The following is a 111,740-nucleotide window of genomic DNA, read 5'->3' as shown; positions in this document are numbered from 1 at the left end:
AAGGTGAAGGCCGTGGCCAGGAAGGTAATGGCAGCACCCGCCACGCAGGCGATCACGAAGGGCTGCCATTCGCGCGACAGCCGGTCGAACTCCAGCATCACGCCTGCAATGACGGGAATGAACAGCAGCATCATGTTCTGCAGCAGCACGCCGGCGGCCTTCTCCAGCGACTCGGGCAGGCGACCGTGCAGCAGCAGCGCCGCCAGCAGCAGCAGCGTGCCCATGAGCGCTCCCGGAAGCGGCAGCCCCGTGAGCTGGACGATGGCCTCTCCCAGCAACTGGAAGGCGAACAAGGCGGTGATGGCGTACAACATGAAAACCTGAATCCCTGGAGCAGATGGCAAGAGCGGAGAGCAGAGGGCGGCGGCAAGAGAGCGGGCTGCCCGTTTCCCAGACAGGGCAGTGCCCCGGCACCTGTGGGACGCCACCGCAAAGCGTGCCATCATCGCCCACATCGCGAAAAAAGGTGCGGACACCGATTGCGCGGCGTCCCGGCCAACGCTATGTTGGGACCCATGCCTTGGGCAGTGCCGGGGCATGAGACTTTGAATAGCGAAGGAGTAGCGATGGCCGAAACCACATATCACGCACCCGTGTACGAGCCGACGGTGGATGAACTCGAAGTGCTCAAGAAGCTGGAAATGGGCGAGCCCGTGTCGCTGGAAAGCGCGGCGCGCGAGCATCTGTCCAAGAGGCTGCGCGAGCGTGGACTGGTCGAAGTGGACAGCAGCCATCAATGGCACATCACGGCGGCGGGCCGTGCCCAGATCCGCCGCTCCGATGCCTGAGGCGCGGCGCGGCAGGTGACCTCGGTTTCAAGGGTTTTCCCTTGGATTCAGGGGCTGCCTGATTTGCAGGCAGCCTAGCTTGCGGCCAGTGAATGCAAGCACTTGGACGCCTCGTTCACTTGCTGTTCACTGAATATCCACAGGGTTGTTCAAGGGTTCTGTGGAGAAAAAAAGCCACCCCAGGGTGGCTTTTTTCATGGGCATCACCAGGCTTTTGCAGCGGGCGCACCGGGCTGGTGCCCGCGCCGGAAATTGGCTGCATGGCGATGGTGCAGATACCGGTTTTCAGAGGGAAGGTGCCGGATTTCGCGCACTGGGCAAGGCTTGGGGGCAGGCCGCGGTGGGGGCGATTCGAGGCGGGCTGGACATGCGCCTGATTGCAGTCCGTTTCCGCCTTGGCGGTGGCTTGATGCCAAAGTTGTACACAGGTTGGGTGGTGTGCGGGTGAAAGCGCGCAGGGGCTATCCCGCCCAAGGCATGAGGACGCAGGATCTGGTCAGGCTGGAGTCCTTGAATTGCAGTGCAGCCGCTGAAAAGGGCTGGTGCAGGAAGGAGGGGTGTGCGGACACTGTGAAGACAGCGGCCGGAAAAGAAATAGCCGAAAAAGCAGCGGACTGCTTTTTCGGCTACGTAATCTCTGGTGCCCGGGGCCGGAATCGAACCGGCACGCCTTGCGGCGGGGGATTTTGAGTCCCCTGCGTCTACCAATTTCACCACCCGGGCTACTTAGCGCAGGGGCGAATTATGGCACAGTGTGAGGCTATGAAAATTTATCCGACCATCGAAGACGCCATCGGCCGCACGCCCCTGGTGGCATTGCAGCGCATCGGTGCGCAGTCTCGCCAGGAACGTGGCAACGTGGTGCTGGGCAAGCTGGAAGGCAACAACCCGGCCGGTTCGGTCAAGGACAGGCCGGCCCTGTCGATGATCCGCCGTGCCGAAGAGCGCGGCGACATCAAGCCCGGCGACACGCTGATCGAGGCCACCTCGGGCAATACCGGCATTGCGCTGGCCATGGCTGCCACGATCAAGGGCTACCGGATGGTGCTGATCATGCCCGAGGACCTGTCCATCGAGCGTGCCCAGACGATGAAGGCCTATGGCGCCGAGCTGATCCTCACGCCCAAGAGCGGCGGCATGGAATACGCGCGCGACCTGGCCGACCAGATGGTGGCCCAGGGCAAGGGCGTGGTGCTCGACCAGTTCGGCAATCCCGACAACCCGCGTATCCACTACGAGACCACCGGCCCCGAGCTGTGGGAGCAGACCGGCGGCGAGATCACCCATTTCGTGAGCGCCATGGGCACCACGGGCACGATCACCGGCGTGGCGAAGTTCCTCAAGGAAAAGAACCCGGCCATCCGCATCGTGGGCGCCCAGCCGGCCGAAGGCTCGCGCATCCCCGGCATCCGCAAGTGGCCCGAGGAATACATGCCCAAGATCTACGACGCCTCGCTGATCGACGAGACCGTGCTCGTGGGCCAGGACGATGCCGAGGACATGGCGCGCCGCCTGGCGCGCGAGGAAGGCATCTTTGCCGGCATCTCGGCTGCCGGCGCCTGCTGGGTGGCCCAGCAGATTGCCGAGCGCGAGAACAACGCCACCATCGTCTTCGTGGTCTGCGACCGCGGCGACCGCTATCTGTCCACGGGCGTCTTCCCCGCCTGACGCAGCGACAGGCCCGCCTTCCGGCGGGCCTTCCTGTTTGCATTGAGCCAGGACAGCAAAAAACCAGGAACAGCCCCATGCACTATGAAACCCGCTATTGCACGCACTGCGCCACCCCCCTGCAGTGGGTGATCCAGGCCGAGGACGGCGGCGATGTATCGCGCCTGCGCTGCCCCGAGTGCGGCTGGACGCACTGGAACAATCCCACGCCCGTGCTGGCCGCCATCGTGGAGCTGGACGGCAAGGTGCTGCTGGCGCGCAATGCGGCCTGGCCCGAGAAGGTCTTCGGGCTGATCACGGGCTTCATGGAGGCCGGCGAGTCGCCCGAGGAGGGCGTGGCGCGCGAGGTGGCGGAGGAAACCGGCCTGAAGGCCGAGTCGCTGGAGCTGATCAGCGTGCATGAGTTCCTGCGCATGAACCAGGTGATCATCGCCTTCCATGTGCGCGCCAGCGGCCAGGTCCGGCTGTCGCCCGAGCTGCTGGAATACCGCCTGCTGGAGCCCGAGAAAGTCCAGGCCTGGCCTTCGGGCACGGGCATGGCGCTGGCCAAGTGGCTGCGCAGCCGGGGGCATGATCCTGTGATCCGTGACTTCTGGAAGCGTGCCGAGCAGGCCCAGGAGGCTGAAGCGAGTCGCGCCGATCAAGACACTGCTGCCGGCCTCAGCCGCGATGCCGCCTAGAATCCCAGGCTCAAGAGGTGCATCCGATGGAAATTCACAAGGAAATCGACACGCGCGGGCTCAACTGCCCGCTGCCCATTCTCAAGGCCAAGAAGGCGCTGGCCGAACTGGACAGCGGCCAGCTGCTCAAGGTGGTGGCCACGGATACCGGATCGCTGCGCGACTTCCAGGCCTTCGCCAAGCAGACCGGCAATGAACTGGTGGAGCAGCAGACCGTGGGCGCGGAGTTCATCCACATCCTGCGCCGGCGCTGAGCGGCTGCACGCGGCTCGCTCCAAAGAAAAAGGCCTGCTTTTGCAGGCCTTTTGCATGGGGCAGGGGCGGCCCTGGGGCCCGGCCTCAGATGCTCAGGCCCTGCAGGTATTCGCGGAAGCTCGCGCCCACATCCTCATGCTGCAGCGCCAGCTCCACCGTGGCCTGCAAAAAGCCTTCCTTGCTGCCGCAGTCGTAGCGCTTGCCCTGGTACTGGAAGGCGTAGACGGCTTCATGGGCCATCAGGCGTTCGATGGCGTCGGTCAGCTGGATCTCGCCGCCCACGCCCTTGGGCTGGTTGCGGATCTCCTCGAAGATGGCCGGTGTCAGCACGTAGCGGCCAGCCACGCCCATGCGCGAGGGGGCCTTCTCGGGCGCGGGCTTTTCCACGATCTTCTCGATGCGCATCAGCGCGCCGCCAGCCGGCTCGCCAGCCACGATGCCGTAGCGCTTGGTCTGCTCCAGCGGCACTTCCTGCACGGCCAGCAGGGAGCGGCCCTGTTTCTGGAAAGCCGAGGTCATCTGGGCCATCACGCCCGGGCCGCCAGACTCGCCCACCATCAGGTCGTCGGCCAGCAGCACGGCAAAGGGCTCGTTGCCCACCAGCGGCTCGGCGCATAGCACGGCATGGCCCAGGCCCAGGGAGCGCGGCTGGCGCACGAACAGGCAGTTCATGTCGGCGGGGCTGATGCTGCGCACCAGCTCCAGCATGGCCTGCTTGCCGGCGTTCTCCAGCTCGTTTTCCAGCTCGTAGGCGGTGTCGAAATGGTCCTCGATGGCGCGCTTGCTGCGGCCGGTGACGAAGATCATGTCGCGGATGCCGGCCTCGTAGGCCTCTTCCACGGCGTACTGGATCAGCGGCTTGTCCACCACGGGCAGCATCTCCTTGGGAGAGGCCTTGGTGGCGGGCAGAAAGCGCGTGCCGAGCCCGGCAACGGGAAACACGGCTTTGCGGACACGGGTCTGGGTGCTCATAAACGGATCTTTCAACCCAGGCGGGCGAGTTGTTCCTGGATGCGGATCAGCGTTGCGCCGAAGTCGGCCACGCGCTTCTTTTCCTGGTCGATGACGGCCGGGGGTGCCTTGGCCACGAAGGCCTCGTTGCCCAGCTTGGCATTGGCCTTGGTGATTTCGCCTTCCAGGCGTGCGGCTTCCTTGGACAGGCGGGCCTTTTCGGCCGCCACGTCGATCTCCACGAACAGCGCCAGGCGCGCCTCGCCCACCACGCAGACGGGCGCGGCCTGGGCGGCCTCGGCCCAGGCGGCTTCGTCGTCGAACACCTTGACTTCGCTGAGCTTGGCCAGGTTCTGAAGCACGGCGGCGTTGGTGCGCAGGAACTGCGCCTCGTCGTCCGAGCTGGCCACGGCCAGCAGCGGCAGGCGCTGTGCGGGCGACACGCCCATCTCGCCGCGCAGCGTGCGGCAGGCGTCGATCATCTGCTTGATGCGGCCCACGTAGGCGATGGCGGCTTCGTCGATCTTCTCGGGCTGGGCCTCGGGGTAGCGGGCCACGGCCACGGACTCGCCGGGCAGGCCGGCGACCGGGGCGACCTTCTGCCACAGGGCTTCGGTCACGAACGGGATGATGGGGTGGGCCAGGCGCAGGATGGCCTCCAGCGTGCGGATCAGCGTGCGGCGCGTGGCGCGCTGCTGGGCCTCGCTGCCGGTCTGGATCTGCACCTTGGCGATTTCCAGGTACCAGTCGCAGAACTCGTTCCAGACGAAGTCGTACAGCGCGTTGGCCACGTTGTCCAGGCGGAATTCGGCAAAGCCCTTGGCCACTTCGGCCTCGACCTTCTGCAGCTGCGAGGTGATCCAGCGGTCGGGCTGGCTGAACTGCATGTAGCCCGCGAACTCGCCGCCGGCCTGGCATTGCTCCTTGGTGTGGGGCAGCAGGCCGCAGTCATGGCCTTCGCAGTTCATCAGCACGAAGCGGCTGGCGTTCCACAGCTTGTTGCAGAAGTTGCGGTAGCCCTCGCAGCGCTTGCTGTCGAAGTTGATGGAGCGGCCCAGCGAGGCCAGGGCCGCGAAGGTGAAGCGCAGCGCATCGGCGCCGTAGGCGGGAATGCCCTCGGGGAATTCCTTTTGCGTGTTCTTGCGCACCTGGGGGGCGGTCTCGGGGCGGCGCAGGCCCTGGGTGCGCTTGTCCAGCAGGGTGTCCAGGTCGATGCCGTCGATCAGGTCCACGGGGTCGAGCACGTTGCCCTCGGACTTGCTCATCTTCTTGCCCTGGGCGTCACGCACCAGGCCATGCATGTAGACATGGCGGAAGGGCACGCGGCCCGTGAAGTGCGTGGTCATCATGATCATCCGGGCGACCCAGAAGAAGATGATGTCGTAGCCCGTGACCAGCACCGAGCTGGGCAGGTAGAGGTTGTAGTCATCGTCGGCCGCCTCGGTCTGGTTCGGCCAGCCCATGGTGGAGAACGGCACCAGGGCCGAGGAGTACCAGGTGTCCAGCACGTCCTCGTCGCGCGTGAGCGTCTTGCCGGGGGCCTGGGCCTGGGCTTCTTCCTCGGTGCGGGCCACGTAGACCTTGCCGTCCTCGTCGTACCAGGCGGGAATCTGGTGGCCCCACCACAGCTGGCGCGAGATGCACCAGTCCTGGATGTTGTTCATCCACTGGTTGTAGGTGTTGACCCAGTTCTCGGGCACGAACTGCACCTGGCCGCTGGAGACGGCATCGATGGCCTTCTGCGCGATGGACTTGCCCGTGGCATCGCCTTCGCCGACCTTGTTCATTGCCACGAACCACTGGTCGGTCAGCATGGGCTCGATCACCTGGCCCGTGCGCGTGCAGATGGGCACCATGAGCTTGTGCTTCTTGGTCTCGACCAGCAGGCCGGCCGCGTCCAAGTCGGCCACGATGGCCTTGCGCGCCACGAAGCGGTCCATGCCGCGGTACTTCTCGGGCGCCTCGTCGTTGATGGTGGCCGTCAGCGTCAGCACGCAGATCATCGGCAGGCCGTGGCGCTGGCCCACGGCGTAGTCGTTGTTGTCATGCGCGGGCGTGACCTTGACCACGCCCGTGCCGAACTCGCGGTCCACGTAGTCGTCGGCAATGATGGGGATCTCGCGGCCCACCAGGGGCAGGATCACGGTCTTGCCGATCAGCGCCTGGTAGCGCTCGTCCTCGGGGTGCACCATCAGGGCTGCGTCGCCCAGCATGGTTTCCGGGCGCGTGGTGGCCACCACGAGCTGGCCCGAGCCGTCGGCCAGCGGATAGGCGATGTGCCACAGCGAGCCGTCCTTTTCCTCGTTCTCGACCTCGAGGTCGGAGACGGCGGACATCAGCTTGGGGTCCCAGTTCACCAGGCGCTTGCCACGGTAGATCAGGCCCTGCTGGTACAGGCGCACGAAGGTCTCGTTGACGATGGACGACAGCTTGTCGTCCATGGTGAAGTACTCGCGGCTCCAGTCCACGCTGTCGCCCATGCGGCGCATCTGGCCGGTGATGGTGTTGCCGCTCTGGTTCTTCCACTCCCAGACCTTGCTCACGAAGTTCTTGCGCGCCTCGGGAGGCGTCGCGCCCATGTCGTGGCGGCTGGCGATGCCCTGCTCCTGCAGCTGGCGCTCCACCACGATCTGGGTGGCGATGCCCGCGTGGTCGGTGCCGGGCACCCAGACCGTGTTGTGGCCCTTCATGCGGTGGTAGCGCGTGAGGCTGTCCATGATGGTCTGGTTGAACGCATGGCCCATGTGCAGCGTGCCCGTCACATTGGGCGGTGGCAGCTGGATGGAGAACGAGGGCTGGGATGCATCTGCCTGGCCCGTGCCGCGCACGCCGGCTGCGCCGTAGCCGCGCTTTTCCCATTCGGGGCCCCATTGGGCCTCGATGGCTGCGGGTTCAAACGATTTGGACAGGCTGTCGAGGCCTGGCTGGGCAATGGTGTCGCTCATGGCTTGCTTGCGGGGAATTGTGCGAATGGCGTTTGGCAAATGAAAACGGCATCCGTTGAAGGGATGCCGTCTGCATATGCGAAATGGATGACGGTTTGACGGGGATTCTACCGACCCCGTCCGCCTGCCTGTTCGCCGGGTCTTATTCAGGCCGCTGCGTCGGGGACGAACTCGGGCCGGTCGTTGCTCTGGGGCTTGAGCGGCTGGGCGGCCTTGCCTTCGGCGCGTTCCTTGCGCCATTGCTCCTTGCGTGCCGTCCACTCGTTCAGGCGGGCGTGGGCGGTGGTGCTTTCGCGCGCCATCTGCACTTCGTCGGCCAGCTGGGCCGACAGCTCCAGGCGGATGCCGTTGGGATCGAAGAAATAGATGCTCTTGAAGATGTGGTGGTCGGTCACGCCCAGCACCTCGATGCCATGCGCCACCAGGCGGGCCTTGGTGTTCTCCAGTTCCTCGACGGTGTCCACGCGGAAGGCGATGTGGTTGATCCACAGCGGCGTGTTGGGCGAGGGCAGGGCCTTTTCGTCGTCGCCGATGTCGAAGAAGGCGATGAACGACCCATCCTTCAGGCGGAAGAAGAAGTGCGTGTAGGGGCAGTACTCGCCCGTGCTGGGCACGTAGTCGCTCTGGATGATGTGGTAGAGCGGCAGGCCCAGGATGTCCTCGTAGAAGTGGCGGGTCTCCTCGGCATCGCGGGCCTTGTAGGCGTAGTGGTGCAGCTGCTGCACGGCGGCGGGCGGTGGCAGTGTGGACAGGTCGGGACGGGCGCTTGTGTTCATCGAATGTCTCCTTGGTGGATGTTTTGATTCTACTATTCGTAATCAATTTACCTAAATGAAATGTTGCGATGGATGCAGGGATATGCGCGCTGCGGTGTCCGGGCCACCTGCGGTGCCGAGTTGCCGCCAGCACTTGACCTTCAAGTCACTTCACGCTTTCTCATCGAGGTCCGATCCCCCCGCTTGCCATGGTCGCCATGGATGCGGCGGCCCTCTGTTCACAACCGTTTTCAAGTCAAGGAACCTCATGAGCGACAGCCATCAGCACGGCGACGTGCGCGCCCTGCCGGAATCCCGTCTCTGGTTTGCCTTCGGATTGACCGGCACCTTCATGGTGGTGGAAATCATCGGCGGCATGGTCACGGGCAGCCTGGCCCTGATCTCCGACGCCATGCACATGCTGACCGATGCGATGGCGCTGCTGCTGGCCCTGGTGGCCATACGCGCCGGCCGCAAGGCAGCCGACCTGCTGCGCACCTACGGCTATGCGCGCTTCGAGATCCTGGCCGCCGCCGTCAATGCACTGGTGCTGCTGGGCGTGGCCTTCTACATCCTGTATGAGGCCTACCGCCGCCTGTCGGCGCCCGCGGAAATCCAGTCCCTGGGCATGATGGCGGTGGCGGCCGCGGGCCTGGTGATCAATCTGATCTCCATGCGCCTGCTGTCGGGCGGCAAGGACGAGAGCCTGAACGTGAAGGGCGCGTACCTGGAGGTATGGGCGGACATGCTGGGCTCGGTCGGCGTGCTCGCCGGTGCCGCGCTGATCTGGCTGACGGGCTGGCGGTGGATCGACTCGGCGGTGGCCGTGGGCATCGGCTTCATGGTGTTCCCGCGGACCTGGACCCTGCTGCGCGAGTGCATCAATATCCTGCTGGAAGGCGTGCCCTCGGGGATGAGCCTGCAGGCGGTGCGCGAGACGATTGCGGGCACGGCAGGCGTGGCAGCAATCCACGATGTCCACCTGTGGGCGGTCACGCAGAGCAAGCCCATGCTGACCGGCCATGTGGTGCTGCTGCCCGGCGCGGACGGCGAGCAGGTGCGCCGCGATATCGAAGACAGGCTGCAGGCCGGCTTCGACCTGCACCATACGACGCTGCAGATGGAGCGCGAGGACCGCTCCCCGGCAGAGCACATCCACTAGGATGCCAGTCTTCATGGACCACACCCGGAGTGCACCGATGCTTGAGCTTCGACCCAACTGCGAATGCTGCGACAAGGACCTGCCGCCAGAGTCTGCCGAGGCCCGCATCTGCACCTTCGAGTGCACGTTCTGTGCCGGCTGTGCGGATCATTTGCTGCACGGCGCCTGCCCCAACTGCGGTGGCGAGCTGGTGGCCAGGCCGCGCCGGCCGGCGGACAAGCTGGAGCGGTATCCGGCCTCGACGAAGCGGGTGCTCAAGGCCGGTGGCTGCGCTGTACGGGCCTGATCAGAGCACAGGCCTGGCTCTGCTGCCACGGAACGCAGCCTCCACCACCAGCACGGCTGCAAAACCCATCACATAGGCCAGCACATCCCACCAGTCGGCCGTGCTGCCCAGCACGATGCGCAGCGCTCGGTTGGGAATGTGCAACTGGAAGGTCGATGCCAGGAACTGGCCCAGCTCCACCAGCAGGCCCACGCACAGTGCGGCCGATGCCAGCGTCAGCACGCGCGCGGCGATCACGGTCTTGAACACGGCATAGACCCAGGCCACGGCCAACACGTCGCCGAAGAAGCTGCGCACCCAGCCCCAGCGCGCGCCGACGGTGGCCAGCAGCACGAGCAGGACAAACAGGGCCACCGCCCACACCAGGGAAACAGGATCAAAACGCCATCGCATGGCCGCCATCATCGGGCCAAAAGCGGGTCCGGTCAGCGAGCCGGGTGCGCAGTGCCTTGCGCAGCGGTGGCCAGCGGGTGCGCTATCCCGCCATCGCCGTAGCTGCCCACCACGTGGGCGATCACCACTTGGTAGCCCTTGAGCCAGCGCGCCTGCTGCCGCTTGGCCTCTATATGCGCAGGGTGGCGCATCAGCTCTTGCAGCGCCTCCCAGGTCTGCCAGTAGTAGACGTTGGAGACCAGGCCTGTGGCGGGGTTCTCCCAGGCCTCTTCGCCCAGGTAGCCGGGGATGGCGCGGGCGATCTCGGCGATCCGGCCGTCAAGGGCATGGAACTGCGCGTCGTATTCGCCCGGCGCGAAGGTGAAGGTGGAGGTGTACATCGATGGTTGGCAACCTGTGTGAGGGTGGCTGGCGCTAGATGCGCGGCGCCGCATCCATGGCGCCGGCCAGCGGCTCCTGTCCGCGCTCGCGCAGCGCGCCGATGGCGCCTTCCAGGTCGAGGGCCTGCCGGTTCTGGCTGAGCTTGGCCTTGCCCTCCAGGCGGGTGATGCGGATCTGCAGGCCGACGATGGCCTGCAGCATGCCGTCGATGAATTCACGCGGCGAGTCGGACATCTTCCAGGGCTGGGCCTGCGATGCCTCATGGACCCGGGTGAGCCGGCCGACCAGGCCGCGCACGAATCTCTCGTCGTCATGGATGCTGATTTGCCCGTGCACATGCACGGCCTCGTAGTTCCAGGTGGGCACCAGGCGGTGCGTCTCGTGCTTGCTTGGATACCAGCTGGGCGAGATATAGCCTTCGGCACCACGGAAGACGACCAGCACCTCGGCGCCGTCGCGGCACTGCTGCCAGATGGGATTGGCGCGGGCCACATGGGCGCTCAGCGTGCCCATCTCCCCTGGGTCCGCATCCAGCAGGAACGGCAGGTGGTTGGCGTCCAGCACGCCGTTGGCCTGGGTAACGAGCGTACCCAGGGGGTAGCTGCGGATCAGGCCGTGCAGGCTGCCGGAATCGGTGAGGGAGAAATGGGCGGGCGTGTACATGGAGCTTGGTGCAACGGTGGACCGGCATCGGGGGAAACAGGACTATCCACCATCCCTGGCACAATGAAAAATCCAGTTTCGTGATTTTTTGGAAGACCAGTTGAAGTCCCATTTCGCCGCCGATACCGGGGCTGCGCCCAGCGCCCGCCGCATCCACGAATGGCTGAAATCCCAGATGGCCGACGGCAGCCTGGCCGTGGGCGCACGCCTGCCTTCCACCCGCGCGCTGGCGCTGGACCTGGGTGTGTCGCGCACCACCATCACGGCGGCCTACGAGCAGCTTGCGGCCGAGGGCTATCTGGAGACTGCACAGGGCGCCCGGGCGCGCGTGGCAGCTGGCGCGGAGCAGCGCAGCCGCGCGCCCCGCATTGCGGCTGCGGCGCAGGATTGCCGATCCCGCCTGTCTTCCTATGGACGGCGCGTGGATGCGCTGGCGCAGGCCCAGCCCGCTCGCGCCTGGGATGAAGGGCCTGCCGTGATCGACTTTCTGTACGGCGCCCTGGCCTTTGATGACTTTCCCACGCTGGCCTGGCGGCGCGCCTACAACCGCGCCATCGTGCAGCGCCAGTCTTCCCTGTCCTACGACGCGCCCGAAGGCGAGCCGGCGCTGCGCATGGCGCTGCAAGGCTATCTGCGAAGGGCGCGGGGGCTTGTCTGTTCGGCCGATCAGATCGTGGTGGTGCAGGGCTCGCAGCAGGCCATCGACCTGTGCGCGCGCGTGCTGGTCGATCCGGGCGAGACCGTGCTGATGGAAGAGCCCTGCTACCTGATGGCGCGCCGCGTGTTCGAGGCCCAGGGCGCATGCCTGCAGGAAATGGCCGTCGATGAACAGGGCCTGGATACCTCGGCGCTGGCCGGGCGCCAGGCGCGTCTGGCCTATGTCACGCCCTCGCACCAGTTTCCGCTGGGCGGCGTGCTGCCCATAGGCCGCAGGCAGCAACTGCTGGCCTGGGCGCGCGCCACGGGTGCCTGGATTCTGGAAGACGACTACGACGGCGAGTTCCGCTACGGGCTGCGCCCCATCGACGCCCTGCAGTCCATTGACGAGGTGGGTTGCGTCATCCATGTCGGCACCTTCTCCAAGGCATTGTCCCCACAAATGCGCATGGGCTACCTGGTGCTGCCGCCGTCCCTGGTGCCCATTTTCCGGGAAGCCCGTCGGCTGGCCGACCGGCATGCGCCGCGCCTGGACCAGCTGGTGCTGGCCGCGCTGATCGAGGACGGCAGCTACGAGCGCCATGTGCGCGCCGCCCGCCGCCGCAACGAAGGCCGGCGGGCGGCATTGCTGCAGGCGCTGGAGCGGCACCTGCCGGGTGCGGTGCAGGTCGAAGGTTCGGCCTCCGGCCTGCATGTGGTGGCCTGGGTGCCTGCCGTGCACCAGCGCGATGAGATTGCCCTGGTTCGTCTGGCGCGAGAGCGCGGCGTGGGCGTGCGCCCCATCTCGCCGCTCTATGCGGCCGGTGACGCCCATCGCCGCCAGTCCTGCGCCGGGCTGGTCCTGGGCTATGCGAGCCTGCAGCCGCAGGCCATCGAGCAAGGGGTGCGCAGGCTGGCGGGCGTGGTCAGGAGGTGGCAGGCCCGGCCCGCAACGCAAAAAAGCCCGTGACCGGCTTCCGGATCACGGGCTTTGGGTCGCATCGCCCCGAAAGGCACTGCGGCGAATACCGTTTTACTGCTGCTTGACCGCCTCGATGGACATCACCAGGCGCACTTGCTTGGGGAAGCCGTAGTCCACGCCGTAGTTCACGCCGAAGGCGGTGCGGTCGATCACGGCCTCGAAGTCGCCGCCGCAGGTCTCGCGCTTTTGCAGCATGGCGTTGGGGTAGCAGGTGAACTTGTTGGCCTTGATGGTCACGGGCTGGGTCTTGTCCAGGATGGTCAGCTGGCCGGTGACTTCCTTGAGCTTGTCGCCGTCGAAGACGAACTTGTCGGAGACGAACTTGGCCTGGGGGAACTTGGCCACGTTGAAGATGTCGGCGCTCTTGAGGTGCTTGTCGAAGGCGGCGGTGCCCGAGCTCAGCGAGTCCATTTCCAGCACGACTTCGACCTTGCCGGCCTTGGCGTCACGGTCGAATTCCACGGTGCCGCTCTTCTTGTCGAAGCGCACGCGGTTGGTCGAGGCACCGTTGTGGTCGATCTCGAACGTGGCGAAGGTGTGCGTCGGGTCGATGGCGTAGGTTGCGGGAGCCGCCTGGGCAGCGGTGGCGAACAGGCCGGCAATGGCCAGGGCAAAAACGGAAGTGCGCATGAAAGAACTCCTAGGTTGGGGTTGCACGAAACGGAAAAGAAAACGGCCAATCCTGGGCAAGAGTGCCGCTTACAGCTTGCCCACGCCGGTCAGGGCCAGCTTGAATTGCACCTGGACCTCGTCGGCCACCATGGAGGTATCGCCCCATTCGCCTTCGCCGATCTTGAACTGCAGGCGCTTGAGCGGCAGCGTGCCGGTGGCCGTGGTCGTGGTGCCGGACTGTGCCAGTTGCACGGGAATGCTCACGTTCTGGACCTGGCCCTTGATGCTGAGCTTGCCGTCCACCTGGTACTTGCCGCTGCCCAGCGCCTTGACGGCCGTGGAGTCGAAGACGGCCTGCGGGAATTTGGCGACATTGAACCAATCGGCCTTGGGCAGCTCGGCATCGGTTTCCTTGGCGCCCATGGTGGCGCTGCCGGTGTCCACGGTGAAGCGGATCTTGCTGGTGTCGGGCTTGGCCGTGTCGAACTGGACCTGGGCGTCGAATTTCTTGAAGTGGCCCTGCAGGGGCACGCCCATCTGCTTGGCCGTGAAGTTCACGGCGCTCTGGGCGGGAACGAGCTTTTGCTCGGCCAGGGCCGCCTGGGAGGTCAGGGCCGCAGCGGCCAGGGCAATGGTGGTCAGCGTGGCGGAAAAGCGCATGGCAGGACTCCTTTGGGGGTCGGGAAACATTCGATCGGGGATGGCTGGGGCGCGCGCAGCGCGGTGCGCAGGCCCTGGCTGGGGGAGAAAACTCAGGCGCGGCCCGGCAGCATGCGGGAGATGAGGCCGTCGCGGTCGATGAACTGGTGCTTGAGGGCGGCGCCCACATGCATGGCGATCAGCGCGACCAGGGCCCAGGCCGCCCAGCCGTGCAGGGGCTTGAGGGTCTCCGCCAGCTCGGGGCTTGCGCTCACGAAGTCGGGCAGGGGCAGCACGCCGAGGAAGACGATGGGAAAGCCGGCCGCCGAGCTGTAGGCCCAGCCCAGCAGGGGCACGGCAAAGAACAGCAGGTACATGGCGTGGTGGGTGCCGTTGTGGGCCCAGTGCTGCCATTGGGGCATGGCGCGGGCCACGGCGGCGGGCAGCTCGGGCGGGCGATGGGTGATGCGCCAGACCAGGCGCAGCAGGCTCAGCGTCAACAGCGTGACGCCCAGCCACTTGTGCCAGTTGTAGAGCTTCAGGCGCGAGGGCGAGAACGGCAGGCCTGTCATGTACCAGCCCAGGGCCAGTGCGGCGATCAGGCCCAGGGCCAGCAGCCAGTGGGCAGCCATGGCCACGCCGTTGTAGCGCGTGGCTTTGGAGGAGGATTTTGCTGGCGCGTTGGCGCGGGCTGAGGACTCTGTCATGGATGGCGGCAGGCTTTGGAACCGTTCAGGGCCCCTGCAAAGGGGCCCTGGATGGCAAGAAAGGGTGCGGTGCGCTCTGCGTGGACTTCGTGCACTGCGGACAACGTGCAGTGTAGGAAGCGGCAAATCCAAAAGAGTTCAGCGGTATTGACGGCTCGATTCAAAAAAGATGAAGGCTCGCCGTGCCGCGCGGAGGGCTCAGGGCCGGGTCGGATCGGCGGGCAGCACGACCACGGCCTGCGCTGCCTGCTTCCAGGCGGCAGCCGCTGCATCGGCATCGCCGCGGTGCTCGGCCATCAGGGCCAGGCGCTGCCAGGCGCGGGTGCGCAGTGCGCTTTCCTGCAGGTGGGGGGCTGCGCGCAGCAACAGCTGCTGGGCCTTGCCCCAGAGCTGGCGCTGCACGCATGCCATGCCGGCCAGGTATTGCAGGCGGGCTTCGCGCGGATGGGCATTGCTGGCCGCCTCGATGCGAGCCAGCCAGGCGCCGTCCAGGCCGTCCAGGCAGGGCTCCAGCACCTGGACCAGGCGCGGCAGGTGGGATTCGCTGCGCGGGCCTGCGTGGGACAGCAGGCGCTCCCACACGGGCAGCAGCCAGGCACGGGCCTGCGCGGCCTCGCCGCCCAGGGCCATGAGGCGCGATGCGGCCGGCAGCGCAATCTCGGGCATGGCGCGCTCTTCCGTGTCCAGCGACAGCCAGAAGTGCTGCAGCTGCGTGGTGTCGCGTGCCTCGTTGATGCTCTCCAGCACCAGGCCGCGCACCACGCTGGCGGCGGCCGCGGGCGAGAAGGCGCGGTGCTTGGCCAGCAGGCGCGCCGTGTCCAGCGCCGTCGATGTCTGGCCTGCCAGGCGCGAGGCCTTCAGGCGGATGCGCAGCGCGATCGTGCGGCGTGCCGCGCCCTGGGGCAGTTCGGCCAGGCGGCGCAGTGCGTCGGATGCGTCGCGGTCGTCCAGGGCCCAGCGCGCGGCGCGCATCTGTGCGCCTTCGCGCATTTCCTGCTCCTGGGCGTTGCCCTGGGCCGGTGCGTTGGCCAGGACCTCACGCCAATGGTGGTCGCGCTGCTGGCGGTCCTGCAGGGCATGGGAGGCATCGGCGGCCACCATGTGGGCGGCGGCGCGCAGCCGCATGCCGTGCGGCACGGCGGCATGGGTCTCGGCCAGGGACTCTTCCATGGCCAGGGCCGCCAGCGCGGACTTGCGTGCGCGCAGGAAGCGGCCGGCCTGCTGGTGCGACAGGGCTTCCAGCAGGCTGTGGTGCATGGCGCGCTCTTTCTGCTGGCTGCGCCAGCGCCGCGCCTGGTGCGGCATCTGCAGCAGCGCGGCCAGCGCGCGCAGCGCGGCATACAGCAGCACGAAGGCCAGCACGATGATGGCAATGGCCAGGTTCAGTGACAGGTCCAGGCGGTAGGGCGCCCAGAACAGGGTCACCGTGCCCTGGTTGGAGCCCGCGAACAAGGCGGCCGCAACGGCCATGCCGAACAAACCGATCAACCACAGTGCAGCGCGCATTCGTCTGTCTCCCGGCTGCTCAGCGGCCTGCGGCGGCTGTTGCCAGCGCCGCCAGGGTTTCTTGCAACGCCGGCTGTTCGGTGGTGCGCAGATTGGCCTGGATCTGTTGCAACTGGGCCTGCACGATCTGGGTGCGCCGCGCGGCAGGATCAAAGTACTTGTTCACGGCCATCCCGGAAGCTGCCAGGTCGGCCCGCGCCGCATCCCACTGGCGCGACAGCAGGGCCAGGCGCGAGTTCAGCAGCTTGAGCTTGAGGTTCTCGCGCAGGAAATAGGCCTGTTCCGGCGCCAGCAGGATGGCGTCCGGGTGGTCTATGCGGCTGACGCGCAGCAGGTCCTGGGCTTCTTCGCGCACGGCCGTCCAGCCGCGCTCGCCCCAGGATTGCCACCAGCGCCATTCGGTGGGGCTGCCCTCGATGGGGGCGGGCTCGGGCTGGCGGGCCGCCTGGCCGGCCACGCCGCGATGGCGGCTGGCGCGGGGCTGAGCCACGGCGTTGAGCAGGGGCATCTCGTCGACCAGGCGCACCAGGTCCTCGATGCGCGTGAGCAGGCCGGCGGTGTCGGTCACGCTCATGCGGGCCAGCCGTTCCAGGTCGCGGTCCAGCGCGCGCATGACCGGGGCCAGCCGGGGCTGGGCGGCGCGTTCAATGCGCTGGCGGGCGTTCTTGAGCGTGGCCACCAGCGGCTGCAGGCTGCCGGACAGCTCGGCCTGCTGCTGTGCCAGGCGGATGGAGGATTCGATGTCCACCACCAGGTTTTCGTCGCGCGAGCGCGACATGCTTTGCAGGAGTTCGTCGAGCTGGGTGCGCTGCAGAGACAGCTCGGCAATGCGCGCCTCCATGACCGAGGTGCGCGCCGCGCTATCGCGGGCCAGGTCCTGGGCATCGCGTGCCAGGGTGCGGGCCTCGACCGACTGGGAGCCGGACTGCGCGGACTGGCGCGCCAGCTGTTCCTGGATATTGCCCAGGCGCTGCCACAGCATGCCGCAGGCAATGAGCGCCGCGACGGCCACGGCGCCCACGCCGTAGACCAGGGCCGAGGAGCCGCCGCGCAGTTCTGCAGCGGGGCTGCTTTGGGCGGAGCCGGCTGCGAAGGCTGCTGCGGAGGATGCGGGCGTTAGGTCCTGCGGGGTGGGGCGGTCTTGCGCTGCGTCGGAACTCATGGCGACGATTCTATCGACGCAACCACGTCCTCCAGAGCGGGCCGGCATTGCTTGACATCTCCGAATCCCATGTGTCTTGCCTGGGCAGCGATTCGCTCGTGCGTAGCGAGCGCTCGCGCTTTTTGCCACGATTGGCTCGGCAGGAGCTGTTGCAGGTTGGCAACGGATTCGGCGCTGCTGAGCAGCCACAGCGTGCCATCTTCGGCCGCCAGGCGTGCCAGTGCCGTCTGGGCTGCATCCCAGGCAGGCAGTTCGCGCTGGTACACGGCCAGCATTTCGACCTGGGCACCTGCCTCGCGCAGTCGGGCGGCCAGCCAATCGCGGCCGGCGCCTGCCGTGGCCGGCACGGTCCTGGGCGCTCCTGCCTGGCTGTCGCCGCGCACGATGAGCACGCGGTCGCCCGCATGGATCTGGTCATGCACGCGCTGCCATAGCGTTTCGGATTCGAACTGGGCGGCGTCCGGCGGCGGGCCGTCGATCTGTGCTGGCGCAATGCCCAGGGCCAGCAGCGCCCGGGCCGTGCCGGGGCCGGGCGTCCAGGCGCGCGTGCCGGCAGGAAGCCGCGCCGGTTCGGCGCCGAAGAAATGCTGGACGGCGTTGCCGCTGACGAACATCACGGCGCGGTAGCCCGGGCCTTCGCGCAGCGCGTTGCGGGCGGCCTGCAAGGCCTGTTGCGTGGCCGCATCGCGGCAGGGGCCTATGGCCATCAGTGCCAGCGCCTGCGCCGGAAGGCCCCGGGCCTGCAGCGCATCCACCCACGCGGCCGCGTCATGGGCCGGGCGGGTGACGAGTACGCGTGGCGGCATGTCGGGCCTGGCGCCTAGAGCTTGGGGGCCGGCTGGGCGCCCGCCGCCTGCAGCAGCGCAGCCACGTGCTGGCCCAGTGCGTCGGCACTGGCGAAGTCGGTGACGGTGGCATCGGCGTGCACCTGCACCAGCGGCAGCCGGCCTTCCGGGTCTCCCCAGGCTGCGTCCAGGCGCAGTTGCTGGCCGTCGAAGGTGCCGTGCGCCGCCAGCGGCATGGAGCAGCTGCCGCCCATGCAGCGGCTGACGGCGCGCTCGGCGGTCACGGTCAGCCAGGTGGTCTGGTGGGCCAGCGGGGCCAGGGCGTCGATCAGGTCCTGGCGGTCGGCGCGCACCTCGATGCCCAGCGCGCCCTGGCCTGCGGCAGGCAGCATGCCGGCGGGCTCGAACCTGGCGCGGATGCGGTCAGCCAGGCCCAGGCGCATCAGGCCGGCAGCGGCCAGCACGATGGCGTCGTAGTGGCCTTCGTCCAGCTTGCGCAGGCGGGTGTTCACGTTGCCGCGCAGCGGCTCTATCCTCAGGTCGGGGCGCAGGGCCTGCAGCAGTGCCTGGCGGCGCAGGCTCGATGTGCCGACGACGGCGCCCTGCGGCAGCTCGGCCAGCGCGGCGTAGCGATTGGAGACAAAAGCGTCGCGCGGGTCTTCGCGTTCCATCACGCAGGCCAGCACAAAGCCTTCGGGCAGCTCCATGGGCACGTCCTTGAGCGAGTGCACGGCGATGTGGGCGCGTCCTTCTTCCAGCGCCACTTCCAGTTCCTTGACGAACAGGCCCTTGCCGCCCACCTTGGACAGCGTGCGGTCCAGGATCTGGTCGCCCTTGGTGGTCATGCCCAGCAATTCCACTTCATGCCCCCGGGCGCGCAGCAGTGCCTGGACATGCTCGGCCTGCCACAGTGCCAGCTGGCTCTCGCGCGTGGCGATCACGATGGAGTGGGGGATCAGTGGTTTGGTATTCATCAGGAGCCTCGGGGGGAGCGCGGGATGCTAGCATGCTGCGCCGCAGTAAACCCGGCACCAGGACCGAAGCCCAAGCAAACCGATACGCTGACCGATTCCAGGAGATTCGTTGATGGCCACCGCCCCCCGCAAGAGCAATGCGCGAGATGACAGGCGTGATGACAAGCCTGTCCGCAAGACGGACAAGGACCTGCCGCTGATCGAGGACATACGCCTGCTGGGGCGCATTCTGGGCGATGTGATCCGCGAGCAGGAAGGCGTGGCGGCCTTCGAGCTGATCGAGCAGGTGCGCCAGCTGTCGGTGACCTTCCGCCGCGATGCCGACGAGACCGCCGACCGCGCGCTCAAGCGCCTGCTCAAGGGCCTGACCACGGACCAGACGGTGAGCGTGATCCGCGCCTTCACCTATTTCAGCCATCTGGCCAACCTGGCCGAGGACCGCCACCACATCCGCCGCCGCGCCGTGCACGAGCGCGCGGGCAACACGCAGGAAGGCAGCATCGAAGTGGCGCTGGCGCGGCTGCGCTGGGCCGGCATCTCGGCCGGTACCGTGGCGCAGACGCTGGCCAGGAGCTATGTGGCGCCCGTGCTCACGGCCCACCCCACGGAAGTGCAGCGCCAGAGCATCCTGGTGGCCGAGCGCGACATCTCCCAACTGCTGGCCGCGCGCGAGGACATCGTGGCCCGCGCCCAGCTGTACAACAGCGCCAAGGACGCGCTCACCCCGCGCGAACTCGAACGCAACGAGGCCCAGCTGCGCGCCCGCGTCAGCCAGCTGTGGCAGACACGCCTGCTGCGCTACTCCAAGCTCACCGTGGCCGACGAGATCGAAAACGCGCTGTCCTACTACGAAGCCACCTTCTTGCGCGAGATTCCCAAGCTGTATGCGCAACTGGAGCAGGAGCTGGGCAACACCCTGCCCGTGCACAGCTTCCTGCGCATGGGCCACTGGATCGGCGGCGACCGCGACGGCAACCCCAATGTCACGGCCCAGAGCCTGGAGCTGGCGCTGTCGCGCCAGGCCGACGTGGCGCTGCGCCACTATCTGCGCGAGGTGCACTACCTGGGCGGCGAGCTGTCGCTGTCCCAGCGCCTGGCCGATGTCACGCCCGAGATGCAGGCGCTGGCAGAGCGCTCGCCCGACACCAACGAGCACCGCTCCGACGAACCCTACCGCCGCGCGCTCACCGGCATCTACGCGCGCCTGGCCGCCACGCTCAAGGTGCTGACCGGCGGCGAGGCCGCGCGCCATGCCGTGGCGCCGCAGAACGCCTATGCCTCGCCCGAGGAGTTCCTGGCCGACCTGTGCGTCATCGACGACTCGCTCAGCCGCAACCATGGCGAGGTGCTGGCGCCCCAGCGCCTGCGTCCGCTGATGCGCGCCGTGCAGGTTTTCGGCTTCCACCTTGCCACCGTGGATCTGCGCCAAAGTTCGGACAAGCATGAGGAGGTGGTGGCCGAGCTGCTGGCCACCGCGCGCCTGGAGCCCGACTATTCGGGCCTGCAGGAAGACGCCAAGTGCGCCCTGCTGGTGCGCCTGCTGGAAGAGGCGCGGCCGCTGCGCGTGGTGGGCGCCGACTATTCCGAGCATGCGCGTGGTGAACTGGCCATCTTCGAGGCCGCGCGCCGCCTGCGCGCGACCCTGGGCGCCGAGGCGATACGCCACTGCATCATCAGCCACACCGAGTCGGTCAGCGACCTGCTGGAAGTGCTGCTGCTGCAAAAGGAGGCGGGGCTGCTGCGCGGCACGCTGGACGACGGCGCCGTCTGCGACGTGATCGTCGTGCCGCTGTTCGAGACCATCGGCGACCTGCGCAGCGCCGCGCCCATCATGCGGCGCTACTTCCAGCTGCCCGGCGTGGCGGCCATGGTGCAGCGCAGCGGCGGCGAGCAGGACATCATGCTGGGCTACAGCGACAGCAACAAGGATGGCGGCATCTTCACCAGCAACTGGGAGCTGTACCGCGCCGAGATCTCGCTGGTCGAGCTGTTCGATGATCTGGCCGACAGCCATGGCATCAGCCTGCGCATGTTCCATGGCCGCGGCGGCACGGTGGGCCGTGGCGGCGGCCCCAGCTACCAGGCCATCCTGGCGCAGCCCCCGGGCACCGTGCGCGGCCAGATCCGGCTGACCGAGCAGGGCGAGGTCATCGCCTCCAAGTACGCCAACCCCGAGATCGGCCGGCGCAACCTGGAGACCCTGGTGGCCGCCACGCTGGAGGCCACGCTGCTGCAGCCGACCAAGCCGGCCACGCGCGCCTTCCTGGACGCGGCGGCGTTTCTGTCCGAGGCCAGCATGGGCGCCTACCGCGCCCTGGTGTACGAGACCCCTGGCTTCACCAGCTACTTCTTCAGCAGCACGCCCATCCGCGAGATTGCCGAGCTGAACATCGGATCGCGCCCGGCTTCGCGCAAGCCCTCGCAGAAGATCGAGGACCTGCGCGCGATTCCCTGGGGCTTCAGCTGGGGCCAGTGCCGGCTCACGCTGCCGGGCTGGTACGGCTTCGGCGCGGCGGTGCAGGCCTTCATCGGGCAGCCGGGCAAGGATGGCAAGGCCCAGCTGGCCCTGCTGCAGAAGATGTACCGCCAGTGGCCGTTCTTCCGCACCCTGCTGTCCAACATGGACATGGTGCTGGCCAAGAGCGACCTGAACCTGGCCTCGCGCTATGCCGACCTGGTGCCGGACGCACGCCTGCGCCGCCGCATCTTCAGCGCCATCGAGGCCGAGTGGCACAGCACCGTCGATGCGCTGGCGCGCATCACGGGCGACAAGCAGCGCCTTGCCCACAACGAGGCGCTGGCGCGCTCCATCCGCCACCGCTTTCCCTACATCGATCCGCTGCACCATCTGCAGGTGGAGCTGGTGCGCCGCTGGCGCGGCGGCCAGACCGATGAGCGCATCAAGACCGGCATCCACCTGTCGATCAATGGCATTGCGGCCGGCGTGCGCAATACCGGCTGATCGAGGGCGCGAGCGGGCCGGGAGGCCCCTCGCGCCGCCATGCGCAGGGCGCCGGCCGGCCGCCGTGTAGGATGTGCTTCGGACAGGGGCGCATGACTCCTGCCGGGAAGTGAAGGGTGGGAGCTTATGGGCAACAAGACGCCATGGCCGGGGTTCCCGGACATGCAACTGTTCCTGACGCAGCGCCTGGCCAGGCTGGCCGGTGCCAACTCCATGCGGGCCATACGCGAAGGCCTGCTCTGGCTGGTCCCATGCCTGCTGGTCTCGGCCCTGTTTCTCATACTGTCGGCGCTGGCGCAGATGTCCGGCCAGCCCGAGCCCGTGGTGCAGCTTCTTGCGGGCCTGCATGCGCAGATCGGCAGCATCCTGCCGCTGCTGGTGGCCGCCTCCATCGGCTACATGCTCTCCATACGCCACAGGCTGCCGCGCCTGCCGGTGACCTTTCTGTGCTTTGCCCATGTGCAGATGGCCATCTTCCTGCTGCGCGAGCATCCGCGCGCGGCCGCCACGCTGGTGCTGTTCATCGCCATAGCCTCGCCCCTGATCACCGTGCCGCTGATGGCCAGGCTCAGCGCCATGCGCTGGACGCGCATTGCGCGCACGGGCTTTGTGGGCGAGAACGTACGCGAGGTGATGAACCTGGTCGTGCCCGGCTCCATCGTCGCGCTGCTGCTGGTGGTGCTGCTGCTGGGCCTGCAGCAGGTGCTGCCCGATATCACCCAGGCCGAACTGCCGCTGGCCATCGCCACCCCCGAGAGCCCCTATCGCAGCGGGCTGACGCTGACGCTGCTCAATTCCGTGCTCTGGTTCTTTGGCGTGCAGGGCTACTACGCCATGCAACCCTTCTTCCAGGTGCTGGACCAGGCCGTGCTGGCCAACGCCGCCGCCGTGGCCAAGGGGCTGGTGGCGCCCTGGGCGCTCAACGGCGGCCTGATGGGGTCCTTCGTCTTCATCGGCGGCTCGGGGGCCACGCTGTCACTGGCGCTGGCCGTGCTGCTGTTTTGCAAGGGGCGCGGCCTGCACATGCTGGCGTTGGCCGCGCTGCCCATCTCCCTGCTCAACGTCAACGAGATCCTGCTGTTCGGCCTGCCGGTCATCCTGAACCTGCGCCTGCTCGTGCCTTTTCTGGCGGTGCCCGCCATCAACCTGGTCGTGGCCGTCACGGTGGTGCAGGCCGGCTGGGTGGCTCCGGCCTCGATGGTGCTGCCCCTGACCGCGCCCGTGGTCTTCAATGCCTACGTGAGCACGGGCGGCGACATGGGCGCCGTGGTGCTGCAACTGGCGCTGACGGTGTTGGGGGCGCTGGTCTATGCGCCTTATGTGCGCTCCATCGACCGGCTGGGCCAGGACGATGGCGCCATCGTGCTGCGCGCGCTGGACACCACGTTCTCCCGGCTGCCCGAGGAGGCGGGCCTGGTCACGCGCGATCCGCTGGTGCTGGCGCACGAGACCCAGGCCCGGCGCGAGACCATGCTGTCCCATATCCGCCGCATCAGCGAGTACGAATTCCACCTGGAATTCCAGCCCCAGGTCTCGCACCGCAGCGGCTTGTGCCTGGGCTGCGAGGCCCTGTTGCGCGCCCACGATTCGCAGGGCAGGCTGCAGCAGCCCGGCGGCTTTCTGCGCTGGCTGGGTGATGCCGGCCTGATGCGCGAGGTCGATCTGTGGGTGGCGGGCGCTGCCGTGCGCCAATGCCGGCTGTGGCGCCAGCACGGTTTTTCCCTGCCGATCAGCATCAATGTCACGGGCGCCACGCTGACATCGCCCGAGTACTGCTCGCGCCTGCTGATGCTGCTGGCGCAGGCCAGGGGCCAGGTGGGCGTGGAGATCACGGAGGAAGCGCTGGTGGGCGATGTGGAGGCGATCCGCAAGGCCATAGGCCAGATCCACGCGCTGGGCGCCAAGGTGGCCATAGACGACTTCGGCACCGGCTTCTCGTCCATGAGCTACCTGCACCAGTTCGACGTGGATGCCATCAAGATCGACCGCAGCTTCGTCGTGGCCAGCGGTCATGCCAAGGGCGCGCTGGTGCTGGACGGCCTGCTGCGCTTTTGCGAGGCGCTGCAGCTGAACGTGGTGGCCGAAGGCGTGGAGACCCAGGCGCAGCTGCAGGCCCTGGGCTTCGAGGGCGAGCTGCTGGTGCAGGGCTGGTACTTCAGCCGGGCCCTGCCGGGAGAGCAGTTGCCGCAGTTCGCCAGCGACTGCGCCGCCAGGGCAGGCGGCGAGACGGTCTGAATCCGTGCTGGTGCATCGCTGCGGCGATGCAGGGGCTCAATGCAGCATCAGGGAGCCGGCGCTCTTGCTCTTGCCGGCGCGTGCGGGCGGATTGCACAGGCCGCACTGGTAGTGGCGCTCGTTCTCGTAGGGCTCGGTCACGAACTGGCCCTTGCACACGGAGCACTGGGTGCGGGTCAGCATCTGCGCATCGACAAACTTCACCAGGCGCCATGCGCGTGTGAAGGACAGCAGCGCCTCCAGCTCGGCGGCCTGGATCTGCTCGGTATAGAGACGGTAGGCCTTGGTCAGTTGTTCAACGGCATCCAGCTCGGCGCCCTTGGACAGGTATTCGTAGATATTCAGGAACAGCGAACTGTGGATGTTCTCCTGCCAGGTCAGGAACCAGTCGGTCGAGAACGGCAGCTGGCCCTTGGATGGCGACTTGCCGGCGATCTCCTTGTACAGGCGGATCAGGCGCTCGTAGGACAGCGTGGTCTCGGATTCGAGCACCTGCATGCGTGCACCCATCTCGATGAGCATGGCGGCACGCTCGATCTGCTTGGACTCGTTCAGGACACTTTTGACGGCGGTGGACATGGCGGGCTCCAGAGTTCTTCGGGCGGATCAGAGGACTTCGGAAACGCGGCTGGCCATCAGGATGTTGGCGTGCAGCGTATTGGTCGCACCGTTGCCGATCTTGTTGCTGCTGTGGTTGGTCAGCAAGCTCCAGACCATTTCGTCGTCCACGCGGAAGCTGGCGAGCAGGGTATTGCGCGAGGCCAGCTTCAGCACCTGGGCTGCCGACAGCGCGGCCAGCAGGTCGCAGGATTCTTCGTTCAGTCCCAGGCGGAACACCGCTTCCGCCTTGTCCTGGCGGATCAGGGTCTGGGCCAGCATCAGGTAAGTGAGGTTGGCTTCGCGGATTTCGGCAAGCAGCTGTTCATTGTTCATAGGACCATCCTTTGCATCTCGGCAGCCGCAACACCGGGGTAGAAACAAGATGTTCAACCTGTTGCGATCTGTTGGGATGGATTGTGGAGGAGGGGCCCTGGCCGTTGAAGTCGGGGCAGGTCTGCGCCGGATGTCTGGTTGTGAGACGGCGTTTGTAAGATTTACCTTACACCTGTAGCAAGGTTTGGATGACTCGATTTCGCTCGGCCTCTGGCGTCCGGGGGGCTGGGAACAGGCCGCTGCAGTGGTGTTGTTGCATGTCGGCCTTTTGACACAGTGCTGTCATTGTGCAGCCTCCCAGGGGCGGGCATAAGCCGAATTAGCCGCGCTCCACCGGCCTCTTCGGGTCACTGCACCACTCGCTCCAGCTGCCCGCGAAAAGCCGTGCCGGCGGCAGTCCTGCAATGCGCATGGCCAGCAGGTTGGGCAGGGCGCTCACGCCGCTGCCGCACTGGTGGACCACGCTGGCCGGATCGCGGCCGGCCAGCAGCCGGTCGAACTCGGCGCGCAGCAGGGCGGCGGGCTTGAAGCGGCCGTCGGCCGCAATGTTTTCGGTGAAGGGCCTGTTCAGTGCGCCCGGGATATGGCCGGCCACGGGGTCCAGCGGCTCGACTTCGCCGCGATAGCGTGCCGGCGCGCGCGCATCGACCACGGTCTGGCCTGCGCTGCCCAGTGCATCTAGCACCTGCTGTGCCGTCGCCAGCTGCTGCAGCGGCTCGTGCAGCTCGAAGTTGGACTGAAAGCGCGCGCTTTCCTCGCCCGATGCCACAGGCTGGCCTGCGGCCTGCCAGGCCTGGAGACCTCCGTCGAGCACGGCCACATCGCCATGGCCGGCCCACTGCAGCATCCACCACAGGCGCCCGCAGTAGTTGGCGCCGTTGCGGTCATAGACCACGGCCTGCATGTCGTTGGAAAAACCGATCTCCGACAGCCACATGGCAAACAGCTCGCGGCTGGGCAGTGGGTGGCGGCCGCCCGAGGCGGCCTGCTCGCTGGCCGCCACGCTGCCATGTGCGCCGGGCACGCCGTGTTTTGCGCTGAGGTCATGGTCCAGGTCGGCGAAGACGGAGCCGGGAATATGCGCCTGCAGGTACTGCGCCTTGCCGGCCGTGGGTTGGGCCAGGTCGAAGCTGCAGTCAAAGACCATCAGCGGACGGCCGCCGGACTGCAGCGCGGCCAGTTCCTGGACGGAGATCAGGGTCTGGTAGGAGGAGGTGTTGGATGTCATGGATGCGGAACTCCGAAAGCCAGCGCAGGCGGCGGTGCGCCTGCGGCAAAAGGTCCGATCCATTATGCGACGGCCCCAGGCGGGACGTCGCCGTCAGCCGCGTGAACGCAGGGCCGTGGCCAGGGCGCCGCTGGCCACGATCAGCACGATGCCGGCCCAGCCGATCAGCGGCACGCTTTCGCCGAACAGCGCCAGGCTCAGCAGGGCGGCAAAGACGATGCCCGAGTACTGCAGATTGGCCACCACCAGGGTATTGCGGCTGTTGCCGGCCGAAGCGTAGGCCGCCGTCATGCAGACCTGGGCCACGGCAGCCAGCACGCCCACGGGCAGCAGCCACAGCGCGCGCCAGCCCGGCCAGGCGGACACGCCCGTGAAGCACATGGCCAGGGCGCCGGCCACGGCCGAGCCCAGTGCGAAGTAGAAGACCACGCGCGCCTCGGGCTCGCCCATGCGCGACAGCGTGGCCACCTGCATATAGGCCATGGCGGCGAACACCCCGCCGATCAGGCCGCCCGCGCTGGCCACGAATTCCTGCGGCGCCGCGCTGGGGCGCAGCACCAGGATCACGCCCACGAAGCCCAGGGCCACGGTGGCGACCAGGCTCCAGGGAAACGGCGGCAGTGCGCGCAGCGCATGCGATTCGGGCTGGCGGCGCAGCTGGTGGCGCAGCAGCAGGCCCTGGCCGATCAGAAACACCGCCATCCAGATGCTGCTCATGGAGTTGAAGGTGGCGGCCGTGGCCAGCGGCAGGTGGCCGATGGAGTAGAACCAGGCGCCCATGGAAGTCACGCCCACGAAGCTGCGCCAGGCATGCTCGCGCGGGTAGCGCGTGGCCAGCGAAATGCCCTGGTGGCGCGCCAGCCACCACAGCGCCACCATGCTGACCAGCCCGCGGTAGAAGACGATCTCCGCCGCGTTGAAATCCTGGGAGGCGAACTTCACACACACACTCATGACCGCAAAGACGAATGCGGCCGCCACCATCCACAGGGCTTGCATATTAATGACCGGATAGAGCCGCACAAGGACCGCGGCGCTGGACGAGAAAAGGGTTGGGTTTTGTTTTTGGCGCATGCCGCCTGGCTGTCTACGGCCCGGGGCCGCGGCAGGGGCACGCGCAAGGCACTGTATTGCATAAGCCAAGACATTGGGTCTGCCTCGGGATGCATTGCAGTCGCCAGCCCTGCCCATTGGGCACACCAGGGCGCTTGCATTCAGAAGAGCTGTGCGGCGGGCCTGCCGCTCGATGAAGGCGGCCCGATGCAGGAGGCCCAATGCAGACGGCCCGCACGAATGCGGGCCGTCGGAAGAGCCGGAGCCGATCAGCGTGCGGGGACTGCGTCGCCCATCACGCCGCGATACCACTCATGGAAGTGCTGCATGCCGTCTTCCATGGGGCTCTGGTAGGGGCCGACCTCGTTGTCGCCGCGCTCGTACAGCGCCCTGCGGCCGGCGTCCATGCGCTCGCCGATCTCGTCGTCCTCGATGCAGGTCTCCATGTAGGCGGCCTTTTGCGCCTGCACGAATTCGGGCTCGAAGGCGGCGATCTCTTCGGGGTAGTAGAACTCGACCACGTTCAGTGTCCGGTCCACGGCCAGCGGGTGCAGGGTCGAGACCGTGAGCACGTGCGGATACCACTCCACCATGATGTGCGGGTAGTAGGTCAGCCAGATCGCTCCGCGTTCGGGCAGCTCGCCGTTGCGGTAGGCCAGCAGCACGTCGTGCCACTTCCTGTAGGTGTCCGAGCCGGGCCGGGCAAAACCGGGCGCCACGCCCACGGTCTGCACCGAGTACTCCCTGGAAAACTCCCACTGCAGGTCATCGCAGGTCACGAAGTTGCCCAGGCCCGGATGGAACGGGCCCACGTGGTAGTCCTCGAGGTAGACCTCGATGAAGGTCTTCCAGTTGTAGTTGCACTCGTGCATCTCGACATGGTCGAGCACGAAGCCCTCGAAGCTCAGCTGCTCGCGCAGCTTCATGCCGGCGAGGTCGGCCTCGATGTCGCGGCCGTTGTCCTCGAACAGCAGGCCGTTCCACTCGCGCAGCCGGTAGTTGTTCAGGTTCAGGCAGGGATCGTGGCTGAAGTGCGGTGCGCCCAGCAGCTCGCCGCTGGTGCTGTAGGTCCAGCGGTGCAGCGGGCAGACGATGTTGCCCCCCGCATGGCCCTTGCCTTCGGTCATCAGGTTGCCCCTGCCCTTGAGCATCACGGCCTGGCGGTGGCGGCAGACGTTGGAGATCAGCTCCACCTGCCCCCTGGCGTTGCGCACCAGAGCCCGGCCTTCCTTTTCCTGAGGCAGGGCGTAGTAGTCGCCTATCTCGGGAACGGCCAGTTGGTGGCCCACGTAGCGCGGGCCGCGTTGAAAGATGGTCTCCAACTCACGCTGGAACAGCGCAGGGTCGAAGTAGCTGGAAACTGGTAGTTGGCTTGCGGCCTGCTGCAGTTGAAGACTTAAATCAGACATGGATGACCTGACCTAAAGACTCCCCACAGGGAGGGTGCGCGTGCGCACGGGATTGGAAAAAGCAAAACCGGCCGTTCCTGGACATGGAGACAGGCTTCACGACTTGAAAACAAGCGGCGCCCGAGGCGTCCTGTCTTGTCGGTGAGCCCGACCGCATGCCTAGGCAAGGGGCCGGTTTGGCGGGGAATGGGATTATAGCCCGTGGGGTTATTTCCGGATGCCCGGTACGTGTATTGCAAGCGGCCGATGGCGCCTGTCAAGGGCTGTCCGGTTATTGGCGGCGCGGTCGCGGAGGGACGCCTAGAATCGTCGGTTCCCCACAACGCACTGCCAACGCCACATGCCCAAGGCTGCCCCCAAGGCTCCCGCCGAGCCCACCAGTTACGAATCCGCGCTGCAGGAGCTGGAGCAGCTCATCGCGCAGATCGAGTCGGGCCAGCTGCCTCTGGAGCAGATGCTGGCCGGCTACCAGCGCGCGGCGCAGCTGCTCGGCTACTGCCGTGGCCAGCTCGACGCGGTGCAGGAGCAGGTCAAGGTGCTAGACGAGGGGACCCTGGCCCCTTGGAGCCAGGATTGAAGATTGCCATGAGTGCCCTGATGACTTCCGCTTCCGATGTTTCCCAGGCGCCGGGCCTTGGCGCGCTGGATTTTCCCTGCTGGATGAACGACCGCCTGGCGCGCACCGAAAGCGCGCTGTCCCAATGGGTGGGCGTGGATGCGCCGGCCGGCCTGGGCGAAGCCATGCGATACGCCGTGCTCGATGGCGGCAAGCGCCTGCGCCCGCTGCTGGTCTGGGCTGCGGCCGAGGCCGTGGCCGGCCTGCCGTCGGCCGCCGTGCGTGCCGGCTGCGCCGTGGAACTGATCCATGCCTATTCGCTGGTGCACGACGACATGCCCTGCATGGACAACGACGTGCTGCGCCGTGGCAAGCCCACGGTCCATGTGCAGTTCGGCGAGGCCTCGGCCCTGCTGGCCGGCGACGCGCTGCAGGCACTGGCCTTCGAGCTGCTCGTGCCCGCGCCCGACGAGGCTGACGGCATGCCCGATGCGCTGCAGGCGCGGCTGTGCCGGCTGCTGGGCCGTGCCGCAGGCGCGCAGGGCATGGCCGGTGGCCAGGCCATCGACCTGGCCAGCGTGGGCCTGCAGCTGAGCGAATCGCAATTGCGCGAAATGCACCGCCTCAAGACCGGCGCCCTGCTGCATGCCAGCGTGCTCATGGGCGCAGCCTGCAAGGAGGGCGTGGATGCCCAGGCCTGGCAGGCGCTGTCCGACTACGGGCAGGCGCTGGGCGTGGCCTTCCAGGTGGTGGATGACATCCTCGACGTGGTGGCCGACTCGGCCACCCTGGGCAAGACGGCCGGCAAGGACGCGGCCAACGACAAGCCGACCTATGTCTCGCTGCTGGGCCTGGACCAGGCCCGCGCCCATGCCGACGAGCTGTGCGCCCTGGCGCACGCGGCGCTGGCGCGCAGCGGCCTGCCGGACACGCGGGCCCTGGCGGCACTGGCCGACATGGTCGTGAGCCGCACTCACTGACAATGAAGCACCCCCTGAGTCGCTTCGCGCCTTCCCCCTCTCTACCCGCTTCGCGGGGGAGGGGGACGACACCCTCGCTGCGGGGCGGCCCTTGCTCGGTGTCCCTTGGTGGGGGCGCGCTACTTGCAAGGGTGGCGTTCGATGCCACAGGCAACTGATACGAAAATATGGGCGATGGTCTTGCGGCCATCAAGATATCTAGCATGACCACGAACACCTACTCCCTGCTGCAGACCATCGACGATCCCGCGGATCTGAGGCGTCTGTCGCGTGCCGAACTCAAGACCCTGGCCCAGCAGCTGCGTGCCTACGTGCTCGACAGCGTCTCCAAGACCGGCGGGCATCTGAGTTCCAACCTGGGCACGGTGGAGCTGACGGTGGCGCTGCATGCGGTGTTCGACACGCCCTACGACCGCGTGGTCTGGGACGTGGGCCACCAGACCTATCCGCACAAGATCCTCACGGGCCGGCGCGAGCGCATGGCGTCGCTGCGCCAGTTCGGCGGCCTGTCGGGCTTTCCGCAGCGCGCCGAGAGCGAGTACGACACCTTCGGCACGGCCCACTCCTCCACCAGCATCTCGGCCGCCCTGGGCATGGCCCTGGCCGCCAAGCAAAAGGGCGAGGACCGCCGCGCCATCGCCGTCATCGGCGACGGCGCCATGACGGCCGGCATGGCCTTCGAGGCGCTGAACAACGCCGGCGTGACCGATGCCAACCTGCTGGTCATCCTCAACGACAACGACATGAGCATCAGCCCGCCCGTGGGCGCGCTCAACCGCTACCTGGCCCAGCTCATGAGCGGGCAGTTCTACGCCAAGGCGCGCGACATGGGCAAGAGCGTGCTCAAGCAGGTGCCGCCGCTGCTGGAGCTGGCCAAGCGGCTGGAGCAACAGGCCAAGGGCATGGTCGTGCCGGCCACGCTGTTCGAGAACTTCGGCTTCAACTACATCGGCCCCATCGACGGGCATGACCTGGACTCGCTGATCCCCACGCTGGAGAACATCAAGAGCCTCAAGGGCCCGCAGTTCCTGCACGTGGTCACGAAGAAGGGCCAGGGCTACAAGCTGGCCGAGGCCGACCCCGTGGCCTACCACGGCCCCGGCAAGTTCGACCCCAGCGTGGGCCTGGTCAAGCCGGCCACGCCCCCGAAGCAGACCTTCACCCAGGTCTTCGGCCAGTGGCTGTGCGACATGGCGGACAAGGACCAGCGCCTGGTCGGCATCACGCCCGCCATGCGCGAGGGCTCGGGCATGGTGGAATTCCACAAGCGCTTTCCGGGCCGCTACTACGACGTGGGCATTGCCGAGCAGCATGCCGTCACCTTCGCGGCCGGCATGGCCTGCGAGGGGCTCAAGCCCGTGGTCGCCATCTACTCGACCTTCCTGCAGCGCGCCTACGACCAGCTGATCCATGACGTGGCGCTGCAAAAACTACCCGTGGTCTTTGCGCTGGACCGTGCGGGCCTGGTCGGCGCCGACGGCGCCACGCATGCCGGTGCCTACGACATCGCCTTCGTGCGCTGCGTCCCGCACATGAGCATGGCCTGCCCGGCCGACGAGCGCGAATGCCGCCAACTGCTCACCACGGCCTACGAGCAGGACCATCCGGTGGCCGTGCGCTACCCGCGTGGGGCGGGCGTGGGCGTGGCCCCGCTGGAGAGCCTGCAGGGGCTGCCCTTCGGCAAGGGCGAGGTGCGCCGCGAATCGGCGGCGAAGAAGGTCGCCATCCTGGCCTTCGGCACCTTGCTGTATCCCGCGCTGACCGCAGCCGAGGCGCTGGACGCCACCGTGGTCAACATGCGCTGGGCCAAGCCGCTGGACGAGGAACTGCTGCGCCAGGTGGCCTCCACGCACGAGCTCATCGTCACCGTGGAAGAGGGCTGCATCATGGGTGGCGCAGGCAGCGCCGTGGCCGAGTCGCTGCAGGCTGCCGGCATCACGCGACAGCTGCTGCAGCTGGGCCTGCCCGACGAGTTCATCGAGCACGGCGATCCCGCCAGGCTGCTGGCCCTGCAGGGGCTGGACGCGGCCGGCATCGAGGCGTCGGTGCGCGCCCACCTGGCGCCCGAGCGCGCCGTGGCCTGAAGATGGGACGGGCCTGTGCCCCGCGATGGGGCGCATCGCGCATGCCGAGCAGGACTACGCGGGGGAAAACCCCGTCCGCGCTTGCTTTGCGGCGTTTTTAGAATCGATACCACCTGATACAGTGTGAATGCACGTGCGAACGTGCGTTTTTTTTGCCGCCGGGCCCCCAAGGCAGAAGCGGCCCCTCGGAGGGGCAGCGGACCTTGCGCAGCAAGGGGTGGTGGTGGCTTTTTCTGACTGACAACACATCGCGGAGAGACATTCATGGACCGTCGTTCGATCATCAAACATGCGGGAATCGCCGGCGTGCTGGCTGTGGGAGCCGCACCCGCAGTCCACGCCCAGGAGGCGGTCCGCTGGCGTCTGGCCGCGAGCTTTCCCAAGTCGCTGGACACCATCTTCGGCTCGGCCGAAATGTTCTCCAAGACGCTCAAGGCGATGTCGGGCGGCAAGTTCGAAGTCTCGGTGCATGCGGCCGGTGAGCTGATGCCCGCCTTCGGCGTGGTCGATGGCATCCAGAACGGCACCATCGAGATGGCGCTGACGGCGCCCTACTACTTCACCGGCAAGGACTACATCTTCGCCTTCGGCTGCGCCGTGCCCTTCGGCCTGACGGCGCGCCAGATGGATGCCTGGATGGAGCACGGCGGCGGCCGCAAGCTCATGGACGAGTTCTATGCCCAGTACAACATCAAGAGCCAGAGCGCAGGCAACACGGGCACCCAGATGGGCGGCTGGTTCCGCAAGGAGATCAAGTCGGTGGCCGATCTCAAGGGCCTGAAGATGCGCCTGGGCGGCGGCCTGTTCGGCGACGCCATGCTCAAGCTCGGCGTGGTCGCGCAGAACATGCCCGTGGGCGAGGTCTACCAGGCGCTTGAAAAGGGCACGCTGGATGCCGTGGAATTCGTGGGTCCGTACGACGACCAGAAGCTGGGCTTCAACAAGGTCGCTCCCTACTACTACTACCCCGGCTGGTGGGAAGGCGGCGCCGAGCTGGAGTTCTTCATCAACACCAAGGCGTATGCGGCCCTGTCGCCCGAGTACAAGGCCATGGTCGATGCGGCCTGCAACGTGGCGGCACGCGACATGACGGCCAAGTACGACGCCAACAACCCCGTGGCGCTCAAGAAGCTGGTGGCCGACAAGACCCAGCTCAAGGCCTTCCCCAAGGACTTCATGGATGCCGGCTACAAGGCCGTCATGGAGATCATGGCCGAGCATGACGCCAAGTCGCCCATGTTCAAGAAGATCAACCAGAGCCTGCGCACCTTCCAGCGCGACCAGCTGCTGTGGGAGCGCTTCTCGGAGTTCCGCTACAACAGCTACATGACCACGGCCAAGCTGTAAGCAGGTCTGCAGCCAGCAGCACGCACAAGGACGGTCCATGCCTTCCACGCCTGCAGGCCAAGCCCGCGTCCCCTCTGCGAAATGCAGCGGGGACGGCGGGCTTTTTTTCCGCCGGGCCGCCCCAAGGCAAAAAGCGGCCCCTTTGGGGGGCGCCCGGCCAGGGGCAGCGGACCTTGCGCAGCAAGGGGAGCGTGGGGGCTTTTTTGTTCCGATGATGTATGTGGGCCGAGCTGCCAAGAGCAGTCCGGCCTTTTTTGAATGCTCTCAAGCAGAGCGAACCAGGAGGAGACAGAGATGGACAGAAGAAAAGCACTCAAGCACGCCGGTCTGGCCGGCGTATTGACTGCCGCAGCGGCGCCAGCCGTTCATGCGCAGGCGGCGGTGCGCTGGCGCCTGGCGTCCAGCTTTCCGCGTTCGCTGGACACCATCTACGGCTCTGCCGAGGTGTTTTCCAAGGCGATCAAGGAAATGTCGGGCGGCAAGTTCGAGGTGTCGGTGCATGCGGCCGGCGAGCTGATGCCCGCCTTCGGCGTGGTCGATGGCGTGCAAAACGGCACGGTGGAGATCGCGCACACGGCGCCCTACTACTTCTTCGGCAAGAACGAGGCCTTTGCCATCGGCGGCGCCATTCCGTTCGGCATGAACTCGCGCCAGCTCACGGCCTGGAACGTGGACGGCAACGGCGGCAAGCTGATGCGCGAGTTCTATGCCGAATACGGCATCGTCAACTTCCTGGGCGGCAACACCGGCGCCCAGATGGGGGGCTGGTTCCGCAAGGAGGTCAAGACGACCGAGGACATCAAGGGCCTGAAGTTCCGCATCGGCGGCTTCGCGGGCCGGATCATCGAGCGCATGGGCGGCGTGCCCCAGAACATCCCGGGTGGCGAAATCTACCAGGCGCTGGAAAAGGGCACCATCGATGCGGCCGAATGGATCGGCCCCTATGACGACCTCAAGCTGGGCTTCAACAAGGTCGCGCCGTTCTACTACTACCCCGGCTGGTGGGAAGGCAGCCTGAACCTCGAGTTCTACGTGAACCAGAAGGCGCTGGCCGCGCTGACGCCCGAGCAGCGCGCCATGGTGCAGGCCGCCTCGCACGAGGCCCATGTGGTCACCCAGGCCCGCTACGACGCGCGCAATCCCGGCGCGCTCAAGCAACTGGTGGCCAGCAAGGCCAAGGTGCTGGCCTTCCCGCAGACCGTGCTCGATGCCTCCTACAAGACCACCATGGCGGTCTATGCGGAGCTGGCCGAGAAAAACCCTGCCTGGAAGAAGATCTACAGCGACTACCGCAACTTCCAGCGCGACGAGGTGCTGTGGTTCCGCTTCGCCGAGGCGCGCTACGACGCCTTCATGTCGGCGCAGAAGCTGTGAAGTCGCGGCGCCCTCGGGCGTCATGCGCGAAAGAAAGCCGGGCACTGCCCGGCTTTTTTCATGCGCGCAGGGGGCCGGCGCACGCCGGGGTCCGAACGAAAAAAGGCCCCGCGGTTGCGGGGCCTTTGCTGTCCTTGAGGGAGCCTGCGATCAGCTGCCGGACTTGCTCTCGCCCGGCGTGGCCGGCTGCTCGCGCTGCAGCTGGTCCTGCAGCGCCTTGAGCGCATCGTCCTCACCGCCCGCCGGGGCCGAGGGCTCGCCAGGGGTGCCCTCGGGTGCGGGGGGCTGGTTCGCGCCGTCGCCGTTGAACATGGGGTCGTTGAAGTCGATGGCCTCGGGCATGGATGCCTCCATCTCCTGGCGCACCTTGTCCAGGTCGTACTCCACCTTCTTGTCCAGCCCGCTGGAGACGATGCCGGGGAAGATGATGATCAGGGCCACCATGACCAGCTGGATCAGCAGGAAGGGGATGGCGCCCGCATAGATCTGCATGGTGGTCACGGGCTCGGTCATCTTCTTGGTGACCTTGTCCACGTAGGCCTTGGCCGGGGCCACGCTGCGCAGGAAGAACAGCGCGAAGCCGAAGGGCGGGTGCATGAACGAGGTCTGCATGTTCACGGCCAGCAGCACGCCGAACCAGACCAGGTCGATGCCCAGCTTGTCGGCCACGGGGGCCAGCAGCGGCACGACGATGAAGGACAGCTCGAAGAAGTCCAGGAAGAAGGCCAGCACGAAGATCATGATGTTGACCACGATCAGGAAGCCGATCTCGCCGCCGGGCAGGGACACCAGCAGCTCCTCCACCCACTTGGGGCCGTCCACGCCCTGGAAGGTCAGGCCGAACATGGTCGCGCCGATCAGGATGAACATCACGAAGCACGACAGCTTGGTGGTGGACATCAGCGCCTGCTTGAGCAGGTCCATGCTCAGGCGGCCGCGCACGAAGGCCATGACGGCCGCGCCCAGTGCGCCCATGGCGCCGCCTTCGGTGGGGGTTGCCACGCCCAGGAAGATGGTGCCCAGCACCAGGAAGATCAGCAGCAGCGGCGGGATCAGCACGAAGGTCACGCGCTCGGCCATGCGGCTGAGCAGGTGCAGGCCCGTGAGCTTGTTGAACATGGCGGCGATGAAGGCCAGCGCCACGCCGAAGCACATGGACACCACGATGGTCTCGTCCAGAGCGACCTTCTCCACCACATCGCCGGACCACCAGGTGTGCAGCTGGGGCATGTACTGGGCGACCACCATCGAGGCGGCCACGCACAGCACGGTCAGCACCAGGGTGGAGGGCAGGCCGGAGTTGCCATTGGGCTCGCGCAGCGTGCGCGCCTCGGGCGGCAGGGCGGGCACCATGGCGGGCTTGAAGATGGCCAGCACGACGATGAACAGAGCATAGAAGCCCGTCAGCATCAGGCCCGGCAGGAAGGCGCCCTTGTACATGTCGCCCACGCTGCGGCCCAGCTGGTCGGCCAGCACGATCAGCACCAGGGACGGCGGAATGATCTGCGCCAGCGTGCCCGAGGCCGCGATCACGCCCGAGGCCACCCGGCGGTCATAGCCGTAGCGCATCATGATGGGCAGGGAGATCAGACCCATGGAGATCACCGATGCCGCGACCACGCCCGTGGTCGCCGCCAGCAGCGCGCCCACGAAGATCACCGCAAAGGCCACGCCGCCGCGCACGGGGCCAAAGAGCTGGCCCACGGTCTCCAGCAGGTCCTCGGCCATGCCGCTTCGCTCCAGTATCAGCCCCATGAGGGTGAAGAACGGTATGGCCAGCATCGTCTCGTTCTGCATGATGCCGAAGATGCGCAGCGGAAGGGCCTGCAGCAGGGCTTCGGGCAGCACGCCCAGTTCGATGCCGACAAAGGCGAAGAACAGTCCGCAGGCGCCCAGGCTGAATGCCACGGGAAATCCCACGAGCAGGAAAAGTATCAGCCCCGCGAACATGATCGGGGCCAGGTTGTGGATCACGAATTCCATGATGTCTGTTTCCCCGATCAGGCGCCTTGCCCGCTTTTGTCCTTGGCTCCTGCCAGCCCGCGCAGGGCTTCGGCCAGGTCTTGCTCTGCGGTCTTCTCGCCCTTCTTGGCCGTGGGATCGTCGATCAGGCCCTTCAGGAAGGCGATGCGCTTGATCAGCTCCGACATGCCCTGCAGCAGCAGCAGCCCGAAGCCCAGGGGAATCATCAGGTAGACGGGCCAGCGCACCAGGCCGCCTGCATTGCCCGACATCTCGCCGGTCTGCATGGCCTGGATCACGAACGGCGTGCCGAACCACAGGATGGCCAGCGCCATGGGGGTCAGGAAAAAGACGAAGCCGAAGATGTCGATCCAGATCTGCGTGCGCTTGGACAGACGGCTGGCGATCACATCCACCTTCACGTGCTCGCCCTGCAGCAGCGTATATCCGGCGGCCAGCAGGAAGGAGGCGGCGAACAGGTACCACTGCACTTCGAGGTAGGCGTTCGAGCTGGTGTGCAACACCTTGCGCACGATGGCATTGATGCCGCTGATGACCGTCGAGGCCAGGATCAGCCAGATAAGGCATCGCCCGACCAGGCTGTTGAGCCAGTCGACCCCTCTTGAGAATTTGAGCAAAGCCTGCATGGTGTCTCCAAAAAGTAGGCTGTATTGGGTCCGTCGCCGTACGCCGGCCTGTAGGCCGGCGCGCAGCGCTCTTGTCGGCGCATGGACCAAAGCCGTCGATTCTACGGAGACCCGAACGCCGCAGGCGGCCTGCTCCCCCTAAAAGAAATCCGTGTGAACCCGAGGAAACGTCCCATTCAGGTTGTCGCGCGGGGCCTGCGGGCTCCCAGTTTTCGGTACATCGTGGCCCGGCTGATGCCCAGCGCGCGGGCGGCCCGGGTCACATTGCCCTGGGCATCCTGCAGGGCCTGCTCGATCAGCACGCCCTCGCTGGCGCGCAGCGGGCTGGCCTGGGCGGCGGCAGCGAGTGCCGCCGTGCCCAGCGCAGGCAGCAACTGGCGCAGCTGGGGCCCGGGCTGCACCAGTGCCTGCAGCCGCAGGCCCGACCACAGCGGCAGGCGCAGCGGTTCGTTGGGGCGCTGGCGCGCATGCTCCACCAGCGCCGTCCAGGGCATGGCCAGCAGTTCGCTGCAGTGCAGCGGCTGGCCCGGCTGCGCCAGCGGCTGGGGCACCAGCTGGCGCGCCAGGGTATTGCTGCCCGCCACATGCCCTTCGGCGTCCACGGCCAGCAGGCCTTCGCCCTCCTGACCCAGAGGCCCGCCGGGCCAGTTCAGGTGCAGCAGCAGCGCGTGGGGCAGGGCGCGCAGCAGCCGGTCCTCGATGGCGCGGGCGCAGCGCAGCGCCAGGTGCATCAGCTCGGGCCGCTCGGGCACGTCCACGCCCGTGATGTCCAGCATGCCCAGGCAGCGGCCGTCCGGGGCGTACAGCGGTGCGCCCGCGCAGCTGTAGTGGCGGTTGGCCTCGAAGAAATGCTCGGCCCGGTGCAGCCAGACGGGGCCGTGCTCGGCCAGGGCCGCACCGATGGCGGTGGTGCCCACGCCCTGCTCGGACAGGTCCACGCCCACACGGGCGATGGCCTGCACGCGGATGTCGCTGCGGTCCAGCGGCCCCTGCACGTCCAGCACGGTGCCGTGCGCATCGGTCAGCAGGCTGAAGTAGCGCATGGCGCCCACGGCGCCCACCAGCTGGGTCATCACGGGGTGCGCCGCCTGCAGCAGCGCCTCGTGGCCGTCACGTGCCTGGCGCAGCGCATGCGGCCCCAGTGCTTCGTAGACCACGCGCTCGCCCGGGCGGCGGCCTGCCGCCAGGCAGCGCTGCCAGGAGCGCCACAGCCAGGGCGCGATGCCGGCAGGGGTGGCGGGCAGAGTGGCAGGCGGCATGCCGGCCAGCGCCTGCTCGCCGAAGGCCAGGCTGCGGGCCCGGGCGATCTGCGCGTGGCGCGGATCGGCGGGGCAGGGCTGCGCGGCGTCGGGGCTCAGGGCGAACATGGGGCGGGGACTCCTGTGGCTGGCTGGCAAGGGATTGCGAACGGGCTGGCAGGCGGGCACGGTCGAAGCCGGGGGCGCAGGCGCAAGCGGTGCGGGCTGCGGCTGCGGTTGCGGTGACGACTGTGTCATTTTGAGAATATCCGCGCCGCCCGGCCCGGGCTTGCGGGTCAACCCTAGAACGGGCGCCTGCGGGCAGGGCGACCATGGCAGACGAGGTTTCCGGCGTTCCCCCACGTTCCAGATCACCGCCGAACACAGGCAGGAGACAGCACGATGAATGTCCAGCTCACCGTCAACGGGCGCGCGCAGCGCATCGACGTTCCACCCAACACCTTGCTCGTGCATGCGCTGCGCGAGCACCTGCGCCTGACCGGCACGCATGTGGGCTGCGACACCAGCCAGTGCGGGGCCTGCACCGTCATCGTCGACGGCCACGCCGTCAAGTCCTGCGCCATGCTGGCCGTGCAGGCCGAGGGCTGCGAGGTGCGCACCATCGAAGGGCTGGCGGATATCGACGGCGGCCTGCACCCCATGCAGGCGGCCTTCAAGGAGTGCCACGGCCTGCAATGCGGCTTTTGCACGCCGGGCATGGTCATGAGCGCCGTGGACCTGTGCCAGCGCCAGCCGTGCGCGGGCGATCGCGAGATCCGCGAGGCGCTGGAGGGCAACCTGTGCCGCTGCACGGGCTACCAGAACATCGTGGCCGCCGTGAAAAAGGGCAGCCAGGCCATGGCAGGGCCTGCGGCCTGAGCGCCGCAGGTCACCACAAGGAGACAGCCATGGGTGCATCCGACTTTTCCAAGCTCCCCCACATCGGCGAGCCCGTCAAGCGCAAGGAGGACTACCGCTTCCTCACGGGCGCGGGCCAGTACACCGACGACATCGCACTGGCCGCCCAGGCCCATGCGGTGTTCGTGCGCTCGCCGCACGCGCATGCGCGTGTGCGCTCCGTGTCCACCGACGCGGCCAAGGCCGCGCCCGGCGTCATCGGCGTGCTCACGGGCGCCGACGTGGCGGCCGACAAGATCAACGGCCTGCCCTGCGGCTGGCTGATCACCAGCACCAACGGCGAGCCCATGAAGGAGCCGCCGCATCCCATCCTGGCGCTGGACACCGTGCGCTACGTGGGCGACCAGGTCGCCATGGTCGTGGCCGAGACGCTGGAGCAGGCGCGCGACGCGGCCGAGCTGGTGGAGGTGGACTACGACCCGCTGCCCGCCGTGGTGCTGGTGGCCGACGCGGCGGCCGGCAGCGTGCCCGGCGCGGTGGTGCACGACATCGCCCCCGACAACCACTGCTACAAATGGGCCATCGGCGACAAGGCTGCCGTGGATGCCGTGTTCGCCGGTGCTGCCCACATCGCCCAGCTGGACCTGGTCAACAACCGCCTGGTTCCCAACGCCATGGAGCCGCGCGCGGCCATCGGCAGCTACAGCCGCGCCAATGACGAGTACACGCTGTACGTGGCCAACCAGAACCCGCACGTCGAGCGGCTGCTGATGACGGCCTTCGTCATGGGCCTGCCCGAGCACAAGGTGCGCGTGATCGCGCCCGACGTGGGCGGCGGATTCGGCTCCAAGATCTTCCTGTATGCCGAGGATGTCTGCCTGACCTGGGGTGCGCGAAAGCTCAACCGCAACATCAAGTGGACGGCCGACCGCAGCGAGTCCTTCCTCACCGACGCCCATGGCCGCGACCACGTCAGCCATGCCGAGATGGCCATGGACGCCAGCGGCAAGTTCCTGGCCATGCGCGTGCACACGGATGCCAACCTGGGCGCCTACCTGAGCACCTTCGCCAGCGCCGTGCCCACCATCCTCTATGCCACCTTGCTGGCCGGCCAGTACGCCACGCCCCAGGTCTATGTGGAGGTCGATGCCTGGTTCACCCACACCGCGCCCGTCGATGCCTACCGGGGCGCGGGCCGGCCCGAGGCCACCTACCTGCTGGAGCGCCTGGTCAGCCGCTGCGCCTGGCAGCTGAACCTGTCCCAGGCCGAGATACGGCGGCGCAACTTCGTCACCAGCTTCCCCTACCAGACGCCCGTGGCCCTGCAGTACGACGTGGGCGACTACGGCGCCTGCATGGACAAGGCCGAGGCCCTGGCCGACGTGGCCGGCTTTGCCGCCCGCCGTGCCGACAGCGAGGCGCGGGGCCTCAGGCGCGGCCTGGGCTACAGCAGCTACATCGAGGCCTGCGGCCTGGCGCCCAGCAACATCGCAGGCGCCCTGGGCGCGCGGGCCGGCCTCTTCGAATGCGGCGAAGTGCGCGTGCACCCCACGGGCAGCGTCACCGTGTTCACGGGCTCGCACAGCCATGGCCAGGGGCACGAGACCACCTTCGCCCAGGTGGTGGCCGCGCGCCTGGGGATACCCGTGGAGAACGTGGACATCGTCCACGGCGACACGGGCCGTGTGCCGTTCGGCATGGGCACCTATGGCTCGCGCTCCATCAGCGTGGGCGGCGCGGCCATCATGAAGGCGCTGGACAAGATCGAGGCCAAGGCCAAGAAGATCGCGGCCCACCTGATGGAGGCCAGCGACGCCGACATCGACTTCGCGGGCGGCGAGTTCACGGTGCGTGGCACCGACAAGAAGATTCCCTTCGCCCAGATCGCGCTCACCGCCTATGTGCCGCACAACTACCCGCTGGACAAGCTGGAGCCCGGCCTCAACGAAACCGCCTTCTACGACCCCACCAACTTCACCTTCCCCGCAGGCACGTACATCTGCGAGGTCGAGGTGGACCCGGCCACGGGCGTGGTGCGCGTGGACCGCTTCAGCGCCGTGGACGACTTCGGCACCATCATCAATCCCATGATCGTCGAAGGCCAGGTGCACGGCGGCGTGGCCCAGGGCATAGGCCAGGCGCTGCTGGAAAACTGCGTCTACGACCGCGAGACCGGCCAACTGCTCACCGGCAGCTTCATGGACTACGCCATGCCGCGCGCCGACGATTTCCCCGAATTCAAGCTCGGCACCGTCTGCACGCCTTGCACGCACAACCCGCTGGGCACCAAGGGCTGCGGCGAGGCGGGGGCCATAGGCTCGCCGCCCGCCGTCATCAATGCCGTGCTTGACGCACTGCATCCCCTGGGTGTCAGGGACCTGGACATGCCGGCCAGCCCGCACCGTGTCTGGTTGGCCATCGACGCCGCAGCCACCTCCTGAGGAGAGCGCCATGTACGCATTCACCTATGAAGCCCCTGGCAACACGGCCGACGCCGCTGCCCTGGCCGCCCAGGGCGGCCAGTACCTGGCCGGAGGCCAAAGCCTGCTGCCATCGATGCGCTTGCGCCTGGCGCGGCCCGAACAGATCGTGGACCTGAACCGCGTCCAGGGCCTGGCCGGCATCGCCGTCAACGGCCAGACCGTGGAAATCCGCGCCATGACACGCCACGCCGACGTGGCCGCCAACCCGCAGGTCCAGGCCGCCATCCCGGCCCTGGCCGAGCTGGCCGGCGGCATCGGCGACCGCCAGGTGCGTGCGCGCGGCACCATCGGCGGTTCGCTGGCCAACAACGACCCCGCTGCCTGCTACCCCAGCGCCGTGCTGGGCCTGGGCGCCACTGTCGTCACCGACCGGCGCGAGATCGCGGCCGACGACTTCTTCCAGGGCATGTACACCACGGCGCTGGGCAGCGGCGAGCTGATCACGGCCGTGCGCTTTCCCGTGCCGAGGAAGGCCGCCTACCTCAAGTTCAAGCAGCCCGCCTCGCGCTTCGCCCTGGTGGGCGTCTTCGTCGCCCAGACCGACAGCGGCGTGCGCGTGGCCATCACGGGCGCCGGGCTCAGCGTGTTCCGCCATGCGGGGCTGGAGGCCGCGCTCAACCAGAGCTTCACGCCCGACGCGGCCGCCCAGGTGCTGATCGACCATGCCGACCTCAACAGCGACCTGCATGCCAGCGCGCGCTACCGGGCGCAGTTGATCAGCGTGCAGACGCAGCGTGCGGTATCGCAGATGCTGGGGTGACTATGGTGACCCCCTGAGTCGCTTCGCGCCTTCCCCCTTGAAGGGGGACGACACCCTCGGTGCGGGGCGGCCCTTCCTCGGTGTCCCTGAGTTGGATTGCGCCAGTTTTGCGCAGCGCAGACGAAGCGCAGTTCCATGACGATTGGATAAGGACTGAATGAAGGTTCCCGAGCAAGCCATTGCCCCCATAGACGCCCTGGTCGCCGCGCTGCAGGCCGAAGGCTATTTCGCCGACCGGCGCCTGGCCACGGCCGTCTTCCTGGCCCTGCGGCTGCAGCGGCCGCTGCTGCTGGAGGGCGAGCCTGGCGTGGGCAAGACCGCGCTGGCCCAGGCGCTGGCACGCGTGCTGGAGCGCCGCCTGATCCGGCTGCAGTGCTATGACGGCATGGAGCAGCGCGAGGCGCTGTATGAATGGAACTACGCGGCCCAGCTGCTGCACCTGCGCGCGGCCGAGCTGGCCTCGGCGCAGCCCGCGGCTGCACCGCAGCACGACCGCATGCAGCGCGCCGAGCAGGAGGTCTACCAGGAGCGCTACCTGGTAAGCCGCCCGCTGCTGCAGGCCCTGCAGCAGCCCGAGCCCGGCGCCGTGCTGCTGATCGACGAGATCGACCGCGCCGACGAGCCCTTCGAGGCCTTCCTGCTCGAATACCTGGGCGAGTACCAGGTCAGCATCCCCGAGCTGGGCACGGTGGCGGCACGCGTGCCGCCCGTGACCGTGCTCACCAGCAACCGCACGCGCGACCTGCACGATGCCGTCAAGCGCCGCTGCCTCTACCACTGGCTGGACTATCCCGGGCGCGAGCGCGAGCTGGCCATCGTGCGCGCCCTGGTGCCCGGGGCAGGGCAGGCCCTGACGGCCCAGGTGGCGAGCTTCGTGGGGCGGCTGCGCAGCCAGCCCTTTTCCGACGCCTTCCAGCGCGTGCCCGGCATTGCCGAAAGCGTGGAATGGGCCAAGGCCCTGGTGGCGCTGGACACCCTGGTGGTCGATCCCGAAGTCGTGCACGACACGGCCGGCATCCTCTTCAAGCAGCGCGAGGACGTGGCCGCGCTCACGCCCGAGCGGCTGCAGCAACTGCTGGCGCCGGAGCCCGCGCCGTGACGGCTGGGGCAGCCGGTGCGGCCGGTGCAGCCGACGGGGGCGAGCGCACCAGCTGGCTGGGCGATGCGCGCAGCGGCAAGCTGGCAGGCAACCTGGTCGGCTTTGCGCGTGCGCTGCGCCGCGCGGGCGTGCCCGTGGATGGCGGGCGCATGGCGCTGGCCCAGCAGGCCCTGTCCCTGGTCGGCCTGGCGCGCGAGGACATGGCCGCCGCGCTGGAGGCCGTATTTGTGAGCAACGCCCAGGACCGCGCCGTGTTCCGCGAACTGTTCGACGCCTACTTCCGCAATCCCGATGTGGCCCGGCAACTGCTGGCCCAGTTGCTGCCGCAGGCGCCCCGGCCGTCCGCGCCGCGCCACCGCCCGCGCGTGCAGGAAGCCCTGTCGCCCCGCCAGGCAGGCGAGGGCAGGGCCGCCGTCGATGAAGAGCTGAAGCTGGACGCTGCCATGACGGCCAGCGAGCGCCACCGCCTGCGCCATGCCGACTTCAACCAGCTCAGCGCCAGCGAATACCTGCTGGTGCAGCGCCTGGCCAGGGACATTGCCCTTCCCTTGCCCCGCTACCGCAGCCGCCGCACGCGCACGGGCCAGCGCGGCGCGGTGCCCGACTGGGCTGCCAGCCTGCGCGCGGCATCGCACCACGGCGGCGAAATGCTGCAGCTGCTGCGGCGCGAACGCCGGCGCCTGCCGCTGCCCTGGCTGGCCCTGGTCGATGTCTCGGGCTCCATGGAGCGCTATGCGCGGCTGCTGCTGGCCTTCCTGCACGCGGCCACCAGCACGCAGCGCCATGCGGGCCTGCGCCGCCAGGTCTTCAGCTTCGGCACCGAGCTGCGCGACCTGGGCCCGGCCTTTGCCCAGGCCGATACAGACGCCATGCTCGAGCGCGCCAACGCCGCCATTGCCGACTTTGGCGGCGGCACGCGCCTGGGCAGCAGCCTGGGCGAACTGCGCCGCCTGCATGCGCGCCACCGGGTTTCAGGCCTGGTGGGCCGGCGCACCCTGGTGCTCATCATCAGCGACGGCCTGGACACCGGCGATGCCGCCGAGCTGGACCGCGAACTGGCCTGGCTGCGCCGCCACAGCGCGCGGCTGCTGTGGCTCAACCCGCTGCTGCGCTTTGACGGGTATGCCCCACTGGCCCAGGGGGCAGCCGTGCTGCATCGTCATGCCCATGCCATGCTTGCGGTACACAACCTGGAATCGCTGCAGCAACTGGCCGGTCACCTGGCGCGGCTGCTGGCGGCGCCAGGCCGCTGAGCCGCTTGCGGCCACCCCCATCGCAGAAAGGAATTGCCATGGAAATGCAAGCCAGCCGTTCCCTTGCCGTCAGCCAGCAGCAGGCCTGGGAGGCGCTCAACGATCCCGAAACGCTCAAGGCCTGCCTGGCCGGCTGCGACCGCTTTGAACCCCTGGGCGATGACCAGTACGCCGTGGGCATGGCGGTCAAGGTGGGGCCGGTATCGGCCAAGTTCAGCGGCAAGGTCACGCTGTCCGACATCACGCCGCCCGAGCGCTACCGCATCGCCTTTGAAGGCCAGGGCGGCGTGGCCGGCTTCGGCAAGGGCGAGGCCGACGTCACCCTCACCCCCGAGCCCGCTGACGCCGCAGGCCAGCCGCGTTGCCTGCTCAGCTACAGCGTGCAGGCCCAGGTCGGCGGCAAGATCGCCCAGCTGGGCCAGCGGCTGATCGACGGCGCCGCCCGCAACATGGCCGACGACTTCTTCGCACGATTCGACACGCTGATGCAGCAGCGCCACCCGCGCGCGCCGGCAGCGCCTGCCGATGCAGGCGACACCGCCGACCTGTCCCACCTGCCTGCCGGCCTGGCAGATGAAACCGGCCATATCGAGCCCACCGTGGACGCCCAGGCCTGGGAGCACGACGCCGCAGCCGGCGTGGCCACGCCGCTGGATGCCGCACCGGCCACCGAGGCCGAGGAACGCTCGCGCCGCGCCATCCCGCTGTGGTGCTGGGGGCTGGCCATCGTCGTCGTCCTGGGTGCCGGCTGGCTGCTTTCGCGGTACTGAGTCCTTGCGCCGACCCACGGCTTTTTCCACCTACCCTGAACGATGCGCGCTGGCGCAGCACAATAGCCGCCGAAAAGCGCCAGGCGCCCAGCTGCACAGGCAAGCCAGGTGCCGGCGTGGAGATTTGCAATGGAAAACCTGGATGTTCATGTTCTGCGCCACCTCGCGCAATGGCGCGCTCAGGGCGAGCGCGCGCTGCTGGCCACGGTAGTGCGTACCTGGGGCTCGTCGCCCCGGCCCATCGGCTCCATCATGGCGCTGGGGGCCTCGGGCGCCGTGGTCGGCTCCGTGTCCGGCGGCTGCATCGAGGACGACCTGATCGCCCGCTACAGCCACGCCTCGGACGCCGACGCCCTGCGCGACGGCGCGCCCCGGCTGCTGCGCTACGGCGTCAGCGCCGACGAGGCCCACCGCTTCGGCCTGCCCTGCGGCGGCACGCTGGAGCTGCTGCTCGAATTCAATCCCGACGCTGCTGCGCTGCAGCAACTCGTCCAATGGCTGGACGAAGGCCGCATGGTGCGGCGCACCGTGGACAAGGCCACCGGCCAGGTCGCCCAGCAGGTCAGCGATGCGCCCGAGCCGCTGGTGCATGCCGGGCAGCAGGTCGCCAACAGCTTCGGCCCCGAGTACCGCATGCTGCTCATCGGCGCAGGCCAGCTGTCCGAATACCTGGCCACCATGGCGCTGTTCAACGGCTTTGCGGTCACCGTCTGCGACCCGCGCGAGGAATACAGCCGCCACTGGAGCGTGGCCGGCGTGCAGCTGTCGCGCGAGATGCCCGACGACCTTGTGCGCACCATGCGCGCCGATGCGCGCACCTGCATCATCGGCCTCACGCACGACCCCAAGCTCGACGACCTGGCCCTCATGGAAGCCCTGGAATCCCCGGCCTTCTACGTCGGCGCCATCGGCTCGCGCCGCAACACCGCGCTGCGCCTGCAGCGCCTGAGCGAGCACTTCGGCCTGGGCGACGCGCAGCTCGCGCGCCTGCGCGGCCCCATCGGCCTGTACATAGGCAGCAAGACGCCCCCCGAAATCGCCGTCAGCATCATGGCCGAGGTCCTGGCCGCCAAGAACGGCGTGGCCCTGCCGCGCGGCATGACCGTGGAAGAAGGCAAGCTCGCCGCAGCCCAGCCCCCGCAGCCGCTGGAGGATGACGGGCCCGAGGGCATCACGCCCCTGGTGTGCGGGGTGGGTTAGACGGGGCGCCGCAGGCGGGTGGCATGGGGCTGCAGTGACGGGAGTTGAGGCGCTATATTGATCGATCTTCTTTCATAGAGGGAGGCGATCATGTGTTTGGCAGGGAATGAGGCCGGCTTGCCCGGCACGATTGTCGGCAATCCTGTGGCGAAAGGGTTCGGAGGCGCGGCGTGAGCGGCGCTCGTCCGCTGGCTGCCGGCCTGACCGCCAGCCTCTCCGTGGCGACGGGCTATCTGCCGATTGCTTTTTCCTTTGGCGTGGCGGCCGTTCAGGCGGGTCTTGCTCCATCCATTGCGGTGCTGGCTTCCGTGCTGGTCTATGCCGGAGCCAGCCAGTTCCTGCTGATTTCGTTGCTGGCTTCGGGAGCCGGGCTGTGGACCGCTTTGCCCACGGTGCTGTTGATGAATGCGCGGCATGTGCTGTATGGCCCGGCCCTGCAGGTGGTGCTGGGGCCGCGGCAGCGCCTGGCCACGCCCTGGTTGGCCTTTGGCCTGACCGACGAGGTGTTTGCCACCGCCATGAGCAAGATGCAGGGCGTGCCAGAGGCCGAGCGCGAGCACTGGTTTCTGGGCCTGCAACTTGGCGCCTACGCGGCCTGGGTGGGCGGCACGGTGATGGGGGTGACGCTGGTGGGCGAGGTGGATCGGTGGCCGGCAGCCGTCCGCGAGGCGCTGGCCTTCGTTCTGCCGGCATTGTTCTTTGCGCTGCTGCTGGAGGCGGGGGTGCTGCGCTGGTGGCGTGCGGTGCTCACGGCCGCCGTGGTCGCTGCGGTGCTGGTTTGCTTCATTCCGGGCTACCACGCCCTGGCGCTGGCGATCCTGTGCGGTGCGCTGGCGCATGCGGCCACGGCCGATAGGGGCTGATCACCATGTCGTACACATTCTGGATCTTGCTGTTGTGCGGTGCCGGCACCTTTGGCCTGCGCTGGTTGCCGTTGTGGCAGGCACGCCGCAGAGGGCACTCTGCACGGGCGTCCCGGAAGGTGCAGCGGTGGCTGGCGGGTGTCGGGCCCGCCGCCATCGCTGCCCTGTTCGTGGTGTCAACCTGGGGGCTGTTGGTCAGCGATGTCCGCTGGGGGCGGGTGGCCGTGATCTCCGTGGCTTTGCTGGCCATCTGCCTCGCACGCCTGGTGCGTAAAGGCATTGCCATGCCGACCTTGGCTGGTGCGCTGACCTACGGCCTGCTGGCTCATTTCAAGCCCTGGTGATGTCAGTGCGGCTGGGCATGGAAGGCCTTGTTGGCAATCTTCCAGCCGGCCTCGGTCTTGAGCAGCACGAAGTAGTCGATGAAGGTGATGGCGCCGTGCACCAGGGTGATCTTGGCGCTGGCCGCCGTGCCGCCGATGTCGATGGCGTCGATGCTGCGGCGGCGCGTGGCCTCGTCGGCGGCGGGCTGGCCCTTGAAGCGGGCGCAGTAGGTGTCGATGTCCCAGGAGGTCAGCGGGCCTTCGCGCACGCTTTCGATGCGGGCGGTGGGCATGAAGGCGGCGCGCATGTGGGCGCTGTTGTCCTCGGCATGGCCGCGCATGTACAGCTCCAGCGGCACGCGCACGGCGGCTTCTTCGGGGTGGTCGGTCAGGCGTGGGTTGGCAGTCGTCATGGTGTTCTCCTGGGACGGATGGATGGCGGCCTGCGCCTGCAGGCCGGCGGCCGCGCATCGTAGCCACAAGCGCGGGGTGCAGTCCAACGGGGTGACAGGCGCGACCTGCGCCGGGCTGGGGTGCAATGCCTTGTTTTCAATGGACTTTTCGGCCGATGCGCCCCGCATTGGCCGTGCCTGAGTCAACAGTGTTGTGAGCGCCGTGCCCTGTCTGAGGCCCTGCCGACGGGTGGCCGACCTGTTTCCGAAAACGCTCTGGCCAGGGCGGGTAAAGCCGGGGTAAAGCGGGGGTAATGCCTGCGTAAAACGGCGATCTGCCTCGTTTTGGAGAGCATGGGACTGGCTACCATAGCCGCATCCGCCGCCGTGCCCCGTTCCGGGGCCGGGCCCACGGCTTCCTCCCACGATTTCCCGCAGTGACCATGAAACGCCTGTCCAGCAGCCCCCTTGTTGCAGATGCCAACGGCGCACGCCAGCGTGGCCGGGTACGGCCTGCCCTGATGTGGGGCGTGGTGGCATTGGCCCTGGTGGCGGGGGGCGGGCTGTGGTGGTGGAACAAGCGGGCGCCGGCGCAGGGCGAGCAGGCCTCGGCCGGTGCGCCCGGCCCGGGTGGCGGGCGTGCGGGAGGCGGCCGGCGCGGCCCCGGCGGGCCGGGTGGGCCTGGCGGCCCCGGCGCCATGGGTGCCCAGGCGCAGCCGGTGTCCGTGGGCGTGGTGGAGCGGCGCGACATGCGCGTGCTGATCAGCGCCATCGGCACCATGAACCCTCGCGCCACGGCCGTGGTGCGCGCCAAGGTGTCGGGCGAGTTGCTGCGCCTGCATTTCAAGGAAGGCGACGAGGTCAAGGCCGGCCAGCTGCTGGCCGAGATCGATCCGCGCAGCTTCCAGGCCAGCTTCAACCAGATCCAGGGCACGCTGCAGCGCGACCAGGCGCTGCTCAAGAACGCCCAGCTGGACCTGCAGCGCTACAAGGAGCTGCAGGCCCAGGATTCCATTGCCGGCCAGCAGGTCGATACCCAGGCTGCGCTGGTGCGCCAGTACCAGGGCACGGTGGCCGCCGACCAGGCCCAGGCCGATGCGGCCAGGCTGCAACTGAGCTACACGCGCATCACGGCGCCCATTGCGGGCCGGCTGGGCCTGCGCCAGGCCGACCGGGGCAATGTGGTCAACCCTTCGGATGCCAACGGCATCGTCACCATCACGCAGGTCAAGCCCATCGACGCGGTGTTCTCCGTGCCCGAGGCGCATGTGGGCACGCTGGCGCGGCGCCTGGCCGAGGGCCGCGAGCTGCCCGTGGAGCTGTGGGACCGGGACCTCAAGCAGCAGCTGGGGCGCGGCCGGCTGAATGCGGTGGACAACAGCATCGACATCGCCACCGGCACCATCAAGGCCAAGGCCGCCTTCGACAATGCCGAGGGCCGGCTGTTCGCCAACCAGTTCGTCAACGTCAGGCTGGAAGTGGACCGGCTGGAGCAGGCGCTGACCGTGCCGACCACGGCCGTGCAGAACAACTACGTCTACCTGGTCCAGGAGGATGGCACGGTGACGCAGCGGCGCATCGCCGTGGGCGTGACCGATGGCGACCGGGTGAGCGTGAAGGGCGAACTCAAGCCTGGCGAGCAGGTGGTGGTCGATGGCATTGACCGCCTGCGCGAAGGCGCCAAGGTCACGGTGATCGAGCCCGACAAGGTGCAGAAGGTGGACCAGGCCGTGCAGGACGCCTCCAGCCAGCCGCGCGGCATGCGCAATCTGCCGCCCGATGTGCGCGCCAAGCTGGCGACCATGAACCCCGACGAGCGCAAGGCCTACCTGCAGAAGCTGCGCGCCGAGCGCGGTGGGCAGCGCAATGGCGGTGGCAACAGTGGCGGCAGCAATGGCGCCGGCAGCGGCGCACCGGCCGCCGAAGGTTCCGCGCCGGCATCCCAGGCACCTGCGCCGTCACCGGGCTCGCCCCAGCCATCGCCCGGCCCGGCGTCTGCCGCTCCGGCGGCTCCAGCGGCTCCCGCTCCTGCCGGGCGCTGAGCAGCGCCCGGCACCTGAAGACCGCAAGCCCTTCCAGGCGGCCCCATGAATCTTTCCCGCATCTTCATCCTGCGACCCGTCGCCACATCGCTGCTGATGGTGGCGGTGCTGATCGCCGGCCTGCTGGCCTACCGGCTGCTGCCGATCTCGGCCCTGCCCGAGGTGGACTACCCCACCATCCAGGTCACCACGCTGTACCCGGGCGCCAGCCCCGACGTGATGACCTCCAACGTCACCGCGCCGCTGGAGCGCCAGCTCGGCCAGATGCCGGGGCTGTCGCAGATGTCGTCCACCAGTTCGGGCGGCGCCTCGGTGATCACGCTGCGCTTTGCGCTGGACATGGCCATGGACGTGGCCGAGCAGCAGGTGCAGGCCGCCATCAACGCGGGTGCCAACCTGCTGCCCAGCGACCTGCCCATGCCCCCGCTGTACAGCAAGGTCAATCCGGCGGATGCGCCCATCCTCACGCTGGCCATCACCTCGCCCTCGCTGCCGGTGATCCGCGTCAATGACCTGGTGGAGAACCGCCTGGCGCCCAAGCTCTCGCAGGTCAACGGCGTGGGGCTGGTGGCGATTGCCGGTGGGCGCCGTCCCGCCGTGCGCATCCAGGCCAACCCGACGGCGCTGGCCGGCCTGGGCATGACGCTGGACGATGTGCGCACCGCCATCGCCGCCGCCAACGTCAAGCAGGCCAAGGGCGGCTTCGACGGCCCGGCGCGCGCCTCCACCATCGATGCCAACGACCAGCTGCAGTCGGCGGCCGAGTACCGCAACCTCATCATCGCCTTCAAGAACGGCCTGCCCGTGCGCCTGTCCGACATCGCCCAGACCGTGGACGATGCCGAGAACACGCGCCTGGCCGCCTGGGCCGGCACGCCCGAGGGTGGCTCGCGCGCGGGCGTGATCCTCAACATCCGGCGCCAGCCCGGCGCCAACGTGATCGAGACGGTGGATCGCATCAAGGCGCTGCTGCCCCAGCTCAAGGAGACGCTGCCGGCCTCGCTGGACGTGCAGGTGCTGACCGACCGCACGGTGACCATCCGCGCCTCGGTCAACGACATGCAGCTGGAGCTGATGCTGGCCATCGCCCTGGTGGTGGCGGTGATCTTCGTCTTCCTGCGCAGCGCCTCGGCCACGCTGATACCGAGCTTTGCCGTGCCGCTGTCGCTGATCGGCACCTTCGGCGTGATGTACCTGGCCGGTTTTTCCATCAACAACCTCACGCTGATGGCGCTGACGATCTCCACCGGCTTCGTGGTGGACGATGCCATCGTGATGATCGAGAACATCGCGCGCTTCGTGGAAAAGGGCGAGCCGCCCATGCAGGCCGCGCTCAAGGGCGCCAGGCAGATCGGCTTCACCATCATCTCGCTGACGATTTCGCTGATCGCCGTGCTGATCCCGCTGCTGTTCATGGGCGACGTGGTGGGGCGGCTGTTCCACGAGTTCGCCATCACCATGGCGGTGGCCATCCTGATCTCGGCCGTGGTCTCGCTGACGCTCACGCCCATGCTGTGCGCGCGGCTGCTGCGCCACCAGCCCGAAGGGGCCGAGGAGGAAAAGCATGGCCGCCTGTACCACGCCACGGGCCGTTTCTTCGACCGCACCATCGCCGGCTACGGCCGCATCCTCACCTGGGTGCTGGACCGCCGGGGCCTGACATGGATCGTCTTCCTGGCCACGCTGGCCGTGACCGTGCTGCTGTACTTTGCCGTGCCCAAGGGCTTCTTCCCGGACCAGGACACGGGCACCATCCAGGCCACGACCGAGGCCGACCAGTCCATCTCCTTTGCCGCCATGGCCGAGCGCCAGCAGGCCCTGGCCGAGCTGCTGCTCAAGGACCCGGCCGTGCAGAGCATCTCGTCCTTCATCGGCGTCGATGGCAGCAACACCACGCTGAACACGGGCCGGCTGCTGATCGACCTCAAGCCCCATGGCCAGCGCGATGGCGTGCCCGCCGTGCTGCGCCGCCTGTCCGACGATGCGCTGCAGATCCCGGGCATTCGCCTGTACGCCCAGCCCGTGCAGGACCTGACCATCGAGGACCGCGTGGCGCGCACCCAGTACCAGCTGCTGATGTCCTCGCCCGACATGGCGCAGCTGGCCAAGAGCACCCAGGCCCTGGTCGAGCGCATGCACGACCTGCCCGAGCTGGTGGACGTGGGCAGCGACCTGCAGGACCAGGGCCTGCAGGCCTTCGTGCAGATCGACCGGGCCCAGGCCAGCCGGCTGGGCGTGACGGTCTCGGCCATCGACACGGCGCTGTACAACGCCTTCGGCCAGCGGCTGATCTCCACCATCTTCACGCAGTCCAACCAGTACCGCGTGGTGCTGGAGGTGGCGCCGCAGTTCAAGGTCGGGCCCGAGGCGCTGCAGTCCATCTACGTGGCCTCCAGCGCGGGCGCGCCCGTGCCGCTGTCCTCGGTGGCCACGGTCAGCGAGCGGCCCATGGCCCTGGCCGTGAACCATGTGGGCCAGCTGCCCGCCGCCACCATCTCGTTCAACACTGCGCCCGGCGTGTCGCTGGGCCATGCCGTCAAGGCCGTGCAGGACCTGATGGCCCAGCTGCGCACGGAGGGCCATATGCCGCTGTCGGTGGATGCCGCCTTCCAGGGCGCGGCCCTGGCCTTCCAGGCCTCGCTGTCCAACACGCTGCTGCTGGTGCTGGCGGCGGTGATCACCATGTACATCGTGCTGGGCGTGCTCTATGAGAGCACCATCCACCCGGTGACCATCCTGTCCACGCTGCCCTCGGCCGGCGTGGGCGCGCTGCTGGCCCTGCTGCTGGCGGGGCTGGACCTGGACATCATCGCCATCATCGGCATCGTGCTGCTGATCGGCATCGTCAAGAAGAACGCGATCATGATGATCGACTTCGCGCTGGAGGCGCAGCGCGAGGAGGGGCACACGCCGCGCGAGGCCATCTACCAGGCCTGCCTGCTGCGGTTCCGGCCTATCCTGATGACGACTTTGGCGGCTTTGCTGGGGGCCTTGCCGTTGATGTTGGGGACGGGGGTGGGCAGTGAGTTGCGGCATCCGTTGGGGGTGACGTTGGTGGGGGGCTTGCTGGTGAGTCAGTTGTTGACTCTGTTCACTACGCCTGTGATTTATTTGACGTTTGAGGGGTGGGCGCAGAGGTGGCGGGATCGTTCTTCTCGGGAGAGCGTTCATGCCTGAGCTTGCGCTCTTGTCTTGGCTGGCGCCGCTGGCCGGGGTTCGGCCCGGCGGCCGACCTACTTTCTTGCCTCGCAGCAAGAAAGTAGGCAAAGAAATGCGCCCCCACTGCCCACGACCCTTCGCTTCGCTGCGGGCAACCTGCGTTGGGCACGATGCGGGGTGTGCCGCAGAACTCGCTTTGCGCTTCGCGCGCCGCTCAGACAACTGCGGCAAGTCAGATGACGAAGCAAGCCTGTCCTTCGGCAGGCTTGCCACCCCGCATCGCCCCCAACGCAGGCGTGGGCAGAGGGGGGAAGGCCGGGGGACGGGCCATCGCTTCGCTCGGCCTGGGGTTTTTGGGGCTGGGTCATGAGCCAGCTTTCCAATCTCTCGGCGCCGTTCATCTTCCGGCCCATTGCCACCATGCTGATGACCATCGGCCTGGCGCTGGCGGGGGCAGTGTCGTATTTCCTGCTGCCGGTGGCGCCGCTGCCGCAGGTGGACTATCCGACGATTTCGGTGTCGGCCAGCCTGCCCGGTGCAAGCCCCGACACGATGGCGGCGACGGTGGCGACGCCGCTGGAGCGGGCGCTGGGGGCGATTGCTGGGGTCAATGAGATCACGTCCAGCTCCAGCCTGGGCAGTACGCGCATCACGCTGCAGTTCGATCTGTCGCGCACGGTGGACAGCGCGGCGCGCGATGTGCAGGCCGCCATCAATGCGGCGCGCACGCTGCTGCCTTCGGGCATGCCGGGCAATCCTACGTATCGCAAGGTGAATCCGGCCGATGCGCCGATCATGATCCTGGCGCTGACGTCCAGCGCGCTGACGCGCGGGCAGATGTATGACGCGGCGTCCACCGTGCTGGCGCAGAAGCTCTCGCAGGTGGAGGGCGTGGGCCAGGCGTCCATCAGCGGGGGGGCGCTGCCGGCCGTGCGCGTGGAGCTGGACCCGGTGAAGCTGGCGGCCAATGGCGTGTCGCTGGACCAGGTGCGTACCGCCATTTCGGCCACGAATGCCAACCGGCCGCTGGGCGCGGTGGAGCGCGAGGACCATTACTGGCAGGTGACCGCCAATGACCAGGCCCGCGTGGCGGCCGACTATGCGCCGCTGGTGCTGCGCTGGAGCAATGGCAATGCGATCCGGCTGCAGGACGTGGCCGATGTCACGGATTCGGTGCAGGACGTGCGCAACTACGGCGTGGCCAATGGCAAGCCCGCCATCCTGCTGCAGATCTTCAAGCAGCCCGATGCCAACATCCTGGAGGCCGTGGCGCGCGTGCGCTCTTTGCTGCCGCAGCTCAAGGCGTCCATCCCCGAGGCGATCGATCTGACCATCGTGTCCGACCGCACGCCCACGCTGCGTGCCTCGGTGGTGGAGGTGGAACGGGCGCTGTTGATCGCCGTGGCGCTGGTGATCCTGGTGGTGTTCCTGTTCCTGCGCAATGGCCGGGCCACGCTGATTCCGGCCGTGGCCGTGCCGGTGTCGCTGGCGGGCACGTTCGGCGTGATGTACCTGGCCGGCTATACGCTGGACAACCTGTCGCTGATGGCGCTGACCGTGGCCACGGGCTTTGTGGTGGACGATGCCATCGTGGTGCTGGAGAACGTGATGCGCCACATGGAGCGCGGCAAGACCGCGCTGCGCGCGGCGCTGGACGGGGCGCGCGAGATCGGGTTCACCGTGGTGTCCATGAGCCTGTCGCTGATCGCGGTGTTCGTGCCCATCCTGTTCATGGGCGGCATCGTGGGGCGGTTCTTCCGCGAGTTCGCGGTGGTGATGTCGGCGGCGATTCTGATCTCGATGGTGGTGTCGCTGACCACCACGCCCATGATGTGCGCGGCGCTGCTGCGGCCGCAGCGGCCTGCTGCACAGGCGCGTCCGCGCGGGCCAATGGGCCGCGCCTGGGACCGCTTCGGCGCCTGGGTGGGCCGTGCCGAGCGGCGTGCCATGTCCGGCTACCGCGCAAGCCTGGCCTGGTGCCTGCGCCACCAGCCGCTGGTGCTGCTGGTGCTGGCCGGCGTGGTGGCGCTGAACGTGCACCTGTACATGGCCATCGACAAGGGCTTCATGCCCAGCCAGGACACGGGCCGCGTGATGGGCTTCATCCGGGCCGACCAGTCCACCTCCTACCAGGCCATGGAGCAGCGGCTCAAGCGCTTCCTGTCCATCGTGCAGGAAGACCCGGCCGTGGAGTACGTGACGGGCTTCACGGGCGGCGGCCAGCGCAATGCGGCCAACATGTTCATGTCGCTCAAGCCGCTGGCCGAGCGCAAGGTATCGTCCGACGAGGTGATCAACCGCCTGCGCGACAAGCTCAAGAACGAGCCCGGCGCGAGGCTGTTCATGGTCACGCAAAGCGATATCCGCATCGGCGGGCGGCAGAGCTCGGGCTCGTACGACTACACGCTGCAGGCTGACGACATCCAGGACCTGCGCACCTGGGAGCCGCGCATCCGCCAGGTGCTGTCGCAGCTGCCCCAGCTCACGGACGTGAACAGCGATGTCTCCGACTTCGGCCTGCAGACCTCGCTGGTGATCGACCGCGACGCGGCCACGCGCCTGGGGCTGACGGTGGCGCAGATCGACGGCACGCTCAACAACGCCTTCGGCCAGCGCCAGGTGGGCGTGATCTACAACCCGCTCAACCAGTACCGCGTGGTGATGGAGGCCGCGCCGCGCTACCTGCAAAGCCCCGAGACGCTGCGCGGCTTCTTCTTCGTGAACAACCAGGGCGAGCAGGTGCCGCTGACCTCGTTTGCGCGCATCACCACCACCAACACGCCGCTGTCCGTGAACCACGACCGGGGCACGCCGGCCAGCACCATCAGCTTCAGCCTGGCCGAAGGCGTGGCGCTGTCGGATGCCAGCGACGCCATCCGCGCGGCCGTGGCCGAGCTGGGCGTGCCCGTGTCGGTGCGCGGCAGCTTCAGCGGCACGGCCGGGGCCTTCCAGCAGGCGCTGTCGGGGCAGCCGCTGCTGATCCTGGCGGCCATCATCACCATCTACCTGGTGCTGGGCGTGCTCTATGAGAGCCTGGTGCATCCGCTGACCATCCTGTCCACGCTGCCCTCGGCCGGCGTGGGCGCGCTGATGGCGCTGATGCTGTTCAAGACGGAGTTCTCGCTGATCGCGCTGATCGGGGTGATATTGCTGATCGGCATCGTCAAGAAGAACGCCATCATGATGATCGACTTCGCGCTGGAGCGGCAGCGCGGCGGCCATGCGACGGCCGCCCAGGCCATCTACCGCGCCTGCGAACTGCGGCTGCGCCCCATCCTCATGACCAGCCTGGCGGCCATCTGCGGCGCGCTGCCGCTGGCCCTGGGCCGGGGCGATGGCGCCGAGCTGCGCCAGCCGCTGGGCATTGCCATCGTGGGCGGCCTGATGCTGAGCCAGCTGCTCACGCTCTACACCACGCCCGTGGTCTATGTGCTGCTGGACAGGCTGCGCCAGCGTGTCATGGGCCTGCGTGGCCGCGTGCAGGGCAAGGACCGCGGCACCCCTGTGCCCGCCGCATCACCCCAGTGAACCGAATCCGAAAGCCCAAGGCCATGCAGCTGAAGACACTCCAAACCCCGGCGATCTGGCTGGCCGCCGCGCTGCTGGCCGGCTGCTCCACGCAGAGCGCCTACCAGCGCCCCGCACTCGAGGTGCCGGCCCAGTTCAAGGAAGCCACGCCCGAGGCGGCCGAGGCCGGCATCTGGCGGCCCGCGGACCCGTCGCGTGCGCAAGTGCCCGACAACTGGTGGGAGCTGTTCGGCGACGAGCAGCTCAACCGCCTGCAGCAGCAGGCCGCCACCGGCAACCAGAGCATTGCCCAGGCCGCCGCGCGCCTGCGTGCCGCGCAGGCGGCCGTGGCCAGCAGCCAGGCCGGGCTGTTCCCCACGCTGGGCAGCACGGCCGGCGCCACGCGCTCGCGCAGCGGCGGGGCCTCCGGTGCATCGGGTGCATCAGGCACGGGCGGCAACACCGGCAGTAGCGGCAACATCTCGACCAACTACTCGCTGGGCCTGAACGCCAGCTGGGAGCTGGACCTGTGGGGCCGCGTGTCGGGCACGGTCAGCGCCAGCCAGGCCAGCGCCCAGGCCAGCAGCGACGACCTGGCCGCCGCGCGCCTGTCGGCCCAGGCATCGATCACGCAGACCTATTTCTCGCTGCGCGCGGCCGATGCCAGCGTGCGGCTGCTGCAGGAAACGCTGCAGAGCTACGAGCAAAGCCTGAAGCTCACCAACAACCGCTACCGCGCGGGCGTGGCCTCGTCGGCCGACGTGGCCCAGGCCGAGGCGCAGTACAAAAGCACCCAGGCCCAGCTCATCGAGGCGCAGACCAGCCGCGCCCAGCTGGAGCACGCCCTGGCCGCGCTGCTGGGCCTGCCGCCGGCCGCCTTCAGCCTGGAGGCCGGCGCCGAGCTGCCGCCGCCGCCCGAGGTGCCGGCCATGCTGTCGTCCCAACTGCTGGAGCAGCGCCCCGACATTGCTGCGGCCGAGCGCCGCGTGGCCGCCGCCAACGCCCAGGTGGGCGTGGCGCGCGCGGCCTTCTTCCCGGCGCTCACGCTGTCGGCCACGGCCGGCTACCGGGGTGCATCGCTGTCCAACCTGGTGGGTGCGCCCAACCTGTTCTGGTCGCTGGGCCCGTCGCTGGCGCTGGCGCTGTTCGACGGCGGCGCGCGCACGGCGGGCGTGGAGTCGGCGCGTGCCTCGCTGGACCTGGCCGCCGCCACCTACCGCCAGACCGTGCTGACGGCGTTGCAGGAGGTGGAGGACAACCTGGTCACCGCATCCGCCCTGGCGCGCGAGCAGCAGGTGCAGATCGAGGCCGTGGCCGCCGCGCAGAAGGCGCTGGATGTCGTCAACAACCAGTACCGCGCGGGTACGGTGGCCTATCTGAATGTGCTCAGCGCCCAGACCACGGTGCTGTCGGCGCGGCGCAGCCTGATCGATGTGCGCAACCGGCGGCTGGCCGCCGTCAACACCTTGCTCAAGAACGTGGCCGGGCGCTGGGAGCCGCTGGGGCCGGCCTCCGTGCAGGGGCCGCAGGCTGTCGCGCGCTGATGTTCAGTCCTGCAGCTCGAAGGCCTGGCGCAATGCTTCGCCGAAGGCCGCGCTGCCGCTGATCGACAGGTTCACCGTGGTGCGGCCATCCCCGGCCGCCACGGATTGCAGGCGCGCCGTGGCTGCGTCAAAGCGCCAGGCCAGCGGCTGGCCGCCATCGTCCTGGGCCTGCAGCTCGTAGTCCCAGTCGCCGCCTTCCTCGATGGGGCCGCGCCGGCCCTTGAAGCGGCTGTGCGCCCAGGCCAGCAATTGCTCCACCTCGGCCGTCAGGGCCGGTACGCGCGTGGCGGGCACGCTGGCCATGGCGTCCCAGCAGCCCGTGCCTTCGTCGTCTTCGCTGTAGTCGAAATCCAGGTAGTCGAGGGTCATGGTGGGGTCCGCATGCGTAGTGCGAGGTTGGAAAAGGGAAAGCCCGGCATTGTGCCGCGTGCACAATCGCCCGCATCGCAGAACCGGAAAGACATTCAGATGGACACCGCACAGCAATCGATGGCGCCGCCGATGGTGAGCGCGCAGGCCCTGCGCTTCGGGCAGCCGGGTCTTCTGCTGTGGGATGGCGCCTCGCACGACTGGCCCGTGGGCCTGTGCCTGGTGCGCGGCGGCGAGGGCTGCGGCAAGACCAGCCTGCTGCAGGCGCTGGCCGGCCATTTGCCCTTGCAGGGCGGGCGCCTGGTATATCCGCAGCAGCCGGACCCGTCGCAGCGCCCCGCACTGTTCTGGCGCGACCCGCGCGCCGAACTGTCCAATGCCGAGCGCGCCCGGCCCGCGCAGGAATGGGTGCAGGCCCAGCGGCAATTGCACCCGGCCTGGAGCGAGTCGGCCTGGCAGGCCCATGCCGACGGCCTGGGCCTGGAGCCCCACCTGCACAAGCCCCTGCTGGCCCTGTCCACGGGCAGCCTGCGCAAGCTGTGGATGGCGGCGGGCTGGTCCAGCGGCGTGCCGCTGCTGCTGATCGACGAGCCGCTGGCCGCGCTGGACCGGGGATCGATGGACCATGTGCAGCGCACGCTGGCGGGGCTGAACCGGGCCGGCCAGCAATCTGCGCCCGTGGCCGGGCACGGGCCGCGCTGCGTGATCGTCGCGCACTGGGACGAGATGCAGGGCGTGGTCTGGGACGACGTGCTGGACCTGCCCGATCAGCCGCCGCTGCGCTGACCGGAGCCGGCGTCTACATCGCCACCTACATCGCCTTGAACCGCTGCGCGTAGAGGCGGCTCACGGCCAGTTTTTCCCCTCGCTCGCGCAGCTGCAGCCACAGCCGGCCGGCCTCGTCGCGCTGGGCGCTGGCAATGGCGGCTGCGCGCACCACGGTGCCGCGGTGCACCTGCCAGAATTCCTCGGCGTCCAGCCGGGGCAGCAGCTCCTTGAGCGGCGTGCGCACCAGGTACTCATGCGAGGCCGTGAGCACACGCACGTACTTGTCGGCGGCCTCGAAGTAGACGACGTCGTGCACGGGCACCATCTGGATCTGCGTGCCCACGCCAGCCTGGATCATCTGCAGCGGAGGCTCGGTAGCGGTGGCGGCGGGGGCCGTGGCGCCGGCCAGGTGCCGCAATTGCTCCAGCGCCTGCGCCAGCGCAGCGCCGGCCGGGGCCGCCGTGCGCTGGGCCAGCAGCTCGCGCAGGCGCTGCACGCAGCGCGCCAGCCGCTCGGGCTGCACGGGCTTGAGCAGGTAGTCCACGGCCTGGGCCTCGAAGGCGTCCATGGCGTACTGGTCATAGGCGGTCACGAAGACCAGGATGGGAAACGGCTGCGCCTCGGGCCAGGCGTCGGCCAGTTCGGCAGCGGCCTCCAGGCCGCTTTGGCCCGGCATGCGGATGTCGAAGAACAGCACATCGGGCTGCAGCGCCAGCGCCTGCCGGGCTGCACTCAGGCCGTCGCCCACCATGGCGGCAATCTGCAGCTCGGGCCAGGCGCGGGCCAGGGCCTGGCGCAGGTCCTCGGCCAGCAGGGGTTCGTCTTCGGCGATCAGGGCGCGGGGGGAGGAGGTCATTTCAACCGGCGTTGGCAATGGTGATTTTGGCTAGCGTGCCGCCTTCGGGCAGGGCGGCCAGTTCGAAGTGCGCGGCGTCGCCATAGCGGCTGGCCAGGCGCTCGCGCAGCTGGGCCGTGCCGAAGCGGCTGCCGGGCAGGGCGGGCGCACCTGTGTCCAGGCCCATGCCGTTGTCGGCCACGGTCAGCTCCAGCGGGCCGCCGTCCATGCGGCGCGCGCGCACGGCGATATGCCCGCCTTCCAGCTTGGGCTCCAGTCCGTGGCGTATGCAGTTTTCCACCAGGGGCTGCAGCAGCAGCGGCGGCACGGGCACCTGGCCCAGGTCCTCGGGCAGGTCCAGCGTGTATTGCAGGCGCGGGCCCATGCGGATGGACATCAGCGCCAGGTAGTCGCGCAGGCGCGCGAATTCCTCGGCCAGCGCATGCTCGGTGCTGCGCGAGCCGCCCAGCGTGGCGCGCAGGTAGGCGATCAGATGGTCCAGCATGGCCTGGGCGCGCTGCGGGTCGCTGGCCACCAGCACGCGCAGGTTGGCCAGGGTGTTGAACAGCATGTGCGGCTCCAGCTGGGCCTGCAGCAGGGTCAGTCGCGCCTCGGCCGCCTGGCGGCGGGCTTGCTCGGCCTGCATCTGCAGGTGGCGCGAGTAGCCCAGCAGGAAGAAGGCCAGCGACATCACCGTGCTGGCGACGATGGTGACGGCCAGCGGTATCCACAGCCGGTGCATCAGGGCCGTGCTGGCGTCGGGATCGGCCCACTGCCTGTAGGCCGTGCCGATCAGCGACCCGATCACGAACCCCGTCACGATGCCAGCCACCACCAGCGCTGCGCCGCGCCAGCCGCCGGGCCAGGGAATGTCCTGGCCCCGCGTCAGGCGCCAGCGGCCCAGTTCGATGGTGAGCCAGCTGGTCAGGCCGATCGACAGCGAGTAGATGAGGTTCACGTCCCAGCGGCCATGGTTGCTCAGGCTGAATGCGGCGGCAATCAGGGCGCAGGCCGAGGTCGTCGCGATGCCGTGGCGCAGCAGCGTGGTCCGTTCCACGATGTGGCCAGGGGCGGCCGGCTGGCGTGTGGCGTTGGATGCGAGGTCGGGCATGGAGGGCAATGGTAGTCCCATGGCGTGTTTCAGCGGGCGCGGCCCTGGCGTGACTGCAGCGCCTGCCGCTCGCGCTCCACCATGCGCCCGTGCCAGCCGTTGCCCGGCAGTGCCAGCCAGACCACGGCCCCGTGGATGGCCAGTCCCAGGCCCCAGCCCAGGGCCGGGAAGATGGCCCAGTGCCTGCCCTGGGACAGCGACAGCGCCGCCAGCCCGAGGTTGACCAGCACATAGACGCTGGCGTGGATCATCCAGCCCAGCTTGGCGCCTGCGCGGCGGCGCGCCATGCGCTCCAGGGCATCGTCGTCGTGGCGGGCAGAGGGATCGAGGGGATCAAGGGGATCAAGGGTGCGCATGGGGAGTTCTCCGTCAGGGGGAAGGAAAGCGGCTTCAGGCCAGGCCCAGCTGCTGCCACAGCAGGTCGCCCAGGTAGCGGCCGGGCAGCAGGGTGAACAGGCCCGCCACGACGCAGGCGCCGATGTAGACGCTGCGCATGATCTTGCGGTGGCCGGCGATGTTGCCGTGGTACAGGTGCCAGAACGACCGGCCCAGGCCGGCAAAGGTCAGCGGCACCAGCAGGTGGACGGGCGTGTAGCCGCCCCAGTTGGGCAGGCGGTAGTCGCGGATGAAGCAGGCGGACACCGCCGCGCAGACCATGAGCGTGACAAAGGCATGGCCGGCCGCGCGGTGCAGGCGGGGATGGGCGGCGGCCTGGCGGCGTGCCAGCAGGGCGATGGCGCCCGTGGCCGTGGCGGCGAGAGCGGCGCTCATGTGGATGGCGATCAGCGGTGTCATTTGCATGGCGGTGTCCTGGCGTGCGGCCCGGGTTGGCGGGCCTGTATGGGACAGGACTGTCGCTGCCGGGCGCCGCCGGGGCCAGCGCCATGCGACGGACGGACGAGGGCAGGGTGCCAGCTGCATCCTGGCGCCGCGAACGGCAGGCACGTCCACGGCATCTGGAGGATGCAGTCCGCAGGGTGGAGGTCAGGGTGAGTGCGCACGGACTATCGATCAGGGCCTTTGAAACCAATCACCCCCAGGATTGCTTCGATGCAACAGATTGAGAAAACTCATAGTTGCGTGCCCAGGTGGTTGGTAAGCTAACGGGTTCTGCAAATCATTCTCAATCCCATCCCCATGCCTTCCATTCGCCCCATATCCCTGGCCGTTCTTTGCCTGTGCAGCCATCAGGCGCTGATTGCCCAGACCCGGGGCGGTGACACCGTGCTGGAGGCCGTGACGGTAGAGGCCAGCGCCGACGCATCGGCCCAGGGCCTGTCCAAGCCCTTCGCAGGCGGCCAGGTGGCCACGGGGGCGCGCAACGGCGTGCTGGGCACGCTGGACTGGAAGAACTCCTCGTTCTCCACCACCAGCTACACCCAGCAACTGATCGAGGACACCCAGTCCAAGAGCGTGGGCGATGTGCTGCTCAACGACCCGGGCGTGCGCCAGGCGCGCGGCTTCGGCAACTTCCAGGAGCTGTATGTGCTGCGCGGCTTCCCGGTGTACTCGGACGACATCGCCTACAACGGCCTGTACGGCCTGCTGCCGCGCCAGTACATCGCCTCGGAATTCTTCGAGCGCGTGGAGGTGCTGCGCGGCGCCAATGCCTTCCTCAATGGCGCAGCACCCGGCGGCAGCGGCATTGGCGGCACCATCAGCCTGCTGCCCAAGCGCGCCGGCAACGATGCACTGACGCGCGTGGGCGCCGGCATACAGACGGGCGGCCAGGCCTTTGTCTCCACCGACATCTCGCGCCGCTTCGGCCCTGACCGGAGCACCGGCATCCGCCTGAACGCCGTGCGCCGCGACGGCGGCACGGGCGTGGATGGCGAAGACCGCTCGCTCACCGCCCTGGGCCTGGGCCTGGACTGGCGCAGCCGCAACGTGCGCCTGTCGGGCGACGTGGGCTACCAGCGCAACAGCTACAACGGCGGCCGCCCCAGCGTGACGCCCGGCAACTTCATCCCGGCCGTGCCCGACAACAAGACCAACTACGGCCAGAACTGGTCGTACTCCACCGAGCGCGACCTGTTCGCCACGCTGCGCGCCGAATGGGACATCAACGACACCACCACGGCCTGGGCTGCGGGCGGCCTGCGCCGCGGCAAGGAGGACAACTCCCTGAGCGGCGTGACCGTGAGCAATGCGGCCGGCGACACCACGGGCACGCGCTTCGACAACAAGCGCAAGGACAGCGTGGGCACGGGCGAGGTCGGCATCCGCACGCGCCTGGCCACGGGCAGCGTGGGCCATGAGCTGGTGGCCACGGCCAGCACCTACTCGGCCACCGAGCGCAATGCCTGGGGCATGGGCTTTGGCGTGGTCAACAACATCTACAACCCCTGGAGCAGCGCGCGCCCGGCGATGACGCTGTTCGGCGGCAACCTGGCCGATCCCACGCGCGTGGGTGAAACCCGGCTCAACAGCTTTGCCATCGGCGACACGCTGACGATGCTGGACGAGCGCCTGCGCCTGACCGTGGGCGTGCGCCGCCAGAGCATCGAGCAAAGCAGCTACGACTACAACACGGGCGCGCAGACCGACAACTACAAGAAGTCGGCCACCACGCCCATGCTGGGCCTGGTGTTCAAGACCAGCGAGAACACCTCGGTCTACGCCAACTACATCGAAGGCCTGACCAAGGGCGCCGTGGCGCCGCAGACGGCCAACGACCTGCCGGTGTCCAACGGTGGCCAGGTGTTCGCGCCCTACAAGTCGCGCCAAAAGGAAATCGGCTTCAAGTGGCAGGGCCGGCAACTGGGCGCCACGGTGGCGCTGTACACCACGGACATGCCTTCGGCCTATGTGGCCAACCAGGTCTTCGGCCAGTACGGCAAGCAGCGCAACAGCGGCCTGGAGGCCACGGTCTTCGGCGAACCCGTCAAGGGCCTGCGCGTGCTGGGCGGCGTGACCTTCAGCGAGGCCAAGATCCGCGAGGCCGCCGATGCCGCCACCATCGGCAACTACGCCATCGGCGTGCCCAAGCGCCTGCTCAACCTGGGCGTGGACTGGGATGTGCCCGGCGTCTCGGGCCTGGCCCTCAATGCGCGCGTGATGCACACCTCCAGCCAGTACGCCAACGGCGCCAACACGCTGAAAGTGGCCTCGTGGACGCGCACCGACATCGGCGCGCGTTATCTCATGGACATCGGCAACAACCGCCTGCTGACCCTGCGCGCGCGCATCGACAACCTGTTCGACAAGGGCTACTGGTCGTCCGTGGGCGGCTACCCGGGCGCCAACTACCTGGTGCAGTCCATGCCGCGCACCTTCTCGCTGAGCGCATCGGTGGACTTCTGAGCCGGAGCGATCTGAAGCATGCGCGCGTTGTGGACGGTGGTGCACCGCTGGATCGGCCTGCTGCTGGCCGGTTTCCTCACCATGGCCGGCCTCACGGGGGCCGTGCTGTCCTGGGACCATGAAATCGACGAATGGCTCAACGCCGACATGCTGGAGACCCCGGCACGCGGCCCGCTGAAGACCCCGCTGGAGCTGGCCGCCGCCGTGCAGGCCAGCGAGCCGCGCGCCGAGATCAGCTACATGACCCTGGGCCTGGTCGAGGGCGAAGCCGCCATGTTCATGGTGCGCCCCCGGCCCGACCCGGCCACGGGCCAGGCGCCTGCGCTGGGCTATGACACGGTCTTCGTCGATCCGGTCAGCGGCCACATCACGGGCCAGCGCAACGGGCGCAGCTTCGCGCTCAGCCAGCGCAACCTCATGCCCTGGCTGCGCCACCTGCACGAAAGCCTGCTGGCCCCGCGCTTTTGGGGCACGGACCGCTGGGGCTACTGGTTCATGGGCAGCCTGGCCCTGCTGTGGGTGGCCGACAGCTTTGTCGCGCTGCTGCTGACCTTTCCCGTCAAGCTCAGGAAAAGCGCCCCGCGCCTGACGGCGGCCGTGGGATCGTGGTGGCGGCGCTGGCTGCCCTCATGGCGCGTGCGCTGGGGCGGCGGCGCCTACAAGCTCAACTTTGACCTGCACCGTGCGGGCGGCCTGTGGGTCTGGGCCGTCATCGTCATCGTGGCCTTCACCTCGTTCTCGCTGAACCTGTACCGCGAAGTCTTCTACCCGGTGATGAGCACCGTCTCCACCACCACGCCCGGCCCCTACGAAACCCTCAAGCCTGCGCCCCAGGGCACGCTCCTCGTGCCCAAGGTCTCGTTCGCCCAGGCCATCGCCATCGCCCAGAGCGAGGCCAAGCGCCTGGGCTTCGCCCAGCCCGCCGGCGGCATCTGGTGGGGCGGCGACTTCCCGTTCTACAACATCTCCTTCTTCGACCCGCACGACGAAACCGGCGCCATGGGCATGGGCCTGTCCAACATCTACGTCAGCTCGGACAACGGCGAAGTCCTGGGCACCTACCGCCCCTGGCACGGCACGGCCGCCGACGTCTTCGTCCAGCTGCAGCTGCCCCTGCACAGCGGCCGCATCCTCGGCACCCCCGGCCGCGTGCTCATGTCCTTCGTCGGCGTGCTCGTCGCCGTCCTGTCGATCACCGGCGTCATCATCTGGTGGCGCAAACGCAGAGCCAGGAAGATGACCCCCTGAGCGGCTGCGCCGCTTCCCCCTTCCCGCTTCGCGGAGGGGGACGCAGCCCTCACTGCGGGGCGGCCCTTGCTCGGCTGCCCGCGCTTGAGCCCTGCGAGTTTGAACGGCTGTCGGTAGTACACGGCTCCATTGATAGCCAAATCAGAAAACTATCCGCCTAAACAGCAAAGCCACCGAAAACGGTGGCTTCAATGAAGGCTTGCTGCAGAAATAGGGCGCAGCCTCCAAATCTGGCGCGGCCCGATACCAGAGACGCCGAGCAAGAGCCGCCTCGCGGCGAGGGCGTCGTCCCCCTCCCCCGCGAAGCGGGTAGAGAGGGGGAAGCGGCGTCAGCCGCTCAGGGGGAGCTTCAGTCCTTCTTCAAGCATTCACTCATGAACGCCTTGCGCTCGTCGCCCTTCTTGCCGGTGGCGTCGGCATTGCAGGTCTTCATGCGTTCCTGCTGGCGCTTCTTGCCGTCGGACAGGCAGGACTTCATGAACTCCTTGCGCTCGTCGCCCTTCTTGCCGGCGGCTTCGGTGTTGCAGGTGCCCATCAGCTTTTGCTGGGCCGTGGGGGCCTTGTCTCCGGCGGCCATGCCGATGCTGCAGGCCAGGGAGACAACTGCCAGAACAACGATTTTTTTCATGATGGAATGGTTTTGAAGGCGCGCCGAAATCCAGCGCCCCCACATTGCAGCACAGCGCCGGGCGCACAGCAACGTCGCGCGCCGGCCGTTGTAAAAGTTTGCGATTGCCGCCGACGGGCCGGCAGGCGTCCATCGTCAGGCCATGGCCAGCGCAGATAATGGCGCACTTTTGCATTGCGACAGGACGCTTGCCGTGGACATTCTTTTGCTGGTCAAGGCCGCCATCATGGGCATCGTGGAAGGGCTGACGGAGTTCCTTCCCATCTCCTCCACCGGCCACCTCATCCTGGCCGGTTCGCTGCTGGGCTTCGACGATGCCAAGGCCAAGGTCTTCGACATCGCCATCCAGACCGGTGCCATCTTCGCCGTGGTGCTGGTGTACTGGCAGAAGATCCGCTCCACCGTGGTCGACCTGCCCACCAGCGGCCAGGCGCAGCGGCTCACGCTGAACGTCATCATCGGCTTCCTGCCGGCCGTGGTGCTGGCGCTGATCTTCGGCAAGTTCATCAAGGCGCACCTGTTCACGCCCACCGTGGTGGCCACCACCTTCATCCTGGGTGGCTTCGTCATCCTGTGGGCCGAGCGCCGGCCCGCCTCGGCCATGCGCGTGCAGACCGTGGACGAGATGACGCCGCTCGATGCCCTCAAGGTCGGCCTGGTGCAGTGCCTGGCCATGATCCCCGGCACCAGCCGCAGCGGCGCCACCATCATCGGCGGCATGCTCATGGGCCTGTCGCGCAAGGCGGCGACCGACTTTTCGTTCTTCCTGGCCATTCCCACGCTGATCGGCGCCGGCGTCTACAGCCTCTACAAGGAGCGCGCCCTGCTGTCGGTGGACGACATCCCCATGTTCGCCGTGGGCCTGGTGTTCTCCTTCATCAGCGCCTGGCTGTGCGTGCGCTGGCTGCTGCGCTACATCTCCACCAACAGCTTCGTGCCGTTTGCCTGGTACCGCATCGCCTTCGGCATCATCGTGCTGGTCACGGCCTTCACGGGCCTGGTCAACTGGAGCGGCGGCTGACCAGGGCCGGGCCATCGATGGGGACAAGCCACCTTCGGGTGGCTTTTTTGCGTCATGTACCCGGGGGAGCAACCGCATGACGAGCGCGTGGTTGCCCCATGAAAACCCCTGTACTTCTGAGAATGATGATGTTCTATGGTTATAAAAAATATGTTTTTTTTATAACTTTTTCCGAGGGTTGCCATGGCCATCGAACAAGGGCAGTTGATGTGGCGTCCCAGCCCGCAGCAGGTCGCGCAAAGCGGCCTGGCGCGCTACATGGATTGGCTGGCTGCGGCAAGGGATAGGCGCTTCGATGGCTACCAGGCGCTGTGGCAGTGGTCGGTCACGGATCTCGATGGCTTCTGGCGCTCGATCTGGGACTACTTCCAGGTCATGGCCGACGGTGACCCGACGCGCGTGCTCGGTGAGCGCGGCATGCCGGGCGCGCAGTGGTTTCCCGACACGCACCTGAACTATGCCGAGCATGTGTTCCGCAGCGCCAGCGCCGATCACCCGGCCATCATCGCGCGCTGCGAAGGCGCCGAGCCGGTGGAGCTGTCATGGCGGCAGCTGGAGCGTGACGTGGCGGCGCTCGCGGCCCGGATGCGCGAACTCGGCCTGGGCCGCGGCGATCGCGTCGTGGCCTACCTGCCCAATGTGCCCCAGGCGGTCGTGGCCTTCCTGGCCTGTGCCAGCATAGGCGCCATCTGGTCCAGCTGCGCGCCCGAGATGGGTGTTTCCGTGGTGCTGGACCGCTTCCAGCAGATCGGTCCCAAGCTGATTTTCGCCACCGATAGCTATGTCTACGGGGGACGGTGTTTCGATCGCCGCGCCGTACTCGGCGAGGTGCTGCGGGGATTGCCCGAGATAGGCCATGTGATCCATGTGCCCGGCCCCCTGTTCAGGCCCGGGGACCCCGCATGCGAGCTGCCCTGGCGCGATGTCATGGCCTGGGCCGACGCGCTGGCCAGGCCCGCAGAGCCGGTCTTCGAGCGCTTGCCGTTCTCACACCCGCTGTGGGTGGTCTATTCCTCGGGCACCACGGGACTGCCCAAGGCCATGGTGCACAGCCATGGCGGCATCGTGCTCACCCACCTCAAGACCCATGGTCTGCAGCACGACGTGCGGCCCGGCGACCGCTTCATGTTCCTGGGCAGCACGGGCTGGATCGTCTGGAATCTCATGGTAGGCAGCCTGCTGGCTGGCGCCACCGTGGTGCTGTCCGATGGCAACCCGACCTCGCCCGACGATGGCGCATTGTGGGACTTCATCGATCGCCAGCAGGTCACGCTGTTCGGTTGCGGCGCGGCCTTTCTGGCCAAGACCATGAAGGATGGCGTGGTGCCGGCCCGGGGCCGCCGCTTCGAGAAACTGCGCGCCATCAATTCCACGGGGTCGGCGCTGCCGCTGGAGGCCTACGGCTGGGTCTACGAGAACATCAAGCGCGATCTGTGGCTGGCCTCGGTCAGCGGTGGAACGGATATCGCCTCGGGCTTCGTGGCCTGCGCGCCCCTGCTGCCCGTGCGTGCGGGCGAGATCCAGTGCCGTGAGCTGGGCGTCGCCGCGCACGCCTTTGACGAGCAAGGGCGCAGCGTGACCGGCGAGGTGGGCGAACTGGTGATCACCGAACCCATGCCTTCCATGCCCTTGTATTTCTGGAACGACGCCGATGGCCTGCGCTACCGTGAAAGCTACTTCGACGTCTTTCCCGGCTACTGGCGCCATGGCGACTGGATCTCGTTCAGCGAGCATGGGTCGGCCGTGATCTACGGCCGCTCGGACACCACGATCAACCGTTTCGGCATCCGCATGGGAACGGCCGAGATCTACCGTGTCGTCGAGGAAGTTGACGAGGTCTTGGACAGCCTTGTCGTGGACCTGGAGTTCCTGGGGCGCCCCTCTTTCATGCCCTTGTTCGTGGTGCTGGCCCCGGGCCTGGTGCTGACGGATGCGCTGGTGGCCCGGATCAAGGATGCCGTCAGGGCCCAGGCCTCTGCGCGCCACGTGCCCGATGCGGTCATCCAGGTCGCCGAGATTCCGCGCACCCTCACGGGCAAGAAGATGGAACTGCCCGTGCGCAAGCTGCTGCTGGGCGCCGAGGCCGCCAAGGTGGCCAGCCCCGACGCCATGGCCAATCCGCGCAGCATCGATTTCTTCGTGCAATACCGGGCTCGGGTCCCGCTGGCCTGAGGTGCGGCGACCCTGGCCGATTTCATCCATGACGCAGGAGACAAACCCATGACCGTCTCTATCGAAAGGTCCGCCAGGCCCCATTCGATGCGCCTGGCCCCACCTTGGACCGAGCTACCCCATCGCCCATGAAGTCAGCACTCCAGCAGAATTTTCTGATGCAGCAGTTGGGCCACTGCACGCGCCTGGCCCATGCCACCGTAAGGCCTCACTATGCGAAGCAGATGCTGGCGCTGGATCTCAAGCCGTCGGAGTTTGCCGTGCTGTCGCTGATCTCGGCCAATCCCGGCGCATCCCAGCGCCAGATCGCCGAGACCGTGATGATTTCCCAGCCCAACATGGCGGCGCTGATGGAAAGACTGCAGGTGCGCGGCCTGCTCAGGCGCGAGGCCGATCCTGCGGACAGGCGCCTGTCGCTGCTGTATCTGACGGCCGAGGGCGAGCGCCTGCACGAAAAGGCGGCGGCGCAGGTGGAAATTCTGGAGCAAGAGGCCAGCCGCATGCTGAGCGCTGAGGACAAGCAGCAGCTGCTGCGCCTGCTTCACAAGATGATCGATTGCGCCGGGTAGCCGGCCCACCATCGCCAAGACCCTCGCCCGCTGCCGTGAACGCCGATGGGGCCCGATCCTTGAGGAAGGCGCCAAGGGGTTCAAGCTCCATCCCATGGTCCAGGGTTGCCATCCGGATCTAGGCCTGAGCCGGACGCCGCTCAGGTTTGCATGTTCAGCAGCGCGGCCTCGATGGCGGCGGCCGTGGCGTGGGGCCGCTCCATGGGGAACAGGTGGCTGCCGTCCAGCATCATCACGCGCCCGCGCGTGATGCGGCGCGTCAGGTCCATGCCCACCTGGCGCATCTCCACCGAGGCACGCCCGCCGATGAAGGCCGCCGGGCAGCGCAGCGGATGGTGGTGCAGCAGCGAGGCCAGGTTGTGCGGCAAGGTGTTGTAGATGGCGGTCTCCACCTCGCGCGTGAAGTGCAGCGTGCGCCGGCCGTCCAGGTCGGCCAGGCCGCCCTGCACATAGTCCTGGAGCACCTGCGGATGCCATTGCGCAAACACCTTCTTGGCGCGGAAATAGGCCAGCGCCTCGTCATCGCTGTCCCAGGCATTGCGGCGGCGCGCGCTGATCTTGCCTGGCGAGACCGAGCCCACCAGCTGCGTGCGCTTGGCCACCCCCACCGCATTGGCACGCCAGCCGCTGAGCAATGGCGAGTCGATCAGCAGCACGCCGCGCGCCAGCTCGGGATGGCGCGCGGCCGTCATCACGCTCAGGAAACCGCCCAGCGAATGCCCGACCAGGAAGACCGGACCGCCCACGCGCTCGACCTCGGCGCGCGTGAACTCGGCCAGTTGCTCGACCAGGTGCGGCCAGTTGTTGGTGACGGGAAAGCGCGGGTCATGGCCGAAGCGCTCCACGCCCTGCGCCGCGATGCCGCGCTCGGCCAGCAGCGAGAGCAGCAGCCGGTAGGTGGGCAGCGGAAAACTGTTGGCATGCGAGAACACCACGGGCAGCGGTGCCGATGCAGTGCCCGCGCCCGTACCCGTGCCGGCAACCGCCGCATCGCTCTCGGCCCGCTGTGCGGACCGGGCCGCGTTCACGGCCGAGGCTCCTGGCCGGCCTGTGCTGCGCCATCGGGCACGCCTTGCTGGTGGCCCGAGGGCTGGCCTGCATCGGGCCGCACGGGCGATGCCGGGCCCGGCTGCTGGGGCGTCATGGGTGTCATGGGCGTCATGGGGGATGTCGCAAGACCGTCTGCCGTGGAGGTGCCCAGGCCCGCGCCCGTGCCGCTGTGATAGGGCTGGCGCAGCGCCGCAGGCGGCAGCCGGCCCATGCTGCGCGCCGACGAGCGCAGGGCGCCTGCCGGCGCGTTGACCTTGGTCAGCGGCTGGGCCTGGCGGCTGTGCACGCGGATGGGCACCTCGGAGGCGCCGCCATCCCAGGCCGGGTCCTCGATGCTGTCGAAGACATGGCGCAGGCGCTCGCCCCAGCTGTCGTGCAGCATGCGGAAATACGGATTGCTCTCGTCGATGCTGACGATCTTGTCGGAGGCAAAGCGGTCCTTCTCGTACACGATCAGGTCCAGGGGCAGGCCCACCGACAGGTTGGACTTGAGCGTGCTGTCCATGGACACCAGGGCGCACTTGGCGGCCTCGTCCAGCGGCGTGCGCGGCGTGATCACGCGGTCCAGCACGGGCTTGCCGTACTTGGACTCGCCGATCTGGAAGTAGGGCGTCTCGCTCGTGGCCTCGATGAAGTTGCCGGCCGAATACACCTGGAACAGCCGCATGGTCTCGCCCTGGATCTGGCCGCCCAGCACCAGCGAGATATTGAAATCCACGCCCGACCGGGACAGCGCCACGCCGTCGCGCTCGTACACATGGCGCACGGCTGCGCCCAGCACGCGGGCCGCATCGAACATGCTGCGCACGTTCCAGATGGTCAGCATGTCGCCCGTGGCCTCGTCGCGCAGCTGCTGGCTCTCCAGCAGCTCGCGCACCGATTGGGTGATGGACAGGTTGCCGGCCGACAGCAGCACCATGAAGCGGTCGCCGGGGTTCTCGTAGACCATGAGCTTGCGGAAAGAGCTGATCTGGTCCAGGCCGGCATTGGTGCGCGAGTCGGCCAGGAAAACCAGGCCGGCGTTGAGCTTGATGGCAACGCAATAAGTCATGGAAGCGTCCGAATCTGCGGAAATGGCAAGTTTAGTGCGAGGCGATTGACCGCGTTCAGGCGGCGATCTTCTTGAGCTGGTAAAGGGCCTCCAGCGCCTCGCGCGGGCTCAGTGCGTCGGGATTGATGGCGGCCAGCGCCTGGGCCAGCGGGTCGTGGCGGCTCTCGGGCTCGGGCATGTCGGGCGCATCGAACAGGTCCACCTGCAGGCGGCCCTCGTCGGCATGGGCCTCCAGTGCCTCCAGCGCATGGCGCGCGTGGTGCAGCACGCCGGCCGGCATGCCCGCCAGCTTGGCCACCTGGATACCGTAGCTGCGGCTGGCCGGCCCGGGCTGGATCTCATGCAGGAAGACGATGTCCTGGCCGGACTCCGCCGCACTCACATGCATGTTCACGGCCGCGCGTGCCTTGGCCGGCAGCTCGGTCAGCTCGAAGTAGTGCGTGGCAAACAGCGTGAAGGCGCGCGTCCTGTCGTGCAGCTGGGTGGCGATGCCGCTGGCCAGCGCCAGGCCGTCGAAGGTGCTGGTGCCCCGGCCGATCTCGTCCATCAGCACCAGGCTGTGCGGCGTGGCCGAATGCAGGATCTGCGCGGCCTCGGTCATCTCCATCATGAAGGTGGACTGGGCATTGGCCAGGTCGTCGGCCGCGCCGATGCGCGTGTGGATGGCGTCGATGGGCCCCAGCCGGCAACTGGACGCCGGCACATGCGAACCCATGCTGGCCAGCAGCACGATCAGCGCCACCTGGCGCATATAGGTCGACTTGCCGCCCATGTTGGGGCCGGTGATGATCTGCATGCGCGTGTTGGCGTTCATGCGCGTGTGGTTGGCGATGAAGCTGCCGCTGGAGGTCTCGGCCATGCGGGCTTCCACCACCGGGTGGCGGCCGGCCTCGATCTCGATGCAGGGATGGTTCACGAACTCGGGCGCGCACCAGTTCAGCGTCAGCGAGCGCTCGGCCAGCGTGCACAGCACGTCGATGGCCGCAATGGCACCAGCCACGCGCGTGAGCGCCGGCACATGGGGCTGCAGCTGGTCCAGCAGCTGCTCGTAGAGGAATTTCTCGCGCTGCAGCGCACGCTCCTGCGCCGACAGGGCCTTGTCCTCGAAGGCCTTGAGCTCGGGCGTGATGTAGCGCTCGGCGTTCTTCAGCGTCTGGCGGCGGCGGTAGCGCTCGGGCACCGCGTCCTTGTAGCTGTTGGTGATCTCTATATAGAAGCCGTGCACCTTGTTGAACTGCACGCGCAGGTTGGGAATGCCGGTGAGCAGCTTTTCCTTGGCCTCCAGCTCCAGCAGGAAGTCGTCGCAGTTGTTCTGGATGGCGCGCAGCTCGTCCAGCTCGGCGTCGTAGCCCGTGGCAAACACGCCGCCGTCGCGCACCAGGGCGGCCGGCTCTTCCATGATGGCGCGCACCAGCAGCTCGGCGCAGCCCTCGGGCGGCTGCAGGTCGGCAAACAGCTGGGTCAGGTGGGCCGAGGGCGTCTGCCCGGCCTGGGCCAGCAGGGCCGCCTTTTGCAGCGTGCGGCCCAGTCCCACCAGCTCGCGCGGGCGCACTTGGCGCAGCGCGGTGCGCGCGGTGATGCGCTCCACATCGCTCACGCCCTTGAGCTGCTCGCGCAACTGCTGCCAGGGCGCGGCCATGCCGCCTGCGCTGGCGCCCTGCAGCGCCCGCGTGGCCTCCAGCCGCGCCATGGCCTGCGTACGGTCGCGGCGCGGCTCCAGCAGCCAGGCCTTGAGCAGGCGGCTGCCCATGCCCGTCATGCAGGTGTCCAGCAGAGAGAACAACGTGGGCGAATCCTCGCCGCGCAGCGTCTTGACCAGCTCCAGGTTGCGGCGCGTGGACAGCGGCAGCGCAATCAGCTCATCGTCGCGCTGCACCTGCAGAGCGTGGATGTGCGACAGGCTGCGGCCCTGCGTGTGCTCCGCATACGACAGCAGCGCGGCGCTGGCGCCATGGGCCAGCGGCAGATCCTCGGCCTCCCAGGCCTTGAGGCTGGCGGCGCCCAGCAGCTCCAGCAGCTTGCGCTCGCCCAGGCCGCCGTCGAACTGCCAGTCGGGCCGCGGCGATAGCGGGCAGGCGATGGAGCCGCCATGGCGCAGCGCGAACAGGCTCTGCTCGAAACGCTCGGTCACGCCCGCGCTGTAGATCAGCTCGCTGGGCGCAATGCGCGAAATCCAGGCGCCCAGCTCGTCGTGGGAGCACTCGGCCAGGTGGATGCGCCCCTGCGTCACCGCCATCCAGGCCAGGCCGCAGCGCTGGCGCCCGGCCGTGTGCAGGGACAGCAAGATCGCCTCGCTCTTGTCCGACAGCAGCTCACTGTCGGTCAGCGTGCCCGGCGTCACCACGCGCACCACCTTGCGCTCCACCGGGCCCTTGGCGGCACCCACCTCGCCCACCTGCTCGCAGATCGCCACCGACTCGCCCAGCTTGATCAGCCGGCCCAGGTAGTTCTCCAGCGCATGGAAGGGCACGCCCGCCATGGGAATCGGCTGCCCCGCCGTCTGCCCGCGCGTGGTCAGCGTGATATCCAGCAGCCGCGCCACCTTCTCCGCATCCCCGAAGAACAGCTCGTAGAAATCCCCCATGCGGTAGAAAACCAGCGTGTCGGGGTAGTTGAACTTGATGCCCAGGTACTGCGCCATCATTGGCGTGTGCATCGAAAGATCAGGGGCCGGAGAGGGCTGTGTGCTTTGCGAGAGGTCGCTCATTGGCTTGGGAATCAACAGGTTGCAGCGGCGCGAAGGTGCCGGGCAAGGCCTGCCTGGATGGCGCGGGGCCGCAGGAAGGCGCGAATGTTCTTGTAGGGTACTTGCCGCCTTCGGCCACCTCAGTCAGAGGTGGGCGCGATGCCGGTGAAGGGGGACATTATTCCACGGGGTGTTGAGCGGGGCTTGGGGATGGTGTTCGTGGCCGTGCCACTGCAGAGCAACGGGTGGAATTGCGAATGCTTTCAATCTCCTGCCGGTGATAGGATGCATGAAACTTCAATGAAAAATCCAGCCATCATGCGTGTCGGCCGTTCTTCTGCTGAACCTTTGCGGGGAGGTGCTGCACTCCTGGCGGAAGAGCTGCGCCCTGGTGGCGTGTACCGACGCGAAGACCTGGCACCGCTTTCCACGGCGGTAGACCGGCATCTGAGTGAGCTGGTGGCTGGCGGAAGATTGAAGAAGTTGGCGCAAGGGCTGTATCACGCACCCAAGCAGTCCGATTTCGGGCCGCTGCCACCTGCTGACGATCAAGTGGTCCAGAGCTTTCTGCGGGACAGCGATTTCCTGTTGTTTTCGCCTTCCGCCTTCAATGCGGTGGGTGTCGGTACCACGCAGCTGTACAACAGCACCTGGGTCTACAACCGCAAGCGGCACGGCATCTTTCGGTTGGGCAATCGTGATTTCGACTTTCGGGTAAAGCCCCGTTTTCCAAAGAAACTCAGCCCCGAGTTCCTGTTCGTGGACTTGCTCAACAACCTGGATGAGCTGGCTGAAGATGGGGAACTGGTTCTTGGGCAGGCGCGCAAAAAGATGCCGTCCTTTGATGCCGAGCGCCTGCGCCGGGCGATTGAGCGCTATGCCAACGCGGCTACCCGAAAAATCTTGAGGGAGTGGAGCGGTGGCTGATTTTCTTCACGAGCGCAGAGATTTCGACCAACTCCTCGCGTTGGTGGCCGACGAGCGTGGTTTGGCTCCTGTGCTGGTGGAAAAAGACTACTGGATCATGCATTGCCTCTGGGGTCTTCAGGCCCAGGGGCTGCGGTTCGAGCTGAAGGGCGGCACATCGCTGTCCAAGGGCTTCGGTGTCATCCATCGTTTTTCCGAAGACATCGATATCCGCATCGACCCGCCGCAAGGAATGGACGTCAAGACAGGCTGCAATCACGACAAGCCCGCTCACGTCGAATCACGGCGAGCCTATTACGACGCGCTTGCGCAAACCATCTGCATTCCCGGTGTGGTCGAAGTTCAGCGGGATCGCCTGTTTGACGATGACAAGATGCGCAGCGCCGGGATCCGGTTGATCTACACGCCAAGAACGGCGGCGCTTGCGGGGATCAAGGACGGCATCCTGTTGGAATTGGGATTCGATGACACGGCACCCAATCGCGCAGTGACCATCTCTTCGTGGGCCTTGGAGGCTGCCATGGGGCGCGATATCCCGCTGCGGGACAACCGTGCGGTGAATGTGCCTTGCTATGCACCGACGCACACTTTCGTCGAAAAATTGCAGACCATCTCCACCAAGTACCGCAGGCTGGATGCAAGCCGGGCATTTCCTGCCAACTTCCTGCGGCATTACTACGATGTGTATTGCCTCCTGGGCATGGAGGAAGTGCAGGGCTTCATCGGAACACCGGCCTATCAGCAACGCAAGATCGAGCGGTTCCGTTCCGGAGATGAGCTGGCCATCTCCCTCAACCCGGCATTTGTGCTGGCCGATGCTGCTCAATGCGACCGTTTTGCGCAGGAGTACCGCAAGACACGGGCCTTGTACTACCAAGGACAGCCGGATTTCGACCTTCTTCTGGCCCGCATCCGCGAGCACATCCATGTGCTGTGATGGGCACAGGAAACCTTGATGAAAAAGGACTCAATAGTCCTCATGGGCTTGCATAGGGATGGCCCGCCTGCCTGACTGGCAAGCCTCTGTGTTCTCTAACCCCGCACCCCCGCCACCACCCACTCCTGCGGAAACTCCATCCCATCATCCTTGGCAATCTTCCTGAGGATATGCAGGCAGGCGCTTTGCAGGTCCTGCACCACGGCCTGCCGGGCGGCGTGGCCGTCCCTTTGCTCCAGCGCATGGATCAGCCGGATGTGCGGATGTTCGGCCGCGCGGGCGTAGGTGCCACGGTACAGGTAGCGCACGGAGGGGCCGCACTTGAGCCATAGCAGGCCGATGAGGCTGGCCAGCACGGGCTGCTGCGCGGCTTCGATGATGGAGAAGTGGAAGCGCTCGTTGGCGATCAGCGTGGCGTCGTCGTCCACGGCGATGGATTTCTCCAGGTCCTGGTGCAGCCGGGTGAGGGTGTCGATGAAGTCCTTGCCCGGATGGCGGCTGGCGGCGGCTGCGGCGGCGCGGCCTTCCAGTTCGATGCGCAGGGCGATGATTTCCACGTACTGCTCCACGCTGAGCACGGGCACGGTGGCCACGCCGCGGTCGTCCAGGTCCAGGGCGCCTTCGGAGGCCAGGCGCTGTATGGCATCGCGCACGGGCGTGGGGCTGATGCCGAACTCTTCGGCCAGGCTGCGGTAGACGAGGCGCTGCGCGGGTTGCAGCTGGCCTCTCACGATGGCGTCACGGATCTGCAGATAGGTTTTTTCGGCAAGGGTCTGATTGGTTCGGATCTGTGAAAAAACGCTGGACATCGGGCCTCCGCAACTGCTTGGGCGCAATGGTACCTCCCGGGGAAGGGCGGTTTGTTCCTGGCCACGGTGTGTGGCTGTGCCAAAGACTAACCCTGTAATTGGTGTTTGATGCATCAAGTACCATGCATCATATCCAAGGGAGGGTGCATGCGGACATACAGGTTGGAAAAAGCAGAACCAAGGATTCGTGAGCTGGCCGACGGCCTGGAGTTTCCCGAAGGCCCGGTGGCCATGCCCGATGGATCGGTCGTGCTGGTGGAGATCGCCAATGGCTGGCTGACCCGGGTGACGGGCGATGGCACAAGGCGGCAGCTCGTCCACCTGGGCGCAGGCCCGAACGGCGCCGCCATAGGCCCCGGCGGCAAGCTGTTCATCTGCAACAACGGTGGCTTCCAGTGGCACCGCAGTGCGGAGCATGGACTGCGGCCCATAGGCCAGGCCAACGACTATTCAGGCGGGCGCATAGAGGCCGTGGATCTGGCCTCGGGCCAGGTCGAATGCCTGTACACGCAAAGCGGCAGCGGGCCCTTGAAGGGGCCCAACGACCTGGTCTTCGACCGGCATGGCGGGTTCTGGTTCACCGACCACGGCAAGGTGCGGCCGCGTGAGGTGGACCGGGGCGGCGTCTGCTACGCGCTGGCCGATGGCAGCGCCATCCGCGAGGCCGTCTTCCCGCTGTGGTCGCCCAACGGAATCGGTCTTTCTCCCGATGAGAAGACGCTCTATGTGGCGGAGACCTTCACGGGGCGGCTGTGGGCCTTCGATATCGGCGAGCCCGGACACATCCTGGCCCGGCCCTGGCCCGATTCGCCCAATGGCGGACGGCTGGTCTGCCGCCTGCCGGGCATGCAGAACATCGACTCCCTGGCCGTGGATGCCGAAGGGAACATCTGCCTTGCCACGCTGGGCGAGGGCGGCATCACCGTGGTCTCGCCGGCCGGGCAGGTGGTGCACCGGGTCGAGCTGCCCGACCCCATGACGACCAACATCTGCTTTGGCGGCAAGGACCTGAAGACGGCTTTTGTCACCCTGTCTTCCACGGGGCGGCTGGTGGCGCTGGACTGGCCGTGTCCTGGATTGCCTTTGAATTTCCTGAATAGATAAGTTCCCCCTGGCTTCCCTTTCCGTATCGCTGGCGATTGCCATGGCGAGGGAGCCGCTACGCCTTTTTTTGTTGAACGGAAACCGCAACCCATGTTGAAACCCCTGAGCAACCCTGGATTGAACAAGCAGGACACCGTAGGCCACCTGGTGGCCAGGGTCCTGAGGCGGCACGGCATCACGCAGTTCTTCGGGCAGAGCCTGCCCAGCATGTTCGTGCTGGCTGCCGAGGAACTGGGCCTGCGCCAGATCGCCTACCGCACCGAGAACGCGGGCGGCTACATGGCCGATGCCCATGCCCGCATGAGCGGCAGGCCGGCCGTGATCACCGCGCAGAACGGGCCGGCCGCCGCGCTGCTGGTGGCGCCGCTGGCCGAGGCTCTGAAGGTCTCCATCCCCATCATCGCGCTGGTGCAGGACGTGGCGCGCGACCAGACCGACAGGAACGCCTTCCAGGACCTGGACCACATGGGCCTGTTCAAGCCCGTGACCAAGTGGGTGCGCCGCGTGGACCAGGCATCGCGCGTGGAGGACTATGTGGAGCAGGCCATCATCGCCGCCTGCAGCGGCCGGCCTGGCCCCGTGGCGCTGATGCTGCCGGCCGACCTGCTCACCGAGCCTGCCCAGCCGTCCGGCGTGCCCCGGCCCGCTGCACTGGCCCGCTTTCCGCTGGACCGCGCCGTGCCCGAACGGCAATTGCTGGAACGGGCCATGGGCGCGCTGCTCCAGGCCCGCGCGCCGGTCATCGTTGCCGGTGGCGGCGTGCACATCTCGGGCGCCAGCGAGGCACTGAGCGCGTTTGCCGATGCGCTGAGCCTGCCCGTGGCCACCACCAACATGGGCAAGGGCGCCGTGGCCGAGACGCATGAGCTGTCGCTGGGCGTGGTCGCCAACTGCCTGGGGCCCAATGGCTCGGGCCGCTACCTGAAGGATTTCGTGTCCGGGGCCGACGTGGTGTTCCTGATCGGCAACCGCACCAACCAGAACGGCACGGACAGCTGGACGCTGTACCCGCGCGATGCGCAATTCATCCATCTCGATATTGACGGCCAGGAGATAGGGCGCAACTACGACGCCATGCGCCTGGTGGGCGATGCGCGGCTGGCGCTGCAGGCCATGCTGGACATCGCCGGGCCGCTGGATCTGTCGGCCCGTACCGGCCAGCGCGCTGCACTGGCCGCACGCATTGCCAAGGGCAGGGAAAGGCACCGACAGGAATCAGCCGAAGTGCGCCTGTCCAGCGCCGCACCCATCCGGCCCGAACGCATCATGCATGAGCTCGACGCCCTGCTGACCGCCGAGGACACCGTGGTGGCCGATGCCAGCTACTCCACGCTGTGGGTCACCAACTACCTGACCGCGCGCCGGGCCGGCCAGCGCTTCATCACGCCGCGCGGCCTGGCGGGCCTGGGCTGGGGCATGCCCATGGCCATGGGTGCGCGCCTGGCGCAGGACGGCGGCCAGGTGTTCTGCCTGGTGGGCGACGGCGGCTTCGGCCATGTGTGGTCGGAGATGGAGACCTGCAGGCGCATGGGCATCAAGGTCATCACCGTCCTCATCAACAACGGCATCCTGGGCTACCAGAAGCATGCCGAGCACGTGAAGTTCGGCGAGCACACCTCGGCCGTGAACTTCAGCGGCGTGGACCATGCGGCCATCGCACGGGCCTGCGGCATCCACGGCGTGCGCGTGGAATCGGCCGATGCCATCGCCCCCGCGCTGCGCGCCGCCATGGCTGCCGAAGAGGCCACGCTGATCGAGGTCATGTGCACCGAAGACGCCTTTCCCCCCATCACCTTCTACACGCCGGAGAGCCACTGATGAGCGCGCCTGAGAACTTCCCCATCCGCACGGCCCTGGTGACCGGCGCCGCACGCGGCATCGGCCTGGCCACCGCCATCGAACTGCTGCGCGACGGCCGCCGCGTGGTGCTGGCCGACCTGGCCGCGCCCGACCTGGATCGGGTCCCGCAGGAACTGCGCGCCAGGGCCAGCGCCGTGGTGCTTGATGTCTGCGACGAGGCGGCCCGCCAGCGCGTGGTCGGCGACATCGTGCAGCGCCACGGCGGCGTGGACATCCTGGTCAACAACGCCGGCATCAGCCTCAAGAACGCCAGCGGACAGTCCAACGGCATCCTCGAAGTGGGGCTGGGCGAGGTGCAGCAGATCCTGGACGTCAACCTGCTGTCCATGCTGCGCCTATGCCAGCTGGCGCTGCCGGGCATGAAGCAGCGGGGCTGGGGGCGCATCGTCAACGTGTCCTCGCTGGCCGGGCGCGGCAAGTCCATCGTGGCCGGCCCTGCCTACATGCTGAGCAAGTCCGCCGTGCTGGGCCTGAGCCGCTCCATCGCCTCGGAGATGGGCCAGTACGGCATCACCACCAACTGCGTGGCGCCGGGCCGCATCCTGACGCCGATGGCGCAGCAGGCCGGCGACGAGGTCAATCGCCGCTATGCCGAGCAGATCCCCGTGCGGCGTCTGGGCGAGGCTGCCGAGGTCGGCGCCGCCATCCGCTACCTGTGCAGCGAGTCCGCAGGCTTCACCAATGGCGCCGTGATCGACGTCAACGGCGGCTTCTTCATGAATTGAGGAAGGACGAGCCCCTGAGCGGCTGCGCCGCTTCCCCCTCTCGCTTCGCGGGGGGGCGGCACCCTCGGTGCGGGGCGGCCCTTCCTCGGTGCCCCCACTTCCAGGGCGTGCCTGTTTCCCGGTCAGTGGGTAGTGCGCTGCACCGTGAAAGCACGACTTCCAAAGACGACAGAACCCAAGATCGCAACGAGAGACAACCATGCATGCATATCCATCCCCCGCATCTCGCAGATGCCTGCTTTCGGCCTTCTGCGCGGCAGCGCTGGCGGCCGCAGCCGGCGCCCCGGCGCTGGCCCAGGGCACGGACGCGTTTCCCGAGCGGGAACTGACCCTGATCATCAATTACGGCGCAGGCGGCAATACCGACGTGGCCTCGCGCGCCATCGGCAATGCCATGGAGGGCCTGCTCAAGAAGCCCGTGGTGCCCAACAACCGCGCCGGGGCGCAGGGCACGCTGGGCGTCTCTTCGCTGGCCCGGCAAAAGCCCGACGGCTATACGCTGGGCGTGGTGACGTTTTCGACCATCGCCATCACGCCCCACCTCATGAAGGTGGACTACAAGGTCGATGACTTCGACTTCATCGCAGGCGTGGCCCGCTACCGCTATGGCGTGGCCGTGCGCGCGGACTCGCCCTACAAGACCATGGCCGACCTGGTGGCCGCGTCCCGCCAGGGCAAGGGCATCTTCTTCGGCGCGCCGTCCGCGCCCAACAACCTGGCCATGTACGAGCTGGGGCGCAAGACGGGCGGCAGGTTCGAGGAGATCAACTACAAGTCCGGCGCAGAGACCGTGGCCGGCCTGATCGGCGGGCAGGTCGATGTCATCGTGCAGAACCCTTCGGACATCGTCCAGCACGTCAAGGCCGGAAAAATGCGTCTGCTGGCCAGCGCCAGCCCCATGCGCTGGAAGGAGTTGCCCGAGGTGCCCACGCTCAGGGAGCAGGGCTACGACGTGGAGATCGACTCCTGGATCGGCCTGGCCTACCCCAAGGGCGTGCCCCCGGCCCTGCGCGACAGGCTGGAGCGCGTCGCCATGGCCGCAGCCGAAGGTCCCCAGGTCGCGCGTGTCTTCGAGTCGGCGGGCGTGGACCCGGCAGCTCTCACCGGCGCCGAATACCGCAGGAAGCTGGTCCAGGGCCATGAGTCCATGGGCGCGGCCATCAAGGCAGCGAATCTGCCGCGCATGAACTGAGGGCGGTCCGGCGGCCTGCCGGTCTTGATGCACGGGTACTGCTGCAGCACGTGCCGAAAGATCATGAAAGGCCGCTCGTCGGCGGGGGAGCGCTCGCGCCCGCTCCCTGCGTTCGCTGTATCGGTCCACCAGGTAGCCTGTGCAGTCCAGCCGGTGCAGTCCAGCCGGTGCAGTCTCGTGCTTCAGCAAGGTGAACTTGACCAGTTCCCCCAATCACGTCCACCGCGCGCAGGGGGCGAGTGCATGCGCATCAGCGCGGCGCCAGGAACAGCTCCATGCGCTGCAGCTCCTCATCCAGCGCACTGCGAAAGGCGGCATCGCCGGGCGCCGCGCCGGCCACATAGCCGAATGACGGCTCCAGCCGGCCGTCGCGCGCCTGCAGGTTGGCCCAGCCGATCACATGGCCGCGCCAGAGCATGGGCAGGGCGTAGTAGCCGAGCTGACGCTGAGCTGGTGGCGTATAGGCTTCGAACTTGTAGGTCCAGCCCCAGAGCAGCGTGAAGCGGCGCCGGTCCCAGACCACGGGATCGAAGGGCGCGAGCAGGCGCAGCCGCTCGTCGAAGGCATGGCGGCGCGAGCGCGGGTTCTCGTCGGCGGGCCAGTACCAAGTGGTTCCGTCGATGCGGCAGCTGGCCAGTTGCTCGCGCGCCAGCCGCAGCGCCGCCTGGGTCTGTTGCGCCAGGTGGGGCGCGCCATAGCCCAGCAGGCGCACCAGGTAGGTGAGGCTGGGGGCTGGCAGCGGTGCGTATTTGCGCACCACCAGGTCGATCAGCGCGGCGGCGCGCCGGGCGCTGGCGGCGGGGCTGTCGTCGGCAGGCGGGTGGGCGATGGCCTCGTAGACGCGCGTGCCGCTGTCGCGGCGCTTGACGCGGAGCAGGCCGCGGTAGTGCATGCCGTCGAGCAACTGCGTGCTGGCGCTGCCCGAGCCGCCCCAGTAGTTCTTCACGCTTCCGTGCGAGAAATGCTGCTCCACCTCGCGCGGATGCACGGCGCCGCGCTCGCGCACAAAGGCCAGCACCTCGGCGGCCTTGCGCTGCGTCTCGGCATCCCAGGCCTTGCGGGCCTGGCGCGGGTGCATCAGCGCCAGGTGCTCACTGGGCAGAAAGCCGTAGTTGACCAGGCAGTCCTCGTCGATCGCCAGGCGCGCGTAGCGGCGTTCCAGGTCGCCGGCGCGGTAGTCCTTGACGCGGTGGCGCAGCGTCAGGTCCTGCGCCCGGGCCGGCGCGCGGATCGGATCTGCCTGCACAAAGCCCAGGCGCTGTATGGCCGCAGGCAGGGTGGTCGGTGTGAACAGGGTGCGCGCCACGGCATGGCGGCGCAGGTCGTCAAGGCTCGGTTCGGTGGGCATGGATTGATTGGAGCACGGCCGTGCCGCCGTACTTCCTGATCCTGCCGTGCCGCTCAGGCCTTCCTGGCACGCCTGCGCCGCCACAGCGCGCGCAGTACCCAGCCCAGCGGCAGCACCACCAGCACCAGCCAGGGCAGCACGGCCGCCACGAAGGTGATCAGCGCGGCCATGCTCTCGCCCAGCACATGGCCGGCATCGCGCAGCGCGCGGCCTATGGGGCTGTAGCTGGTGCCGCCCTGCACCAGGGCGCGGGTGGGCGTGAACTGGATCTGTATGTGCTGCTTGCTGGTCTGCTGCTCCAGCACCTTGCGCTGGGCGGCCATGGCGTCCAGCTCGGCCTGCGTGTCCGACAGCGTGCGCTGTATCTCCAGCAGGTCGGACATGGTGCGCTTGGTCGTGGTGTCGCGCAGCATCAGGCGCAGGCTGTCGCGGAACTCGGTGCGGTTCCTGATGCGCGCCTCCACGTCGATCACCTCGGCCGTCTTGTCCTCGCTGATGGTGTTCTGCGACACGATGGTGGCCACGCCGGCCAGCGTGCCCAGCAGCCGCTGCACATCGGCCGGCGCCACGCGCATCTCCAGCATGGCGTTGCCGGGCAGCTGGGGCGTCTCGCGCAGCAGCGATGCCGACAGCAGCTCGCAGCGCAGCGTGGCACACAGGTCGCGCACCTGGCCCCAGGCATCGGCCAACTGCGCCTGCGGCACTTCCACGTTCAGCTCCTGGCGCACGGCCAGGAAACGCTGGGCCATCTCGTCCTGCGCCGACGTCTCTGGTGCGGCTGCTGCCGCATCCTCGGCCTGCACGGTGGCGGCGCGGCCTTGCTTCATGCCGGCGCCGCCCGCCATGGGCGCGGGGGCGGGCGCAGATTCCATGGCTGCTGTGTCGTGCCGCTGGTTGCAGCCCGCAAGGGTCAGCGTGGCAGCCAGTGCCAGCACTGCCGGCAAGGCCATGCGGGAGGGCAGAGTGGAAGGCCGGGGATGCGTCATGAATTTCCTCTTGAAAACAGGCAAGAACAGGCCGCTGTCAGGACTCAAAGCTCAGGGCTCAGGGCTTGCCGCCGGGGCCGAACATGGTGTCCACCTCGGACTGCAGCTCGAAGATGTCGGACACCGTGTAGAGCCAGTCGCCCTTTTGCAGATGGCCTGGGTCCGGCGGCGTCTCCACGCAGGCCTTGACCAGGGTGAACTGGCCGGCCGGGTCGGGCAGGAACTTCAGGCCCGATATGGAAAACCGCGCCACCCGCCCCACGCCATCGTTGTAGCGCCGGCCCCGGGCGCGCACGTCGGCCAGCTCCGCCATCTGCGGCATGTGGTCGAACACCGCGTCGTAGAACTCGACGATGGGGCTCTGGTTGGTCCGGGCGCAGCCGTGCACGTACAGCGCGTAAAAGCGCCCGTCCAGCTCCATGGCCACCACGTCGGCCGCGCGGTAGAAAGTCAGGCTGTCGGGCAGGCCCGGCGAGCGCTTGGGCGGCGCGGGCGGCGTGTCCAGGAAGTCCTGGCGGATCTGCGCCGACTTGCGAAAGAAGTCATCGCTGAGCGCCACCTCGGCATTGAGCACATCGATGGCCGTGCGCGCGGCCGCGTTCAGGCCCGCGTCGGCCAGGCCGTTCCTGTGCAGCACGATGGCCAGGGCCAGCGCCGTCTTGTGCCGGTACAGCGCCGTTGCCTTGGCGTCGCCTGCGTGCAGCACGCAGCTCCAGCGCCGCAGCAGGGGCGGCAGGGCATGGCCGCCGTAGTTGGCCGCGATAGCGGCATCGTGCCGGCCCAGCGCAAACGTGCGCGCCATCACGCGCGCCACGTCTTCCTCCAGGGTCTGCACCAGGGTATCGGCTGCCAGCTTGGACAGCGCCTGGGTATGGGTCATGGCCATGGCGTCACTGGCTCCAGTTCGATGGCAGGTTCCTGAAATCCGGCCGGCGGTGGCCGCCGGTGCTGCGTTGTTCGTTGCGGTGCTCGATGCAGTGTTCGATGCTCAGGTCAAAGGCTTGCATGGGTCTGTCGCAGGCGCCGTCGCGCCGGGGCAGTTGGAACGCCGGCCAGTGTGCCCCAAGCCGGGCCGCTGGCGGGGTGTGGGCGCCATCGGGTCTGTATCGATCCGCTACCGGCGCGGGCTGCCGTGCTGACGTCTTGCCGTCACATGAACCGGCAAGACTCGTCATTTGCTTTTCATGCGGTTCATGCGGGTCATGTCAAAAGGGGGGCGCCGCCAGCCCCGGGGAGATACACGATGTTCTGGGACAAGAAGCTCAGGCGCTGGGCCGAGGCCGTGCGTGCGCGGGCCGACCTGCCGGCGCGGCTGGTGCTGTGGAATGGCGAGCAGTTCGACTTCGGCCGCTTCGAGCAGCCGCGCGTCACGCTCACGGTGCGCAGCGCTTCGGCCCTGCCGCTGCTGCTGGACCCCAGCCTGGACCACCTGGGCCAGGCCTATGTGAAGGGCCAGATCGACATCGACGGCCGCCTGCCCGACATCATCGACTTCGGCTATGCGCTGGCGCGCCGCATGTCCAAGACCCAGGGCGCGGGCAAGGGGCCGGGGCGGCTGGCGCTTGCGGCGCGCGCGGCAAGGCGCTTTCGGCACAGCCGCAGCACGGACCGCGAATCCATCCAGTACCACTACGACGTGTCCGACGACTTCTACCGGCTCTGGCTGGACGAGGGCATGGTCTACTCCTGCGCCTACTTCGAGAACGGCGACGAGGACCTGGCCACCGCCCAGCGCAAGAAGCTGGACCACATCCTCACCAAGATCCGCCTGCAGCCCGGCCAGCGCCTGCTGGACATCGGCTGCGGCTGGGGCGCCCTGGTGCTGCGCGCGGCCCAGCACTTTGGCGCGCACTGCGTGGGCGTGACGCTGTCGCGCAACCAGTTCGAAGCGGCCACCGAGCGCGTGCGCGCCGCAGGCCTGGCCGACCGCATCGAGATCCGCCTTCAGGACTACCGCGACGTGCAGGGGCGCTTCGACCGCATCACCAGCGTCGGCATGTTCGAGCATGTGGGCCGCCGCAACCTGCCCATGTACTTTGCGCACATGCGCGAGCTGCTGGCCGACGACGGGCTGGCGTTGAACCACGGCATCACCTCCACCGATGCCGACGTGGGCGCTACGGCCCTGGGCGGCGGCGCGTTCATTGACCGCTATGTGTTTCCTGATGGCGAACTGCCGCACCTGAGCCTGGCGCTGGAGGCCATGCAGCGTGGGGGGCTGGAGGTGCTGGATGTGGAGGGGCTGCGGCGGCATTACGTGCGCACGTTGCAGTTGTGGCTGGAGCGGTTTGAGGCTTGTGCGACGCAGATTCGGGACTTGGTGGATGAGGAGAGGTTTCGGATTTGGAGGGTGTATTTGGCGGGGTGTGCTTATGCGTTTGAGCACGATGACGTGTCTATCTTTCAGGTTGTTTGTCGGAGGGCGGGGCAGGGGGCTGCTTCGTTGGCTTGGTCGCGGCGGTATATGTACGAGCGGACCTTGTCGTGAGGCTTGTCTTGTTCGCCTGGCGTGACGCGGGTTTGGCTTTTTGACCCTGCCGGGTGGTGTTTTTTCGAGGCCGGGTCTCGGCCCGGCGGCCGACCTACCTTTCTTTGATTCGTCAAAGAAACGTAGGCCAAAGAAAGACGAACCGAATGCCCGCGACCCCTTCGCTGCGCTGCGGGGCAACCTGCGTCGGGCCACCTGCGGGGTTCGCCGTGAAACTCACTTCGCGCTGCGCGCTCCGTTCAGACAATCACGGCGAGTCAGATGACGAAGCAGTCCTGTCCTGCGGCAGGACTGCAACCCCGCAGGCAGCCCGACGCAGGCGCGGGCATACGGGAGGGGGAGCGGAGCGGACTGCCCCGGGGCAGGAGACGCTGGCGCGGCTGATTGTTCTGGTTTTCTGGATGATCCATCCCGGCTGCGCCGGTTTATCGCGGGGGGCTGGCTGCCTAAGCTGGGTGCTTCATCCAAGCACAAGGAGCGTTTCCATGGCAGACCATTCCATTCGCGGCAAGGTGGCGCTGATTGCAGGCGGCGGCAAGAATCTGGGCGGGCTGATTGCCCGTGATCTGGCGGGGCACGGCGCGCGGGCCGTGGTGGTGCACTACAACAGCGAGTCTTCCCGGGCCGAGGCGGAGACCACGGTGGCCGCAGTGCGGGCGCTGGGCGCAGAGGCCGTGGCACTGCAGGGTGATCTGACGCGCGCTGGCGCTGTGGAGCGGCTTTTTGCAGAGGCCGTGGACGCCGTGGGCCGGCCGGACATTGCCATCAACACCGTGGGCAAGGTGCTCAAGAAGCCGCTGATGGAGATCAGCGAGGCGGAGTACGACGAGATGGCTGCCGTCAATGGCAAGTCGGCGTTTTTCTTCCTCAAGGAGGCGGGACGCCATGTCAACGACCACGGCAAGATCGTGACCCTGGTGACCTCGCTGCTGGGCGCGTTCACGCCGTTCTATTCCTCCTACGCGGGCACCAAGGCGCCGGTGGAGCATTTCACGCGGGCGGCGGCCAAGGAGTTCGGAGCGCGGGGCATCTCGGTCACGGCCGTGGGGCCGGGGCCCATGGACACGCCGTTCTTCTACGGCCAGGAAGGCTCGGACGCCGTGGCCTATCACAAGAGCGCGGCGGCGCTGTCGCCGTTCTCGCCTTCGGGGCTGACGCATATCGAAGACGTGGTGCCCTTCATCCGCCACCTGGTCAGCGACGGCTGGTGGATCACCGGGCAGACCATCCTGATCAACGGCGGCTACACCACCAAGTAGGCCGGTCCCGGCTGGGACTATGCTGCACGCCATGGACCGACTCGACCGATACCGGATCTTCATGCAGGTGGCCGAGATGGGCAGCTTCATCAAGGCCGCCCATGCCCTGGACCTGCCGCGCGCCACGGTGTCCGCCGCCGTGCAGCAGCTGGAGGAGCAGGTGGGCGCAAGGCTCCTGCACCGCACCACGCGCCAGGTGAGCCTGACGGCCGATGGTGCCCAGTTGCTGGAGCGTGTGCGCCCGCTGCTGTCAGAGGCCGAGGATGTGGAGCAGATGTTCCAGGCCCGCACGCGCCAGGCCACGGGCCGGCTGCATGTGGACGTGCCCAGCCGCATCGCGCGCCGCCTGCTGGCGCCCGCGCTGCCGGGGCTCATGCGCCGCCACCCGGGGCTGCAGCTGGTGCTGGGCTCGTCAGACCGCGCCATTGATCTGGTGCAGGAAGGCGTGGACTGCGCCGTGCGCGTGGGCACCTTGCATGACAGCAGCCTGGTCGTGCGCCCGCTGGGCTGCATTGCCCTCATCAACTGCGCCAGCCCCGCCTACCTGCGCGAGCACGGCCTGCCCGAGCAGCCGCAGGACCTGCTGCACGGCCACTGGAGCGTGGGCTATGCCTCGCCGCGCACGGGGCGGGAACTGCCGTGGGAATGGAGTGGGGTGAGCGATGTGGACGGGGTGGATGGGGCAGACGGTCCACAGACCCTGGCCGTGCCCAGCCGCGTGGTGACCAACAATGCAGAAAGCTACATCGCCTGCTGCCGCGCCGGCCTGGGATTGATCCAGATCCCGCGCTATGACGTGCAGCACCTGCTGGACACGGGCGAGCTGGTGGAAGTGCTGCCCGCCCATCGCGCAGCGCCCATGCCCGTGGCGCTGCTGTACCCGCACCGCCGCCAGCGCTCGCGCCGGCTGGCGGTTTTCATCGACTGGTTCGAGGCGCTGATGCGGCCGAACCTGGAGCCGTAGGCGCAACCCCAGTCGCCCCAACTGCACCAGTCGCAGGGTGGGCCTGGGCCCCATCGTCGTCATGAATGGGCCGGTAGTCGGGCCCGAACGACACATCGCCCAGCCGCCAGCCCTCGCGCCGGCGAAACGCCCCCCAGAACCGCTTGAGCGTATGCCACTGCATGGCGACCAGGCCGCGCTCGTTGTCGGCATCCACCTCGGGGTCGCTCACGCCCGTGGGGCGCACGGGCTCGTCGGTGTACAGCGCCGTGCCAAACAGCATGTCCCACCAGGGCAGCACCTGCCCAAAATTGCAGTTGTGGCGCGTGGGCCGATCCGGGTCGCGCAGCATGTGGTGGTGGCGGTGGAACAGCGGGCCCACCAGCACCCGCTCACCCACGCGGCCCAGCCAGCCCAGGCGCAGCCGCACATTGGCGTGCGAGAAGTTCTGCACCAGCTCGCTCAGCAGCCCCAGCAGCGCAAACTCCGAAGGCTCCACCCCCATCGCCAGCCCCACCGTGGCCAGGATGAAGGACTGCAGCATGCCGTCCAGGTAATGGCTGCGGTCATTGCTCCAGCAGCTCATCTGGCGCTGGCTGTGGTGCATGCTGTGCATGGCCCACCACCAGGGAATCACATGCTGGGCGCGGTGCATCCAGTAGTACACCAAGTCGTAGACCACGTAGTACACCAGGAACAGCGCCACCGGATGGTCCGCAAACCACGGCACCCAGTGCTTGAGCCCCGTCGCCTCCTCGGCCGCCGGCCCGCCGCCCAGCATGCTGGCAAACGGCATCAGCACCAGAAAACTGAACAGCGGAAACAGCCCCAGCAGCATCAGCAGCGTGTAGTTGCGGTCCACCGTGGTCAGCCGCCGGTCGCTCCAGCGCTCGGCCGGAAACAGACTCTCCAGCGGCCGCATCACCCCCGCGATCAGGAACAACTGCAGCGCCGCAATCAGCACCGCCTCGGCAATCTCGCGCGGATCGCCGGCCGCCTGGGCGATGTCCAGCCAGTGGACGGTGGGGGTTACGGCGTGGGTGGCGAGCCAGGTGATGGCTGCCTGCCACAGCTCGGTCAGTGAGGTCATGTCTTGTGCCTGCAAGAAGGGCCGGGGGAGGGCTGGGGGTTGCGGGCGGGATTATGGGGTGGGGGTGTGGAGGGAGTGTGTGGGAGAAGGGTTTTCCATTGTGGAAGGAGCGTGAACTGGGCTCAGATCACTGACTCGCTGGGCTGCTATGCGCGCAAACTTAGCGTCGCGGCGATGAGCATTTCGCGTCTACAAGCTCGCCAGCACGGGCATGTGGGTCATCAGTGCCGAATTTGGCCACACCGTCTTTCTAGGCGCCTGGGGCAACGAGAGACTAATCATCGTTAATCGCGTCGAAAGCGGCAAAAACCAGCCGCTGCTGGAGCTGCGTGTGGGCAGCGTGCTGCCCCTGCTGTCATCGGCTCTGGGCCGCAACTTCCTCAACCACGTGCCCCCGCCGCCCGACCAGCCAGTGCAGGATGAACTACAGCTGCAAGCCCCCTGGCCCACCCTCTGGGCGCCCAGCTGCCCCAGACCCAGGAAGACGTCCAAGCCCTGGCTCCGACGTCCGCGCCTAGGGCTTCAGCCGTTGCCAGCACACGCTGCTGCCGCGTTTCACCTCGCTGTCGATGCCGATCTTTTATCTCTCGGACAGCATCAGCGCGGCGCTGACGGTCATGGGGTGCAGTTATTTGCTGGTTGCGGAATCCGAGAGGCGGGTGTTGGGGTGTTGAAGCGGTATACGGGGGAGATTTCGCAGGTGGGGGTAGGGGCGTTGGTTGGATGGGTCAGGTGCGCTGCGGTGAAGCGGGTGCGAGTTCTGCGAGTTGGATGCGTGACAAGTTTTTGGGTCAGCAGTGGCGATAGCTGGTTGCTTGGGCCGCTGTCGGGAGTTAGTGACGGCAGCTTCTGATCGTCGTCGACGCCAGTGGTGAAAGCGTTACGTCGTTCACTCCAGGACCCGCCATCGCGTGCTTTGCAGAGGTTACGGCCCTGCAGTTATGGCATTGGAAAAATTATTGGAATCAAGCTGATACTTCGCCGAGCAACTTAAGCACCTGATTGTGACAACCTTCAATCTCTTATGTACCCGTCACAACCTCCCTGCGAACTCCATTGTTTACTGCAACAATTTGGTAAGATGTAAGAAGATTTATTTCATTATTTAGGAGCTTCTATGTCCGGTAGTGGCGGCGGTAGTACCTATCGCGGAGGCGGTGGCGGTGGCGGTGGCGGTGATGGCGGGGGGGCGCCGGTTGCATGCGAACTTTTGACTTTTACTGCCCAGATATCGACACCAAATCCTGCTTTCGTTTCGACAGTGCGTGCGGGTGATTTGTGTACGGTCCAGGTCCAGTCTGTGAGCAGCCAACAGGTCGTGGTTGTGATCCGGCACAATGGAGATCAGCTTGGCGGGCTTGTTGGTGGTCAGACGAATCGCCTACGCGAGTGCATCTTGAACGGAACCCGCTACCACGCGGAGGTTACGACCGTTTCAGGAGCCCAGATTGTTGTACGCATCGATCCAGCCTGATATATGACTATTCACGTCGTTGGAGGCCTGTACAGAGAGTTTTGTATACGCCCATTGTGGGACCATCTTTACGGGTCAGCAGGTCGCGCTGCGGCTGCAATTTCAACTATGGGGAATGAGGTCACACTTCATACGTACGCGACCTCCGTTGCCGTGGATGAGTTTCGAAACTATGCTGTACAGCTTCCTTCCCATGTCACGGTGGAGGCAGTTCCCTGCAATACCACGCTATTCTTTCGTTATCTACACGACTCGTCTCATCCTGATATCTACGACGTTCCAGATGTTCCGCTTGATCCCATTGAGGTGAGAGCTGAAAAAGTTATCCGATTCGGTATGCTTGAAGGCTCGGCAGTCGTGGATGCGGAATGGGCCGTGTATGATCCTCAAAATGCCGGTTCCGCAGAGCGATTTGGAGCTAACGGATCGCGAGCCAAGCACCTAGCGTTGGTGTTGAATCTTTATGAGGCTCGCTCGATGAGCGCCAGCCCTGGGGCCACGGCAGAAGAATGCGCGCGCAAACTAGCCGTCCACGACGGGGCAGAGGTTGTCATTATCAAGATGGGGCCCGCAGGAGCCTTTGTCTGGTCGCAAGGTGCTGTCCACACTGTTCCTGCCTACAAGACCGAAAACGTTTGGAAGATTGGATCGGGGGATGCGTTTGTGGCGCACTTTGCACGAGCATGGATGAACGACGGCGTATCAGCATATGAAGCGGCGGCCCTAGCCTCACTAGCAACGGCTTACTATTGTGAAAAGAAGATTCTCCCTCGCCGTGAATACCTCACGGAATTTCAACGTGACGAGATTCGCGTCAAGCAAGAGTTCTTGGATGGGAAGCGACCTCAGGTTTACCTTGCCGGGCCATTTTTCGATACTGCGCAGGTCTGGTTCATCGAAGAAGCACGCAAGAACCTTCGCGAGATGGGTTTTAAGGTCTTTTCACCTTTCCACGATATCGGTATGGGATCTTCCGAGGATGTGGTCAAACTTGATATTCAAGGAATCGAGAGGTCTGACATAATTTTTGCGATAGTTGACGGACTCGATGCAGGAACCATCTATGAAGTCGGGTATGCACGTGCCATGGGGAAGCCTGTGGTGATCCTTTGCGAGCGTGAATCGGAAGAATCGATGAAGATGGCTGAGGGGACTGACTGCATCATTCGCCGCTCATACACATCGTCACTCTATGCAGCGCTCTGGGCTGCTGTTTCCCAATGACGTCAGCATTGTTGCTCTCGGGCGGGATGGACTCGCTTTCCATTGCATGGTGGAAGAGGCCGACGCATGCCATTACGATTGATTATGGACAAAAGGCCGCTGCCGCCGAACGGACCGTGTCGGCAGCTATTTGTTCTGAGATCGGTATTGCACATCACGTTGTGAGTGTGGATTGTCGAAGTCTTGGGTCAGGTGATATGGCGGGTACCCATGCTGACACAGCCGCACCTGCCAGTGACTGGTGGCCTTATCGCAATCAGCTTCTTATTACACTGGCTGCGATGAAAGCCATCGGCTTGGGTGCGAAGGTGTTGTATATCGGGACGGTTGCATCCGACGAAGGTCACCGGGATGGAACCAAAGACTTCGTTCGAATGATGGATGAGTTGCTCCGATATCAGGAGGGAGGCCTCCGTATCGAAGCACCCGCTATTGATCTGACGACAGTTGAACTAGTTAACGAAGCCAAAGTGCCAGCAGGCATCTTGGCTTATGCGCATAGTTGCCACAAGGCAAATATTCCGTGCGCTGACTGCCGTGGCTGCAACAAGTACATTGAGTCGATGGAGGCGCTTGGATATGGCGACAGAGCTCCCTGAGCCAAAGCCAAGAATACCTGTTCAGTCGTATGAGCCCTTTAAATGGCCGAATGGTAAAGCCTTCCCGTTAGAGCAAAATTCTCTTAAGGAAACCGTAGACCTTCAACGGCTAGCTCTGGCGCGCCAGTCGAGGCGTACATTTGCCCCTCTGCCGATAGAAAAGTTGGAGGTACTTTTATCCATGTGCTGCCGTGCATACAGTTGGAGTATTTCTGATCTAGGTTTCGAGCAGCAGTTCCGGGGGGTGCCATCTGCGGGTGCAATTCATCCCATCCATGTCCTAATTCAGCGTAGTCGACATTCCGGATGGGAGCGCTACGATCCCATTGGCCATTCCCTGGTTAATGTCCAAGGAACATATGACCTTGCGCTTGCAGCGAGAGCTGCTGCTGATGCTATCGTTTTCAGTGAAGATGCAGCGCTAATTGCATTAGTCGCGGAGCCAGGCAAGACTGCAGCCAAGTACTGCTTTCCGGAAACCCTTGTATGGCGGGATGCTGGTGTCATCATTGGAGCGCTTGCATGGGGTGCGGAAGCTTTAGGTTTAAATATTTGCCCACTTGGAGCTACGGGCACGTCCTTTGTCTCCTCAATAGCCCCTGACGGGGCTATTTTCGGAGTGGGACTTGTGCTGATTGGTGGACGTCCCGAATGACCAGTTAGGCTTGTTTCAGCTGGTTTATGCTCCTCACTCGTCGACGCGCCTTACGCACGGGGGTCGCCTTGGACTCTGCAGATTTAGTAAGTTCTCGAACCGCGAGCGGAGAGTTGGCCATCTCGTGCCAGATAACCGCATCCAATTCAGAAGGCTCGATGTCCATTCCGGCGCTAAACGCAAGGAATAGTTCCTCAAGTTTCAAGTAGTCGCGCTCAACCTTTAGTTCTTTTTTAAAGAGCCCGATTGCCTGGCCAAATCGAAGAATATGAATGTCAAGAATGGCAACGTCGTTTGCTCCCATCCAGTTACGGGTAATCCACGACGCCGTCTTCAAGCCAACACCAGGAAGTGTGATAAGCCAGTCTCGAAGCACTCTGCCAGTACAGTTCGAAGGGGCGTCGAGAATCAGGCCAAGCGAGCCAGAAAGGTATCTTGCCTTCTGTGCTGCAAATCGATAGCGGATCTGGCGCCCATCTACCTCCAGCGGACCCAAGAGCATGCCAAGGATTCTTTGCTCGCTGGTGTCTGCATTTGGCTCAAAGACACCTTCGGATCGAAGCCTGCTGTAAGCAGAAATCCCTACGTTAGCTGGGACTCCGTGCCCACCGAGCAAGCATGCACCTAGTTCTTCTGCCAAGGTCTGGCCAAGCTTGTAGTTCGGAGGGCCACCGGTCAGCCGACGCTCGAAGATCTGGAACAGCCAATAAGCGGGAGTAGGGAACGCGTCAATGGCGCCCCAACGAACGCCGGCAAGGAGCTCTATGTCAGCAGAAGGGAGTTCGAGCTTGAACGCCCCGACCTTGGAGAAAACTGCGGCAGACTGAGGCATGGCGAAAGCAAGAGTGATGTGGCTCCGTTTCGTGACGGATCGTGGATCCGCCAACATGTCACAAGATCTTGAGATGCTGCAACTGTGACACTCAACGCGAAATATCTTAGCTGTTTCGTTCGTTTTTGCCTTGGCAGTCACGGCTGTAGAGTGCTACTCCTCGCCTGCTGTGAACTAGTCCCCTTAGTCTTAGTGTTCGCTTTTTGAAGGTTTTCGCTATCTATTTTTCTTAAGGACAGTCTTCACCAGTCGCATGTACGAATGGCCGCTCTCGGCCTTAAAGCCGACGTAGCTCGCGCTTCGATGGGCTTCCTCTATCAGTTGTTAACTCAATCAGTGTGAGCGAGTATTCACAACCATGAGTCGAACGGCCGATTAGCACTGAGGAGGCCGGCTTCATCATCGCAGATAGCCAATTGTCTCCTTGGTGTCAACCTAGAAATTACGATGACATGGAGTTTAAACATTCTGATACAGTTGGTGTGATTGGGGTTATACAACCCAGGAAGAGCGCCTTCTTTCGGGAAAACCTCAAAAGGCGAATGCTGGTAAGAGGGCTACAACTCTAGGCGAATGGATTAATTGTTCGTAAGAACAGGATGGCAACAATCGGGAAGCAATGAACTTCTGAAAGACTCATGACTGGCCAAGAAGTGTACGAAGTGCTTATGGCACAGGGCAGTGACAAGCTCTATCATGCGAACAGTGTCAGGACAAGCCTCAGCTTGTTGCGACTAGGCGGGCTGGCATCGCGAGGGGGGGTTGCGAGTCGTGGACTCCCGCAGACATCTCAAATTTCAGACCCGGATGATAAAGAGTACGGCATTTGGTATGACAGCTTTGTAGACACCTATGACATCCATCGCGCTCTCAGGCGTCGAAATCACTACGGCCCAGTACTTTTCGTAATAGCAGCAGAACTTCTGCTTCGCCTTCCTGATGGAGCGAATGTGCTAGTCACTCGTTGTAACCCCACGAAGTGGGATGGACTACCCGATGACCAGCGCTACTTCATGACAGGTCGCGAGCTCGCGGCCGGCCTGCAAGTTGGCTATTTCGACCACATGATCACGATAAGTGCTCCTGGCGGAATTGTTCCGTTTGCGGGCGCGGTAGAGCGCATCGTCCTCGATGAGCCCCGCCTCCGCGCACCTGATGTCAGCCAAGAGCATGTGGTCGCTCGAGAGGCCATTTCGGCTGCAGCTGCGCAGGCAGGGATTCAAGTGCAGGTAGAACGTAGGGCATGCACTTGGTGCAACTGCACGACCCAGTATCAAGACCCCGACCACCCCAAGCGCATCGGTTACTTCTTCACTCCCTGATCCATGCGAAATAGCCAGGAAGCGCGGCGTCCGGAAGTTCGACCTCTTCTTCGATCTCTCCTGCAAAAGACCGTCCGCAGGGGGGATGCGCAGCTTGCTGAGATCGTCGCATGCCGTCTTGCAGAACGAGGAGATTCAGCTTGGCTGAAGACACGCGCAGGCGTTATCGCATTCGAGGAATGTTGGCCGTACGGAGCTAAGCTGCTCAACCGTCAACCTCTGGTGATCCTGCGTGAGATGGCCAGCCTCACCAAAAACAAGGAGGCGGCAGGCCTCGGCTCGCTAGCTCACGCGCTTGCAGAAGGCGATCGTTCTGTACTTGATGCAGCCCCTGACCCTGTAGCTGTGAAGATTGTGGCAGCCTCTCTCACAAGGACAGAAGAGTTCTTCTTGTGGGCTTCGCGAAGCTGTCATGACGGTGAGCGCGCCGATTTACTGCGCATTGCGCGTACATACTTCCAGCGGGCTAGCTGGCCTTGGGACAAAGCTTTCGCCAGTGCGGCTGCCTATTTCGCCTGTTTAGGCCATCCGCTTACGATTGAACAGAGTCCTCCGGATGCCGTTACGATGTCGCATTTCCCTTTATGGGTCGCAGTCGATCGACATACGCCGTCTGGTAAAGCTGCACTGCGTCGGGTGGCTTCGCAGTTGTGGATTCCATCCAGTCAATTGGAGTGGTCTAGCTTTTACCTCGAAAGTGCATCCTGTAACGAGAGAGCCATAGGGGAATGGTGGGAGGCTGAAATGGGATGGAGACTTCGAACAGTCCATCTGGATATGAGTGAGGCACAGGCTTTGTGGGGCACGGCCCGCGATCACGTACGCAAAGAAGTCGCTAAAAGTGTCGAAATACTAGAGGCAGCATTGCAAATGCCCGGTGGCTGACAAAAACCGAAAGTTTTCCATTTGCCATAGGTTGAATTTCGTATTTCTAGATTACTTTAATTGAAGATTCTCTCGCAACATTGTTTTAAATCGCCCTTCGTGGGGTGTTAACGGTATAGCCAATGATTAATTACGAAAAACTCCTGAGCGCTGCTCGCCGTCGCACGTCTACCGTTGCGAATAACCGCTCCATCCTTACGGAATCGGAGAGTGATCGTGGTCGAGTATTGTTCAGTCCCGCTTTTCGGCGCCTTCAGCAGAAGGCGCAGGTGTTCTCCATGGAGCCGAACGCAGCTGTGCGCAGCAGACTAACTCACTCATTTGAAGTGTCTCAAATCGGCCGATATCTCGCAGACGAAATCACCCAGCGCTTGAAGGGGCGCCTTGACCAATTGCAGCAGGGTGCGCTGGTTAACTTCGTCGAGACTGCCTGCTTGATGCATGATATCGGAAATCCTCCATTCGGGCATTTCGGTGAAGCGGCAATTCAGGAGTGGTTCAAGACTCATGGTGAGAAAAGTGTGCTCGATAGCATGGGGATGAATATAGGTGCGGTCGGCGATTGCAAAAAGCTGCTTAAACTTGCTCTCGGTGATTTCGAGGAATTTGATGGAAATCCTCAAGGACTCCGCATCGTGTCGAGGTTGCAATGGAATACTGACCCGTTCGGCTTAAATCTAACTAAGACAACGCTTGCGTCGTTCCTGAAGTACGTGCGCTGTCCGATAGAAAACCGATCTGAAAGACCTTTTACAAAGAAGCCGGGTTACTTTTTGAGCGAGCAGGATGTAGCGCGAGAGGTCTGGGAGGAGTTCGGCTACTCTGAAGCGCCACAGCGATTTCCGCTGGCGTACATCATGGAGGCGGCCGATGACATCGCTTACTGTGTGAGCGATTTGGAGGACTCGTTCGAGAAGGGAATTATCCAGGAAGCAACCGCGTTCCCAGAGATTCGAAACAGGTACGTCAAAGAGGGTTTCTCCTCTACTGCACCCTGTCACAATGCGATCATTGAGGTCCTGGAGAAAATGGTAGAAGCTTCCTTAAAAAATGACTTCTCAAGATTCACATATACAGACTTCCGAACTCGCTTAAACAATGCCATTATCCGTTATGTTGCTGATCGCTACGTCGAAAAGGAAAAGGACATCGAGACGGGAGAACTCAAATCGCTGCTGCCCGAAGACGAACCGCCAGGCGCCATCTTGAAGGTATTAAAGGATTTCTGTCGAGAGAAGGTATATCGGCATGAAACGGTCCAACGTGTCGAACTAGCGGGGTATTATGCCATCACTGGTCTGCTTGAACAGACGCGTCCGCTCTTGAGTTGCTCTCGAAAGAGGTTCGAAGCGGCCTTGGCATTTGGGAGTGAAGACGAGAAGGGTAAGCGAATCTTGCTTGAGCCAAAGTTGCTCAAATTATTCCCTCAGCGATACCTGAAAGTATATGAACATCAGGTCACACAGTACAAGGGGCTGCAACAAGAAGATTTTCTCGAGTGGAACGCCCGTGCGCACTTGGTTGTCGACTTCATTTCTGGGATGACGGACGACTTTGCTATGACGACTTACCGAACTCTGGCAGGAATGCGTCTTTGAATCACTGCAGGTTTTAAAGAGGTTTGAGTTTAGAACGGTTGAAGCCATGAAGAAACCGAAGAGGTTATTGGCCGAGTTTTATGAGTGTGCGATGAGGATCGTATAGGAGCACTGTGGGGGAGAACACGTTATTGTGAGTGACCATTGAGTCAATGGTTCTCAAGATATGCTGTGTGCCACAGCCGCTTAATAAATGGGCTGAGGTTAATATTAGTGTTTATGAAGATTGGGGAGACCCAGTCAAGCATCCGGAACACAGGGTCAATGAGTTAGGGCGGGTAACGAGATGCTGAAGTTGGTCAGTGCATTTTCAGCACGGGTCGTTCTCGATTGGCAGGCTCCCCTGCGCAGATTTTCATTGATCTGGTCGCGATGCTTTCGAGGGGTGATCCGTTTTACATGGGTACTTGAGATCGACCCCTTGGTTTGTCGACGACATGAAACCTTACTGCATGAGCCCCACAAACGCAGGGCCCGATCACTTCGAGACGATGTCTTGGTCCCTGCGATTCAACGTGTCCGGTCGGCAGGGGTATGGGGCTGACAAGGTCTGGCTTCAACTACCACGCAAAGCCATTGTCGTGGCCAGCTGCAGCGGAGCGGCGGATATGAGGCGGGCTGCGCGGGTGATGCGAGACCAGTTTGCCGAACCCTAGCCGAGGACGCCAAGTCGCCGTGCTCATTGGACCGGATCAACTGTTAGTTCCTGGCTAAGCGGTCGACCCAATTGGGGTTAGAGACTTCGCTTATGTCTTAACTTGGCAAGGCTGGCTTGTGTTGTCTTCGTCATCGACGCGTTGTCCGAGCGCATCGTTGGCTGGCGGGTGGGCTGTTCGATTAAGACGGACTTCGTGCTCGACTCGCTGGAGTAGACCCTTTACGCCCGGCAGCAGGACCCTGATGGAAGCCCGGTCAGCCACACCGACAAGGGCTCGTTGTGGTCAGCATCCAGTACTTTGATCGGCTGGCTGAGGTAGGTGCCGAGCCGTGTGTGTAAGCAAGGACGACAGCTGCGAGAACGTCTTGACCTAGACCCTCGCTGAGGTCTACAAGACCGAGATAATCCATCATCAGGGCGCCCTGGAAAACCAAGGAGGCCGTGGGTTCGCCCTGTTTGAATGAATGCCCCGAGTCAACCATCAGCGTCTGCTGGGACATCAGGTGTATTTCGCCAGCAGAGGCTAAGGCAAACTACTACCAGCAACTCACCAGCCAAGCCACAGCGATGTTGCCTTGACTTGAACCAATTAGCCTCCACGAACCATGAGGCGATTCACTTTGAAGTACAAATTGTGATTCCTGATACCCATCCATACTGGCACCTGCGGTCTATCGTCGAGCGGTCCGCAGAAGTGGCGGCAGTGCCTTTTAGCTACTACGCCTACACGCCTCAGACCGTCGAAGACCGGCGTAGTAGCTTCATCATGTCAGTTGAGCAGTTCTTGGACGAGGCAGAGGTGTACCGAGTGATGGAAGGCGCGGGACAGGGTCGAGAGCTAGCTGTGCACTCCGACCTGTTGATGCGGGATGGACGACGTCTGCATCTGGTCATGGTGGATATGTCAACTTCTGCGCGCGCTCATCTGGAAAAACTACGTAGCTTCCTCGGGGATAACTTTTTCCAAAGAATATCTTGGTACGCAAGCGGCCGCTCATTCCATGGCTATGGCGACTCCTTGCTGGAGCGAGAGGAGTGGGTCCAGTTCATGGGGCTGCTGCTGCTGGCGAACCAGCCACGCCTTGAGCCCACGGTCGATCCACGGTGGATAGGTCACCGTCTCTTGGCGGGATATGCCTCGCTGAGGTGGACTTGCAATACTTCGCACTACCTGACGCTGCCTCGACGCATAGAGGTGCTAGGTCGCGCTCGTGTCGGCAAGCTCCAAGTCGGCCCGATCGCTAGGAACCTGCCGAAAGTCCCCGAACCTCGGAGCTAAGAACCGTACTGGTTTGGAATTAGTTGGCCGGCGAATCATATCCAGGCTTGCCAAAAGTTCAGTCACATGAAATGACGAAAGGGATAAGAACGTCATCGGTATCCTGAGCAGTCGGCCCAAAGTCCTCTACGCACTTCCGCTTTCACCTGAGGCCGCCCTGGTAGCTGTCAGCGATGTCTCTGGCCGGTTGTCACAACAGATGGCCTTGGACGACTGCAGAAGCTTGTTACGGCAAGGGCCAAACGGCAGCACCAGCCTGAACCGCCCAGCCAAGGCGATCTGGCGACCGGTTGAATCCATCGTTGTTCGCTTACCTTAGGGATCAATGCTGCATTGATGAGATGCAGTCGCTTAGAGACTAAGGCAAATCATCGCACTCCTGAATCCGCTAGCGTAGTCCCCCCCACTCCCAGCTCCTCCTCAGCCCTCCCCATCACCTCAGCCGAACCACACCCCAGCCCCCGCGCAATCTTGAACACGATAGCCAGGGTCGGCATGTGCTCCCCACGCTCCACCTTGCCCATGTGAGAACGCTCGATATCGGCGAGGTTGGCCAGTGATTCCTGGGAGATGCCGCGCTCGTTGCGAAGGGCGCGCACCGCCGCGCCGAAAGCCCGGGCAATGTCTGCATCGAATGAAGTTGCGCCGACTGGACGGCCGCGTTTGACAGGACGCTTTTGCATGGGCAAGAGCGTCAGTTTTTGATGCAATTTAAACCACGTTATATTTAACTCTTTTATTGATCTTGGGCTGCTGCTGCCTTGCATCCGGCACAGCTCGGTACGAGGCCGAGACGCAGGCTTCAATCATCAGAGGAGGCTTCGATGGATCAAGACATCCGCACCGTTTCTCAACCCAACCTCGACGACCTGGCCATAGACGCCGTCCTGCACCTGGGCGCTGCTCTCGAAGTGCTGGAGCTGCACGCTCGCCACAAGGTCACAGCCATCAACTGCGTCTGCCGCGACCTGCTGCGCATCTACTACGCCAAGGCCGATCAGGCGCAGTCGCTGGAGCCGCAGGACAAGGAGCTGCTGGGCCTGCTGCACGACACGGCGGTGGACCTGGGCTATGCCGTCGAGGTGGTGGACCATCTCAATGGCGATGAGGCCGATGACCCCATCCTCTATGCCGTGAGCTATCTGCTCAAGGCGGCCAAGCGGTTTGCGGATGAGGGCGTTGCTGCGGCGCTTGCCGTGAAGGGGTAGGGCGCAGGGCTGCCGCCTGCGTTGCAGGGGCCGGGCTTCAAGGGCAGGGTTTGAGGTGCGCTGCTGTTGCCTGTTCGGTGAGCGGGTCTTCGGCCAGGGCCTGCAGCAGCGCGTCCAGCAGGCCGGGAAAGCGCGCATCCAGGTCTTCGCGGCGCAGGGAGAGCAGGTTCTCGCGGCCATCGGGGCGCTGCCAGATCACGCCGCTGTCGCGCAGCACGCGCCAGTGGTGGGTCATGGTGGATTTGGACTGGCCCTGCAAGAGCGAGCCGCAGGCGCGCTCATGGCCTGCGGCCAGCGCGCGCACCACGGCCAGGCGCAGGGGGTTGCCCAGGGCGTTGAGCAAGTTTTCCAGGCGTATCTGTTCGCGGTCGGGGTGGTTGGCAAGCATGAATCGTCCAGTCGATGGGGCGCCACTGTGCCATGGAAGCAATGCCGCACGTCGCTGATGCGGCGTGGCGCGGGCAGTTATCTGGCAGACAGGGGCATGGCGTGGTGAAAACATGAATCGTTCTGCAAGAAGTTGCGGAAGATAGTACGATTGTCTTCGTACATTCCAATTGTCATCAACCCTCATTCAACCCCCGCGAGAATCCCAGCCCACGGCAGATCCACGCATCAACGCTTATCAGCACCCAGGAGTCCTTTCATGGCCCGCCATACCCCCATAGAACGCTATCGCAACATTGGTATCTCCGCGCACATCGATGCCGGCAAGACGACCACGACCGAGCGCATCCTGTTCTACACCGGGGTGAGCCACAAGCTGGGCGAGGTGCACGAAGGCGCCGCCATCATGGACTGGATGGAGCAGGAGCAGGAGCGCGGCATCACCATCACCTCGGCGGCCACCACCTGCTTCTGGAAGGGCATGGACGGCCGCTTTGACCAGCACCGCATCAACATCATCGACACCCCGGGCCACGTGGATTTCACCATCGAGGTGGAGCGTTCCATGCGCGTGCTCGACGGCGCCGTGATGGTCTATGACGCCGTGGGCGGCGTGCAGCCGCAGTCCGAGACGGTCTGGCGCCAGGCCAACAAGTACAAGGTGCCGCGCCTGGCCTTCGTCAACAAGATGGACCGCACGGGCGCGGATTTTCTGCGCGTGCGGCAGATGATGATCGACCGCCTCAAGGCCAACCCCGTGCCCATCGTGCTGCCCATTGGCGCAGAGCAGCAGTTCACCGGCGTGGTGGACCTGCTCAAGATGAAGGCCATCATCTGGGACGAGGCCACGCAGGGCATGAAGTTCGAGTACCAGGACATTCCCGCAGCCATGGTGGCGGACGCCAAGAAATGGCGCGAGGCCATGGTCGAGGCGGCTGCCGAGGCCAGCGAAGACCTGATGAACCGCTACCTGGAAGAGGGCGACCTGCCCGAGGCCGACATCCTGCGCGGCCTGCGGCTGCGCACCATTGCGGGCGAGATCCAGCCCATGCTGTGCGGCTCGGCCTTCAAGAACAAGGGCGTGCAGCGTCTGCTGGACGCCGTGGTCGAGCTCATGCCTTCGCCGCTGGAAGTGCCGCCCGTGGAAGGCCATGCGGAAGACGGCTCCATCATCGTGCGCCACGCCGATGACAGCGAGAAGTTCTCTGCCCTGGCCTTCAAGCTGATGACCGACCCCTTCGTGGGCCAGCTCACCTTTGTGCGCGTCTACTCGGGCGTGCTCAACAAGGGCGACAGCGTGCTCAACTCCGTCAAGGACAAGAAGGAGCGCATTGGCCGCATCGTGCAGATGCATGCCAATGAACGCCTGGAGGTCGATGAAATCCACGCCGGCGACATTGCCGCCTGCGTGGGCCTGAAGGACGTGACCACGGGCGAGACCCTGTGCGACCCGTCCGCGCCCATCGTGCTGGAGAAGATGGTCTTCCCCGAGCCCGTCATCGCCCAGGCCGTGGAGCCCAAGTCCAAGGCCGACCAGGAAAAGATGGGCATCGCCCTGTCGCGCCTGGCCGCCGAAGACCCGTCGTTCCGCGTGCGCACCGATGAGGAATCGGGGCAGACCATCATTGCCGGCATGGGCGAGCTGCACCTGGAAATCATCGTGGACCGCATGAAGCGCGAGTTCAACGTGGAAGCCAACGTGGGCAAGCCCCAGGTGGCCTATCGCGAGACCATCCGCAAGAAAGTCACCGATGTGGACGGCAAGTTCGTGCGCCAGTCCGGCGGCAAGGGCCAGTACGGCCACGTGGTCTTCTCGGTGGAGCCGCAGGAACCCGGCAAGGGCTTCGAGTTCGTCGACGCCATCAAGGGCGGCGTGGTGCCGCGCGAGTACATCCCTGCGGTGGAAAAGGGCGTGGTAGAGGCATTGACCAGCGGCGTGCTGGCCGGCTACCCCGTGGTGGACGTCAAGGTCACGCTGACCTTCGGCTCGTACCACGACGTGGACTCCAACGAAATGGCGTTCAAGATGGCGGCCATCTTCGGCTTCAAGGAAGCGGCGAAAAAGGCCAGCCCCGTCATCCTGGAACCCATGATGGCCGTGGAAGTCGAGACGCCCGAAGACTACGCCGGCACCGTCATGGGCGACCTGTCCTCGCGGCGCGGCATGGTGCAGGGCATGGACGACATGGCCGGCGGCGGCAAGTCCATCAAGGCCGAAGTGCCCCTGTCCGAAATGTTCGGCTACGCCACTTCGCTGCGCTCGCAAACGCAAGGCCGTGCCACCTACTCCATGGAGTTCAAGCACTACGCCGAAGCACCGCGCAACGTGGCCGAGGCCGTGATCAACGCACGCGCGAGGTAAAAGAGGCGGCAAACGTGCAGCGGGCAGCATGCTGTCCCTGACCCTGGCCCCCCTCACCCCTCCCGTATGCCCACGCCTGCGTCGGGCCGCCTGCGGGGTTGCAGTCCTGCCGCAGGACAGGACTGCCTCTTCATCTGACTCGCCGTGATTGTCTGAACGTAGCGCGCAGCGCGAAGTGAGTTTCACGGCGAACCCCGCAGGCGGCCCGGCGCAGGTTGCCCGCAGCGAAGCGAAGGGACGTGGACATTCGGGTCGTCTTTCTTTGGCCTACGTTTCTTTGACGAATCAAAGAAAGGTAGGTCGGCCGCCGGGCCGAGACCCGGCCTCGAAAAACAACCCCCCGGCAGGGACAAAAACAAGCGCCCCGTCCCAAATCCAAAGGCTCAACGAAAAACAGCTCCTTGAAGGAGCTGTTTCAAAGAGAGCCAGGAGAAGCCGAAATCAGGCCTCAGGCTGCTGCTCAGACTCAGCAGCCTCCACATCAGCAGCCGGAGCCGCCTCACCAGAATCCGCCAAAGCCTGCCGCACACCCGCCTTCTCACCAGCAGAAGCAAACTTGCTGTACTTGCCAACGATGCCGACCAGCGCACCATAGATGCGCGGATTGCCCGCCAGGCATTCCTTCTGCTCCAGGAAATCCGCCTCACCCGTGAAGTTGCCGACCAGGCCACCAGCCTCGGTCACCAGCAGGCTGCCAGCGGCCACGTCCCAGATCTGCAGGCCGCTTTCGAAGAAGCCATCGGCAAAGCCGGCTGCCACGTAGGCCAGGTCCAGCGCGGCGGCGCCGGGGCGGCGCACGCCTGCGGTTTCCTGCATCACGTCGCCCAGCATGTTCATGTACTGCTTGAAGTTGTCGCCACGGCGGAAGGGGAAGCCGGTGGAGATCAGGCTGTCCTTGAGCTGGATGCGCTTGGACACGCGGATGCGGCGGTCATTCAGGTAGGCGCCGCGGCCGCGCGTGGCCGTGAACAGGTCGTTGCGCGAGGGGTCGTACACCACGGCGTGCTCCACCTTGCCCTTGAAGGACAGGGCAATGCTCACGCAGTACACGGGGAAGCCGTGGATGAAGTTGGTGGTGCCGTCCAGCGGATCGATGATCCAGACGTAGTCGGAGTTCTTGGCGCCGAACTCGTTGCCCGATTCCTCGGCCAGGATGCCGTGGCCCGGGTAGGCGCCCAGCAAGGTTTCGATGATGGCCTGCTCGGCCGCCTTGTCCACCTCGGTCACAAAGTCGTTGACCTGCTTTTGTGCGACACGCACGGATTCCACGTCAAGAGCCGCGCGGTTGATGATGGCGCCGGCGGCGCGTGCGGCCTTGATGGCCACGTTGAGCATGGGATGCAGGTTGGTCGACATAGATTGTGAGGCGTTGGCGGAGCAGCGGCTGTGCAAGGAGAGGACGGTCCTCTCTGGCAAAAGCAGGCTGTTTGACGCGGGTAAGAACGGAAAAAGCCGCGTCCGGCGATGCGGGGCGGCGACAATAGCGCGCAATTTTACCCGCCTTGTCCGTTTTGTGCTGCGCAACCTGTCCCGTCTTGGGGGCTCTGCCGGCGCCGGCAGGCCAGCGACGCCATGAAAACCCGATTCGTACTGATAGAAACCAGCCACGCCGGCAATGTGGGTGCCGCCGCCCGCGCCTTGAAGACCATGGGCTTTGACGACCTGGTGCTGGTGCGCCCGCGCTGGCCCAACGTGCTGCGCAAGGAAGAGACCATCCAGCGGGCCAGCGGCGCGCTGGACGTGCTGGGCAATGCGCGCGTGGTCGAGACGCTGGAGGAGGCGCTGGACGGCATCAGCCATCTGTGCGCCACTGCCATGACGCCGCGCGACTTCGGCCCGCCCACGCGCACGCCGCGACAGCATTTCGAGCTGCTGCTCAGCGGGGCGCTGGATGTGCTGGCTGCGCCCGATGAGGCCGATGCGCCCGATGAAGCGGCGCCGCCTGCCGATGCATCCGTGTCCGCACCGGCTTTCGCGCCGCGCTGCAACCAGTCCGGCGTGGCCTTCCTGTTCGGCTGCGAGCGCTTCGGCATGAGCAACGACGATGTCTACCGCAGCGATGTGGCGCTGTCGATTCCGTCCAATCCGCAGTTCGGCTCGCTGAACCTGGGGGCGGCCATCCAGGTGGTGGCCTACGAATGGCGCCAGGCGCTGGGCGGCTTTCCCGTGGTGGAACACACGCCCGCGCCGCAGCGTGCCGACGCGGCCCAGGTGGCCGGCATGCTGGGCCATTGGGAGCAGGCGCTGGCGCATATCGGCTTTCTCGATCCGGCTGCGCCCAAGAAGCTCATGCCGCGCCTCAACCAGCTTTTCAACCGCTCGCAACTGACCGCCGAGGAAATCCACATCCTGCGCGGTGTTGCGAAGGCCATGCTGCAGAGCACTCCAGCGAAACGCTAGACTGAGCGGTCTTGTCAACAATAACCAGCCCCTAGATGCTTGACCGCCTGCGCTCCGATATCCAGTGCATCCTCGACCGCGACCCTGCGGCACGCAGCACCTGGGAGGTCATCACCTGTTATCCGGGTCTGCATGCGATCTGGCTGCAGCGCCCGGCGCACTGGTGCTGGAACCATGGCCTCAAGTGGCTGGGGCGCTTCATCTCGCACATCGGCCGCTGGCTCACGGGCATCGAGATCCACCCCGGCGCCGTCATCGGCGAGCGCGTCTTCATCGACCACGGCATGGGCGTCGTCATCGGCGAGACGGCCGTGGTCGGCGATGGTTGCACCATCTACCACGGCGTGACCCTGGGCGGCACCTCGCTGTACAAGGGCGCCAAGCGCCATCCCACGCTGGGCCGCGATGTGGTGGTCAGCGCGGGCGCCAAGGTGCTGGGCGGCTTCGAGGTGGGCGACGGCGCCAAGATCGGCAGCAATGCCGTGGTCATCAAGCCCGTGCCCGCAGGCGCCACGGCCGTGGGCATTCCGGCACGCATCATCGCCAGCAAGAACGGCCACAGCGCCGATGTGACCGAGCACGACCTGGCATCGGCCAAGGCCGAGTCCATCAAGGTCCCGGCCTCTGCCGCGCCCCAGCCGTTCACGGCCTACGGCATCACCCAGGAAATGGACCCCGTGGCCCAGGCCATGCGCGGCCTGAGCGATGGCGCGGCCGCGCATGAGCAGCAGATCGCGCTGCTGTGGGAGGCCATTGCCAAGCTCTCAGCCGGCAGCAAGGTGGGCGACTGCGTGCCCTGCGAGTCCGAGCGCCCGCAGGCCTTCCAGAAGGACAAGATCGACCAGATCATGGGCAAGTAGGCCTGCACAAGATCACCAAAGATCCCCAAGATCCCCAAGATCCCCCAAGAAGACCGGAGACTCCGACCAGCATGAACGTTGAACAGGCCTTGCATGCGCGCCGCTCCGTGCGCGCCTTCCTGCCCCAGTCGCCCGATGCGGCCCTGGTGCGCTCCCTGATGGAACAGTCGGCACAAGCGGCCTCGGGCGGCAACCTGCAGCCCTGGCGCGTGCTGGCGCTGACGGGCGAGCCGCTGCAGCAACTGCTCACCGCCGTTGCCGAAGCCGAGCCCCAGGACGCCCAGCCCGGCCTGTCCTACCCGCCCAACCTTTGGGAGCCCTACCGCAGCCGGCGCTTTGCCAATGGCGAAGAGCTGTACCAGTCGCTGGGCATTCCGCGCGACGACAAGCCCGCGCGGCTGGAGCAGCTGGCCCGCAACGGCCAGTTCTTCGGCGCGCCCGTGGGCCTGATCGTGGCGGTGGACGAGCGCATGGGCCTGCCGCAATGGGTGGACCTGGGCATCTACCTGCAGTCCTTCATGCTGCTGGCCTGCGCCAATGGCCTGGCGACCTGCGCCCAGGGCTTCTGGCGCCGCTACAACGACGCCGTGACCCAGGCGCTGGCGCTGCCCGAGGGCTACCACGTGGCCTTCGGCATTGCGCTGGGCTACGAGGACAAGAACGCCCCCATCAACGGCTGGCGCGCCACGCGCGCTCCGCTGGCCGAATGGGGTGCGCTGCGCGGCTTCGACTGACTGCGGCGCATGGCCCCTGGGCAAACCCGCAGGCGATGGGCCGCCAACCATCCCCTATACTTGCCGCTGCTCCGGGGTGTGCTGATGCACTGAGATGCCAACCGGTCCATGCGCTGCATGGGCCAGGAGGCGAACCCGACGAACTTGATCCGGTTGATACCGGCGGAAGAAGAGCGGGACCCTGAAGCGGGGCCGAAGTCAGAGGATGGAAGTCCGCCACGGCGGATACACGCAGGGCCGCAACGGCCAGGCAGGCCACCATCCGATGCGCATCGGCCCTTGCCAACCAAGGCTGCTCGTGCGCCTTGGCGTGCGTGGCAACCAGGGGCCAAGGCCATACGGCCCTGGCAGGCCCACACTGGCATAGCCCGGTGCGCGGCCTTTGGCACAGCCCAAGGAGTGTCCGGTTCCCGGAGCGTTGTTGATCGACGCTTTGAACGCAAGGAACCCGACATGAACGCTCCCGATTCCATCTTCACCCCCGCAGCCGGCGAAGCTCCAGACGCACAGCGTTTTTCCGACCTGCTGGCGCAGTCGCGCAAGCCGTTCCCGGCCTCCACCAAGAGCTATCTGCAAGGCAGCCTGCACAGCGGCCTCAACGTGCCCGTGCGCGATATCCAGCTGACCAATGGCGAGCAGGTCAGCGTCTATGACACCTCGGGCCCCTACACCGATCCGGCCGTGGCCATCGACGTGCGCAGCGGCCTGCCGGGCGTACGCAATGCCTGGATCGAGTCGCGCGGCGACAGCGAGTACTACGCCGGCCGCCTGCGCCAGGCCCTGGACGACGGCGGCAAGCGCGGCGAGGAAGACGAGCGCGTGGCCCGCCTGCGGGCCGAGGCCGCATCGCTGCAGCGCCAGCCGCGCCGCGCCAAGAGCGGCGGCAACGTCACCCAGATGCACTACGCGCGCAAGGGCATCATCACGCCCGAGATGGAATACGTGGCCCTGCGCGAGAACGGCCGCCGCGAATGGATGGCCGAGTACCAGCAGGACGCCGCGCGCGAGGCCCGCCTGGCCGGCAACGGCCTGGGCGCCGCCATCCCCAAGATCATCACGCCCGAATTCGTGCGCGACGAAGTGGCGCGCGGCCGCGCCATCATCCCGGCCAACATCAACCACCCCGAGATCGAGCCCATGGCCATCGGGCGCAACTTCAAGGTCAAGATCAACGCCAACATCGGCAACTCGGCCGTCACCTCCAGCATCGAGGAAGAGGTCGAGAAACTGGTCTGGGCCATCCGCTGGGGCGCGGACAACGTGATGGACCTGTCCACGGGCAAGAACATCCACACCACGCGCGACTGGATCATCCGCAACTCGCCCGTGCCCATCGGCACCGTGCCCATCTACCAGGCGCTGGAGAAAGTGGGCGGCATTGCCGAGGACCTGACCTGGCCCATCTTCCGCGACACCCTGATCGAGCAGGCCGAGCAGGGCGTGGACTACTTCACCATCCACGCCGGCGTGCGTCTGGCCTACATCCACCTCACGGCCCAGCGCCGCACGGGCATCGTCTCGCGCGGCGGCTCCATCATGGCCAAGTGGTGCATGGCCCACCACCGCGAGAGCTTCCTGTACGAGCACTTCGAG

96 protein-coding genes, 1 tRNA gene, 1 pseudogene and 1 riboswitch (2 of these 99 cut by a window edge) are annotated in these 111,740 nt (G+C 66.3%); of the genes and pseudogenes, 56 read left to right on the top strand and 42 right to left on the bottom strand.

All coding sequences use genetic code 11. From position 1 onward, the window contains the following. Positions 1–314, bottom strand: partial view of a CidA/LrgA family protein gene (locus tag HFGMBDPB_RS20865; RefSeq protein ID WP_017407068.1) — the 5' portion only. 64 nt of this gene lie to the left of the window's left edge; only the first 314 of its 378 coding nucleotides appear in the window; it begins with the start codon at positions 312–314; its stop codon lies off the left edge, out of view. 252 nt (positions 315–566) lie between these two features. On the opposite strand from HFGMBDPB_RS20865, the gene HFGMBDPB_RS20860 reads away from it, so the two are divergent. After that, positions 567–788, top strand: a complete 222-nt coding sequence (locus HFGMBDPB_RS20860; RefSeq protein WP_016452574.1) for a hypothetical protein — start codon at positions 567–569, stop codon at positions 786–788. Positions 789–1,426: 638 nt separating this feature from the next. Here HFGMBDPB_RS20860 and HFGMBDPB_RS20855 read toward each other — a convergent pair. Then, a tRNA-Leu gene (locus tag HFGMBDPB_RS20855) sits at positions 1,427–1,511 on the bottom strand. 39 nt (positions 1,512–1,550) lie between these two features. Between HFGMBDPB_RS20855 and cysM the strand changes: the two genes are divergently transcribed. The 3 genes from cysM to HFGMBDPB_RS20840 all read left to right on the top strand — a co-directional run bounded on the left by cysM (position 1,551) and on the right by HFGMBDPB_RS20840 (position 3,390). After that, a complete protein-coding gene (gene cysM, locus HFGMBDPB_RS20850) occupies positions 1,551–2,456 on the top strand; it encodes a cysteine synthase CysM (protein ID WP_017407070.1) in 906 nt (301 codons plus the stop codon). A 77-nt stretch (positions 2,457–2,533) separates the two neighbouring features. Continuing rightward, entirely contained in the window at positions 2,534–3,136 is a 603-nt protein-coding gene (locus HFGMBDPB_RS20845) for an NUDIX hydrolase (protein WP_016452506.1), read from the top strand. Positions 3,137–3,162: 26 nt separating this feature from the next. Continuing rightward, a complete protein-coding gene (locus HFGMBDPB_RS20840; protein ID WP_012204137.1) occupies positions 3,163–3,390 on the top strand; it encodes a sulfurtransferase TusA family protein in 228 nt (75 codons plus the stop codon). An 85-nt stretch (positions 3,391–3,475) separates the two neighbouring features. Here HFGMBDPB_RS20840 and galU read toward each other — a convergent pair whose 3' ends face one another. From galU to HFGMBDPB_RS20825, 3 genes are all read right to left on the bottom strand, one after another. Further along, a complete protein-coding gene (galU, locus tag HFGMBDPB_RS20835) occupies positions 3,476–4,363 on the bottom strand; it encodes a UTP--glucose-1-phosphate uridylyltransferase GalU (protein ID WP_016448953.1) in 888 nt (295 codons plus the stop codon). Between the two features lie 11 nt (positions 4,364–4,374). Further along, the gene (locus HFGMBDPB_RS20830; protein ID WP_017407072.1) at positions 4,375–7,287 is read right to left on the bottom strand and encodes a valine--tRNA ligase; all 2,913 of its coding nucleotides are present in this window, start codon (positions 7,285–7,287) and stop codon (positions 4,375–4,377) included. Between the two features lie 146 nt (positions 7,288–7,433). Next, entirely contained in the window at positions 7,434–8,063 is a 630-nt protein-coding gene (locus HFGMBDPB_RS20825; RefSeq protein WP_012204140.1) for a VOC family protein, read from the bottom strand. A 247-nt stretch (positions 8,064–8,310) separates the two neighbouring features. Here HFGMBDPB_RS20825 and HFGMBDPB_RS20820 point away from each other — a divergent pair, with 247 nt between their 5' ends. Together HFGMBDPB_RS20820 and HFGMBDPB_RS20815 are read left to right on the top strand one after the other, a co-directional pair. Continuing rightward, positions 8,311–9,204, top strand: a complete 894-nt coding sequence (locus tag HFGMBDPB_RS20820) for a cation diffusion facilitator family transporter (protein WP_017407073.1) — start codon at positions 8,311–8,313, stop codon at positions 9,202–9,204. 37 nt (positions 9,205–9,241) lie between these two features. Continuing rightward, the gene (locus HFGMBDPB_RS20815; RefSeq protein WP_212646161.1) at positions 9,242–9,490 is read left to right on the top strand and encodes a DUF1272 domain-containing protein; all 249 of its coding nucleotides are present in this window, start codon (positions 9,242–9,244) and stop codon (positions 9,488–9,490) included. On the opposite strand, the gene HFGMBDPB_RS20810 is transcribed toward HFGMBDPB_RS20815, so the two are convergent. From HFGMBDPB_RS20810 to HFGMBDPB_RS20800, 3 genes are read right to left on the bottom strand one after another with little or no spacing between them, the layout of a single operon-like run. Next, a complete protein-coding gene (locus HFGMBDPB_RS20810) occupies positions 9,491–9,895 on the bottom strand; it encodes a ribosomal maturation YjgA family protein (RefSeq protein WP_212646160.1) in 405 nt (134 codons plus the stop codon). A gap of 20 nt (positions 9,896–9,915) precedes the next feature. After that, positions 9,916–10,263, bottom strand: coding sequence for an antibiotic biosynthesis monooxygenase family protein (locus HFGMBDPB_RS20805; protein WP_212646159.1), 348 nt, complete (start codon positions 10,261–10,263; stop codon positions 9,916–9,918). Positions 10,264–10,297: 34 nt separating this feature from the next. Beyond that, positions 10,298–10,927, bottom strand: coding sequence for an FMN-binding negative transcriptional regulator (locus tag HFGMBDPB_RS20800; protein WP_212646158.1), 630 nt, complete (start codon positions 10,925–10,927; stop codon positions 10,298–10,300). A gap of 100 nt (positions 10,928–11,027) precedes the next feature. Between HFGMBDPB_RS20800 and pdxR the strand changes: the two genes are divergently transcribed. Further along, complete coding sequence (pdxR, locus tag HFGMBDPB_RS20795; protein WP_212646157.1) at positions 11,028–12,533, top strand: MocR-like pyridoxine biosynthesis transcription factor PdxR; 1,506 nt, start codon at positions 11,028–11,030, stop codon at positions 12,531–12,533. 63 nt (positions 12,534–12,596) lie between these two features. Here pdxR and HFGMBDPB_RS20790 read toward each other — a convergent pair whose 3' ends face one another. The 7 genes from HFGMBDPB_RS20790 to hemC all read right to left on the bottom strand — a co-directional run bounded on the left by HFGMBDPB_RS20790 (position 12,597) and on the right by hemC (position 18,930). Beyond that, complete coding sequence (locus HFGMBDPB_RS20790; RefSeq protein WP_016448945.1) at positions 12,597–13,175, bottom strand: YceI family protein; 579 nt, start codon at positions 13,173–13,175, stop codon at positions 12,597–12,599. A gap of 69 nt (positions 13,176–13,244) precedes the next feature. Beyond that, entirely contained in the window at positions 13,245–13,817 is a 573-nt protein-coding gene (locus HFGMBDPB_RS20785; RefSeq protein ID WP_047325854.1) for a YceI family protein, read from the bottom strand. A gap of 92 nt (positions 13,818–13,909) precedes the next feature. Further along, entirely contained in the window at positions 13,910–14,503 is a 594-nt protein-coding gene (locus HFGMBDPB_RS20780; protein WP_016452500.1) for a cytochrome b, read from the bottom strand. Positions 14,504–14,701: 198 nt separating this feature from the next. Continuing rightward, the gene (locus HFGMBDPB_RS20775) at positions 14,702–16,009 is read right to left on the bottom strand and encodes a heme biosynthesis HemY N-terminal domain-containing protein (RefSeq protein WP_016452499.1); all 1,308 of its coding nucleotides are present in this window, start codon (positions 16,007–16,009) and stop codon (positions 14,702–14,704) included. A 19-nt stretch (positions 16,010–16,028) separates the two neighbouring features. Further along, positions 16,029–17,171 (bottom strand): uroporphyrinogen-III C-methyltransferase, encoded by a 1,143-nt coding sequence (locus HFGMBDPB_RS20770; protein WP_034348890.1) that lies wholly within the window; start codon positions 17,169–17,171, stop codon positions 16,029–16,031. Further along, a complete protein-coding gene (locus tag HFGMBDPB_RS20765) occupies positions 17,168–17,977 on the bottom strand; it encodes a uroporphyrinogen-III synthase (RefSeq protein WP_212646156.1) in 810 nt (269 codons plus the stop codon). The genes HFGMBDPB_RS20770 and HFGMBDPB_RS20765 overlap by 4 nt, the downstream gene beginning before the upstream one ends. Before the next feature lie 14 nt (positions 17,978–17,991). Then, entirely contained in the window at positions 17,992–18,930 is a 939-nt protein-coding gene (gene hemC / locus HFGMBDPB_RS20760) for a hydroxymethylbilane synthase (RefSeq protein WP_016448939.1), read from the bottom strand. Positions 18,931–19,042: 112 nt separating this feature from the next. On the opposite strand from hemC, the gene ppc reads away from it, so the two are divergent. Then, positions 19,043–21,892 carry a phosphoenolpyruvate carboxylase gene (ppc, locus tag HFGMBDPB_RS20755; protein WP_016452495.1) on the top strand — a complete coding sequence of 950 codons (2,850 nt, stop codon included), beginning with the start codon at positions 19,043–19,045 and terminating at the stop codon, positions 21,890–21,892. A gap of 126 nt (positions 21,893–22,018) precedes the next feature. Beyond that, a complete protein-coding gene (locus HFGMBDPB_RS20750; protein WP_212646155.1) occupies positions 22,019–24,127 on the top strand; it encodes an EAL domain-containing protein in 2,109 nt (702 codons plus the stop codon). 36 nt (positions 24,128–24,163) lie between these two features. Here the strand turns inward: HFGMBDPB_RS20750 and flhC are convergent, their stop codons facing one another. From flhC to HFGMBDPB_RS20725, 5 genes are all read right to left on the bottom strand, one after another. Continuing rightward, positions 24,164–24,706 (bottom strand): flagellar transcriptional regulator FlhC, encoded by a 543-nt coding sequence (flhC, locus tag HFGMBDPB_RS20745; protein ID WP_016448936.1) that lies wholly within the window; start codon positions 24,704–24,706, stop codon positions 24,164–24,166. Positions 24,707–24,733: 27 nt separating this feature from the next. Continuing rightward, complete coding sequence (gene flhD / locus HFGMBDPB_RS20740) at positions 24,734–25,060, bottom strand: flagellar transcriptional regulator FlhD (RefSeq protein WP_012204159.1); 327 nt, start codon at positions 25,058–25,060, stop codon at positions 24,734–24,736. Positions 25,061–25,379: 319 nt separating this feature from the next. Next, the gene (locus tag HFGMBDPB_RS20735; protein ID WP_212646154.1) at positions 25,380–26,288 is read right to left on the bottom strand and encodes a sulfurtransferase; all 909 of its coding nucleotides are present in this window, start codon (positions 26,286–26,288) and stop codon (positions 25,380–25,382) included. A gap of 93 nt (positions 26,289–26,381) precedes the next feature. Continuing rightward, positions 26,382–27,287 carry a DMT family transporter gene (locus HFGMBDPB_RS20730; RefSeq protein ID WP_016452492.1) on the bottom strand — a complete coding sequence of 302 codons (906 nt, stop codon included), beginning with the start codon at positions 27,285–27,287 and terminating at the stop codon, positions 26,382–26,384. A 323-nt stretch (positions 27,288–27,610) separates the two neighbouring features. Next, positions 27,611–28,750 carry an aromatic ring-hydroxylating oxygenase subunit alpha gene (locus HFGMBDPB_RS20725; RefSeq protein WP_016448933.1) on the bottom strand — a complete coding sequence of 380 codons (1,140 nt, stop codon included), beginning with the start codon at positions 28,748–28,750 and terminating at the stop codon, positions 27,611–27,613. Between the two features lie 340 nt (positions 28,751–29,090). Between HFGMBDPB_RS20725 and xseB the strand changes: the two genes are divergently transcribed. The 5 genes from xseB to HFGMBDPB_RS20700 all read left to right on the top strand — a co-directional run bounded on the left by xseB (position 29,091) and on the right by HFGMBDPB_RS20700 (position 35,091). Then, entirely contained in the window at positions 29,091–29,327 is a 237-nt protein-coding gene (gene xseB, locus HFGMBDPB_RS20720) for an exodeoxyribonuclease VII small subunit (RefSeq protein WP_016448932.1), read from the top strand. A gap of 8 nt (positions 29,328–29,335) precedes the next feature. Next, positions 29,336–30,286, top strand: coding sequence for a polyprenyl synthetase family protein (locus HFGMBDPB_RS20715; RefSeq protein WP_154835069.1), 951 nt, complete (start codon positions 29,336–29,338; stop codon positions 30,284–30,286). A gap of 203 nt (positions 30,287–30,489) precedes the next feature. Continuing rightward, positions 30,490–32,370: a 1-deoxy-D-xylulose-5-phosphate synthase gene (dxs, locus tag HFGMBDPB_RS20710; RefSeq protein ID WP_017405740.1), complete on the top strand. Its 1,881-nt coding sequence runs from the start codon at positions 30,490–30,492 to the stop codon at positions 32,368–32,370. Between the two features lie 264 nt (positions 32,371–32,634). Beyond that, a complete protein-coding gene (locus HFGMBDPB_RS20705; RefSeq protein WP_016452489.1) occupies positions 32,635–33,717 on the top strand; it encodes a TRAP transporter substrate-binding protein in 1,083 nt (360 codons plus the stop codon). Positions 33,718–34,011: 294 nt separating this feature from the next. Next, complete coding sequence (locus HFGMBDPB_RS20700; protein WP_016448928.1) at positions 34,012–35,091, top strand: TRAP transporter substrate-binding protein; 1,080 nt, start codon at positions 34,012–34,014, stop codon at positions 35,089–35,091. 150 nt (positions 35,092–35,241) lie between these two features. Here the strand turns inward: HFGMBDPB_RS20700 and HFGMBDPB_RS20695 are convergent, their stop codons facing one another. From HFGMBDPB_RS20695 to HFGMBDPB_RS20685, 3 genes are all read right to left on the bottom strand, one after another. Then, positions 35,242–37,074, bottom strand: coding sequence for a TRAP transporter large permease (locus tag HFGMBDPB_RS20695; protein WP_016448927.1), 1,833 nt, complete (start codon positions 37,072–37,074; stop codon positions 35,242–35,244). A 17-nt stretch (positions 37,075–37,091) separates the two neighbouring features. Then, entirely contained in the window at positions 37,092–37,700 is a 609-nt protein-coding gene (locus HFGMBDPB_RS20690) for a TRAP transporter small permease subunit (RefSeq protein ID WP_016452488.1), read from the bottom strand. Between the two features lie 176 nt (positions 37,701–37,876). Beyond that, positions 37,877–39,067, bottom strand: coding sequence for a helix-turn-helix domain-containing protein (locus tag HFGMBDPB_RS20685; RefSeq protein WP_047217784.1), 1,191 nt, complete (start codon positions 39,065–39,067; stop codon positions 37,877–37,879). Between the two features lie 273 nt (positions 39,068–39,340). Between HFGMBDPB_RS20685 and HFGMBDPB_RS20680 the strand changes: the two genes are divergently transcribed. From HFGMBDPB_RS20680 to HFGMBDPB_RS20640, 9 genes are all read left to right on the top strand, one after another. Then, entirely contained in the window at positions 39,341–39,817 is a 477-nt protein-coding gene (locus HFGMBDPB_RS20680) for a (2Fe-2S)-binding protein (protein WP_013803615.1), read from the top strand. Positions 39,818–39,846: 29 nt separating this feature from the next. Then, entirely contained in the window at positions 39,847–42,237 is a 2,391-nt protein-coding gene (locus HFGMBDPB_RS20675) for a xanthine dehydrogenase family protein molybdopterin-binding subunit (RefSeq protein WP_070080580.1), read from the top strand. Positions 42,238–42,247: 10 nt separating this feature from the next. Beyond that, a complete protein-coding gene (locus HFGMBDPB_RS20670) occupies positions 42,248–43,039 on the top strand; it encodes an FAD binding domain-containing protein (protein ID WP_046241966.1) in 792 nt (263 codons plus the stop codon). Between the two features lie 157 nt (positions 43,040–43,196). After that, positions 43,197–44,138: an AAA family ATPase gene (locus HFGMBDPB_RS20665; RefSeq protein WP_212646153.1), complete on the top strand. Its 942-nt coding sequence runs from the start codon at positions 43,197–43,199 to the stop codon at positions 44,136–44,138. Next, entirely contained in the window at positions 44,135–45,391 is a 1,257-nt protein-coding gene (locus tag HFGMBDPB_RS20660; protein ID WP_212646152.1) for a vWA domain-containing protein, read from the top strand. Before HFGMBDPB_RS20665 ends, HFGMBDPB_RS20660 begins: the two co-directional genes overlap by 4 nt. 38 nt (positions 45,392–45,429) lie before the next feature. Further along, entirely contained in the window at positions 45,430–46,161 is a 732-nt protein-coding gene (locus HFGMBDPB_RS20655) for an SRPBCC family protein (protein WP_047325844.1), read from the top strand. 129 nt (positions 46,162–46,290) lie between these two features. After that, positions 46,291–47,361, top strand: coding sequence for an XdhC family protein (locus HFGMBDPB_RS20650; protein ID WP_016448919.1), 1,071 nt, complete (start codon positions 46,291–46,293; stop codon positions 47,359–47,361). Positions 47,362–47,531: 170 nt separating this feature from the next. Then, positions 47,532–48,224: an AzlC family ABC transporter permease gene (locus HFGMBDPB_RS20645; protein WP_016448918.1), complete on the top strand. Its 693-nt coding sequence runs from the start codon at positions 47,532–47,534 to the stop codon at positions 48,222–48,224. 5 nt (positions 48,225–48,229) lie between these two features. Further along, positions 48,230–48,568, top strand: a complete 339-nt coding sequence (locus HFGMBDPB_RS20640) for an AzlD domain-containing protein (protein ID WP_070080576.1) — start codon at positions 48,230–48,232, stop codon at positions 48,566–48,568. A 2-nt stretch (positions 48,569–48,570) separates the two neighbouring features. Here the strand turns inward: HFGMBDPB_RS20640 and HFGMBDPB_RS20635 are convergent, their stop codons facing one another. After that, positions 48,571–48,960, bottom strand: a complete 390-nt coding sequence (locus HFGMBDPB_RS20635; RefSeq protein WP_013803605.1) for a nuclear transport factor 2 family protein — start codon at positions 48,958–48,960, stop codon at positions 48,571–48,573. Positions 48,961–49,382: 422 nt separating this feature from the next. Between HFGMBDPB_RS20635 and HFGMBDPB_RS20630 the strand changes: the two genes are divergently transcribed. From HFGMBDPB_RS20630 to HFGMBDPB_RS20615, 4 genes are all read left to right on the top strand, one after another. Continuing rightward, positions 49,383–50,981: an efflux RND transporter periplasmic adaptor subunit gene (locus HFGMBDPB_RS20630; RefSeq protein WP_212646151.1), complete on the top strand. Its 1,599-nt coding sequence runs from the start codon at positions 49,383–49,385 to the stop codon at positions 50,979–50,981. A 45-nt stretch (positions 50,982–51,026) separates the two neighbouring features. Beyond that, positions 51,027–54,158: an MdtB/MuxB family multidrug efflux RND transporter permease subunit gene (locus HFGMBDPB_RS20625; RefSeq protein WP_047471886.1), complete on the top strand. Its 3,132-nt coding sequence runs from the start codon at positions 51,027–51,029 to the stop codon at positions 54,156–54,158. Positions 54,159–54,506: 348 nt separating this feature from the next. Continuing rightward, entirely contained in the window at positions 54,507–57,668 is a 3,162-nt protein-coding gene (locus HFGMBDPB_RS20620) for a multidrug efflux RND transporter permease subunit (protein ID WP_016454684.1), read from the top strand. A 23-nt stretch (positions 57,669–57,691) separates the two neighbouring features. Then, the gene (locus HFGMBDPB_RS20615) at positions 57,692–59,191 is read left to right on the top strand and encodes an efflux transporter outer membrane subunit (protein WP_212646150.1); all 1,500 of its coding nucleotides are present in this window, start codon (positions 57,692–57,694) and stop codon (positions 59,189–59,191) included. A gap of 3 nt (positions 59,192–59,194) precedes the next feature. Here HFGMBDPB_RS20615 and HFGMBDPB_RS20610 read toward each other — a convergent pair whose 3' ends face one another. Then, a complete protein-coding gene (locus HFGMBDPB_RS20610) occupies positions 59,195–59,560 on the bottom strand; it encodes a hypothetical protein (RefSeq protein WP_212646149.1) in 366 nt (121 codons plus the stop codon). Positions 59,561–59,572: 12 nt separating this feature from the next. Between HFGMBDPB_RS20610 and HFGMBDPB_RS20605 the strand changes: the two genes are divergently transcribed. Next, positions 59,573–60,346, top strand: a complete 774-nt coding sequence (locus tag HFGMBDPB_RS20605; protein ID WP_212646148.1) for an ABC transporter ATP-binding protein — start codon at positions 59,573–59,575, stop codon at positions 60,344–60,346. Between the two features lie 25 nt (positions 60,347–60,371). On the opposite strand, the gene HFGMBDPB_RS20600 is transcribed toward HFGMBDPB_RS20605, so the two are convergent. From HFGMBDPB_RS20600 to HFGMBDPB_RS20585, 4 genes are read right to left on the bottom strand one after another with little or no spacing between them, the layout of a single operon-like run. Beyond that, on the bottom strand, positions 60,372–61,184 hold the full coding sequence (locus HFGMBDPB_RS20600) for a LytR/AlgR family response regulator transcription factor (protein ID WP_212646147.1): 813 nt from the start codon (positions 61,182–61,184) through the stop codon (positions 60,372–60,374). 1 nt (position 61,185) lies between these two features. Beyond that, entirely contained in the window at positions 61,186–62,274 is a 1,089-nt protein-coding gene (locus HFGMBDPB_RS20595) for a sensor histidine kinase (protein WP_047219334.1), read from the bottom strand. A gap of 29 nt (positions 62,275–62,303) precedes the next feature. Then, a complete protein-coding gene (locus tag HFGMBDPB_RS20590; RefSeq protein WP_016454690.1) occupies positions 62,304–62,630 on the bottom strand; it encodes a 2TM domain-containing protein in 327 nt (108 codons plus the stop codon). A 34-nt stretch (positions 62,631–62,664) separates the two neighbouring features. Next, positions 62,665–63,075, bottom strand: coding sequence for a DUF2306 domain-containing protein (locus HFGMBDPB_RS20585; RefSeq protein WP_047219335.1), 411 nt, complete (start codon positions 63,073–63,075; stop codon positions 62,665–62,667). Between the two features lie 336 nt (positions 63,076–63,411). On the opposite strand from HFGMBDPB_RS20585, the gene HFGMBDPB_RS20580 reads away from it, so the two are divergent. Together HFGMBDPB_RS20580 and HFGMBDPB_RS20575 are read left to right on the top strand one after the other, a co-directional pair. Further along, positions 63,412–65,577: a TonB-dependent receptor gene (locus tag HFGMBDPB_RS20580; RefSeq protein ID WP_212646146.1), complete on the top strand. Its 2,166-nt coding sequence runs from the start codon at positions 63,412–63,414 to the stop codon at positions 65,575–65,577. A gap of 18 nt (positions 65,578–65,595) precedes the next feature. Further along, complete coding sequence (locus HFGMBDPB_RS20575; RefSeq protein ID WP_212646145.1) at positions 65,596–66,825, top strand: PepSY-associated TM helix domain-containing protein; 1,230 nt, start codon at positions 65,596–65,598, stop codon at positions 66,823–66,825. Positions 66,826–67,174: 349 nt separating this feature from the next. Here HFGMBDPB_RS20575 and HFGMBDPB_RS20570 read toward each other — a convergent pair whose 3' ends face one another. Continuing rightward, the gene (locus HFGMBDPB_RS20570; protein WP_016454694.1) at positions 67,175–67,453 is read right to left on the bottom strand and encodes a PsiF family protein; all 279 of its coding nucleotides are present in this window, start codon (positions 67,451–67,453) and stop codon (positions 67,175–67,177) included. A 193-nt stretch (positions 67,454–67,646) separates the two neighbouring features. On the opposite strand from HFGMBDPB_RS20570, the gene HFGMBDPB_RS20565 reads away from it, so the two are divergent. The 3 genes from HFGMBDPB_RS20565 (at position 67,647) to HFGMBDPB_RS20555 (ending at position 71,215) form a co-directional block, all read left to right on the top strand. Beyond that, positions 67,647–68,474: an undecaprenyl-diphosphate phosphatase gene (locus HFGMBDPB_RS20565; protein ID WP_016449688.1), complete on the top strand. Its 828-nt coding sequence runs from the start codon at positions 67,647–67,649 to the stop codon at positions 68,472–68,474. Between the two features lie 183 nt (positions 68,475–68,657). Beyond that, positions 68,658–70,646, top strand: a complete 1,989-nt coding sequence (locus HFGMBDPB_RS20560) for an acetoacetate--CoA ligase (protein ID WP_212646144.1) — start codon at positions 68,658–68,660, stop codon at positions 70,644–70,646. Between the two features lie 128 nt (positions 70,647–70,774). Continuing rightward, a complete protein-coding gene (locus HFGMBDPB_RS20555; protein ID WP_212646143.1) occupies positions 70,775–71,215 on the top strand; it encodes a MarR family winged helix-turn-helix transcriptional regulator in 441 nt (146 codons plus the stop codon). Positions 71,216–71,355: 140 nt separating this feature from the next. On the opposite strand, the gene HFGMBDPB_RS20550 is transcribed toward HFGMBDPB_RS20555, so the two are convergent. The 3 genes from HFGMBDPB_RS20550 to mutS are packed head-to-tail and all read right to left on the bottom strand — an operon-like array spanning position 71,356 to position 75,960. Then, positions 71,356–72,243, bottom strand: coding sequence for an alpha/beta fold hydrolase (locus tag HFGMBDPB_RS20550; protein ID WP_016454697.1), 888 nt, complete (start codon positions 72,241–72,243; stop codon positions 71,356–71,358). Beyond that, positions 72,240–73,316 carry a proteasome-type protease gene (locus HFGMBDPB_RS20545; RefSeq protein WP_016449684.1) on the bottom strand — a complete coding sequence of 359 codons (1,077 nt, stop codon included), beginning with the start codon at positions 73,314–73,316 and terminating at the stop codon, positions 72,240–72,242. Before HFGMBDPB_RS20545 ends, HFGMBDPB_RS20550 begins: the two co-directional genes overlap by 4 nt. Positions 73,317–73,371: 55 nt before the next feature. Then, the gene (gene mutS, locus HFGMBDPB_RS20540; protein ID WP_212646195.1) at positions 73,372–75,960 is read right to left on the bottom strand and encodes a DNA mismatch repair protein MutS; all 2,589 of its coding nucleotides are present in this window, start codon (positions 75,958–75,960) and stop codon (positions 73,372–73,374) included. Positions 75,961–76,302: 342 nt separating this feature from the next. Here mutS and HFGMBDPB_RS20535 point away from each other — a divergent pair, with 342 nt between their 5' ends. Together HFGMBDPB_RS20535 and HFGMBDPB_RS20530 are read left to right on the top strand one after the other, a co-directional pair. Next, positions 76,303–76,929, top strand: a complete 627-nt coding sequence (locus HFGMBDPB_RS20535; protein ID WP_227469602.1) for a hypothetical protein — start codon at positions 76,303–76,305, stop codon at positions 76,927–76,929. After that, positions 76,922–77,866, top strand: coding sequence for a nucleotidyl transferase AbiEii/AbiGii toxin family protein (locus HFGMBDPB_RS20530; protein WP_212646142.1), 945 nt, complete (start codon positions 76,922–76,924; stop codon positions 77,864–77,866). The genes HFGMBDPB_RS20535 and HFGMBDPB_RS20530 overlap by 8 nt, the downstream gene beginning before the upstream one ends. A gap of 95 nt (positions 77,867–77,961) precedes the next feature. Here the strand turns inward: HFGMBDPB_RS20530 and HFGMBDPB_RS20525 are convergent, their stop codons facing one another. Next, entirely contained in the window at positions 77,962–78,675 is a 714-nt protein-coding gene (locus HFGMBDPB_RS20525; protein WP_212646141.1) for a GntR family transcriptional regulator, read from the bottom strand. Between the two features lie 147 nt (positions 78,676–78,822). Here HFGMBDPB_RS20525 and HFGMBDPB_RS20520 point away from each other — a divergent pair, with 147 nt between their 5' ends. The 4 genes from HFGMBDPB_RS20520 (at position 78,823) to HFGMBDPB_RS20505 (ending at position 83,556) form a co-directional block, all read left to right on the top strand. Further along, entirely contained in the window at positions 78,823–79,779 is a 957-nt protein-coding gene (locus HFGMBDPB_RS20520) for an SMP-30/gluconolactonase/LRE family protein (protein WP_212646140.1), read from the top strand. 90 nt (positions 79,780–79,869) lie between these two features. Then, on the top strand, positions 79,870–81,597 hold the full coding sequence (locus HFGMBDPB_RS20515; protein WP_212646139.1) for an acetolactate synthase catalytic subunit: 1,728 nt from the start codon (positions 79,870–79,872) through the stop codon (positions 81,595–81,597). Then, positions 81,597–82,364: an SDR family oxidoreductase gene (locus HFGMBDPB_RS20510; protein WP_212646138.1), complete on the top strand. Its 768-nt coding sequence runs from the start codon at positions 81,597–81,599 to the stop codon at positions 82,362–82,364. Before HFGMBDPB_RS20515 ends, HFGMBDPB_RS20510 begins: the two co-directional genes overlap by 1 nt. 199 nt (positions 82,365–82,563) lie before the next feature. Further along, positions 82,564–83,556, top strand: a complete 993-nt coding sequence (locus HFGMBDPB_RS20505) for a tripartite tricarboxylate transporter substrate binding protein (protein ID WP_046239758.1) — start codon at positions 82,564–82,566, stop codon at positions 83,554–83,556. Between the two features lie 250 nt (positions 83,557–83,806). Here the strand turns inward: HFGMBDPB_RS20505 and HFGMBDPB_RS20500 are convergent, their stop codons facing one another. Genes HFGMBDPB_RS20500 through HFGMBDPB_RS20490 form a run of 3 tightly spaced genes read right to left on the bottom strand, consistent with a single transcriptional unit; the run spans position 83,807 to position 86,776 of the window. Then, positions 83,807–84,904, bottom strand: a complete 1,098-nt coding sequence (locus HFGMBDPB_RS20500) for a DNA glycosylase AlkZ-like family protein (RefSeq protein ID WP_016449677.1) — start codon at positions 84,902–84,904, stop codon at positions 83,807–83,809. A gap of 53 nt (positions 84,905–84,957) precedes the next feature. After that, positions 84,958–85,890: a DUF4349 domain-containing protein gene (locus HFGMBDPB_RS20495; RefSeq protein WP_212646137.1), complete on the bottom strand. Its 933-nt coding sequence runs from the start codon at positions 85,888–85,890 to the stop codon at positions 84,958–84,960. A 58-nt stretch (positions 85,891–85,948) separates the two neighbouring features. Further along, positions 85,949–86,776, bottom strand: coding sequence for a hypothetical protein (locus HFGMBDPB_RS20490; RefSeq protein ID WP_212646136.1), 828 nt, complete (start codon positions 86,774–86,776; stop codon positions 85,949–85,951). 357 nt (positions 86,777–87,133) lie between these two features. Here HFGMBDPB_RS20490 and HFGMBDPB_RS20485 point away from each other — a divergent pair, with 357 nt between their 5' ends. From HFGMBDPB_RS20485 to HFGMBDPB_RS20475, 3 genes are all read left to right on the top strand, one after another. Continuing rightward, positions 87,134–88,378: a class I SAM-dependent methyltransferase gene (locus HFGMBDPB_RS20485; protein WP_212646135.1), complete on the top strand. Its 1,245-nt coding sequence runs from the start codon at positions 87,134–87,136 to the stop codon at positions 88,376–88,378. Positions 88,379–88,863: 485 nt separating this feature from the next. Further along, entirely contained in the window at positions 88,864–89,637 is a 774-nt protein-coding gene (locus HFGMBDPB_RS20480) for an SDR family oxidoreductase (protein WP_209670730.1), read from the top strand. Between the two features lie 31 nt (positions 89,638–89,668). Continuing rightward, on the top strand, positions 89,669–90,601 hold the full coding sequence (locus HFGMBDPB_RS20475; protein WP_212646134.1) for a LysR family transcriptional regulator: 933 nt from the start codon (positions 89,669–89,671) through the stop codon (positions 90,599–90,601). Here the strand turns inward: HFGMBDPB_RS20475 and HFGMBDPB_RS20470 are convergent. Next, positions 90,555–91,670 (bottom strand): sterol desaturase family protein, encoded by a 1,116-nt coding sequence (locus HFGMBDPB_RS20470; RefSeq protein WP_212646133.1) that lies wholly within the window; start codon positions 91,668–91,670, stop codon positions 90,555–90,557. The genes HFGMBDPB_RS20475 and HFGMBDPB_RS20470 overlap by 47 nt on opposite strands. A gap of 202 nt (positions 91,671–91,872) precedes the next feature. Here HFGMBDPB_RS20470 and HFGMBDPB_RS30085 point away from each other — a divergent pair. The 4 genes and pseudogenes from HFGMBDPB_RS30085 to HFGMBDPB_RS20455 form a co-directional block, all read left to right on the top strand. Continuing rightward, positions 91,873–92,523 (top strand): annotated as a pseudogene (locus HFGMBDPB_RS30085) (hypothetical protein); the annotation flags it as partial. A 774-nt stretch (positions 92,524–93,297) separates the two neighbouring features. Beyond that, complete coding sequence (locus HFGMBDPB_RS20465) at positions 93,298–94,368, top strand: PfkB family carbohydrate kinase (RefSeq protein ID WP_212646132.1); 1,071 nt, start codon at positions 93,298–93,300, stop codon at positions 94,366–94,368. Beyond that, a complete protein-coding gene (locus tag HFGMBDPB_RS20460) occupies positions 94,365–94,967 on the top strand; it encodes a 7-cyano-7-deazaguanine synthase (RefSeq protein WP_212646131.1) in 603 nt (200 codons plus the stop codon). The genes HFGMBDPB_RS20465 and HFGMBDPB_RS20460 overlap by 4 nt, the downstream gene beginning before the upstream one ends. Further along, entirely contained in the window at positions 94,948–95,622 is a 675-nt protein-coding gene (locus tag HFGMBDPB_RS20455) for a nitroreductase family protein (protein WP_212646130.1), read from the top strand. The genes HFGMBDPB_RS20460 and HFGMBDPB_RS20455 overlap by 20 nt, the downstream gene beginning before the upstream one ends. 4 nt (positions 95,623–95,626) lie before the next feature. On the opposite strand, the gene HFGMBDPB_RS20450 is transcribed toward HFGMBDPB_RS20455, so the two are convergent. Beyond that, positions 95,627–96,511, bottom strand: coding sequence for an 8-oxoguanine DNA glycosylase (locus tag HFGMBDPB_RS20450; protein WP_212646129.1), 885 nt, complete (start codon positions 96,509–96,511; stop codon positions 95,627–95,629). 581 nt (positions 96,512–97,092) lie between these two features. On the opposite strand from HFGMBDPB_RS20450, the gene HFGMBDPB_RS20445 reads away from it, so the two are divergent. The 4 genes from HFGMBDPB_RS20445 to HFGMBDPB_RS20430 all read left to right on the top strand — a co-directional run bounded on the left by HFGMBDPB_RS20445 (position 97,093) and on the right by HFGMBDPB_RS20430 (position 102,196). Further along, entirely contained in the window at positions 97,093–97,776 is a 684-nt protein-coding gene (locus tag HFGMBDPB_RS20445; RefSeq protein WP_212646128.1) for a hypothetical protein, read from the top strand. 237 nt (positions 97,777–98,013) lie between these two features. Continuing rightward, complete coding sequence (locus HFGMBDPB_RS20440) at positions 98,014–98,661, top strand: hypothetical protein (RefSeq protein ID WP_212646127.1); 648 nt, start codon at positions 98,014–98,016, stop codon at positions 98,659–98,661. A gap of 122 nt (positions 98,662–98,783) precedes the next feature. Continuing rightward, on the top strand, positions 98,784–100,259 hold the full coding sequence (gene dgt / locus HFGMBDPB_RS20435; RefSeq protein ID WP_212646126.1) for a dGTPase: 1,476 nt from the start codon (positions 98,784–98,786) through the stop codon (positions 100,257–100,259). A 1,238-nt stretch (positions 100,260–101,497) separates the two neighbouring features. Next, positions 101,498–102,196: a primase 1D-like protein gene (locus tag HFGMBDPB_RS20430; protein ID WP_212646125.1), complete on the top strand. Its 699-nt coding sequence runs from the start codon at positions 101,498–101,500 to the stop codon at positions 102,194–102,196. Between the two features lie 368 nt (positions 102,197–102,564). On the opposite strand, the gene HFGMBDPB_RS20425 is transcribed toward HFGMBDPB_RS20430, so the two are convergent. Further along, positions 102,565–102,879, bottom strand: coding sequence for a helix-turn-helix domain-containing protein (locus HFGMBDPB_RS20425; protein ID WP_212646194.1), 315 nt, complete (start codon positions 102,877–102,879; stop codon positions 102,565–102,567). A gap of 141 nt (positions 102,880–103,020) precedes the next feature. On the opposite strand from HFGMBDPB_RS20425, the gene HFGMBDPB_RS20420 reads away from it, so the two are divergent. Then, complete coding sequence (locus tag HFGMBDPB_RS20420) at positions 103,021–103,404, top strand: hypothetical protein (RefSeq protein WP_212646124.1); 384 nt, start codon at positions 103,021–103,023, stop codon at positions 103,402–103,404. Between the two features lie 37 nt (positions 103,405–103,441). On the opposite strand, the gene HFGMBDPB_RS20415 is transcribed toward HFGMBDPB_RS20420, so the two are convergent. Continuing rightward, positions 103,442–103,792, bottom strand: coding sequence for an ArsR/SmtB family transcription factor (locus HFGMBDPB_RS20415; protein WP_012204227.1), 351 nt, complete (start codon positions 103,790–103,792; stop codon positions 103,442–103,444). A gap of 258 nt (positions 103,793–104,050) precedes the next feature. Here HFGMBDPB_RS20415 and fusA point away from each other — a divergent pair, with 258 nt between their 5' ends. Continuing rightward, entirely contained in the window at positions 104,051–106,153 is a 2,103-nt protein-coding gene (gene fusA / locus HFGMBDPB_RS20410; RefSeq protein WP_212646123.1) for an elongation factor G, read from the top strand. 441 nt (positions 106,154–106,594) lie between these two features. Here the strand turns inward: fusA and HFGMBDPB_RS20405 are convergent, their stop codons facing one another. Then, on the bottom strand, positions 106,595–107,509 hold the full coding sequence (locus HFGMBDPB_RS20405; protein ID WP_061289306.1) for an inositol monophosphatase family protein: 915 nt from the start codon (positions 107,507–107,509) through the stop codon (positions 106,595–106,597). 216 nt (positions 107,510–107,725) lie between these two features. On the opposite strand from HFGMBDPB_RS20405, the gene HFGMBDPB_RS20400 reads away from it, so the two are divergent. From HFGMBDPB_RS20400 to thiC, 4 genes are all read left to right on the top strand, one after another. Further along, complete coding sequence (locus HFGMBDPB_RS20400) at positions 107,726–108,553, top strand: RNA methyltransferase (RefSeq protein ID WP_212646122.1); 828 nt, start codon at positions 107,726–107,728, stop codon at positions 108,551–108,553. A gap of 35 nt (positions 108,554–108,588) precedes the next feature. Then, positions 108,589–109,413: a serine O-acetyltransferase gene (cysE, locus tag HFGMBDPB_RS20395; RefSeq protein ID WP_013803521.1), complete on the top strand. Its 825-nt coding sequence runs from the start codon at positions 108,589–108,591 to the stop codon at positions 109,411–109,413. Between the two features lie 71 nt (positions 109,414–109,484). Then, positions 109,485–110,147 (top strand): nitroreductase, encoded by a 663-nt coding sequence (locus HFGMBDPB_RS20390; RefSeq protein ID WP_212646121.1) that lies wholly within the window; start codon positions 109,485–109,487, stop codon positions 110,145–110,147. Positions 110,148–110,209: 62 nt separating this feature from the next. Then, positions 110,210–110,335: riboswitch (TPP riboswitch) on the top strand. A 265-nt stretch (positions 110,336–110,600) separates the two neighbouring features. Continuing rightward, on the top strand, positions 110,601–111,740 hold the 5' portion of the coding sequence (gene thiC, locus HFGMBDPB_RS20385) for a phosphomethylpyrimidine synthase ThiC (protein WP_017407427.1). It continues 804 nt past the right edge of the window; 1,140 of the gene's 1,944 nt are visible here — the first part of the coding sequence; the start codon lies at positions 110,601–110,603; the stop codon falls past the right edge of the window.

Source organism: Delftia sp. PE138 (genome assembly GCF_018320755.1).
Lineage (GTDB): Bacteria > Pseudomonadota > Gammaproteobacteria > Burkholderiales > Burkholderiaceae_C > Comamonas > Comamonas tsuruhatensis.
Note: the sequence above shows the minus strand (reverse complement) of the source record. Positions and strands in the feature narration are given on the sequence as shown.

What these genes read in the sequence shown, in the direction of transcription:
- flhC (WP_016448936.1), bottom strand. Translation starts at nt 24,706, where the DNA reads ATGTCCACCGCCGTCAAAAGTGTCCTGAACGAGTCCAAGCAGATCGAG.
- HFGMBDPB_RS20535 (WP_227469602.1), top strand. Translation starts at nt 76,303, where the DNA reads ATGAAAAATCCAGCCATCATGCGTGTCGGCCGTTCTTCTGCTGAACCT.
- HFGMBDPB_RS20690 (WP_016452488.1), bottom strand. Translation starts at nt 37,700, where the DNA reads ATGCAGGCTTTGCTCAAATTCTCAAGAGGGGTCGACTGGCTCAACAGC.
- HFGMBDPB_RS20800 (WP_212646158.1), bottom strand. Translation starts at nt 10,927, where the DNA reads ATGTACACGCCCGCCCATTTCTCCCTCACCGATTCCGGCAGCCTGCAC.
- HFGMBDPB_RS20460 (WP_212646131.1), top strand. Translation starts at nt 94,365, where the DNA reads ATGACGTCAGCATTGTTGCTCTCGGGCGGGATGGACTCGCTTTCCATT.
- HFGMBDPB_RS20590 (WP_016454690.1), bottom strand. Translation starts at nt 62,630, where the DNA reads ATGCGCACCCTTGATCCCCTTGATCCCCTCGATCCCTCTGCCCGCCAC.
- HFGMBDPB_RS20780 (WP_016452500.1), bottom strand. Translation starts at nt 14,503, where the DNA reads ATGACAGAGTCCTCAGCCCGCGCCAACGCGCCAGCAAAATCCTCCTCC.
- HFGMBDPB_RS20805 (WP_212646159.1), bottom strand. Translation starts at nt 10,263, where the DNA reads ATGTACACCTCCACCTTCACCTTCGCGCCGGGCGAATACGACGCGCAG.
- HFGMBDPB_RS20405 (WP_061289306.1), bottom strand. Translation starts at nt 107,509, where the DNA reads ATGTCGACCAACCTGCATCCCATGCTCAACGTGGCCATCAAGGCCGCA.
- HFGMBDPB_RS20605 (WP_212646148.1), top strand. Translation starts at nt 59,573, where the DNA reads ATGCGTAGTGCGAGGTTGGAAAAGGGAAAGCCCGGCATTGTGCCGCGT.
- HFGMBDPB_RS20450 (WP_212646129.1), bottom strand. Translation starts at nt 96,511, where the DNA reads ATGTTGGCGGATCCACGATCCGTCACGAAACGGAGCCACATCACTCTT.
- HFGMBDPB_RS20685 (WP_047217784.1), bottom strand. Translation starts at nt 39,067, where the DNA reads ATGTTCGCCCTGAGCCCCGACGCCGCGCAGCCCTGCCCCGCCGATCCG.
- HFGMBDPB_RS20635 (WP_013803605.1), bottom strand. Translation starts at nt 48,960, where the DNA reads ATGACGACTGCCAACCCACGCCTGACCGACCACCCCGAAGAAGCCGCC.
- HFGMBDPB_RS20440 (WP_212646127.1), top strand. Translation starts at nt 98,014, where the DNA reads ATGGCCAGCCTCACCAAAAACAAGGAGGCGGCAGGCCTCGGCTCGCTA.
- HFGMBDPB_RS20845 (WP_016452506.1), top strand. Translation starts at nt 2,534, where the DNA reads ATGCACTATGAAACCCGCTATTGCACGCACTGCGCCACCCCCCTGCAG.
- HFGMBDPB_RS20735 (WP_212646154.1), bottom strand. Translation starts at nt 26,288, where the DNA reads ATGACATCCAACACCTCCTCCTACCAGACCCTGATCTCCGTCCAGGAA.
- HFGMBDPB_RS20765 (WP_212646156.1), bottom strand. Translation starts at nt 17,977, where the DNA reads ATGCCGCCACGCGTACTCGTCACCCGCCCGGCCCATGACGCGGCCGCG.
- HFGMBDPB_RS20830 (WP_017407072.1), bottom strand. Translation starts at nt 7,287, where the DNA reads ATGAGCGACACCATTGCCCAGCCAGGCCTCGACAGCCTGTCCAAATCG.
- HFGMBDPB_RS20670 (WP_046241966.1), top strand. Translation starts at nt 42,248, where the DNA reads ATGTACGCATTCACCTATGAAGCCCCTGGCAACACGGCCGACGCCGCT.
- HFGMBDPB_RS20510 (WP_212646138.1), top strand. Translation starts at nt 81,597, where the DNA reads ATGAGCGCGCCTGAGAACTTCCCCATCCGCACGGCCCTGGTGACCGGC.
- HFGMBDPB_RS20545 (WP_016449684.1), bottom strand. Translation starts at nt 73,316, where the DNA reads ATGACTTATTGCGTTGCCATCAAGCTCAACGCCGGCCTGGTTTTCCTG.
- HFGMBDPB_RS20815 (WP_212646161.1), top strand. Translation starts at nt 9,242, where the DNA reads ATGCTTGAGCTTCGACCCAACTGCGAATGCTGCGACAAGGACCTGCCG.
- HFGMBDPB_RS20490 (WP_212646136.1), bottom strand. Translation starts at nt 86,776, where the DNA reads ATGGCCATGACCCATACCCAGGCGCTGTCCAAGCTGGCAGCCGATACC.
- HFGMBDPB_RS20625 (WP_047471886.1), top strand. Translation starts at nt 51,027, where the DNA reads ATGAATCTTTCCCGCATCTTCATCCTGCGACCCGTCGCCACATCGCTG.
- dgt (WP_212646126.1), top strand. Translation starts at nt 98,784, where the DNA reads ATGATTAATTACGAAAAACTCCTGAGCGCTGCTCGCCGTCGCACGTCT.
- HFGMBDPB_RS20730 (WP_016452492.1), bottom strand. Translation starts at nt 27,287, where the DNA reads ATGCAAGCCCTGTGGATGGTGGCGGCCGCATTCGTCTTTGCGGTCATG.
- HFGMBDPB_RS20725 (WP_016448933.1), bottom strand. Translation starts at nt 28,750, where the DNA reads ATGTCTGATTTAAGTCTTCAACTGCAGCAGGCCGCAAGCCAACTACCA.
- HFGMBDPB_RS20810 (WP_212646160.1), bottom strand. Translation starts at nt 9,895, where the DNA reads ATGATGGCGGCCATGCGATGGCGTTTTGATCCTGTTTCCCTGGTGTGG.
- HFGMBDPB_RS20610 (WP_212646149.1), bottom strand. Translation starts at nt 59,560, where the DNA reads ATGACCCTCGACTACCTGGATTTCGACTACAGCGAAGACGACGAAGGC.
- HFGMBDPB_RS20420 (WP_212646124.1), top strand. Translation starts at nt 103,021, where the DNA reads ATGGATCAAGACATCCGCACCGTTTCTCAACCCAACCTCGACGACCTG.
- HFGMBDPB_RS20515 (WP_212646139.1), top strand. Translation starts at nt 79,870, where the DNA reads ATGTTGAAACCCCTGAGCAACCCTGGATTGAACAAGCAGGACACCGTA.
- HFGMBDPB_RS20505 (WP_046239758.1), top strand. Translation starts at nt 82,564, where the DNA reads ATGCATGCATATCCATCCCCCGCATCTCGCAGATGCCTGCTTTCGGCC.
- HFGMBDPB_RS20400 (WP_212646122.1), top strand. Translation starts at nt 107,726, where the DNA reads ATGAAAACCCGATTCGTACTGATAGAAACCAGCCACGCCGGCAATGTG.
- HFGMBDPB_RS20520 (WP_212646140.1), top strand. Translation starts at nt 78,823, where the DNA reads ATGCGGACATACAGGTTGGAAAAAGCAGAACCAAGGATTCGTGAGCTG.
- HFGMBDPB_RS20585 (WP_047219335.1), bottom strand. Translation starts at nt 63,075, where the DNA reads ATGCAAATGACACCGCTGATCGCCATCCACATGAGCGCCGCTCTCGCC.
- HFGMBDPB_RS20480 (WP_209670730.1), top strand. Translation starts at nt 88,864, where the DNA reads ATGGCAGACCATTCCATTCGCGGCAAGGTGGCGCTGATTGCAGGCGGC.
- HFGMBDPB_RS20620 (WP_016454684.1), top strand. Translation starts at nt 54,507, where the DNA reads ATGAGCCAGCTTTCCAATCTCTCGGCGCCGTTCATCTTCCGGCCCATT.
- HFGMBDPB_RS20615 (WP_212646150.1), top strand. Translation starts at nt 57,692, where the DNA reads ATGCAGCTGAAGACACTCCAAACCCCGGCGATCTGGCTGGCCGCCGCG.
- HFGMBDPB_RS20695 (WP_016448927.1), bottom strand. Translation starts at nt 37,074, where the DNA reads ATGGAATTCGTGATCCACAACCTGGCCCCGATCATGTTCGCGGGGCTG.
- HFGMBDPB_RS20445 (WP_212646128.1), top strand. Translation starts at nt 97,093, where the DNA reads ATGACTGGCCAAGAAGTGTACGAAGTGCTTATGGCACAGGGCAGTGAC.
- mutS (WP_212646195.1), bottom strand. Translation starts at nt 75,960, where the DNA reads ATGATGGCGCAGTACCTGGGCATCAAGTTCAACTACCCCGACACGCTG.
- HFGMBDPB_RS20570 (WP_016454694.1), bottom strand. Translation starts at nt 67,453, where the DNA reads ATGAAAAAAATCGTTGTTCTGGCAGTTGTCTCCCTGGCCTGCAGCATC.
- HFGMBDPB_RS20560 (WP_212646144.1), top strand. Translation starts at nt 68,658, where the DNA reads ATGGCCATCGAACAAGGGCAGTTGATGTGGCGTCCCAGCCCGCAGCAG.
- HFGMBDPB_RS20495 (WP_212646137.1), bottom strand. Translation starts at nt 85,890, where the DNA reads ATGACGCATCCCCGGCCTTCCACTCTGCCCTCCCGCATGGCCTTGCCG.
- HFGMBDPB_RS20575 (WP_212646145.1), top strand. Translation starts at nt 65,596, where the DNA reads ATGCGCGCGTTGTGGACGGTGGTGCACCGCTGGATCGGCCTGCTGCTG.
- ppc (WP_016452495.1), top strand. Translation starts at nt 19,043, where the DNA reads ATGGCCACCGCCCCCCGCAAGAGCAATGCGCGAGATGACAGGCGTGAT.
- xseB (WP_016448932.1), top strand. Translation starts at nt 29,091, where the DNA reads ATGCCCAAGGCTGCCCCCAAGGCTCCCGCCGAGCCCACCAGTTACGAA.
- HFGMBDPB_RS20640 (WP_070080576.1), top strand. Translation starts at nt 48,230, where the DNA reads ATGTCGTACACATTCTGGATCTTGCTGTTGTGCGGTGCCGGCACCTTT.
- HFGMBDPB_RS20715 (WP_154835069.1), top strand. Translation starts at nt 29,336, where the DNA reads ATGAGTGCCCTGATGACTTCCGCTTCCGATGTTTCCCAGGCGCCGGGC.
- HFGMBDPB_RS20785 (WP_047325854.1), bottom strand. Translation starts at nt 13,817, where the DNA reads ATGCGCTTTTCCGCCACGCTGACCACCATTGCCCTGGCCGCTGCGGCC.
- HFGMBDPB_RS20665 (WP_212646153.1), top strand. Translation starts at nt 43,197, where the DNA reads ATGAAGGTTCCCGAGCAAGCCATTGCCCCCATAGACGCCCTGGTCGCC.
- HFGMBDPB_RS20595 (WP_047219334.1), bottom strand. Translation starts at nt 62,274, where the DNA reads ATGCCCGACCTCGCATCCAACGCCACACGCCAGCCGGCCGCCCCTGGC.
- galU (WP_016448953.1), bottom strand. Translation starts at nt 4,363, where the DNA reads ATGAGCACCCAGACCCGTGTCCGCAAAGCCGTGTTTCCCGTTGCCGGG.
- HFGMBDPB_RS20470 (WP_212646133.1), bottom strand. Translation starts at nt 91,670, where the DNA reads ATGACCTCACTGACCGAGCTGTGGCAGGCAGCCATCACCTGGCTCGCC.
- HFGMBDPB_RS20500 (WP_016449677.1), bottom strand. Translation starts at nt 84,904, where the DNA reads ATGCCCACCGAACCGAGCCTTGACGACCTGCGCCGCCATGCCGTGGCG.
- HFGMBDPB_RS20580 (WP_212646146.1), top strand. Translation starts at nt 63,412, where the DNA reads ATGCCTTCCATTCGCCCCATATCCCTGGCCGTTCTTTGCCTGTGCAGC.
- HFGMBDPB_RS20455 (WP_212646130.1), top strand. Translation starts at nt 94,948, where the DNA reads ATGGCGACAGAGCTCCCTGAGCCAAAGCCAAGAATACCTGTTCAGTCG.
- HFGMBDPB_RS20555 (WP_212646143.1), top strand. Translation starts at nt 70,775, where the DNA reads ATGAAGTCAGCACTCCAGCAGAATTTTCTGATGCAGCAGTTGGGCCAC.
- HFGMBDPB_RS20475 (WP_212646134.1), top strand. Translation starts at nt 89,669, where the DNA reads ATGGACCGACTCGACCGATACCGGATCTTCATGCAGGTGGCCGAGATG.
- HFGMBDPB_RS20650 (WP_016448919.1), top strand. Translation starts at nt 46,291, where the DNA reads ATGGAAAACCTGGATGTTCATGTTCTGCGCCACCTCGCGCAATGGCGC.
- HFGMBDPB_RS20750 (WP_212646155.1), top strand. Translation starts at nt 22,019, where the DNA reads ATGGGCAACAAGACGCCATGGCCGGGGTTCCCGGACATGCAACTGTTC.
- cysM (WP_017407070.1), top strand. Translation starts at nt 1,551, where the DNA reads ATGAAAATTTATCCGACCATCGAAGACGCCATCGGCCGCACGCCCCTG.
- fusA (WP_212646123.1), top strand. Translation starts at nt 104,051, where the DNA reads ATGGCCCGCCATACCCCCATAGAACGCTATCGCAACATTGGTATCTCC.
- cysE (WP_013803521.1), top strand. Translation starts at nt 108,589, where the DNA reads ATGCTTGACCGCCTGCGCTCCGATATCCAGTGCATCCTCGACCGCGAC.
- HFGMBDPB_RS20655 (WP_047325844.1), top strand. Translation starts at nt 45,430, where the DNA reads ATGGAAATGCAAGCCAGCCGTTCCCTTGCCGTCAGCCAGCAGCAGGCC.
- HFGMBDPB_RS20840 (WP_012204137.1), top strand. Translation starts at nt 3,163, where the DNA reads ATGGAAATTCACAAGGAAATCGACACGCGCGGGCTCAACTGCCCGCTG.
- HFGMBDPB_RS20790 (WP_016448945.1), bottom strand. Translation starts at nt 13,175, where the DNA reads ATGCGCACTTCCGTTTTTGCCCTGGCCATTGCCGGCCTGTTCGCCACC.
- HFGMBDPB_RS20415 (WP_012204227.1), bottom strand. Translation starts at nt 103,792, where the DNA reads ATGCTTGCCAACCACCCCGACCGCGAACAGATACGCCTGGAAAACTTG.
- HFGMBDPB_RS20775 (WP_016452499.1), bottom strand. Translation starts at nt 16,009, where the DNA reads ATGCGCGCTGCACTGTGGTTGATCGGTTTGTTCGGCATGGCCGTTGCG.
- HFGMBDPB_RS20680 (WP_013803615.1), top strand. Translation starts at nt 39,341, where the DNA reads ATGAATGTCCAGCTCACCGTCAACGGGCGCGCGCAGCGCATCGACGTT.
- HFGMBDPB_RS20770 (WP_034348890.1), bottom strand. Translation starts at nt 17,171, where the DNA reads ATGAGTTCCGACGCAGCGCAAGACCGCCCCACCCCGCAGGACCTAACG.
- HFGMBDPB_RS20820 (WP_017407073.1), top strand. Translation starts at nt 8,311, where the DNA reads ATGAGCGACAGCCATCAGCACGGCGACGTGCGCGCCCTGCCGGAATCC.
- flhD (WP_012204159.1), bottom strand. Translation starts at nt 25,060, where the DNA reads ATGAACAATGAACAGCTGCTTGCCGAAATCCGCGAAGCCAACCTCACT.
- HFGMBDPB_RS20700 (WP_016448928.1), top strand. Translation starts at nt 34,012, where the DNA reads ATGGACAGAAGAAAAGCACTCAAGCACGCCGGTCTGGCCGGCGTATTG.
- HFGMBDPB_RS20600 (WP_212646147.1), bottom strand. Translation starts at nt 61,184, where the DNA reads ATGACCTCCTCCCCCCGCGCCCTGATCGCCGAAGACGAACCCCTGCTG.
- HFGMBDPB_RS20485 (WP_212646135.1), top strand. Translation starts at nt 87,134, where the DNA reads ATGTTCTGGGACAAGAAGCTCAGGCGCTGGGCCGAGGCCGTGCGTGCG.
- HFGMBDPB_RS20705 (WP_016452489.1), top strand. Translation starts at nt 32,635, where the DNA reads ATGGACCGTCGTTCGATCATCAAACATGCGGGAATCGCCGGCGTGCTG.
- HFGMBDPB_RS20860 (WP_016452574.1), top strand. Translation starts at nt 567, where the DNA reads ATGGCCGAAACCACATATCACGCACCCGTGTACGAGCCGACGGTGGAT.
- dxs (WP_017405740.1), top strand. Translation starts at nt 30,490, where the DNA reads ATGACCACGAACACCTACTCCCTGCTGCAGACCATCGACGATCCCGCG.
- HFGMBDPB_RS20425 (WP_212646194.1), bottom strand. Translation starts at nt 102,879, where the DNA reads ATGCAAAAGCGTCCTGTCAAACGCGGCCGTCCAGTCGGCGCAACTTCA.
- HFGMBDPB_RS20675 (WP_070080580.1), top strand. Translation starts at nt 39,847, where the DNA reads ATGGGTGCATCCGACTTTTCCAAGCTCCCCCACATCGGCGAGCCCGTC.
- HFGMBDPB_RS20390 (WP_212646121.1), top strand. Translation starts at nt 109,485, where the DNA reads ATGAACGTTGAACAGGCCTTGCATGCGCGCCGCTCCGTGCGCGCCTTC.
- HFGMBDPB_RS20825 (WP_012204140.1), bottom strand. Translation starts at nt 8,063, where the DNA reads ATGAACACAAGCGCCCGTCCCGACCTGTCCACACTGCCACCGCCCGCC.
- hemC (WP_016448939.1), bottom strand. Translation starts at nt 18,930, where the DNA reads ATGAATACCAAACCACTGATCCCCCACTCCATCGTGATCGCCACGCGC.
- HFGMBDPB_RS20525 (WP_212646141.1), bottom strand. Translation starts at nt 78,675, where the DNA reads ATGTCCAGCGTTTTTTCACAGATCCGAACCAATCAGACCCTTGCCGAA.
- HFGMBDPB_RS20630 (WP_212646151.1), top strand. Translation starts at nt 49,383, where the DNA reads ATGAAACGCCTGTCCAGCAGCCCCCTTGTTGCAGATGCCAACGGCGCA.